117 protein-coding genes, 2 tRNA genes, 1 pseudogene and 1 riboswitch (2 of these 121 cut by a window edge) are annotated in these 112,175 nt (G+C 59.6%); of the genes and pseudogenes, 54 read left to right on the top strand and 66 right to left on the bottom strand.

Annotated elements, in window-relative coordinates:
* From GOB82_RS03165 to GOB82_RS03145, 5 genes are all read left to right on the top strand, one after another.
* On the top strand, positions 1-1,199 hold the 3' portion of the coding sequence (locus GOB82_RS03165) for a pyruvate dehydrogenase complex dihydrolipoamide acetyltransferase (protein WP_166119427.1). It extends 46 nt beyond the left edge of the window; only the last 1,199 of its 1,245 coding nucleotides appear in the window; the start codon falls outside the window, past its left edge; the stop codon is at positions 1,197-1,199.
* A 23-nt stretch (positions 1,200-1,222) separates the two neighbouring features.
* Positions 1,223-2,632: a dihydrolipoyl dehydrogenase gene (gene lpdA, locus GOB82_RS03160; RefSeq protein ID WP_166119425.1), complete on the top strand. Its 1,410-nt coding sequence runs from the start codon at positions 1,223-1,225 to the stop codon at positions 2,630-2,632.
* Positions 2,633-2,761: 129 nt separating this feature from the next.
* Positions 2,762-3,736, top strand: coding sequence for a lipoyl synthase (gene lipA / locus GOB82_RS03155; RefSeq protein WP_166119422.1), 975 nt, complete (start codon positions 2,762-2,764; stop codon positions 3,734-3,736).
* Positions 3,736-4,212: a type II toxin-antitoxin system RatA family toxin gene (locus GOB82_RS03150; protein ID WP_166119419.1), complete on the top strand. Its 477-nt coding sequence runs from the start codon at positions 3,736-3,738 to the stop codon at positions 4,210-4,212. Before lipA ends, GOB82_RS03150 begins: the two co-directional genes overlap by 1 nt.
* A 139-nt stretch (positions 4,213-4,351) precedes the next feature.
* On the top strand, positions 4,352-4,741 hold the full coding sequence (locus GOB82_RS03145) for a hypothetical protein (RefSeq protein ID WP_166119416.1): 390 nt from the start codon (positions 4,352-4,354) through the stop codon (positions 4,739-4,741).
* Positions 4,742-4,852: 111 nt separating this feature from the next.
* On the opposite strand, the gene GOB82_RS03140 is transcribed toward GOB82_RS03145, so the two are convergent.
* The 4 genes from GOB82_RS03140 to GOB82_RS03125 all read right to left on the bottom strand — a co-directional run bounded on the left by GOB82_RS03140 (position 4,853) and on the right by GOB82_RS03125 (position 8,573).
* Entirely contained in the window at positions 4,853-5,368 is a 516-nt protein-coding gene (locus GOB82_RS03140) for a CinA family protein (protein WP_166119414.1), read from the bottom strand.
* 5 nt (positions 5,369-5,373) lie between these two features.
* A complete protein-coding gene (locus GOB82_RS03135) occupies positions 5,374-5,862 on the bottom strand; it encodes a phosphatidylglycerophosphatase A family protein (RefSeq protein WP_166119412.1) in 489 nt (162 codons plus the stop codon).
* A complete protein-coding gene (locus tag GOB82_RS03130) occupies positions 5,859-7,673 on the bottom strand; it encodes a lytic transglycosylase domain-containing protein (RefSeq protein WP_265794037.1) in 1,815 nt (604 codons plus the stop codon). Before GOB82_RS03130 ends, GOB82_RS03135 begins: the two co-directional genes overlap by 4 nt.
* A 282-nt stretch (positions 7,674-7,955) precedes the next feature.
* On the bottom strand, positions 7,956-8,573 hold the full coding sequence (locus tag GOB82_RS03125) for a YjbE family putative metal transport protein (RefSeq protein ID WP_166119408.1): 618 nt from the start codon (positions 8,571-8,573) through the stop codon (positions 7,956-7,958).
* 159 nt (positions 8,574-8,732) lie between these two features.
* Between GOB82_RS03125 and purB the strand changes: the two genes are divergently transcribed.
* The 9 genes from purB to GOB82_RS03080 all read left to right on the top strand — a co-directional run bounded on the left by purB (position 8,733) and on the right by GOB82_RS03080 (position 15,535).
* Positions 8,733-10,082 carry an adenylosuccinate lyase gene (gene purB, locus GOB82_RS03120; RefSeq protein WP_166119405.1) on the top strand — a complete coding sequence of 450 codons (1,350 nt, stop codon included), beginning with the start codon at positions 8,733-8,735 and terminating at the stop codon, positions 10,080-10,082.
* Between the two features lie 133 nt (positions 10,083-10,215).
* On the top strand, positions 10,216-10,983 hold the full coding sequence (purC, locus tag GOB82_RS03115; RefSeq protein ID WP_166119403.1) for a phosphoribosylaminoimidazolesuccinocarboxamide synthase: 768 nt from the start codon (positions 10,216-10,218) through the stop codon (positions 10,981-10,983).
* 28 nt (positions 10,984-11,011) lie between these two features.
* On the top strand, positions 11,012-11,254 hold the full coding sequence (purS, locus tag GOB82_RS03110; RefSeq protein ID WP_166119401.1) for a phosphoribosylformylglycinamidine synthase subunit PurS: 243 nt from the start codon (positions 11,012-11,014) through the stop codon (positions 11,252-11,254).
* Complete coding sequence (locus GOB82_RS03105; protein WP_166119398.1) at positions 11,251-11,622, top strand: Rap1a/Tai family immunity protein; 372 nt, start codon at positions 11,251-11,253, stop codon at positions 11,620-11,622. Before purS ends, GOB82_RS03105 begins: the two co-directional genes overlap by 4 nt.
* Positions 11,619-12,320, top strand: a complete 702-nt coding sequence (purQ, locus tag GOB82_RS03100) for a phosphoribosylformylglycinamidine synthase subunit PurQ (RefSeq protein WP_166119396.1) — start codon at positions 11,619-11,621, stop codon at positions 12,318-12,320. Before GOB82_RS03105 ends, purQ begins: the two co-directional genes overlap by 4 nt.
* Complete coding sequence (gene purL / locus GOB82_RS03095; RefSeq protein ID WP_166119393.1) at positions 12,317-14,515, top strand: phosphoribosylformylglycinamidine synthase subunit PurL; 2,199 nt, start codon at positions 12,317-12,319, stop codon at positions 14,513-14,515. The genes purQ and purL overlap by 4 nt, the downstream gene beginning before the upstream one ends.
* Positions 14,516-14,541: 26 nt before the next feature.
* The gene (locus GOB82_RS03090) at positions 14,542-14,772 is read left to right on the top strand and encodes a BolA family protein (protein WP_166119390.1); all 231 of its coding nucleotides are present in this window, start codon (positions 14,542-14,544) and stop codon (positions 14,770-14,772) included.
* A gap of 39 nt (positions 14,773-14,811) precedes the next feature.
* Entirely contained in the window at positions 14,812-15,150 is a 339-nt protein-coding gene (grxD, locus tag GOB82_RS03085) for a Grx4 family monothiol glutaredoxin (protein ID WP_166119387.1), read from the top strand.
* Positions 15,151-15,223: 73 nt separating this feature from the next.
* The gene (locus GOB82_RS03080; protein ID WP_166119385.1) at positions 15,224-15,535 is read left to right on the top strand and encodes a hypothetical protein; all 312 of its coding nucleotides are present in this window, start codon (positions 15,224-15,226) and stop codon (positions 15,533-15,535) included.
* 60 nt (positions 15,536-15,595) lie between these two features.
* On the opposite strand, the gene GOB82_RS03075 is transcribed toward GOB82_RS03080, so the two are convergent.
* A complete protein-coding gene (locus GOB82_RS03075; RefSeq protein ID WP_166119382.1) occupies positions 15,596-16,012 on the bottom strand; it encodes a YraN family protein in 417 nt (138 codons plus the stop codon).
* Between the two features lie 32 nt (positions 16,013-16,044).
* Between GOB82_RS03075 and cls the strand changes: the two genes are divergently transcribed.
* Positions 16,045-17,472 carry a cardiolipin synthase gene (cls, locus tag GOB82_RS03070; RefSeq protein ID WP_166119380.1) on the top strand — a complete coding sequence of 476 codons (1,428 nt, stop codon included), beginning with the start codon at positions 16,045-16,047 and terminating at the stop codon, positions 17,470-17,472.
* Positions 17,473-17,501: 29 nt separating this feature from the next.
* On the opposite strand, the gene GOB82_RS03065 is transcribed toward cls, so the two are convergent.
* Positions 17,502-18,206 (bottom strand): endonuclease/exonuclease/phosphatase family protein, encoded by a 705-nt coding sequence (locus tag GOB82_RS03065; RefSeq protein WP_166119377.1) that lies wholly within the window; start codon positions 18,204-18,206, stop codon positions 17,502-17,504.
* Positions 18,203-19,294 carry an AI-2E family transporter gene (locus GOB82_RS03060; RefSeq protein ID WP_166119723.1) on the bottom strand — a complete coding sequence of 364 codons (1,092 nt, stop codon included), beginning with the start codon at positions 19,292-19,294 and terminating at the stop codon, positions 18,203-18,205. The genes GOB82_RS03065 and GOB82_RS03060 overlap by 4 nt, the downstream gene beginning before the upstream one ends.
* Before the next feature lie 204 nt (positions 19,295-19,498).
* On the opposite strand from GOB82_RS03060, the gene GOB82_RS03055 reads away from it, so the two are divergent.
* From GOB82_RS03055 to metC, 3 genes are all read left to right on the top strand, one after another.
* Positions 19,499-20,371 carry a helix-turn-helix domain-containing protein gene (locus tag GOB82_RS03055; RefSeq protein ID WP_166119375.1) on the top strand — a complete coding sequence of 291 codons (873 nt, stop codon included), beginning with the start codon at positions 19,499-19,501 and terminating at the stop codon, positions 20,369-20,371.
* Between the two features lie 75 nt (positions 20,372-20,446).
* A complete protein-coding gene (locus tag GOB82_RS03050; RefSeq protein WP_166119372.1) occupies positions 20,447-21,292 on the top strand; it encodes a sulfurtransferase in 846 nt (281 codons plus the stop codon).
* A 3-nt stretch (positions 21,293-21,295) separates the two neighbouring features.
* Positions 21,296-22,507 (top strand): cystathionine beta-lyase, encoded by a 1,212-nt coding sequence (metC, locus tag GOB82_RS03045; protein ID WP_166119370.1) that lies wholly within the window; start codon positions 21,296-21,298, stop codon positions 22,505-22,507.
* Positions 22,508-22,534: 27 nt separating this feature from the next.
* On the opposite strand, the gene GOB82_RS03040 is transcribed toward metC, so the two are convergent.
* The 4 genes from GOB82_RS03040 to GOB82_RS03025 all read right to left on the bottom strand — a co-directional run bounded on the left by GOB82_RS03040 (position 22,535) and on the right by GOB82_RS03025 (position 26,726).
* Entirely contained in the window at positions 22,535-24,031 is a 1,497-nt protein-coding gene (locus GOB82_RS03040; RefSeq protein ID WP_166119367.1) for a YifB family Mg chelatase-like AAA ATPase, read from the bottom strand.
* Positions 24,032-24,057: 26 nt separating this feature from the next.
* Positions 24,058-25,311, bottom strand: a complete 1,254-nt coding sequence (gene serA, locus GOB82_RS03035) for a phosphoglycerate dehydrogenase (RefSeq protein ID WP_166119365.1) — start codon at positions 25,309-25,311, stop codon at positions 24,058-24,060.
* A 99-nt stretch (positions 25,312-25,410) separates the two neighbouring features.
* Entirely contained in the window at positions 25,411-26,202 is a 792-nt protein-coding gene (locus GOB82_RS03030; protein ID WP_166119362.1) for an inositol monophosphatase family protein, read from the bottom strand.
* Positions 26,199-26,726 (bottom strand): c-type cytochrome, encoded by a 528-nt coding sequence (locus GOB82_RS03025; RefSeq protein WP_166119360.1) that lies wholly within the window; start codon positions 26,724-26,726, stop codon positions 26,199-26,201. The genes GOB82_RS03030 and GOB82_RS03025 overlap by 4 nt, the downstream gene beginning before the upstream one ends.
* 148 nt (positions 26,727-26,874) lie before the next feature.
* Between GOB82_RS03025 and GOB82_RS03020 the strand changes: the two genes are divergently transcribed.
* Genes GOB82_RS03020 through smpB form a run of 4 tightly spaced genes read left to right on the top strand, consistent with a single transcriptional unit; the run spans position 26,875 to position 29,946 of the window.
* Positions 26,875-27,651: a 3-deoxy-manno-octulosonate cytidylyltransferase gene (locus tag GOB82_RS03020; RefSeq protein WP_166119720.1), complete on the top strand. Its 777-nt coding sequence runs from the start codon at positions 26,875-26,877 to the stop codon at positions 27,649-27,651.
* Positions 27,648-28,544, top strand: a complete 897-nt coding sequence (locus tag GOB82_RS03015; protein ID WP_166119357.1) for a prephenate dehydratase — start codon at positions 27,648-27,650, stop codon at positions 28,542-28,544. Before GOB82_RS03020 ends, GOB82_RS03015 begins: the two co-directional genes overlap by 4 nt.
* 10 nt (positions 28,545-28,554) lie before the next feature.
* Positions 28,555-29,445, top strand: a complete 891-nt coding sequence (dapA, locus tag GOB82_RS03010) for a 4-hydroxy-tetrahydrodipicolinate synthase (RefSeq protein ID WP_166119355.1) — start codon at positions 28,555-28,557, stop codon at positions 29,443-29,445.
* Between the two features lie 3 nt (positions 29,446-29,448).
* Complete coding sequence (gene smpB / locus GOB82_RS03005; protein ID WP_166119352.1) at positions 29,449-29,946, top strand: SsrA-binding protein SmpB; 498 nt, start codon at positions 29,449-29,451, stop codon at positions 29,944-29,946.
* Positions 29,947-30,069: 123 nt separating this feature from the next.
* Here smpB and GOB82_RS13500 read toward each other — a convergent pair whose 3' ends face one another.
* A complete protein-coding gene (locus tag GOB82_RS13500; RefSeq protein ID WP_166119349.1) occupies positions 30,070-30,783 on the bottom strand; it encodes a cold-shock protein in 714 nt (237 codons plus the stop codon).
* Positions 30,784-31,093: 310 nt separating this feature from the next.
* On the opposite strand from GOB82_RS13500, the gene GOB82_RS02995 reads away from it, so the two are divergent.
* The 10 genes from GOB82_RS02995 to mltG all read left to right on the top strand — a co-directional run bounded on the left by GOB82_RS02995 (position 31,094) and on the right by mltG (position 40,375).
* Positions 31,094-32,155 carry a lipid A deacylase LpxR family protein gene (locus tag GOB82_RS02995; protein WP_166119347.1) on the top strand — a complete coding sequence of 354 codons (1,062 nt, stop codon included), beginning with the start codon at positions 31,094-31,096 and terminating at the stop codon, positions 32,153-32,155.
* 208 nt (positions 32,156-32,363) lie between these two features.
* Positions 32,364-32,720, top strand: a complete 357-nt coding sequence (locus tag GOB82_RS02990; RefSeq protein ID WP_166119344.1) for a hypothetical protein — start codon at positions 32,364-32,366, stop codon at positions 32,718-32,720.
* Positions 32,721-32,972: 252 nt separating this feature from the next.
* The gene (locus tag GOB82_RS02985; RefSeq protein WP_166119342.1) at positions 32,973-33,722 is read left to right on the top strand and encodes a glycine betaine ABC transporter substrate-binding protein; all 750 of its coding nucleotides are present in this window, start codon (positions 32,973-32,975) and stop codon (positions 33,720-33,722) included.
* A 13-nt stretch (positions 33,723-33,735) separates the two neighbouring features.
* Complete coding sequence (locus tag GOB82_RS02980; protein ID WP_166119340.1) at positions 33,736-34,995, top strand: class I SAM-dependent methyltransferase; 1,260 nt, start codon at positions 33,736-33,738, stop codon at positions 34,993-34,995.
* Positions 34,992-35,543: a YdcF family protein gene (locus GOB82_RS02975; protein ID WP_166119337.1), complete on the top strand. Its 552-nt coding sequence runs from the start codon at positions 34,992-34,994 to the stop codon at positions 35,541-35,543. The genes GOB82_RS02980 and GOB82_RS02975 overlap by 4 nt, the downstream gene beginning before the upstream one ends.
* 204 nt (positions 35,544-35,747) lie before the next feature.
* On the top strand, positions 35,748-36,692 hold the full coding sequence (gene fabD / locus GOB82_RS02970) for an ACP S-malonyltransferase (protein WP_166119334.1): 945 nt from the start codon (positions 35,748-35,750) through the stop codon (positions 36,690-36,692).
* 19 nt (positions 36,693-36,711) lie between these two features.
* Complete coding sequence (fabG, locus tag GOB82_RS02965; protein ID WP_166119332.1) at positions 36,712-37,455, top strand: 3-oxoacyl-[acyl-carrier-protein] reductase; 744 nt, start codon at positions 36,712-36,714, stop codon at positions 37,453-37,455.
* 271 nt (positions 37,456-37,726) lie between these two features.
* Positions 37,727-37,966 carry an acyl carrier protein gene (locus tag GOB82_RS02960; protein WP_006557907.1) on the top strand — a complete coding sequence of 80 codons (240 nt, stop codon included), beginning with the start codon at positions 37,727-37,729 and terminating at the stop codon, positions 37,964-37,966.
* Between the two features lie 84 nt (positions 37,967-38,050).
* The gene (gene fabF / locus GOB82_RS02955) at positions 38,051-39,337 is read left to right on the top strand and encodes a beta-ketoacyl-ACP synthase II (RefSeq protein ID WP_166119329.1); all 1,287 of its coding nucleotides are present in this window, start codon (positions 38,051-38,053) and stop codon (positions 39,335-39,337) included.
* Positions 39,338-39,379: 42 nt separating this feature from the next.
* Positions 39,380-40,375, top strand: a complete 996-nt coding sequence (gene mltG, locus GOB82_RS02950) for an endolytic transglycosylase MltG (RefSeq protein WP_166119327.1) — start codon at positions 39,380-39,382, stop codon at positions 40,373-40,375.
* Positions 40,376-40,450: 75 nt separating this feature from the next.
* On the opposite strand, the gene GOB82_RS02945 is transcribed toward mltG, so the two are convergent.
* The 18 genes and pseudogenes from GOB82_RS02945 to GOB82_RS02865 form a co-directional block, all read right to left on the bottom strand.
* A complete protein-coding gene (locus GOB82_RS02945) occupies positions 40,451-41,314 on the bottom strand; it encodes a lipid-binding SYLF domain-containing protein (RefSeq protein WP_377792116.1) in 864 nt (287 codons plus the stop codon).
* 106 nt (positions 41,315-41,420) lie between these two features.
* Positions 41,421-42,218 (bottom strand): inositol monophosphatase family protein, encoded by a 798-nt coding sequence (locus GOB82_RS02940; protein ID WP_166119322.1) that lies wholly within the window; start codon positions 42,216-42,218, stop codon positions 41,421-41,423.
* A gap of 129 nt (positions 42,219-42,347) precedes the next feature.
* Positions 42,348-43,259: a lysophospholipid acyltransferase family protein gene (locus GOB82_RS02935; protein WP_166119320.1), complete on the bottom strand. Its 912-nt coding sequence runs from the start codon at positions 43,257-43,259 to the stop codon at positions 42,348-42,350.
* The gene (lpxK, locus tag GOB82_RS02930; RefSeq protein WP_166119317.1) at positions 43,256-44,290 is read right to left on the bottom strand and encodes a tetraacyldisaccharide 4'-kinase; all 1,035 of its coding nucleotides are present in this window, start codon (positions 44,288-44,290) and stop codon (positions 43,256-43,258) included. Before lpxK ends, GOB82_RS02935 begins: the two co-directional genes overlap by 4 nt.
* Complete coding sequence (locus GOB82_RS02925; protein WP_166119315.1) at positions 44,287-46,299, bottom strand: glycosyltransferase N-terminal domain-containing protein; 2,013 nt, start codon at positions 46,297-46,299, stop codon at positions 44,287-44,289. Before GOB82_RS02925 ends, lpxK begins: the two co-directional genes overlap by 4 nt.
* Positions 46,300-46,317: 18 nt before the next feature.
* Positions 46,318-46,806, bottom strand: a complete 489-nt coding sequence (locus GOB82_RS02920; RefSeq protein WP_166119312.1) for a DUF934 domain-containing protein — start codon at positions 46,804-46,806, stop codon at positions 46,318-46,320.
* Positions 46,793-48,487, bottom strand: a complete 1,695-nt coding sequence (locus tag GOB82_RS02915) for a nitrite/sulfite reductase (RefSeq protein ID WP_166119310.1) — start codon at positions 48,485-48,487, stop codon at positions 46,793-46,795. The genes GOB82_RS02920 and GOB82_RS02915 overlap by 14 nt, the downstream gene beginning before the upstream one ends.
* Before the next feature lie 27 nt (positions 48,488-48,514).
* Positions 48,515-48,859, bottom strand: a complete 345-nt coding sequence (locus GOB82_RS02910; RefSeq protein WP_166119308.1) for a DUF2849 domain-containing protein — start codon at positions 48,857-48,859, stop codon at positions 48,515-48,517.
* Positions 48,860-49,004: 145 nt separating this feature from the next.
* Positions 49,005-50,069, bottom strand: coding sequence for a sulfate/molybdate ABC transporter ATP-binding protein (locus tag GOB82_RS02905; protein WP_166119305.1), 1,065 nt, complete (start codon positions 50,067-50,069; stop codon positions 49,005-49,007).
* Entirely contained in the window at positions 50,066-50,869 is an 804-nt protein-coding gene (locus GOB82_RS02900; protein ID WP_166119302.1) for a sulfate ABC transporter permease, read from the bottom strand. Before GOB82_RS02900 ends, GOB82_RS02905 begins: the two co-directional genes overlap by 4 nt.
* Positions 50,866-51,717, bottom strand: a complete 852-nt coding sequence (gene cysT, locus GOB82_RS02895) for a sulfate ABC transporter permease subunit CysT (protein ID WP_166119300.1) — start codon at positions 51,715-51,717, stop codon at positions 50,866-50,868. Before cysT ends, GOB82_RS02900 begins: the two co-directional genes overlap by 4 nt.
* A 146-nt stretch (positions 51,718-51,863) precedes the next feature.
* A complete protein-coding gene (gene cysC / locus GOB82_RS02890; RefSeq protein WP_166119298.1) occupies positions 51,864-53,756 on the bottom strand; it encodes an adenylyl-sulfate kinase in 1,893 nt (630 codons plus the stop codon).
* 27 nt (positions 53,757-53,783) lie between these two features.
* Positions 53,784-54,578, bottom strand: a complete 795-nt coding sequence (gene cysD / locus GOB82_RS02885) for a sulfate adenylyltransferase subunit CysD (protein WP_166119295.1) — start codon at positions 54,576-54,578, stop codon at positions 53,784-53,786.
* Between the two features lie 54 nt (positions 54,579-54,632).
* On the bottom strand, positions 54,633-55,319 hold the full coding sequence (locus GOB82_RS02880; RefSeq protein ID WP_166119293.1) for a phosphoadenylyl-sulfate reductase: 687 nt from the start codon (positions 55,317-55,319) through the stop codon (positions 54,633-54,635).
* 377 nt (positions 55,320-55,696) lie between these two features.
* Positions 55,697-55,852, bottom strand: coding sequence for a hypothetical protein (locus tag GOB82_RS02875; protein ID WP_166119290.1), 156 nt, complete (start codon positions 55,850-55,852; stop codon positions 55,697-55,699).
* 161 nt (positions 55,853-56,013) lie between these two features.
* Positions 56,014-56,126: pseudogene (locus GOB82_RS13625) on the bottom strand (cation:proton antiporter); the annotation flags it as partial.
* A gap of 139 nt (positions 56,127-56,265) precedes the next feature.
* Complete coding sequence (locus tag GOB82_RS02870; RefSeq protein WP_166119288.1) at positions 56,266-56,547, bottom strand: putative hemolysin; 282 nt, start codon at positions 56,545-56,547, stop codon at positions 56,266-56,268.
* Positions 56,548-56,605: 58 nt separating this feature from the next.
* A complete protein-coding gene (locus GOB82_RS02865) occupies positions 56,606-57,517 on the bottom strand; it encodes a LysR family transcriptional regulator (RefSeq protein WP_166119285.1) in 912 nt (303 codons plus the stop codon).
* Positions 57,518-57,664: 147 nt separating this feature from the next.
* Between GOB82_RS02865 and GOB82_RS02860 the strand changes: the two genes are divergently transcribed.
* Both GOB82_RS02860 and GOB82_RS02855 read left to right on the top strand, forming a co-directional pair.
* Positions 57,665-58,438, top strand: a complete 774-nt coding sequence (locus GOB82_RS02860) for an SDR family oxidoreductase (protein WP_166119283.1) — start codon at positions 57,665-57,667, stop codon at positions 58,436-58,438.
* A gap of 97 nt (positions 58,439-58,535) precedes the next feature.
* A riboswitch (SAM-I-IV-variant riboswitch) is annotated at positions 58,536-58,653 on the top strand.
* A 52-nt stretch (positions 58,654-58,705) separates the two neighbouring features.
* Positions 58,706-59,746, top strand: a complete 1,041-nt coding sequence (locus tag GOB82_RS02855) for a threonine aldolase family protein (protein ID WP_166119280.1) — start codon at positions 58,706-58,708, stop codon at positions 59,744-59,746.
* Here the strand turns inward: GOB82_RS02855 and GOB82_RS02850 are convergent.
* The gene (locus GOB82_RS02850; RefSeq protein WP_166119277.1) at positions 59,731-59,892 is read right to left on the bottom strand and encodes a hypothetical protein; all 162 of its coding nucleotides are present in this window, start codon (positions 59,890-59,892) and stop codon (positions 59,731-59,733) included. The genes GOB82_RS02855 and GOB82_RS02850 overlap by 16 nt on opposite strands.
* Between GOB82_RS02850 and bioB the strand changes: the two genes are divergently transcribed.
* From bioB to GOB82_RS02825, 5 genes are all read left to right on the top strand, one after another.
* The gene (gene bioB / locus GOB82_RS02845; protein WP_166119275.1) at positions 59,891-60,892 is read left to right on the top strand and encodes a biotin synthase BioB; all 1,002 of its coding nucleotides are present in this window, start codon (positions 59,891-59,893) and stop codon (positions 60,890-60,892) included. The two genes, GOB82_RS02850 and bioB, sit on opposite strands and share 2 nt — an antisense overlap.
* Before the next feature lie 45 nt (positions 60,893-60,937).
* Complete coding sequence (queE, locus tag GOB82_RS02840; RefSeq protein ID WP_166119272.1) at positions 60,938-61,582, top strand: 7-carboxy-7-deazaguanine synthase; 645 nt, start codon at positions 60,938-60,940, stop codon at positions 61,580-61,582.
* 3 nt (positions 61,583-61,585) lie between these two features.
* Positions 61,586-62,314 carry a 7-cyano-7-deazaguanine synthase QueC gene (gene queC, locus GOB82_RS02835; RefSeq protein ID WP_166119270.1) on the top strand — a complete coding sequence of 243 codons (729 nt, stop codon included), beginning with the start codon at positions 61,586-61,588 and terminating at the stop codon, positions 62,312-62,314.
* Positions 62,307-62,834, top strand: coding sequence for a 6-pyruvoyl trahydropterin synthase family protein (locus GOB82_RS02830; RefSeq protein ID WP_166119267.1), 528 nt, complete (start codon positions 62,307-62,309; stop codon positions 62,832-62,834). The genes queC and GOB82_RS02830 overlap by 8 nt, the downstream gene beginning before the upstream one ends.
* Before the next feature lie 325 nt (positions 62,835-63,159).
* Entirely contained in the window at positions 63,160-64,578 is a 1,419-nt protein-coding gene (locus tag GOB82_RS02825) for a carbohydrate porin (protein ID WP_265794104.1), read from the top strand.
* Between the two features lie 13 nt (positions 64,579-64,591).
* Here the strand turns inward: GOB82_RS02825 and GOB82_RS02820 are convergent, their stop codons facing one another.
* Positions 64,592-66,085, bottom strand: a complete 1,494-nt coding sequence (locus GOB82_RS02820) for a malate:quinone oxidoreductase (protein WP_166119265.1) — start codon at positions 66,083-66,085, stop codon at positions 64,592-64,594.
* Between the two features lie 270 nt (positions 66,086-66,355).
* Between GOB82_RS02820 and GOB82_RS02815 the strand changes: the two genes are divergently transcribed.
* Positions 66,356-66,787 (top strand): OsmC family protein, encoded by a 432-nt coding sequence (locus tag GOB82_RS02815; RefSeq protein ID WP_166119263.1) that lies wholly within the window; start codon positions 66,356-66,358, stop codon positions 66,785-66,787.
* Positions 66,788-66,790: 3 nt separating this feature from the next.
* Here GOB82_RS02815 and aroC read toward each other — a convergent pair whose 3' ends face one another.
* Positions 66,791-67,861 carry a chorismate synthase gene (gene aroC / locus GOB82_RS02810; protein ID WP_166119260.1) on the bottom strand — a complete coding sequence of 357 codons (1,071 nt, stop codon included), beginning with the start codon at positions 67,859-67,861 and terminating at the stop codon, positions 66,791-66,793.
* A gap of 8 nt (positions 67,862-67,869) precedes the next feature.
* Positions 67,870-68,709, bottom strand: a complete 840-nt coding sequence (fabI, locus tag GOB82_RS02805; RefSeq protein WP_166119257.1) for an enoyl-ACP reductase FabI — start codon at positions 68,707-68,709, stop codon at positions 67,870-67,872.
* A gap of 167 nt (positions 68,710-68,876) precedes the next feature.
* On the opposite strand from fabI, the gene pdxH reads away from it, so the two are divergent.
* Both pdxH and GOB82_RS02795 read left to right on the top strand, forming a co-directional pair.
* Positions 68,877-69,512 (top strand): pyridoxamine 5'-phosphate oxidase, encoded by a 636-nt coding sequence (pdxH, locus tag GOB82_RS02800; RefSeq protein ID WP_166119255.1) that lies wholly within the window; start codon positions 68,877-68,879, stop codon positions 69,510-69,512.
* 72 nt (positions 69,513-69,584) lie between these two features.
* Positions 69,585-70,463 carry a universal stress protein gene (locus GOB82_RS02795; protein WP_166119252.1) on the top strand — a complete coding sequence of 293 codons (879 nt, stop codon included), beginning with the start codon at positions 69,585-69,587 and terminating at the stop codon, positions 70,461-70,463.
* A gap of 100 nt (positions 70,464-70,563) precedes the next feature.
* On the opposite strand, the gene GOB82_RS02790 is transcribed toward GOB82_RS02795, so the two are convergent.
* Genes GOB82_RS02790 through GOB82_RS02755 form a run of 8 tightly spaced genes read right to left on the bottom strand, consistent with a single transcriptional unit; the run spans position 70,564 to position 78,429 of the window.
* Complete coding sequence (locus GOB82_RS02790; protein WP_166119250.1) at positions 70,564-71,367, bottom strand: MBL fold metallo-hydrolase; 804 nt, start codon at positions 71,365-71,367, stop codon at positions 70,564-70,566.
* An 18-nt stretch (positions 71,368-71,385) separates the two neighbouring features.
* Positions 71,386-72,189: a TatD family hydrolase gene (locus GOB82_RS02785; protein ID WP_194300307.1), complete on the bottom strand. Its 804-nt coding sequence runs from the start codon at positions 72,187-72,189 to the stop codon at positions 71,386-71,388.
* A complete protein-coding gene (gene metG, locus GOB82_RS02780; protein ID WP_166119247.1) occupies positions 72,186-73,727 on the bottom strand; it encodes a methionine--tRNA ligase in 1,542 nt (513 codons plus the stop codon). Before metG ends, GOB82_RS02785 begins: the two co-directional genes overlap by 4 nt.
* On the bottom strand, positions 73,724-74,671 hold the full coding sequence (locus GOB82_RS02775) for a DNA polymerase III subunit delta' (protein WP_166119245.1): 948 nt from the start codon (positions 74,669-74,671) through the stop codon (positions 73,724-73,726). The genes metG and GOB82_RS02775 overlap by 4 nt, the downstream gene beginning before the upstream one ends.
* A gap of 4 nt (positions 74,672-74,675) precedes the next feature.
* On the bottom strand, positions 74,676-75,326 hold the full coding sequence (gene tmk, locus GOB82_RS02770) for a dTMP kinase (protein WP_166119243.1): 651 nt from the start codon (positions 75,324-75,326) through the stop codon (positions 74,676-74,678).
* 3 nt (positions 75,327-75,329) lie between these two features.
* Positions 75,330-76,550 (bottom strand): serine hydrolase, encoded by a 1,221-nt coding sequence (locus tag GOB82_RS02765; RefSeq protein WP_166119241.1) that lies wholly within the window; start codon positions 76,548-76,550, stop codon positions 75,330-75,332.
* 8 nt (positions 76,551-76,558) lie between these two features.
* Positions 76,559-77,428, bottom strand: a complete 870-nt coding sequence (locus GOB82_RS02760) for a septal ring lytic transglycosylase RlpA family protein (protein WP_265793970.1) — start codon at positions 77,426-77,428, stop codon at positions 76,559-76,561.
* Positions 77,425-78,429 (bottom strand): lytic murein transglycosylase, encoded by a 1,005-nt coding sequence (locus GOB82_RS02755; RefSeq protein ID WP_166119239.1) that lies wholly within the window; start codon positions 78,427-78,429, stop codon positions 77,425-77,427. Before GOB82_RS02755 ends, GOB82_RS02760 begins: the two co-directional genes overlap by 4 nt.
* Before the next feature lie 348 nt (positions 78,430-78,777).
* Between GOB82_RS02755 and GOB82_RS02750 the strand changes: the two genes are divergently transcribed.
* The gene (locus tag GOB82_RS02750; RefSeq protein WP_166119237.1) at positions 78,778-79,353 is read left to right on the top strand and encodes a DedA family protein; all 576 of its coding nucleotides are present in this window, start codon (positions 78,778-78,780) and stop codon (positions 79,351-79,353) included.
* Positions 79,350-80,468, top strand: coding sequence for an ATP-grasp domain-containing protein (locus tag GOB82_RS02745; protein ID WP_166119234.1), 1,119 nt, complete (start codon positions 79,350-79,352; stop codon positions 80,466-80,468). The genes GOB82_RS02750 and GOB82_RS02745 overlap by 4 nt, the downstream gene beginning before the upstream one ends.
* Before the next feature lie 50 nt (positions 80,469-80,518).
* On the opposite strand, the gene GOB82_RS02740 is transcribed toward GOB82_RS02745, so the two are convergent.
* Positions 80,519-82,051 carry an amino acid permease gene (locus tag GOB82_RS02740; protein ID WP_166119232.1) on the bottom strand — a complete coding sequence of 511 codons (1,533 nt, stop codon included), beginning with the start codon at positions 82,049-82,051 and terminating at the stop codon, positions 80,519-80,521.
* A gap of 100 nt (positions 82,052-82,151) precedes the next feature.
* Positions 82,152-83,000: an undecaprenyl-diphosphate phosphatase gene (locus tag GOB82_RS02735; protein ID WP_166119230.1), complete on the bottom strand. Its 849-nt coding sequence runs from the start codon at positions 82,998-83,000 to the stop codon at positions 82,152-82,154.
* A 127-nt stretch (positions 83,001-83,127) separates the two neighbouring features.
* On the opposite strand from GOB82_RS02735, the gene GOB82_RS02730 reads away from it, so the two are divergent.
* Complete coding sequence (locus GOB82_RS02730; protein ID WP_166119227.1) at positions 83,128-83,586, top strand: MlaD family protein; 459 nt, start codon at positions 83,128-83,130, stop codon at positions 83,584-83,586.
* Between the two features lie 88 nt (positions 83,587-83,674).
* A tRNA-Met gene (locus tag GOB82_RS02725) sits at positions 83,675-83,749 on the top strand.
* A 240-nt stretch (positions 83,750-83,989) separates the two neighbouring features.
* On the opposite strand, the gene GOB82_RS02720 is transcribed toward GOB82_RS02725, so the two are convergent.
* Positions 83,990-84,433, bottom strand: coding sequence for a DUF4167 domain-containing protein (locus GOB82_RS02720; RefSeq protein WP_166119225.1), 444 nt, complete (start codon positions 84,431-84,433; stop codon positions 83,990-83,992).
* Between the two features lie 248 nt (positions 84,434-84,681).
* Complete coding sequence (gene prmC, locus GOB82_RS02715) at positions 84,682-85,569, bottom strand: peptide chain release factor N(5)-glutamine methyltransferase (RefSeq protein ID WP_166119223.1); 888 nt, start codon at positions 85,567-85,569, stop codon at positions 84,682-84,684.
* A 32-nt stretch (positions 85,570-85,601) separates the two neighbouring features.
* Between prmC and GOB82_RS02710 the strand changes: the two genes are divergently transcribed.
* A complete protein-coding gene (locus GOB82_RS02710) occupies positions 85,602-86,078 on the top strand; it encodes a hypothetical protein (protein ID WP_377792095.1) in 477 nt (158 codons plus the stop codon).
* Positions 86,079-86,157: 79 nt separating this feature from the next.
* Here the strand turns inward: GOB82_RS02710 and prfA are convergent, their stop codons facing one another.
* The 6 genes from prfA to GOB82_RS02680 all read right to left on the bottom strand — a co-directional run bounded on the left by prfA (position 86,158) and on the right by GOB82_RS02680 (position 93,678).
* Positions 86,158-87,216 carry a peptide chain release factor 1 gene (gene prfA / locus GOB82_RS02705; protein WP_166119221.1) on the bottom strand — a complete coding sequence of 353 codons (1,059 nt, stop codon included), beginning with the start codon at positions 87,214-87,216 and terminating at the stop codon, positions 86,158-86,160.
* Positions 87,213-88,484, bottom strand: coding sequence for a histidine--tRNA ligase (gene hisS / locus GOB82_RS02700; RefSeq protein WP_166119219.1), 1,272 nt, complete (start codon positions 88,482-88,484; stop codon positions 87,213-87,215). The genes prfA and hisS overlap by 4 nt, the downstream gene beginning before the upstream one ends.
* Positions 88,485-88,619: 135 nt before the next feature.
* Positions 88,620-89,780, bottom strand: coding sequence for a flavodoxin-dependent (E)-4-hydroxy-3-methylbut-2-enyl-diphosphate synthase (ispG, locus tag GOB82_RS02695; RefSeq protein WP_166119217.1), 1,161 nt, complete (start codon positions 89,778-89,780; stop codon positions 88,620-88,622).
* A gap of 131 nt (positions 89,781-89,911) precedes the next feature.
* The gene (locus GOB82_RS02690) at positions 89,912-91,354 is read right to left on the bottom strand and encodes a helix-turn-helix domain-containing protein (RefSeq protein WP_166119214.1); all 1,443 of its coding nucleotides are present in this window, start codon (positions 91,352-91,354) and stop codon (positions 89,912-89,914) included.
* Positions 91,347-92,432, bottom strand: coding sequence for an NAD(P)H-dependent flavin oxidoreductase (locus GOB82_RS02685; protein ID WP_166119212.1), 1,086 nt, complete (start codon positions 92,430-92,432; stop codon positions 91,347-91,349). Before GOB82_RS02685 ends, GOB82_RS02690 begins: the two co-directional genes overlap by 8 nt.
* The gene (locus GOB82_RS02680) at positions 92,425-93,678 is read right to left on the bottom strand and encodes an aspartate kinase (protein WP_166119209.1); all 1,254 of its coding nucleotides are present in this window, start codon (positions 93,676-93,678) and stop codon (positions 92,425-92,427) included. Before GOB82_RS02680 ends, GOB82_RS02685 begins: the two co-directional genes overlap by 8 nt.
* Positions 93,679-93,852: 174 nt before the next feature.
* Here GOB82_RS02680 and ubiG point away from each other — a divergent pair, with 174 nt between their 5' ends.
* Entirely contained in the window at positions 93,853-94,593 is a 741-nt protein-coding gene (gene ubiG / locus GOB82_RS02675) for a bifunctional 2-polyprenyl-6-hydroxyphenol methylase/3-demethylubiquinol 3-O-methyltransferase UbiG (RefSeq protein WP_166119207.1), read from the top strand.
* Here ubiG and GOB82_RS02670 read toward each other — a convergent pair.
* The 5 genes from GOB82_RS02670 to GOB82_RS02650 all read right to left on the bottom strand — a co-directional run bounded on the left by GOB82_RS02670 (position 94,580) and on the right by GOB82_RS02650 (position 98,054).
* Entirely contained in the window at positions 94,580-95,860 is a 1,281-nt protein-coding gene (locus GOB82_RS02670) for a lactonase family protein (RefSeq protein WP_166119205.1), read from the bottom strand. The two genes, ubiG and GOB82_RS02670, sit on opposite strands and share 14 nt — an antisense overlap.
* 26 nt (positions 95,861-95,886) lie before the next feature.
* Positions 95,887-96,357 (bottom strand): DUF2147 domain-containing protein, encoded by a 471-nt coding sequence (locus GOB82_RS02665; RefSeq protein WP_265793957.1) that lies wholly within the window; start codon positions 96,355-96,357, stop codon positions 95,887-95,889.
* Positions 96,358-96,427: 70 nt separating this feature from the next.
* Positions 96,428-96,895 carry a DUF1178 family protein gene (locus tag GOB82_RS02660; RefSeq protein ID WP_166119704.1) on the bottom strand — a complete coding sequence of 156 codons (468 nt, stop codon included), beginning with the start codon at positions 96,893-96,895 and terminating at the stop codon, positions 96,428-96,430.
* A 16-nt stretch (positions 96,896-96,911) separates the two neighbouring features.
* On the bottom strand, positions 96,912-97,175 hold the full coding sequence (gene grxC, locus GOB82_RS02655; protein ID WP_166119203.1) for a glutaredoxin 3: 264 nt from the start codon (positions 97,173-97,175) through the stop codon (positions 96,912-96,914).
* Positions 97,176-97,271: 96 nt separating this feature from the next.
* On the bottom strand, positions 97,272-98,054 hold the full coding sequence (locus GOB82_RS02650) for a ComF family protein (protein ID WP_166119701.1): 783 nt from the start codon (positions 98,052-98,054) through the stop codon (positions 97,272-97,274).
* Positions 98,055-98,134: 80 nt separating this feature from the next.
* Here GOB82_RS02650 and GOB82_RS02645 point away from each other — a divergent pair, with 80 nt between their 5' ends.
* On the top strand, positions 98,135-99,031 hold the full coding sequence (locus tag GOB82_RS02645) for a methyltransferase domain-containing protein (protein ID WP_166119200.1): 897 nt from the start codon (positions 98,135-98,137) through the stop codon (positions 99,029-99,031).
* On the opposite strand, the gene moaA is transcribed toward GOB82_RS02645, so the two are convergent.
* The 4 genes from moaA to GOB82_RS02625 form a co-directional block, all read right to left on the bottom strand.
* Positions 99,028-100,044, bottom strand: coding sequence for a GTP 3',8-cyclase MoaA (gene moaA / locus GOB82_RS02640; protein ID WP_166119198.1), 1,017 nt, complete (start codon positions 100,042-100,044; stop codon positions 99,028-99,030). The two genes, GOB82_RS02645 and moaA, sit on opposite strands and share 4 nt — an antisense overlap.
* Before the next feature lie 179 nt (positions 100,045-100,223).
* Positions 100,224-101,633: a phosphoglucomutase/phosphomannomutase PgmG gene (gene pgmG / locus GOB82_RS02635; protein ID WP_166119195.1), complete on the bottom strand. Its 1,410-nt coding sequence runs from the start codon at positions 101,631-101,633 to the stop codon at positions 100,224-100,226.
* A complete protein-coding gene (galU, locus tag GOB82_RS02630) occupies positions 101,633-102,517 on the bottom strand; it encodes a UTP--glucose-1-phosphate uridylyltransferase GalU (RefSeq protein ID WP_166119193.1) in 885 nt (294 codons plus the stop codon). The genes pgmG and galU overlap by 1 nt, the downstream gene beginning before the upstream one ends.
* A 307-nt stretch (positions 102,518-102,824) precedes the next feature.
* A tRNA-Leu gene (locus GOB82_RS02625) sits at positions 102,825-102,911 on the bottom strand.
* A gap of 73 nt (positions 102,912-102,984) precedes the next feature.
* Here GOB82_RS02625 and lipB point away from each other — a divergent pair.
* Positions 102,985-103,674, top strand: a complete 690-nt coding sequence (lipB, locus tag GOB82_RS02620; protein WP_166119190.1) for a lipoyl(octanoyl) transferase LipB — start codon at positions 102,985-102,987, stop codon at positions 103,672-103,674.
* On the opposite strand, the gene GOB82_RS02615 is transcribed toward lipB, so the two are convergent.
* Both GOB82_RS02615 and GOB82_RS02610 read right to left on the bottom strand, forming a co-directional pair.
* Positions 103,652-104,239 (bottom strand): LolA family protein, encoded by a 588-nt coding sequence (locus GOB82_RS02615; protein ID WP_166119188.1) that lies wholly within the window; start codon positions 104,237-104,239, stop codon positions 103,652-103,654. The genes lipB and GOB82_RS02615 overlap by 23 nt on opposite strands.
* Positions 104,236-104,571 carry a BolA family protein gene (locus GOB82_RS02610; RefSeq protein ID WP_166119185.1) on the bottom strand — a complete coding sequence of 112 codons (336 nt, stop codon included), beginning with the start codon at positions 104,569-104,571 and terminating at the stop codon, positions 104,236-104,238. Before GOB82_RS02610 ends, GOB82_RS02615 begins: the two co-directional genes overlap by 4 nt.
* Before the next feature lie 47 nt (positions 104,572-104,618).
* Between GOB82_RS02610 and GOB82_RS02605 the strand changes: the two genes are divergently transcribed.
* The 3 genes from GOB82_RS02605 (at position 104,619) to cobT (ending at position 108,302) form a co-directional block, all read left to right on the top strand.
* On the top strand, positions 104,619-105,227 hold the full coding sequence (locus tag GOB82_RS02605; protein ID WP_194300306.1) for a DnaJ domain-containing protein: 609 nt from the start codon (positions 104,619-104,621) through the stop codon (positions 105,225-105,227).
* A gap of 97 nt (positions 105,228-105,324) precedes the next feature.
* Positions 105,325-106,332 (top strand): cobaltochelatase subunit CobS, encoded by a 1,008-nt coding sequence (cobS, locus tag GOB82_RS02600; protein ID WP_166119183.1) that lies wholly within the window; start codon positions 105,325-105,327, stop codon positions 106,330-106,332.
* 26 nt (positions 106,333-106,358) lie between these two features.
* A complete protein-coding gene (cobT, locus tag GOB82_RS02595; protein ID WP_166119181.1) occupies positions 106,359-108,302 on the top strand; it encodes a cobaltochelatase subunit CobT in 1,944 nt (647 codons plus the stop codon).
* 23 nt (positions 108,303-108,325) lie between these two features.
* On the opposite strand, the gene GOB82_RS02590 is transcribed toward cobT, so the two are convergent.
* Both GOB82_RS02590 and GOB82_RS02585 read right to left on the bottom strand, forming a co-directional pair.
* Positions 108,326-109,780 (bottom strand): pyridoxal-dependent decarboxylase, encoded by a 1,455-nt coding sequence (locus GOB82_RS02590; RefSeq protein ID WP_166119178.1) that lies wholly within the window; start codon positions 109,778-109,780, stop codon positions 108,326-108,328.
* Between the two features lie 3 nt (positions 109,781-109,783).
* Positions 109,784-110,773, bottom strand: coding sequence for a bile acid:sodium symporter family protein (locus tag GOB82_RS02585; protein WP_166119175.1), 990 nt, complete (start codon positions 110,771-110,773; stop codon positions 109,784-109,786).
* A gap of 129 nt (positions 110,774-110,902) precedes the next feature.
* On the opposite strand from GOB82_RS02585, the gene GOB82_RS02580 reads away from it, so the two are divergent.
* Positions 110,903-111,832 (top strand): hypothetical protein, encoded by a 930-nt coding sequence (locus GOB82_RS02580; protein ID WP_194300305.1) that lies wholly within the window; start codon positions 110,903-110,905, stop codon positions 111,830-111,832.
* A gap of 176 nt (positions 111,833-112,008) precedes the next feature.
* On the opposite strand, the gene mfd is transcribed toward GOB82_RS02580, so the two are convergent.
* On the bottom strand, positions 112,009-112,175 hold the final stretch of the coding sequence (mfd, locus tag GOB82_RS02575; RefSeq protein ID WP_166119173.1) for a transcription-repair coupling factor. Its footprint extends 3,313 nt past the window's final position; the window shows 167 of its 3,480 coding nt (coding positions 3,314-3,480); its start codon lies beyond the right edge, outside the window; it ends in the stop codon at positions 112,009-112,011.

Genomic DNA, 112,175 nt, shown 5'->3' with positions numbered 1-112,175 from the left:
AAGGCACGCTTGCCCGCTGGGTGAAGGCGGAAGGCGACAAGATTGCAATCGGTGATGTGATTGCCGAGATTGAGACCGACAAGGCGACCATGGAAGTGGAAGCCGTGGAGGAAGGCATTCTGGGGCGTATTCTGGTTCCGGAAGGAACGCAGGAGGTTGCCGTCAACACACCTATCGGCATTCTCGTGGCCGAAGGGGAGAGCGTGCCTGAAGCGGGGGCCGTGAAGCCACAGGCACAGAAAGCTGAGGCACCCGCAGCCCAGCCCGCAGCAACCCCTGCCGCACCTGCGGCCTCAGCCGCTCCGGCAGCGGCTGCCCCCACGGGCAAACGCATTATTGCATCCCCCCTGGCAAAGCGCATTGCCAGCCAGAAAGGGCTCGACCTTTCCCGCATTAAAGGGACAGGGCCGCACGGGCGCATCATCCGCCGGGATGTCGAGAATGCCTCGGTTCAGGCCACAGCGGTTGCCCCTGCCGTCACTGCTGCGGTGGCCCCGGCTCCGGCAAGCCGTTCCGTGCCGCATTCCAGCATGCGGAAGGTTATTGCCCGCCGCCTGAGCGAAGCAAAAAGCACCATTCCGCATTTCTATGTTTCTGTGGATGTCGAACTGGATGCCCTGCTGGCCCTGCGCACCCAGCTCAATGCGACATCCCCCGCCGAAGGGCCGGATGCCTTCAAGCTGTCTGTGAACGATATGCTGGTCAAGGCTGCGGCCATCGCGCTCAAGCGGGTGCCGAACGTCAATGCCTCGTTCACGGATGAGGCCATGATCCTGCATGAATCGGCGGATATTTCCATTGCCGTTTCCATTCCTGATGGCCTGATTACACCGATCCTCAAGCATGCGGAGCGGAAGAGCCTGAAAGAGATCAGCCAGGAAACCAAGGATCTGGTCAAACGCGCCCGCGCAGGCAAGCTGAAGCCGGAAGAGTTTCAGGGCGGCACGTTCTCCATCTCCAACATGGGGATGTATGGCGTGCGTGACTTCTCGGCCATTATCAATCCGCCCCAGGCGGCCATTCTCGCCATTGCCGCAGGCAAAAAGCAGCCTGTGGTCAAGGGGAACGAACTGGCTATTGCCACGGTCATGACCGTGACACTCTCGGTTGACCATCGCGTGGTGGATGGCGCCGTGGCGGCTGAGTGGCTTTCCGCTTTCCGGTCAGTGGTCGAATCTCCTCTGACACTTGTTGTTTAACATCGCGTTTGCAGAGCACGACCATGAGCAAAACAGATTTTGACATTATCGTTGTCGGCGGCGGGCCGGGCGGATATGTGGCCGCTCTCAGGGCGGCACAGCTCGGCCTTTCCGCTGCGGTGGTAGAGGCCCGCCATCTCGGGGGCATATGCCTGAACTGGGGCTGCATCCCCACAAAGGCGCTCCTGCGCGCCTCTGAAATCAATCACCTTCTGCATGATCTGGGCTCTTACGGGTTCAGCGCCGAGAAGGTTTCGTTTGATTTCCCTAAAATCATCGCACGCTCGCGCGCCGTATCCAAACAGCTTTCCTCCGGGGTTGCCCACCTGCTGAAAAAGGCCAAGGTTCCGGTTTTTGAAGGATACGGCAAGCTGGACGGCGTTACTGGCAGCAAACGCAAGGTACTGGTCACGCCTGAAAAGGGTGATGCTGTCAGCCTGACTGCAAAGCATGTCATTCTGGCCACCGGCGCCCGCGCCCGGACGCTGCCCGGGCTGGAGCCGGATGGCAAGCTGGTCTGGTCCTATCGGGAGGCTCTTGTGCCTGATGCGCTTCCACGGCGCCTGCTGGTTATCGGGTCCGGGGCCATCGGGAGTGAATTCGCATCCTTCTACCGCAATATGGGGTCCGAGGTCACACTGGTTGAGGTGGCCCCGCGTATTCTGCCGGTTGAGGATGAGGATATCAGCGCACTGGCGCGCAAGGCTTTTGAGAAGCAGGGTATTCGTGTGCTGACCAGCGCCAAGATCGGCGCACTGCGGAAAACGGACACAGATGTGACCGTGCCGGTTGAAGTGAACGGAAAAACCGAAGAGTTCACGGTTGACCGGGTGATTTCCGCTGTTGGTATTGTCGGGAATATCGAGAATATCGGGCTGGAAGGCACAAAGATCAAAACAGACCGCACGCATGTCGTGACCGATGCCCTGTGCCGCACCGGTGAACCCGGCGTGTATGCCATTGGTGATCTTGCCGGTGCACCCTGGCTTGCGCACAAAGCCAGCCATGAGGCTGTCATGTGCGTTGAAGCCATTGCCGGCAAAACGGTGCATCCTATCGACCCGACGAAAATCCCCGGATGCACCTACTGCCGTCCGCAGATTGCCTCTGTTGGGTATACGGAAGCCCGCGCGAAAGAAGCCGGTTACACAGTCAGAGTGGGCAAATTCCCACTTGTGGCAAACGGCAAGGCGCTGGCCATGGGTGAACCGGATGGGCTGGTGAAAACCGTTTTTGATGCCGCAACCGGTGAACTTCTGGGGGCCCATATGATCGGGGCGGAAGTGACGGAAATGATTCAGGGGTATGTCATTGCCCGTACGGGTGAACTGACGGAAGCCGAATTGGCCGAAACCATCTTCCCGCATCCAACCATTTCTGAGTCCATGCATGAAGCTGTTCTGGCAGCTTATGACGGCGCGCTGCATTTCTAGTCTGCAAAACCAGACGGCCTCTCGCGGGTGTGATGCCGTCTGAAGCGCGAAAGGGGGCGTTCTTACCTTGACCCGGAGGAAAGAGCGTTCCAGTCCTTCTTAACCCGGAGTGTGGGAGCGGGCGATATCATGTCTACACGCGTCTTGATTGATCATCGGAATGGGGGGGCGAGCAAAATGCGCCATCCCGAAAAGGCACACCGGCCCGATAATCCGATTGCCCGCAAACCCGAATGGATCCGCGTTAAAGCGCCAACGCATCCTGTTTATCACGAAACACGCAAGCTGATGCGTGATAACCGTCTGGTGACGGTATGTGAGGAAGCGGCGTGCCCCAATATTGGCGAATGCTGGTCCCAGCGCCACGCCACCATGATGATCATGGGGGAAATCTGCACGCGCGCCTGCTCTTTCTGCAATGTGACAACGGGCCTGCCGCACGCTCTGGATGCAGATGAACCCGCCCGCGTGGCGGAAGCCGTGGCAAAGCTCGGGCTGCGCCATGTGGTGATCACCTCGGTGGACCGGGATGATCTTGAGGATGGTGGCGCACGGCATTTTGCCCGCGTGATCCGCGCGATCCGGGATGCGGCACCTGAGACAACCATTGAAATTCTGACGCCAGACTTTTTACGCAAAAACAATGCGTTGGAAGTTGTTGTTGAAGCACGACCTGATGTTTTCAACCACAATCTGGAAACCGTACCCCGCCTTTACCCGAGCATTCGCCCGGGTGCGCGGTACTATCAGTCCATGCGCCTTCTTGACCGTGTCAAACAGCTTGACGGGTCAATCTTCACCAAATCCGGCCTGATGCTGGGGCTGGGAGAAGAGAAGATGGAAATTGCTCAGGTCATGGATGATCTGCGTATTGCAGATGTAGATTTTATTACGATGGGCCAGTATTTGCAGCCTACAGTGAAGCACGCGGCGGTTGCCCGGTTTGTCAGCCCCGCGGAGTTTGAGGAGTATGGCGCCATGGCCCGCGTCAAAGGGTTTCTTCAGGTCAGCTCCAGCCCGCTGACCCGCTCATCCTACCATGCGGATTCTGACTTTGCCGAATTGCAGAAAACCCGCAATGCCCGTCTTGCAGGAGCAAACTGATGCCTAAACACGCGGAAAAGCGTGTTCTCGCGTATCGGGCGGATCAGATTTTTGATCTCGTGGCGGATGTCGGGCGTTACCCGGAGTTCCTGCCATGGTGCGTCGCCGCCCGCGTGCGCACCCGCACGGCCACGGAACTGGTGGCCGATCTGACTGTCGGGTTTGGGCCGTTCCGGGAAAGTTTCACCTCACGCGTCACCCTGAACCGGCCGGACTCCATTACGGTCCAGTATGAAAAGGGGCCGTTTCGTTACCTCAAGAACCTCTGGAAATTCACGCCAGACGAGCATGGGTGTCTGGTCGAATTCCTTGTCGATTTTGAATTTCGCTCCCGTATCCTTCAGGCTGCCATCGGCGTTGTGTTTGGTGAAGCCGTGCGCCTGATGGTTTCAGCCTTTCTGCGCCGCGCACGGGATGTGTACGGGCCGCCTGAAACGGTTTTTGTACGGCCGGAAGAGCGTCAGGTCGCGCAGTAGGCCGGGCAGGCGCTCTTCACATGGACGTTCAAAGTATTTCAGCTTGTTGTTTCGGCGTGTAATTTTCTATACATTACAGTTCTGTTGGAAAATTGCTTTTTGTAAAAGCAGTTCAGCATTCGGATAAGGACTGATGAGTATGAAAAAATTCTTTGCCGCGACAGCACTCGTTTCCGCCACACTGGTTGCGAGCCCGGTTTTCGCTGCGCCGCATCACGGCCACAAGCATGCAATGCACTGCTCTGGCACGAAATGTGGTGCTGCTGGAGACTCCACCACGGATGACCTGAACAACCAGAGCCTGTCCGCCGCCCAGCGCGCCAATGCTCCGGCTTTCGCTGCCGCTCCGACCGCAACAGCTCCTGCTGTCACCGTTCCGGGCGCGACGGTTGGCGTTCCGGCTGCCGGTACGGGTATGACCGCTCCTGCTGTTCCGACTGCTCCTGCAATGCCGAATGTTACGGCTCCTGCTGCCCCGGCAATGCCGACAGCAACTGTACCGGCCAATGCTCCGGTTGCTGGTCAGTAAGTAGCCTACTGCCTTGAGGGTGCGGGCCTCCCGCACTCTGAAAGCGCCAAGAAAAACGCCAGAGGGCAGGGCCTTCTGGCGTTTTTCTGTTTTCAGGCCTTTCGGCTGACGTCAGGAGAGCCTTTGCCTGACCAGATAGAGGGCGTGGCGCGCGGCCTGAGAGCGCACATCTGTCCGCCCGCCCTTGAACACTTTGGCTTCCGCCAACACCTCACCGCCTCTTACCGCAGTTCCAAACCAGACCAGCCCCACAGGTTTCTCCGCAGAGCCGCCACCCGGCCCCGCAATACCTGAGATGGCAACAGAGTGCGTGGCATCTTGCGCGATGCGCAAAGCCCCCACAGCCATTTCCCGCACTGTTTCGGCACTGACAGCACCGAACGCACTCAGAGTGTCCTTTCGCACGCCAAGAACACTTTGCTTCATGCTGTTTGAATACGTGACCAGCCCGCCTTCCATCACATCGGAAGAGCCTGCATGTTGTGTCAGCAAGGCCGCAACCAGCCCGCCTGTGCAGCTTTCAGCCGTAACCAACTTCCCGCCGGAACGCCGCAGCGCCGCCAGAAGGTCTCCTGACAGTCGAACAAGATCGGCCTCATCAGCCTCGACCAGAAGGGAGGTGTCCATATGTTCTACCCCCTGCAAGGCCGGATATGGCGCGCAACCAGACGCCCTGCGCCAATACAGGCTGCCGCCATGGCTCCAGCGACCAGATCATCCCCCATGATCCCGGTCGCTCCATGTTTGCGGTCCAGATAGCCCACAGGGCCGGGCTTCCTGATGTCAAACAGGCGGAAGAGAGCAAATGCCAGCAGGGAAAAACCCACGCTTTTTTTCACGGAAGCAGGGTCTTCAGCATTTTCTGGCAGGCAGGCCAGCAGGCTGACCCACATCCCTGCGACTTCATCAATCACAATCCAGCTATGATCCTCACCCTCTCCAGCCCGATCAGCCGCCCACCAGCCCGCAAGGGTTACACACCCGATTGCCCCCACCAGCATGCGGGGGCGCTTGAGGAGAGGGAGGCCCAGAAGGAGCGCCGCCAGAGAGCCCACGGTGCCGGGAGCACGCGGCGCCAGCCCACAGCCACCAAAGGTTGCGAGAAAACGGGCAGGTGTCATGAGTGTTTCCTCATAGCCGCATAAATCGTCATGTTTTCCCATACCCGCTGAACGTAGTTTCGCGTCTCCGAGAAAGGAATGCTCTCAATCCAGTCAATCATCTCGGCTTGGGAGGCACCACTCCGGGCGGGATCTCCCGCCGCGGCAAGCCAACGGTTCAGGCGGGTCGGGCCGCCATTATAGGCAGCCGTCATATACGGCACGATATTCCCGAATTTATCCTGCAGGTAAGACAGATAGGCCGCGCCAAGCGCCATGTTGTTTTCCGGATCATGCAGGCCGGATGCTGTCGCGGCTGACGCCGGAACACCGGCTCTCCCGACCATGTCACCTGCCGTGGCGGGCTTGAGCTGCATCAGCCCGATGGCGTTGGATGAACTGACAGCGTCGGGATTGAAATTGCTTTCCTGCCGTGACAGCCCCAGAACCAACCCGGACGGCAGGGATGTTGCGGGCGGCTTATAAGCAACAGGCCAGCCGGAATGCAGCAGGAACACGCCGTTACGGCCCGCCTGCCGTGCCACGGTAACGGCCACATCCGGCAGACCAAGGCGCATCGCCAGATCAGAAAGCGCCACCCGGTCGGACATGGAAACCAGCTGCTGCGCAAGCAGCATCAGAAAATCACGCGCATGCGGCTTGTCTCCCCAGGACACAAGCAGCTGCGCCGCCTGAGCCAGATCACTCCCGGCAAGGCGATTACCGCCAGATGCTGGAGCCTGATCCCGCTGCGCCGCCAGAGCCTGCGTGACGCCCGCAGGAATATGGTCAGGCGCCAGCAATGTGGCCTCATCCCCGGCAAGTTGCGCTGCGGCCATCTGCCCATAGAAGGTGCCCGGATAACTTGCGGCTTTCCGCCAGTCCGCCTGCGCGGATGCGGTGTCCTGCGCCGCCTGACGGGCGCGCCCGAGCCAGTAAAACCCACGGCTTCTGGTAATAAGAGACGGAGAGTCCGCCAGCGGCCTGAAAAAGACCTCGGCCTGTGTAGGGTTATGCAGCTTCTGCAGCGCGATCCAGCCACTCAGGAATTGCGCATCAAGCCGGTTGGCCCCGGTCAGGGTCGTGTCATTGGCCAGATACAGCGCATCGTCATTCTGGCCGGCCTGCACAAGGTCACGCGCCAGCGCATCGCGCTCACGCCAGAAAGCGGGGTGCCGCGCTTCTGCCTCGGCCCGCACCCCGGCACTTTTCCAGAGCGCCACGGCCTCGGCGTCCCGCTTTTGTATCCGCAGCCAGCGCAGATGATCCAGCGTCAGATACGGGTCAGCGGCCTCAGAGGAGGGCAGGGAGGCCGCGAGTGCCTCAGCCCCGGCATCATTGGCGCGGAAGGCAAGGCGGGCCTGTGCCTGCGCTTGTCGGGAGCCACCCAGATACGGCACGGTCTGCCGGGCTGCAGAAAGCAGGCCTGCTTTTTCCTGCCGGTTAAACCTCAGCCACGAGGCCTCCTGCGTCACGGCCTGCGGGAACGCCGCTGCCAGAGCTGCCGCGGCAGAGGGGGCATCATTCCCATTCATCCACCCTTGCTTAGCTTCCGCGGCAAGATGGCTGGAAAGCCCGGAATCCGAAGCGCCCAACTGGTTCTGGCACTGCGCCAGAGCGGGGCCGTACGTCAGGGCTTGTGCGCACAGGCGCGCCAGAACGGCAGGATCTGTCTCTTTTGACAGAGCCTGCTGCATATGCGTCTGCAAAAGCTGCCAACGCGGCCAGACGGGGCGTGTTTTCAGAAAATCAGCATATTCCTGCGCGCTGGCATGATGGGAGCCCACCAGACTGAGCCAGACTGTCAGGCGCTCTGAAACCGAACCAGACACGGCAGTTTGCCCGGCAGGCGCAGACCCCTCCTGCGGCTCCATCGCCACAGGTGCGGGTGACGAGGCTGAAGGAGCGGTCCCTGACGGAGAAGAACAGGCGCTCAGGAGCAGAAAAGCCAGCGGCAACGCAGCCCGCTGACCCCATGCGGAGAAATGTGAAACTGACATTCCCGAAAGATCAGCGATCCCGCAGGCGCTGGCAAGTCCATGATCCGTCAGCGGCGGAAAAACTTTGGCCGCAAACCTTATCGCAAACTTTGCCTCACACCGTGGTGCCGCAGTTCAATGCGCGACGGGCAGATGTGTCCAGACCTCACCACCACCCTTGGCAATCAGTTCAACAGCCACAGCCAGAACAATCAGCAGGCCAACCCACGAAATCCATTTATACCGGTCCAGCAAACGGGCAATAAAGGTAGCCGCCACCCCCATCAGCAGGATCGAAAGCACCAGCCCGGCCACCAGAACCGCAGGATGCTCCGCCGCGGCACCGGCTACGGCCAGAACGTTATCCAGACTCATGGAAAGGTCGGCCAGAAGAATGCGGAACACGGCCTTGCCAAAGCTGGAAGGGGGCTTTCCGCCCTCTGCATCCTCATGCTGCCCGGCCCGCATCTCGCAATACATCCGCCAGCAGACCCACAGCAGCAAAAGCCCCCCCGCCAGGGTCAGGCCGATAATCTGCAAAAGCTGTACGGCCACCAGCGCCATCAGAATACGAATGACAGCCGCGAGTGTGATGCCAACAAAAATGGCTTTCCGGCGCTCACTGGCGGGCAGGGAGCGCACCACCAGCCCGATAACAACAGCATTATCTCCTGCCAGTGTGACATCAATCATCACAACCTGCAGAAAGGCAAACAGCGCATTCAGGCTGAAACCATCCAGAAAACCGTGCACGAAAACTCCGATTCGAGAAACTGAAGCAGAACGCTAAAGGCCCTGAGCATCCTGAAACAGGGCCGGGTGTCAAAGTTTTCTTGTTTCACGGGCAGACGCGCCGCAGGAAATCAGGTAGAGAAGCCCGCATCATTCCGCTCGCAGGAGGAACACCGCGTTATGGTGCCGCGCTATACCCGTCCCGTCATGGCCGCTATCTGGTCGCCTGAAAATCGCTACCGCATCTGGTTTGAGATTGAAGCACTTGCCTGCGAAGCCATGGCTGAATACGGCGCAGTGCCCAAAGAAGCCGCAAAAGTCGTGCGTGAAAAGGGTGATGCCGCACTGGCCGCCTTCTCCGCTGCCGATCTGGCCCGCATTGATGAAATTGAAGCGGAAACCCGGCATGACGTGATTGCCTTCCTGACCTGGCTTGCTGAAAAAGTTGGTCCGGAAAGCCGTTTTGTTCATCTTGGCATGACATCGTCCGATATTCTGGACACCTGCCTTGCCGTGCAGTTGACGCAGGCGACCGATCTGCTGCTGAAAGACCTTGATGAGGTTCTCGAGGCCCTGCGTGCGCGTGCGTTTGAACACAAACACACCCTGACCATTGGCCGCAGCCACGGCATTCATGCCGAGCCCACCTCTTTCGGCCTCAAGCTTGCCGGGCATTATGCCGAATTCGTGCGGAACAAGACGCGCCTTGAAGTCGCCCGTGAGGAAATCGCCACCTGTGCCATCTCCGGCGCAGTAGGCACCTTTGCGCATCTCGACCCGCGCGTTGAAGCCTACGTGGCCGAACGGCTGGGCCTGAAGCCCGAGCCCGTTTCCACTCAGGTTATCCCGCGTGACCGTCATGCAGCCTATTTCTGTGCGCTTGGTGTGATTGCCAGCGGCATTGAACGTCTGGCCATTGAAGTGCGCCATCTGCAACGCTCGGAAGTGCGGGAAGCGGAAGAATTCTTCCACAAGGGCCAGAAAGGCTCTTCCGCCATGCCGCACAAGCGCAACCCGGTGCTGACGGAAAACCTGACGGGCCTCGCCCGCCTTGTGCGCTCCGCCGTGATCCCGGCGCTGGAAAACGTTGCCCTGTGGCATGAGCGCGACATCAGCCACTCTTCCGTTGAACGCAACATCTGCCCGGATGCCACAATCGGGCTGGACTTCGCGCTCTCACGCCTTTCAGGCATGATGAGCAAGCTGCTGGTCTACCCGGAGCGTATGGCAGCCAACATCGAAAGTCTTGGCGGCGTTGTGCATTCCGGTGAGGTGCTGCTGGCTCTGGCTCGCGCCGGCCTCTCCCGTGAGGATGCCTACCGCATTGTCCAGCACAACGCGATGGAGACATGGACGAAGCTCGGAACCCCCGAGGGCCGGACATTCCGCGAAAATCTGGCGGCTGACCCGGAAATTTCGGGCCGTATTCCGGCAGACGTTCTGGATGCCGCCATGGACAGCCGCCAGCACCTGAAGGCGCTGGATGGCCTGTATCAGAAAGTATTCGGGGAACCCGGCCCGGCTCTCTGAGCGGGGTCAGCCCTATATCTTCCACGTCCGAAGCCTGCTATGACGCGTCTGAAGAAGGGAAGGCTGGTTTCAGTGCTTCCCCAGACCGGTTGCAGGGATCGGTTTTCAAGTTTCAAGACAGGTAAGGATGCCCATGGCCCGTCGCCGCCAGCTTTATGAAGGTAAAGCCAAAATCCTTTTTGAAGGTCCGGAACCCGGCACCCTTGTGCAGTATTTCAAGGATGATGCCACGGCAGGAAACGGTGCCAAAAGCGGCGTCATTACCGGGAAGGGCGTGCTGAACAACCGCATCAGTGAACATCTGATGCTCCGCCTGCAGGAAATCGGCATCCCCACCCACTTCATCCGCCGCATCAACATGCGTGAGCAGCTGGTGAAGGAAGTGGAAATCATTCCGCTTGAAGTTGTGATCCGCAATATTGCCGCGGGCAGTATTGCCAAACGCTTTGGTATTGAGGAAGGCACCCGTCTGCCCCGTACCATCGTGGAATTTTACTACAAGAATGACGAGCTGGGAGATCCGCTTGTCTCTGAAGACCATATCATCGCGTTTGGATGGGCCTGCCTGCACGATCTGGAAGACATGACCTCCATGGCCATGCGGGTGAATGACTTCCTGTGCGGGCTGTTCAGCGGTATTGGCATTCAGCTTGTAGACTTCAAACTTGAATTCGGCCGCTCCTGGGAAGGGGACGACATGCGGATTGTTCTGGCGGATGAAATTTCGCCCGATAACTGCCGCCTGTGGGACACCCAGACCAACGAAAAGCTTGATAAGGACCGTTTCCGCCGCGACCTGGGCAATGTTCGGGAAGCGTATCAGGAAGTTGCCCGCAGACTGGGCATCCTGCCCGAAGCAGGCAATGGCGGAGACATGAAGGGTCCGGAGACCATGCAGTGACCATGCCGACAGCAACGGGGGCTTTATCATGAAAGTACGTGTAACCGTCATGCTTAAGGAGGGTGTGCTTGACCCGCAGGGGAAAGCCATCGGCCACGCATTGCACACACTGGGGTTCCCGGGCGTGAACGACGTCCGGGTTGGCAAGATTATCGATCTGGATGTTGATGGCACGGACCGTGCCGCTGTTCAGAAACAGGCTGAAGACATGGCGCGAGATCTTCTGGCCAATCTGGTCATTGAAGATTTCACGGTGGAGGTGCTGGGATGAAGCGTCTTGCCCTAATCGCCCTTGGCGGCGCGCTGCTTGCCCCCACACTGGCGCATGCGCAGCGTATTTCCCCCATGCAGACCGGCAATTTCGTGCGGATCTGCACTCGTGCGGCCGGTGCCAGCCTGTGTGATGCCTACATCACTGGTGTGGCGGATGCCGTGGCACTCTCCAAAATCAATGACCGCAATGAAGGCGACCCGGCAGCACCCGCAGGCTTTTGCGTCCCGACTTCAGAAAATGGTGCCGCCATGCGCGTCAAGGTGATGGCATGGCTGAAAGACCATTCTGATGCGATGTCCAAGCCTGTGGGCGAGAGCGTCTTCAAGGCTCTGCATGACTCCTATCCGTGCAGTGCAAAAAAATGAAAGCAGCCATTGTTGTTTTCCCGGGCACCAACCGTGAGCGCGATATGGCTATCGCGCTGCGGCGTGTTACCGGGCATATGCCCCGTATGGTCTGGCACCATGAAACTGACCTGACGGGGCTTGATCTGGTCGTGCTGGCGGGTGGATTCAGCTATGGGGATTACCTGCGCTGTGGCGCCATGGCGGCCCATTCTCCCGTCATGACGGAAATCCGCAGTTTTGCTCAGAAAGGCGGCCATATTCTGGGGGTCTGCAACGGCTTTCAGATTTTGACGGAAGCAGGCCTCCTGCCGGGTGCCCTTCTGCGGAATGCCAACCTGCGCTTCCTCTCCCAGGATTGCCATCTGCGGGTGGAACGGGCTGATACGCCCTTCACCCACAAATGGAAAAAAGGGGACGTGTTCCGCGCACCCATGGCGCATGGGGACGGAAACTACACGGCGGACCAGAATACTCTGGACCGGCTGGACGGCGAGGGGCTTGTGGCCTTCCGCTATGCCGCACCCAACGGGCAGGTTGTGGCGGAAGAAACCGCCAGCAATCCCAATGGCAGCGTGAACAGCATTGCGGGCATTCTGAGTGAAAACACCCGTATCTGCGGCATGATGCCTCATCCGGAAGATCTTGTTGACCCCCTGATGGGCGGTGTGGATGGTCTGCCGCTGTTTGAAGGTCTTGTGGAGGCTCTTGTCCGGTGAAAAAGACCGTTGATGAATCTCTGGCCCGGGAATTCGGGCTGACGGCTGAAGAATATGCACGCGTCGTCTCCATCATGGGCCGGACACCGAGCCTGACGGAACTGGGCGTGTTCTCGGTCATGTGGTCCGAGCATTGTTCTTACAAATCCTCCCGCAAATGGCTGCGTACGCTGCCCACCACAGCCCCTTGGGTTATCCATGGTCCGGGTGAAAACGCCGGTGTGGTGGATATCGGGCAGGGCTATGCGGCCATCTTCAAGATGGAAAGCCACAACCACCCGTCCTTTATTGAACCCTATCAGGGCGCTGCCACAGGTGTTGGCGGGATCCTGCGTGACGTGTTCACCATGGGTGCCCGCCCGATTGCCAACCTGAACGCCCTGCGTTTCGGTAACCCGGAAACACCCCGGACACGCCAGATTATTGACGGCGTTGTGCGCGGGATTGGCGGATACGGCAACTGCGTGGGTGTGCCGACCGTAGGCGGGGAAATCAATTTCCACCCGGCCTATGATGGCAACCCGCTAGTCAATGCCATGACGGTCGGGCTGGCCCGTAAGGACCGGATTTTCCTCTCCGCTGCGGCGGGTGTCGGGAACCCGGTTGTTTACGTTGGCTCCCGCACCGGGCGTGATGGCATCCATGGCGCCACCATGTCCTCTGCCGAGTTTGATGAAAACGCCCTGGCAAAGCGCCCGACCGTACAGGTGGGTGACCCGTTCATTGAAAAACTGCTGATTGAAGCCTGTCTGGAACTGATGGCAACGGATGCCATCGTGGCCATTCAGGACATGGGGGCCGCGGGCCTGACCTCTTCCGCCGTGGAAATGGCCGGGAAGGGGGGTGTCGGGATCGAACTGGATCTGGATGCCGTGCCGCAGCGTGAACCGGGCATGACAGCGTATGAAATGATGCTGTCCGAAAGCCAGGAGCGCATGCTCATGGTGCTCAAACCGGACCGGACGGACGTTGCCCGCAAGATTTTCGAGAAATGGGAACTGGATTTCGCCATTATCGGGCATCTGACGGAAACCGGCCATATTGTGGTGAAACACAAGGGGCAGGTGGAAGCCGACATTCCTCTGGACCCGCTGGCGGATCAGGCTCCGGTTTATGATCGTCCGGCATCTCAGCCGGTCGTGCCTGAACCGCTCGGCCCGGTTCATGCCCCGCTTTCTCTGGATGAGATGCTGATCAAACTGATCGGCTCGCCCGATCTCGCTTCCCGCGCATGGGTGTGGAACCAGTATGACAGCACGGTTGGTGGCCAGACGGTCCGCCGTCCGGGTGCGGCTGATGCCGCCATTGTCAAAATTGAAGACACATCCCTGGCTCTGGCCATTACAACCGACTGCACACCGCGTTACTGCCACGCAGACCCCAAAACCGGGGGCGCGCAGGCCGTGGCGGAAGCATGGCGCAACATTACCGCAACCGGCGCCCGCCCGCTGGCTGTGACAGACAACCTCAATTTCGGAAATCCGGAAAAACCGGAAATCATGGGGCAGTTTATCGCAGCGATTGAAGGCATGGGGGATGCCTGCCGTGCGCTGGATTTCCCGGTCGTGAGCGGCAACGTGTCTCTCTATAACGAGACACGCCAGCCGGACGGTTCAACTCTGGCCATTCTGCCCACGCCCGCCATTGGCGGCCTTGGTGTGCTGGATGACGTGGAAAAAGCCATTGGTCTGGGCATGCAGGACGGCAAAGCCGTGGTTCTGATCGGGGAAACCCGTGGGGAACTCGGCCAGTCCATCTGGCTGCGGGAAATTCTGGGCCGTGAAGACGGACCGCCGCCGCCGGTCGATCTTGCCGCCGAAAAACGGAACGGGGATTTTGTCCGTAAGGAAATCCTGAATGGCACGGTTTCCGCATGCCATGACATTTCCGATGGCGGTATCATGGTCGCTGTTGCGGAAATGGTGATGGCAACCGGAACAGGCTGTGAACTGGAAAGCCCGGACAGCGGCATTCGTCCCGAAGCCTTCTGGTTTGGGGAAGATCAGGCCCGTTATCTGGTGTGCGTGGAAAATGCTGCGGATTTCTGCGCCAAAGCGGCAGAAGCCGGGGTTCCGGCACGTGTGATCGGTCATTCTGGCGGCAATGAATTGATTTTGCCAAGTGGCGTCACAATATCTGCTGCACGGCTCGTGAGCGCGCATGAGGCCTTCTTTCCGGCCCTGATGACGCGCTGAGTAACTGAAAAAGGGATCTGTAAGCCATGGCGATGACCGCCGCTGAACTTGAGACGTATCTTCGTCAGGCTTTTCCCGATGCCCAGATCAGAATTGATGATCTGGCCGGGGACGGTGACCATTATTCCTGTTCTATCGTGAGTGAGGCGTTCAAGGGCCTCACCCGCGTCAGGCAGCACCAGCTTGTCTATCAGGCCCTGCAGGGCCACATGGGCGGCAAGCTGCACGCGCTTGCTTTACAGACGTCTACGCCCTGAGCGGCGTATTTTTCCGCTTTTTTACAAGGATTCAGGTTCATGTCGGAAACTATCAAACAGCAGATTCAGAACGAAATTGATACCAACCCGGTCGTGCTGTTCATGAAGGGTGATGCCGACTTCCCGCAGTGCGGCTTTTCTGCCCGTGTGGTGCAGATTCTTGAGCATGTGGGCGTTCCGTTCAAATCTGTGAACGTTCTGGCCGATGCCAGCATTCGTCAGGGCATCAAGGATTTCTCAAACTGGCCGACCATTCCGCAGCTTTATGTCAAAGGGGAATTTGTTGGCGGGTGCGATATCGTGACGGAAATGTACCAGGCGGGTGAACTGCAGGCGCTTCTGAAAGAAAAAAATATCGCTCTCACGGCGGCTTCCTGATTTTTTAAGTTGTCAGACAATTCACGGTCTGTGTAGTCTGACAACAGGACAAACAGGGGTGGGAAAGTTTTTCATGATGCGTCTTCCATTTGTGCGCTGCGCCTTCGCTTTTGTTGGTTTGAGCGCTGGCGTCTTTTCCTTGAATTCTTCAGCGCACGCGGAACGCGTTATTTCTGACCTGGAAGCCAGCAAGCTGACGTTCGCGTCTCTTACGGCTGCCCCCGCCCCGGTTGTGCATGTTCGCCGCGTAAGTCACGTGGTGCGTGTCAGCCACCAGCAGGCCGCACCGTCACGCAGCGTTGCACGTAATATGGTGCATCTAGTCACCTTCCGCCCTGCGAAGCACGCAACAGTGCATCTCACCGCGCGCCGCCATCGCACCTGAGCCACTCAGGCCTCTGTAGAGTCTTTTAGAAGCGCGGTTCGCTCAGGCACCGCGCTTTTTCTACATCTGGCGAATAACGTCCTTAACCCAGTGAATGGCATGCTGTTCATCAACAGCCATCAGGTCAAACCGCAGGTCCTCATATGACCATTCCGGGTGCGCTGCCAGCAGGCACTCCGCTGCCCGAAAAAGGCGCTTTTGCTGGCAAACCGCCAGACACTCGGTTGCATCACGAAGAGTCTTGCGCTTTTTTACTTCCACAAAACAAATCAAATTGCCTTTGCGCATAACAATATCAATTTCGCCACGGCGCGTACGGGCTCTTTTTAATAGAATAGACCACCCTTCTTTCGTACAAAAGGCGCTGGCGGCGTCTTCAGCACTCAGGCCGTCCCGATAAGCATTTGCCCCACGTATCTGCCGGGCAAACTCTACCGGCGCTGGCACGTTCCTGAATGTGTCAGGCTTTACGGCCATATGTTTATTCCTTTTTGGAAGCACTGCACCACATGACGTTTGATACCCTGCCGCATCTTTCCCTCCTGACACTCACGATCATTCGTTTTGTGCTGGTGACAGGTGTCGCACTGCATATTCTTCTTACAAAACGGAACACGTCCTCAGCAATCGGCTGGATTGGCATTTGCATTCTCATGCCAGTTTTGGGGACAGTGCTCTACGTCATGTTCGGAATCAACCGCGTGCGCCGGTTGGCAAAAAAATTGGTGCGTGGCCGCTCATCCCACCGGTTTGAAGACTCACACAGCTCCTCATGGAACAGGGAACTGGATGGGCAGTTTGCACCGCTCGCCCTGATGGTGGGCAAGCTGACCAGCAGACCACTGGTGGGGGGCAATACCATCACCACCCTGCATGATGGAGATGGTGCCTATCCTCACATGCTCCAGGCTATTGATAATGCGGAGCACAGTGTTCTGCTCTGCTCCTATATTTTCCGGAATGACCAGATTGGCGGAGAGTTTATTGAAAAGCTGATTGCCGCCCAAAAACGCGGCGTGCAGGTACGTGTTCTGGTTGATGGAATTGGAAGCGGTTATTTTCTCTCTCCCGTCTACCACAGGCTCAGGCGGGCAGGGGTTCCGTGCGCGCGCTTCATGCACTCCCTGCTCCCCTGGCGCATGCCCTTCATCAATCTGCGCAACCATCGGAAAATTCTGGTGGCGGACGGCAAGATCGGATTCATGGGAGGCCTGAATATCGGTGATGAAAATCTGGTTTCCAGAAACCCGCCATCCCCCGTTTCCGATACACATTTCATGCTTGAAGGACCGGTGGTGAAGCAACTGGCTGAAGCCATTGCGTGGGACTGGTCTTTCGCGACGCAGGAAACGCTGGAAGGGGACATCTACTTCAAGGAGCATAAGAGCACGGGAGAGTCCGTCGCACGTATTGTGACAGCGGGGCCGGACACAGACCTCGAAAAAATTGAATATACCATGCTGCAGGCCGCGACTCTGGCTCGCCGGCAGATCAGACTCATGACCCCGTACTTCCTGCCGGGGTCACGCCTGATGGCTGAACTGGGTCTTGCGGCGCTGCGCGGCGTTCAGGTGGATGTGGTGATCCCCCTGAGAAGCAATCATCTGCCGCTGGACTGGGCATGTGCCGCCAATATTGCGCCCTTGCTGGATTCAGGCGTGCGGGTCTGGTGGGTAAACCCGCCCTTCAATCATTCCAAGCTGATGGTAGTAGACCGGGCATGGTCATTTGTCGGGAGCTCCAATCTCGACATCCGCAGCCTTCGGCTGAATTTCGAGATCAATCTGGAGACCTATGATGTCGTGATGGCCGAAACTCTGGATGACTTTATCTGTCGGCACAGAAACCGCCGCCTGACCCATCATGATCTCGACAAACGCAACAAGCTGATCCAGATCCGTGATGCCACAGCCAGACTGTTCATGCCCTACCTGTGAACGGCGGGCATGCATTTTCGCCCAGGTCTCTATGATGCAACAGCGGCCAGAACCCTGATATCGGGCCGGAGACTGACAGAAATCGGTCGGTGATCAGACGCAAAAACCGGCAGGACTCTTGCGTTCAGGCAGGTCATGCCTTCCACCAGACACCGGTCAATCCGTAATGGCACCATATCCACCATCCGGTGCGTCGGCGCTTTAGGCCCGACATCACGGAAGCCCGGCACCATTGTGGGGCCGACCAGATTAAAGTCTCCCAGAATGGCGCAGGGCGCATGCAGCAGAGCCGCGATACGGCGCAACTGCCGCCGGTTCAGCACCTGCCCGTGAGACAGATGCACATTGGCCAGAGAAAATGCTCCGTAATCAATGATCTGCGCATGCCGCTTCACCATGGCGCCGGACGGAATGGTGCAGGCCCGCGGCGCGCGGGCAAATGGTGTCAGGCTCCAGCAGGCAGGACCATGTATGCGGCCGGGCAGGGGAGCGCGTGCATAAAATCCGCCCACCAGATCGGGCAGAACATCAATTTCAGCCGTTGCTTCCTGCATCAGGAGGATATCGGGCTTTTCCGCTTCGATCAGCGCAATGACATCATGCACGGTCGCCCCTGTGCGGCGCAGCAGGTTCCAGCTGATGATTCTGGTGCAGTCCTGCTCTCCCTCTGTCATGCGATGAAGAGCATTTTTCCGACGGTGGCCATCAATGAGACGGAGAAAATGACGCCTCATGTAGGCAGTCTCCTTTGATCTTCAGCAGGAGTATGGGAAGGCTGCTCCTCTGCTGCAAATTCCACAGTAAGCGTGTATCCCACGGCCAGAAGAATAGGCCCCAGAAAAATACCCAAGCCTCCAAAGGCCATCACGCCGCCAATAACACCCAGCACCGTCAGGAGGTAAGGCAGCTTGCTGCCGCGCGCGATAAAGAGCGGGCGAATAATATGATCAGCCCCGGAAATAAGCAGAAGCCCGTAAAGGAGCAGAAATACACCATTCCAGACGTGATGCTCCGCCAGCAGCCACAGCGCGGCCGGAACCCAGACAAGGGGCGCGCCAATGGGCAGTACCGCCAGAAAAGCCGCCAGAACACCAAACATGACGGGCTCTGCCAGATTGGTCAGCCAGAAACCGATCCCGGTCAGTGTTCCCTGAATAATGGCCGTGCCCAGAATGCCGTAAACCGTGCCGCGCACCGTACCGCCGATAATATGCAGGTGTCGGCCCGCGTGCGGACCGGCAATGCGCGTTATGACGGCCTTGAGCGTATCCCCAAGAGAAGAACCGCTCAGCCAGAAAAAGAACGCAATGAACAGCGCCATGACCAGATGCAGCGCACCATTCGCCACCTGCATGAAGAGCACCAGCAGGGACTGGATGATGTCTCCCGCATAGGGCCGCAGACTGGCCCCGAGGTGATCAACATCATGGCTCCAGTGCTGCCACTGATTGGCCATATCCTGCCCGACCATGGGCAAACCTGCCAGCCAGGCGGGGGGAGGGGGAAGCTCGTGGGAAAAGCTGAACAGGGTATTCAGGCGCTCCGCCCAGCGCGGGCTGGCCGCGATAGTGGTTGACGCCAGAAACGCCAGCGGAATGACAAACCCGACAGCGCACAGGCATGTCATGATCAGGCTGGCGGCTAGGGCGTTCATGCGGCGGCGCAAATACTGGAAAACAGGCCACGTCGCGTATGTCAGCACGCCAGCCCACAGGATGGCTGATGAGAAGGGCGCAAGGACAATAATGCACCCATAGGCAATGCCGCCCAGCAGCAAAGCGAGCATGATACGTTCTGTCGTCAGGGTCAGGCCATCCATCATGGGATCAGTAAACCACGGATCCGGCCCTTTGTCTGGTGCCTTGAAGCATTGTCTGTACCGTAAGGCAGGCATACAGAATCCCGCGCCTTATTCTGGCATAGCACCGACACCACGAGACTTTACAATGTGTTAATTAACGTATTATTAACGACATAATTAATAAATGTTTTTTTCATGCCCTACGTATTCATGAAGGTGAAAGCTATGGCCGCAGTCACAATGCATCTTGGTGAAATCGGTCAGCAGTTAAGGGCTTTTCGCCTTGAATCCGGTATGCGTGCTGATGAAATTGCCACCCGTCTGGGCGTTTCCCGCGCGGCTCTTTATCGTTATGAAAAAGGAGAAGTCATCAAGCTGGATACCGTCCAGCGGCTGGCTGAGCTTCTCAAAATCTCTCCTCTTACCCTTCTGGGGGTAGGATTCGATTATTACAACTGTCCCAACAGGTTTTTTGAAAAACTTACCGCACTTGAAAGTGATGTCCTGCAGAGTCTCCAGATCTGTGACCCCATCTGCTATCAGGTGACGTCTCCTGCTTACGATGTCATCCTGCAGGAAGCGCATACCAGCCTTCCTGAACAGAAAGAAAACGCTGCCCCTGCCATTCTCACACAGGCAAACCGCCGCGCTCTTTATAACCAGCGCAAGCCCTCCATTATTTCCATGCTCCCTGAAGGCTTGGTCGTTGAGTTCCTGAGGCAGGGGGTAGGGGCTCATGTGCCCATGTCCGAAACACTGCGCCAGAAGGCGCGTCAGGTCGCGGTTCAGGAAATCCGGAACATCATAACCCTGATGGATTCCGTCCCGATGGGTTTGCAGTTCAGTGTGATTCCGGAGAATATGACGGTCACACCGTGCATTTACATGCGCAAGAGTGAGCAGGTCGTTGTTGCCATCAATCCGTTCCGGTCTGACTGCTGCCCTGCCTACACGTCCGGTGTGGCCATGATCACCGCCTCTCCGGAAGCGGTTCTCACGCACCAGCGTATGCTTGAGTCCCTCTGGCAGACGTCCCTGAAAGGACAAGACGCCATGGAACGCCTCAAAACACTGGTTGCGCAACACGGGGCAGTCTGAACACGATACCTTTATGGCCTGACTTGCGTTACCCTCAGCGCTTCCGTCTGCCGCCATAAGGGTTAAAGCCAGACCATGTCTCCGCTGATTACCGTAAAAGACCTGCTCCTCCTGCAAAAAAGCACCGCTCCCCTGTGTGTGCTAGATGCCACGACCCTCCTGCCCGGAGAAACACGCGATCCGGAAGAGGCGTTTCAGGCAGCGCATATTCCCGGCAGCCAGCGTTTTGATCTTGCGGCGTTTTCAGACCCTGAAAGCACGCAGCCCCATACCGTCCCCTCAGCGGCACGCTTCGGGAATCTGTTTGGCTCTCTGGGCATAACCCGTTCAACACACGTGGTTTTTTATGATCAGGGCAATACCGCCTCGGCCTGCCGTGGCTGGTGGATGGCCAGACTGTTCGGGCATGATACGGTTCAGGTTCTGGATGGGGGGCTCCCTGCCTGGCAGCACGCAAACCTTCCTGTCGAACAGGGCACTCCGAACAAACCTTCCCCCCAGACCTACCTTTGCCAGCCCCACTTTTCCCGCCTGAAAGGGCTGGGAGATATGCTGGAGATTGTTACCGGTGCGTCACGCCCTGTTCTGGATGCACGCTCCGCCGCCCGTTTTTACGGGCAGGCTCCTGAACCGCGCCCCGGTCTGGCATCTGGACACATGCCGAACGCCATCAACATTCCTCACAAAACCCTGCTGGCAGAAAACGGACAATTTCTGCCGGCCGACCATGTCAGGCAGGTTTTCCTTGAATCTGGCCTGCCGGAAAACAAGCCAGCCGTAACAACCTGCGGGTCCGGCATGACTGCCTCCGTGCTCAATGTAGGTCTCGCGCTGGCGGGTTTTGACGAAGGGGCGCTTTATGACGGATCATGGGCGGAATGGGGTGCAACGCCAGACGCCCCTGTGACAAAAGGATACTGACGCATGACATCCGCCATCAATGTCGCAGGGGGGTGGGACAAGCTCTCCTCCACACTGACCCGTCTGGCCAGACCCGAAGCCGCCCCCGAAGGCGTACCTGTCAACATGCCCATGACGCGCGGCTCCACCGTGCTGTTTCCCACGCTGGAAGATATGCGCCGTCAGGGCCAGAAGCGCTTTGATCATGCCTATATTTACGGCGCCATGGGCACACCGGTGCAGCATGAGCTGGAAAAGGCCATTGCCGTCATTGAAGGTGGAACAGACTGTCAGGTGGTTTCATCCGGCCTTGCCGCCTGCACAACGCCTCTTCTGGCGTTTCTGAATGCAGGTGAACACTGCCTGCTGCCAGACTCCGTCTATAACCCCACCCGCCGTTTTGCGGATAGCGTGCTCAAGCGCTTTGGGGTGGAAACAACTTATTACCCACCCTGCGCCTCGGCCGAGGAACTGAACCGCCTGATGCAGCCCAACACGCGGGTGCTGTTTTCAGAAAGCCCGGGCAGCCATACGTTTGAAGTGCAGGATGTGCCCATGCTCGCAGGCGTTGCACACGCTCATGGGGCGAGGTTGATTATGGACAACACGTGGGGCTTCGGCATTTTTGCCCCCTTTGCCCATGGCGTGGATGTGTCCATTCAGGCGTTGACCAAATATCCTTCCGGCCATTCCGATGTCGTTGCCGGAGCGGTCACGGTTGCAAAACAGGAAGACTGGCATCTGCTGCGGGATACCGCCATCCAGCTTGGCCAGCTCGCCGGGCCGGATGACTGCTGGCTGACCTTGCGTGGCCTGCACACAATGGGTGTGCGGCTGGCGCATCAGGCTCGCGCGGCCCTACAGATTGCCCAGTGGCTGAAAGACAGACCAGAAGTGGCGCGGGTATTGCACCCCGCTTTTCCGGAATGCCCCGGCCATCTCTTCTGGAAGCGCGACTTTACGGGCGCTGGCAGCCTTTTCGGCTTCATCCTGAAAGACACATTCAGCCAGAACGCCATGGAGGCCATGATCAACGGGCTGAAGCTTTTTGGTATTGGTGCCTCATGGGGAGGCTATGAAAGCCTCGTGCTGCCAACCAGCAAAAGCATCACGCGCAATTTTCCGCCCGCAGAGGCGGAAGGCCCCTCCATGCGCCTGCAAATCGGGCTTGAAAACCCGGATGATCTGATTGCTGATCTCGAACAGGGGCTGGCCCTGCTAAAAGCGCATGGATAACCGCGCGCCTTTCAGCGCATAGGTTTTTCAATCAAGCCCGGAGCGGAGACGAAATGTCGCCGCTTCGGCAACATGGGCTGGCAGAATATCCGCCTCTGCTGCGAGATCGGCAATGGTGCGCGCAACACGGATCATCCGGGTGTATCCACGCGCCGAGAAACGAAACCGCGTTGCAACCTTCTGCGCCATCTCCTGTGCGGCCGGAGTGATGGGCATCTGCTCCAGCGTGGCCTGTGCATTTTTCATGGCGTCATGCCGCGCATATTGCCTCTGCCGGGCAACACGCACCCGCGCCGCGACAGGCGCGCTGGCTTCTCCCGATGGGCCGGAAAGATAATCCAGCGGCACAAAGGGCTGCATGGCTACATGAATATCAATACGGTCAAGCAGTGGCCCGGAAAGCCTGCCCATATACTCCTCGCCACAGCGAGGCGCCTTGCGGCACTCTTTCCCCGCATCCCCCAGATACCCGCAGCGGCACGGGTTCATGGCAGCGATGAGCTGAAAGCGGGCAGGGTAGGTGATGTGAAACGCCGCACGGGCAATGCTCACCCGCCCGGTCTCCAGAGGCTGTCGCAAAGCCTCAAGGACGGGGCGGGAGAATTCGGGCAACTCATCCAAAAACAGAACGCCGTGGTCTGCAAGACTGATTTCGCCCGGACGCGCCCGATTACCACCCCCTACCAGCGCGGGGAGGGTTGCTGAATGGTGAGGGTCCCGGAATGGTGGACGCCTGACGGGACGGCCGCCTTGCAGCAGGCCCGCCGCACTGTAGATTCGTGACACGTCCAGACTTTCCCGATGCGTCAGGTCCGGCAGCAAACCCGGCAGGCGCGCCGCCAGCATGGATTTGCCCGCACCAGGAGGGCCGGACAGCAGCAGGGAATGCCCACCGGCTGCGGCAATTTCCAGAGCACGCCGCCCGGTTTCCATTCCCTTGATTTCCGCAAGGTCAGGCAGCCGCTCGGCAGGCTCCTGCTCCCGGCCTGAAAACTCAGGCGAGGAGAGAATTTGCAACCCGTTAAAATGGTTGAGAAGTGCGAGGAGTGTGGGCGCGCCCAGAATGGCGATATCCCCACCACACAAGGCTTCTTCCGCCTGAACGGCGGGGCAGATCAGCCCTTGTGACATGGCAGCGGCCTCAATGGAGGCAGACAACACACCCGCAACCGGATTGAGCCGGCCATCCAGAGACAATTCACCCAAGGCGGCAAATCGGGCCAGCTCTTCGCCGGGAAGAACCCCCATCGCGCAGAGCAGGGCCAGCGCTATGGGGAGATCAAAATGTGAGCCTTCTTTGGGAATATCCGCGGGCACAAGATTAACGACAATGCGCTTTGCCGGCAGCGCCATTCCCATGGAGGTGAGGGAAGCGCGCGCACGCTCCCGCGCTTCACCCACAGCCTTGTCAGGCAGGCCGACAATCAGAAACGCAGGAAGCCCTGAAGAAATCTGGACTTCCACCCACACGGGGCGCGCCTCAATCCCGGCAAAGGCAAAGCTGCGGATGCGGGAATTGATCACGCCCGCAGACTCCGGGGCTTATGCTCTCAATGCCCCTGATAGATCAGGCGGGCCCGCACGGTACCCTCAAGAGTGCGCAGGGCATGCAGGATGGTCTCATCCAGATCCTTGTTTTTCCCTGTATCCGCTTCCACAACCACATATCCAATCTCACCATCAGTCTGCAGGAACTGGGCGGTGACATTGCAGGTCTGCTTCAGGAAGATTTCGTTCAGGCGCATCATCATGCCCGGAACGTTGTGGTGCACATGCATGAAGCGTGTCCCGCGCGGGCTCTGCGGCAGTTGCACCCCCGGAAAATTGACCGCACCAAAAGTGGAGCCAACATCGGAATATTCAATGAGCTTGCGGGCTACTTCCACGCCAATACGTTCCTGCGCTTCCGCCGTGGAGCCACCGATATGTGGTGTCAGGATCACGTTATCCAGCCCGAGCAGGGGTGTTTCCAGCCGGTCATTCGGGCCTTTGGGCTCTTTGGGGAACACATCCACCGCCGCACCCAGCAGATGCCCGTCCTTCAGGGCTTCAGCCAGCGCGTCCAGATCAACCACATTGCCGCGGGCATTGTTGATCAGGAAGGAGCCTTTTTTCATGGCGCGGATCTGTTCCGCTTTCATCAGATTTTTTGTGGACGGCAACTGCGGCACATGCAGGCTCACCACATCGCTCTGGTTCAGCAGGTCTTCCAGCGTATCAACCGGTATGGCGTTGCCGTGGCCAAGCTTGTCCACCACATCATAATAAATCACGCGCATGCCGAAGGCTTCAGCCAGCACGGAAAGCTGTGAGCCGATAGAGCCGTAGCCAACAATACCAAGCGTCTTGCCGCGCACTTCCCAGCTATTGGCTGCGGATTTATTCCACAGGCCCTGATGGCAGCCGAGAGAACCGGGGAAAATACGGCGCATGAGCATGACAATTTCGCCCATGACGAGTTCCGCCACCGAGCGCGTGTTGCTGTAAGGCGCGTTGAAAACGGGAATGCCGTTCATCCGCGCGGCATCCAGATCAACCTGATTGGTCCCGATGCAGAAGCAGCCAATGGCAATCAGGCGGTCAGCACTTTCTATGACCTCTCTGGTCAACTGTGTGCGGGAGCGAATCCCGACAATATGCACACCTTCCAGCGCTTTCTTCAGGGCTTCGCCTTCCAGCGCTCCCTTGTGGCAAACCACATTTTCATAACCGCTGGCTTTCAGAAGAGCGACGGCACTATCGTGAATGCCTTCAAGCAGCAGAATGCGGATCTTATCCTTGGGGAGGGACAGTTGCGTGCTCATGAGGAATGACCATACCTGTTGTGCCGAAGCGCAGCCCTATCGCAAAATGCGGTAAATTCATAGGTCTGATACGCGGAATCGTTAAAATCAGTCTGCCTGTCAGCCATGTCCGGCAAGGGCGCGTACGGCCTCCGCATGCAGGGCAGGGCTGCCTGCGGCCAGCACGGTACGGTCCCCATCCGCTCTCAGCGGGCTGCCATCCCATGCGGTAATTTTTCCACCAGCACCTTCAATCACAGGCACCAGAGCCGCCCAGTCCCACGGGTTCATGTCGCATTCCGCAACAAGGTCGATCTGCCCCAGCGCCAGCAGACCATAAGCGTAGCAGTCACCTCCCCATGTCATGCGCTTGGCGCGTGCCTTCAACGTCTTCCAGCCATCATGCGGCGCACTTTCGAGCATTTCAGGCGAAGTGCAGGACAGTTCGGCATCAGCCAGACGCAGGCAGGGGCGTGTCACCGCAACACCCCCAAGAGGGGAGGTGAAGCGCGTTGCCGCACCCGCAAGGCCAATCCATCGTTCCTGCAGGACAGGCTGATCAATCACTCCCAGCACAGGCTCACCGTCCCGCAGCAGGGCAATCAGGGTTCCAAAAAGCGGGCGGCCAGTCACAAAAGCGCGGGTCCCATCCACCGGGTCCAGCAGCCAGCGATACCGGGCGGCTTCATTGGCAAGGCCAAATTCCTCCCCAAAGACGCCATGCTCCGGCAGACGCTCCGCCAGGATGGCGCGCATCACACGCTCGGCAGTCCGGTCCGCAATCGTGACGGGGCTTTCATCCGCCTTGTCCGCCACGGTAACCCCACGCCGAAACCACGGGCGCACCACACATCGGGCGGCATCCGCCATCATGGTCGCAACATCCAGAAAGGGTGTCAGATCATCAGTCATGGTGTTCCTTTGGCTTCGGGAGGAGTGGCGAGGGGCCGCGCATCCCCCAGCGTATGCAGATACGTGATGACATCAGCCCGCTGAGCCGGATCAGTCAGCCCGACCAGAGACATGCGCGTGCCCGGCGCGAAGCGGGCAGGGGAGGTCAGCCAGTCCGAAAGGGCCTGATCGGACCAGACATGTCCGGCCTGCCCCTTCAGCGCTGCGGAATATGCATACCCAGCAAGACCCGCGATCTTACGGCCTGTCACCCCGGCCAGATCAGGACCAACGCCATCGGACGCACCTTCATTCAGGGCATGGCAACTTGTGCAGATTTGATGAACAAGCGCATCACCCCGCGAGGCATCGGCATGCGCCAGATACGGCGCTATGGGCTTGCTGTCCTGCCCCGGAAGAGAAAACGCAGGTTTTGCCGGAGCTGTCTGCGGCACAAGGGCGAAACCTGCGGCATGACAGACCCATACAGACACGACCGAGAGCAGAACGGCCGCCCCAAGCCGATTGAGAAACATGCTGTCCATCCGAGAAGCCGGTTCCTCCGGTTGCGTTTGGCTCACGCCTTTTCTAGACTGCGCGCCGCTTCCTGTTAAGCAGGAGACCGTGCCAGTTTCGGCAGCGTTTTCACATCGTTCCAAGGCTATATTCTGTGCCGTATTCCAGAGCAAGCTGATGATCTCTCCGCTTGTCATCATTCCCGCCCGGCTTGCCTCCACACGTCTGCCCGGCAAACCGCTGGCCGAAATTGCCGGACGCGCCATGATTTTGCGCGTGCTGGACGTCGCTCTGGCAGCCGATGTGGGGCCGGTTGCCGTTGCCGCGGCAGATCAGGCTATTTATGACGTTGTGACACAGGCTGGCGGCCGCGCCGTGCTGACAGACCCGGGCCTTCCATCCGGCTCGGACCGGGCCTGGCAGGCCGCGCAGGTACTTGATCCGGATGGCGCACATGATGTCATCATCAATCTTCAGGGGGATCTTCCCACACTTTCGCCGGATGCGCTGCGCGCCGTCATGCGTGTGATGCCCGACCCGGCCTATGATATCGGCACGCTGATCGCCCCTGTTTTGTCTGAAGAAGAAAAGCAGGCCTCATCCGTGGTGAAGGTTGCCTGCCATTTTGAAGCCGATACCCTCTGTGCGCCTGCGCTGTATTTCTCACGCACCCCGATTCCTTGGGGTGAGGGGACCTTGTGGCATCACATTGGCATCTATGGCTGGCGTCGTGAGGCGCTGAAACGCTTTGTCTCCCTGCCGGAGTCCGGCCTTGAACGCCGTGAGAACCTGGAACAGCTCCGCGCTCTGGAAGCCGGAATGCGCATCGGCTGCGCCCGTATCGAAGTGGCTCCGTTCGGGGTGGATACCCCGGCTGATCTGGAGCGGGCCAGACGACATTTTCAGGATGAGCATTTTCAAGGCACGCATTTTCAGGGCACGACACAGGCATGAGTGACAAAATCATAGCGTTTCAGGGCACTCCGGGCGCGTATTCCGATCTGGCATGCCGCACAGCCAGACCGGGCTGGCGCACTCTGCCCTGCAAGACCTTCGCCGGGGCTATTGAGGCCGTGCATTCCGGCCGTGCGGATCAGGCTATGCTGGCATGCGAAAACAGTCTGGCTGGGCGTGTGCCTGATATTCACACACTCCTGCCTGCGTCCGGCCTGCATATTGTGGGAGAGCATTTCCAGCGCATCGAACACTGCCTGCTCGGCGTGCCCGGAGCGCGGCTTGAGGATATCAAGCGCGTGCATACGCATCCGGTCGCCATGGGGCAGATCTGCAACCTGCTCCGTGAACGCGGGCTCACTCCGGTAACGGAGTTTGACACCGCAGGCGCTGCGGAACTAGTCGCACTCTGGGGGAAAAAGGAAGAAGCCGCCGTGGCGTCCGAGTTGGCCGCCCAACTCAACGGGCTGGATATCCTGCTCAGAAATGTGGAAGATGCCCGACATAACACCACACGTTTCTATATTGCCTCCCGCGAGCCAGAACGCCCCGCGCGGGGTGCGCCACATGTCATGACGACCCTGCTTTTCAACGTGAAAAACGTCGCCGGTGCGCTGTATAAAGTCCTCGGGGGCTTTGCGACCAACGGCCTGAACATGACACGGCTGGAAAGCTACATGACAGCCGGAAGCTTTGCCGCAACACGCTTCCTGATGGATGTTGAAGGTCATCCGGATGATGAGAAGCTGGGCAAAGCTTTGTCTGAACTTGAATTTTTTACTGAGAATGCTGAAATTCTAGGTGTATACACGCAGTCGCCCTTCCGGCGGCACATGACCGGCGCTTCCTCTGAAGACCAGACTTCAGGCCCAGCAGACGCCATTTCGGGATAGACGACAGCTCATGTCAGACACACGCTTTACAGGCTCCATCACCGCGCTGATTACCCCCATGAACCGGGATGGCAGCCTGGATTTCACCTCCTTTGAACATCTGGTGAACTGGCAGATTGAAGAGGGCACCTCGGCTCTGTGCGCCATGGGCACCACGGGGGAAAGCCCGACCCTGTCGCACCAGGAGCATCATGCCGTTATTGAACGGGCCATAAAAATTTCCGCAGGCCGTGTTCCCGTGATTGCAGGCGCTGGCTCGAACAGCACGGCAGAAGCAGTTGATCTGGCGCAGCATGCTGAAAAAGCCGGTGCCTCTGCTGTGCTTGTTGTCACCCCGTATTACAACAAGCCGACACAGGAAGGCCTCTACCAGCACTTCATGGCAGTTGCGGATGCTATTTCCATCCCTGTCATCCTCTATAATATTCCCGGGCGCTCGGTTGTTGAAATCAGCGTGGAAACCACGGCACGGCTGGCGCGCCACGCCAATATCATCGGTGTAAAGGATGCAACGGCCAACCTGCTGCGGCCGCTGCAGGTCCGCCGGGCTATCAGCAAACACTTCAACCAGCTTTCGGGCGAAGACGGCACGGCGGTTTCCTTCCTTGCCGCCGGGGGAGATGGCTGCATCAGCGTTACCTCGAATATTGCGCCAGCCCTGTGCGCCCGTGTTCAGGCAGACTGGCAGGCAGGCCGCCTGACGGATGCCATTGCCACGCAGGATAAGCTCCTTCCCCTGCACGATACCCTTTTTTGTGAAAGCAATCCGGGGCCCGTGAAATATGCCGCCAGCCTTCTTGGTCTGGCAGGAGAAACCTGCCGCCTGCCCCTGGCCCCGATTTCGGAGCATTCGCGCAAGCTTGTCCGTGCCGCTCTGGTGGATACAGGGCTCCTGAACTGAACCATGGCAAAAAAACCAGCAAAACCGACCATGATTTCTCATGGTATTGCCGCGCAGAACCGCAAGGCCCGCTTTAATTATACTATTGTAGAAACAATTGAGGCGGGTCTGGTCCTGAAAGGGGCTGAGGTGAAAAGCCTGCGTCTGGGTCGTGCGACAATTGCTGAAGCGTTTGCTGCGGAACGGAATGGGGAACTATGGCTGTTCAACAGCTATATTCCCGAATATCAGGGCGGTGTCTTATCCCGTTTTGATACGCGCGCGCCCCGCAAGCTGCTGCTGCACCGCAAACAGATTGAGAAATATCTGGGTGCAGTTGCAAGGGAAGGGGCCACGCTGGTCCCGCTCGATATCCACTTCAATGCCCGCGGCTGCGCGAAAGTAACCCTTGGTCTGGGCGAAGGAAAAAAGAGCGTGGATAAACGCCATGCCATTGCGGACCGCGACTGGCAGAGAGACAAAGCCAGACTGCTCCGAAACAAGGGGCGCGGAGACTACTAAAGGCTGAAGGCCAGACTCCAGCCTCACAGAGCCGCAGCCTTCACACTCCCGACTTTTCAAAAGCCCATAAAAAAAACCCCGCACAAGGCGGGGTTTTTCCTGCTTCATACAGACGTATGAAACTTAGTCTGCATCGATTGCAGCGGCTTCCGGACCTTTCTGGCCCTGAACAACCCGCACATTCGTGACCTGACCTTCGTTGAGGCTGGCAAGACCAGACCGCTCAAGAGCAGAAGCGTGAACAAAAATGTCCTTGCCACCGCCATCCGGGGTGATGAAGCCGAAGCCCTTTGTGGCGTTGTACCACTTCACGGTGCCACGCACTTCTTCAGCAGAAGACAGATCGGGGGCAGGACGCGGTGCGCGGGCAAAACCACCAGCGCCGCCACGCGGGCCGCCACCAAAGCCACCACCAGGTGCGCCACGCGGGCGTTCCGGCTGAGCCGTGCTTTCATCAACGGAAATGACTTCTGCAACCTGACGGCCCTTCGGACCCTGACCGATGCGCACGGACAGTGTTGCACCAGGGCTTACGCCATCGTGACCAGCCTGAGAGAGGGCATTGGCATGCAGGAAGACATCGCCTGAACCGTCAGACAGTTCAACAAAGCCGAAGCCTTTTTCGCTGTTGAACCATTTGACAGTCGCTCCGATTTCCGGACCGGAAGCGATAACCTGCGGGCCACCACCACCAGCGGGTCTGCGCGGAGCGTATCCGCCACGGTCACCACCACCGAAGGCGGGGCGTTCGCCATAGGACGGTGTTGACATAAAATCGTCGTCAAATCCGCCGCGGCGCGGAGAACGAGAGCTGCGGTCGGTCCTGTTACTTCTCAACGGTCTTGATCCTGGAGCATGGAGAAGGCATTTGCTTCTCCAGATATTGAAAAACGGGCCGATTGCCCTGCAACCACACCCAAGTATTTCCTTACCATACCGAGTGTGGTGTCGCTACAGAAAAGCATGAGATCACGCAGGGTTTCACGTCTTTTTCCAGTCATAACATTTTTGTGATAGTCTGGCAGACTGAGACGCGCATCAGGAGCTTCTGTCAGGTTGACTGGCAGAAATCGGGGTTTCTTGTTGCGACGCAATCAATTAAAGAAAATAAAACTGCATCTGCATCAGGCAGAACGAGAGGAAAGCTATGTCCACCGTCATGAAATTGCCCCGCGTGAGGCATATTGCTGCTGCAACCCTTATGCTGGCCGGCAGCGCTCTTGCCTCCCGTTCCGCCGCACACGCGACCCCTTTGCAGGACAAGCAGGGAACATGGACCCTGCAGGGCGAGAACGATGCCGTCTCGACTCTGAAAAGCACCTCTGACCAGTATTATACCAGCGGCCTGCGCCTGAACTGGACATCCGGCACGGATACACTGCCCACACCCATTGCCGCCATCAACAAGGCAATCTGGGGGGAAGGGGTTCAGCGTATCAGCATGGGACTCCAGCAGTTGATTTTCACACCGCGCGATACGCAGGCCTCCAGCCCGTGGCCCGCAGGCCAGCCGCACACAAGCCTTCTGCGTGACCGCCCTTACGCAAGCCTTCTGCTGGGCACCATCAACCTGATCAATGATACGGATACGTCCCGGAGCGTGCTGGGCATTCAGGTTGGTGTCATGGGTCCGGCAGGTCTGGGGCGGCAGTTGCAGAACGGCTTCCATGGCGCGATTGGGGACACGAAGAATCAGGGCTGGAGCCACCAGCTCCAGAATCAGCCAATCTTTCAGGTTCAGGGCGGCCGCACCTGGCGCCTGCCGCTCGCGCACCTTGGTCCGATTGAATTCGACATGCTGCCCTCAGCCGCAGCTGCTATCGGCGACTATCAGATCTACGGCAAAATTGGCGACATGATCCGGATCGGGCAGGGGCTTGATAGCGATTTCGGCGTTCCGACCATTCAGGCCGCCGGCACGGATGGCACGGATGCCTATAAGGCAACGCGCCCCTTCGCCTGGTATTTCTTCGGTGGCGTCACCGGAGAAGCCGTTGGCTATGATGCCTCTCTTGAAGGCAACACCATGCGCAGCAATTCCCTGCATGTCCGCAAGAAATGGGATGTGGGTGAAATCCACGCAGGTCTGGCCGTGATGTTCTACGGGCTTCGCGTGTCCTACAGCCAGGTATGGCAGACTCAGCAGTTTGATGGCGCAAAGTCCGGGCTCTTCAACTACGGATCGCTCATGGTTTCAGCGAAGTTTTAACTTCGCTGAGCAACAAAAAGGCGGTTGACCAAAAAATAGGCATTAACTTTTAGTAATATTTCTTTTTTTGTGGTTTTTGCGCAACTTTATGAAGTTTCTGCCTCATTCTGAGGCGCAAAGCCGCGTTTTATCTTGGCGTTCCGGAAACTGCCATTTTACATTTGGACACAGAAAGACCCTCTGGTGTTCGATGGAAATGGAAGTTCTGATGCCCTGTAAGAATGATGCCCCATCTGTCAGCAATGTTATCCCGTTTCAGTTGGAAATTCTGTCAGCCCATCGGGAATATCTGTCCCGTTGGCTGAATGCAGGCCTGCCCATGGGCGTTTGTGATGCGGACATCTTTTCTGTCCAGCAGCGGCAGGCAGGTGTGTCGTCCGACTATGTTCTGATCTGGGTGCGTGAAACGGCAGACCCGGCCTACAAAATCTATTCCCGCGGAATCAGCTGGGTTGTGATGGACGCCATTCGCGAAAACACATTGGGCCAGTTCCGCTCTTTTGCGGATGCGCTGCACATGGTTCGGCCGGTTCTGCCGCGCCCGGAAAAAATTGTCGCCGCATAACGCAGGCGCGCGGCGGTCGCCCGTCGCATTTTCCACAAACACAGCTTCTTTCTGAAACACTCTGACGTCCTGCGTCAGAGTGTTTTTTTATGATATGCTGTCAGCCTGCAAAATAAGTGTGCAAACCCTGTTCAGCAGCGCATCGCATGTCACAAGAAGGGCAGGTAACGCCAATTCAGGGATTGCGCATCGGCTCTTCTCCTGCTGCAAGGACTGGGCAAGACCTGCAAGCCCGACTTTAAGGAAGATGATATGACGACGATAACTCTCGCCCATCCAGACTCAACAGTTCATGAGGCGACAGCGGCGGCGATCATCCGGGTTCTGGAAGCGCATGATGTCGAACCTGAAATCGTCATCGGCCCCAAGGCCGCACTGGCGGACATGCTGAAAAATGGCGAGGTTGATCTTTATATCTCCGCATGGCTGCCAGAGGACGACGCAGACCTGCTGGCACCGGGTGTGACACCCCTCGGAAGGCTGTTCAACCCCGGCGCATATTGCTGCATCTCGCGCGAAGATGGACCTGTTGTTTCCCTCAATGACGTGGCACAGGCTGGCCCGGAACTCTCCCGCACCATCATCACACCCGCCTCCCTGCGGACCCGCGTCGAACAGATGATGGCAGACTACGCACTGGCCGAGGCAGGTTTTACCCTTGCGGTAATGCCGGATGAGGAGGCGCTGGCGGCACTCACCACGGCCCTGAACGCCAAAGAGTGCATCCTTATGCCGCTCGTTCAGCCGTGCTTCCTGTTTCATCAGGGCGGCTTCCGCATCCTGTCCGACCCAAAAGGCAGCATGGGCAAGGAGCAGGAAGCCAGAATGCTGATGCGGCCCGGCCTTACCGAGGATATGGATCAGGATTTGCAGGACGAGCTGGATGAACTGATGCTGAGCACAAAAGTGATCAGCGCGATGGATTTTGCCATGCGCACAGAAGGGCTGACGGCAGAAGAAGCCGCAGAATCCTGGCAGCGGGGCAAACTGCTGCCACGCTGAAAGGAAGCCGGGCATGACAGACCACACCAGCCCCGACGCACGGGACACAGGACTGGCCGCGCAGTATGAAGCATACCCATACCCGGAGCGGAACCCGCAGGATGAACACAGGCGTCTGCTCATTGGCAGCCCAAGCCATCTGCGGGAAATAGATTACTGGGTTTTTGGTGCGCAGCGGCCCCGCAGCACGCCTCTGCGCGCCCTTGTTGCCGGGTGCGGCACCGGGGATGGTGCCATCATGCTCGCCACCCAGATGGCGCGGGAGGGACGGGCGGGAGAAGTCGTCTGTCTTGATCGCTCCTCGCACGCTCTTTCTATAGCGCGGGCACGCGCCGAAGCACGTGAACTCGGTAATATCCGGTTTGTGGAAGGCTCACTCACGGAGCTGGAAACACTTGCGCTCGGGCACTTTGACTACATTGACTGCTGCGGCGTGCTCCACCACCTGCCGGACCCGAAAGCCGCGCTGGACGGCCTGACTTCCATACTGGCTCCCGGTGGTGGCATGGGGCTGATGGTCTACGCCCCCTATGGCCGGACTGGCGTCTACATGCTGCAAGAGGCGCTGGAGCAACTGGCCCCCTGTGATGAACCCCCGGCCACCCGGCTTGATATGGCAAAGCGGGTCATGCGGCATCTGCCCGCTACAGCCTGGCTGCGGCAGAATGGCAATTTTGGAGACCATCTGAGCGGTGGCGATGCAGGGCTCTATGACCTGCTTCTCAACCCCAGAGACCGTGCTTACACAATCGGGGCATTTCTGGACCTTCTGGACGGGGCGGGGCTGGAAACCACCTGCCTGATGGAACCCGCGCGCTATGACCCCGCCCTGTTCCTGCCCGACCCCAAGGTGCGGGCACGGATCGCGCACCTCCCGCTGCGTGAACAGGCCAGTCTCGCAGAAAGCCTGAGCGGCAACATGGCAACACATGTGGTGTATGTGACCCGCAAAGGGCGCAAACCCACGCCGCCGGATGCGTCCTCTTTTGAGGCCGTGCCTGTCATGCGGGAAATTCCGGGGGTTGAACTGGCCAAGCAGATGCGCGCTGACCATACGCTCCCGTTTGCCTTCGGGACACTGGTTGTGCCTGTCCCTCTGCCTGCACAGGCCCGAGGGCTTCTGCCGCTGATTGATGGAAGCCGCACAGTGGGTGATCTGGCCGCCATTCTCGCAACGCGCGGCGTGCCGGACACGAAATTCCGCACCATCTGGCAGGAAACCTTTCACACGCTGGAGCGCCTGAACCGCGTGCTGCTTCTCCCCCCGGCATGACGCGTGCGAAGCCGCGCCTGAGTGAAAAAACTGGCGAGAGCGCCGTCACGCCAATTATTATTTTTGGCGCGGCACTCCGGGCTGACGGCTCTCCTTCTCCAGCCTTGCAGCACCGGGTTCAGGCGGCGGTCCAGTTTGGTGCGCACCAGACAAACCCCCTTTATCTGGTGACAGGCGGCGTGCCCCGCGCAGGCCATACGGAAGCCGCTGTCATGCACAGGCTCCTGACTGACGCTGGGGTCGCCCCAGAAAAAATCCTTGTGGAACCCGCTGCGACAGATACGTTTGACTCCATCCTGTATTGCACAAAAATTCTTCAGGAACAGTCACTTGAAGAGTGCACCCTCGCACTGGCAACCAGCACTTATCACATGCCACGCTGCCTGCTGCTCATGCGTCTGGCCGGATGGCGCGTGCGGGCCGTGCCTTTTCCGTTCCCGCTCATGGGCCGGGAGAGCTTGTTTCGCACACTCGTGCGGATTGGCCACGAAATCCTTGCCAGCGCGTGGGATGCCTTCCTGGTGTTGCGCTGGCGTATTGTGCGCTGACCACAGGCAACGTATCTTCCCACTCTCTCCTGGGGCGCTGGTTTGAAAACACTCTCCACCTCATGCCCTGACAGCGCGCCTTCTGCGTCTGTCAGCGCCTTCTCCGTGATGGCGAAACCTCGTTTTCAAACAACGCTCCATGAACTGCATGTGATCTGATTTCAGCCTGACAGGCTTGAAGAACCTCTTGAAACAGTAGGTAATATGGCTGTTTACGCTTTTATTTTCCCAGGGCAGGGAAGCCAGTCCGTCGGCATGGGGGCAGATCTTGCCGCAGCCTTTCCCGCAGCACGCGCCGTGTTTGAGGAGGTGGACGACGCTCTGGGCGAAAAGCTCTCCAAAACCATTTTTGAAGGGCCGATGGAGGCTCTGACCAGCACGGAAAACACGCAGCCCGCCCTCATGGCTGTTTCCATGGCCGTCCTGCGGGTTCTGGAAGAGCAGGGCGGACTGGATCTGGCCGGGAAAGTGACTCTGCTGGCTGGGCATTCTCTTGGCGAATATGCCGCGCTGGCTGCTGGCCGCGCTTTTGGTGTTGCGCAGGCGGCCCGTCTGCTCCGCACACGCGGGCTGGCCATGCAGAAAGCTGTTCCGGCTGGTGAGGGCAGCATGGCCGCCCTGATTGGCGCGACACTCGCTCAGGCTCAGGAGATCTGTGAAAAAGCCGGTGAGGGCGGGGTTCTGGAAATCGCCAATGATAATGGTGGCGGCCAGATCGTTATTTCCGGCACCATGGCTGCAATCGACGCCGCGATCATACTGGCCAAGGAAATGGGCATCAAACGGGCCGTCAAGCTGCCTGTTTCGGCCCCATTCCATTGCTCCCTGATGCGCCCGGCGGAAGATGTCATGGCAAACGCACTGGCCACGACCGAGATCGCCACCCCGATCATCCCCGTCATTGCCAATGTGACCGCAGAAAAAGTGACCGCCCCGGATGCGATTCGTCAGGCGCTGACCCAGCAGGTCACGGGCCGTGTGCGCTGGCGTGAAAGCATTGAGGCCATGACGGGCATGGGTGTTGATACGTTTGTTGAAATCGGCGCGGGCAAAGTGTTGTCTGGCCTTGTGCGCCGTATTGATCCGGAAGTTTCAACCAGTTCTGTTGGCACGCCAGCAGACATCGAAGCCCTCCTGAAATCTTTTTAAAACAACGGAATAGAATAATATGTTCAGGCTTGATGGAAAAACTGCGCTTGTCACGGGCGCTTCAGGCGGCATCGGTCGCGCCATTGCGGCCGTCCTGCACGCGCAGGGTGCGACAGTCGTGCTCTCCGGCACGCGGGAAGCGGTGCTGCAGGAGCAGGTGGCGGAACTGGGCGGAGAGCGGGCATTTTATGTCACCGCCAACCTGTCTGACGCGGCTGAAGCCGATGCGCTTGTGAGCAAGGCCGAAGATGTCTCCGGTGCGCCGCTGGATATCCTGATCAACAATGCCGGCCTGACGCGGGACACCCTTGCCCTGCGCATGAAGGATCAGGATTGGGATCAGGTTCTGAATGTAGACCTGTCCTCTCCCTTCCGCCTGTGCCGCGCCGCCCTGAAGGGCATGCTGCGCCGCCGCGCGGGCCGTATTGTCAATATTGCCTCTGTGGTTGGAACAACCGGCAACGCCGGTCAGGCGAACTATTCCGCAGCCAAGGCCGGGATGGTTGGCATGAGCAAGTCTCTGGCGCAGGAAGCAGGCTCCCGCGGCGTGACAGTCAATGTCGTGGCACCGGGCTTTATTGTGACCCCCATGACGGACGTCCTTCCGGAGTCTCAAAAAGAAAAGCTGACCAGCGCCATTCCGCTTGGTCGCCTGGGCAAACCTGAAGATGTTGCCTCTGCCGTGCTCTATCTGTGCTCTGAAGAAGCCGGGTGGGTTACAGGCGCCACACTGCATGTTAATGGCGGGATGGCTATGGTATAAGCACGCTCGCGGAGCTATTGCTTCAAGAGGTCGTGCAAAATGTTTTCGGATGTGGCAGAGAGGCTCCGTAAAGGATCTGGATGCAGACATCCGGAATACTGTTAGCCGGTTCATGTTGGCGTGAGCCGGAAAAACGTGCTAAGCGCCCGCAACCCTGCTGACCGGGAAGATCATGGAGCGCTGCTCCAGCTCTCCGGCGGCAGGCAAAACTGGCAGACTAAGCGCCTGATAACTTGCCCTCATTTTCAGGGCACATGGGAAGCAGAGACAGATGAGCGAAATCGCTGACAAGGTTAAGAAAATTGTGGTCGAGCATCTCGGCGTCGAGGAAAGCAAGGTCACGCCGGAAGCGTCGTTCATCGACGATCTGGGTGCAGACAGCCTTGATACCGTTGAACTCGTGATGGCTTTCGAAGAAGCTTTCAACGTCGAGATTCCGGAAGACGCTGCCGAGAAAATCGCCACTGTCAAAGACGCGATTGACTACATCGAGAAGCAGAAAGCTGCCTGAGTCAGGCCGTTATTTCTTGCAGACCAAAATAAGGTCCCTCAGTCCTTGAGGGGCCAGACAGATTCAAGCGGGGAGCGGGCTGGTTTGTTGCAGTCGGCCGGAGCAAATTCGGGCCGGAGACGCGTCGTCGTCACCGGTATGGGCATGGTGGGGCCTCTGGGCCTCGGTGTCGAAAACGTATGGTCACGTCTGATCGCAGGGGAAAGCGGGATTGGTCGAATCACGCACTTTGACCCGAGCGATCTGCCTGCGCAGGTTGCGGGACAGGTTCCGGAAGGGCCTACTTCAGAAGGGAAGCTGACGCTTTCTGACTGGGTCCCGACCAAGGACCAGCGCAAGATGGACCGTTTCATTCACATGGGACTGGTCGCAGCGACTGAAGCTGTGGAGGATTCCGGCTGGAAACCTCAGACTGAAGAAGATAAATGCGCCACAGGTGTGATGATCGGCTCAGGCATTGGTGGTCTTCAGACCATTTATGACGCCTCCATCACGGTGCATGAAGGGCGCGCCAAGCGTCTCTCCCCCTTCTTCATTCCTTCCGCTCTCATTAACCTTGTCTCCGGACATGTCTCCATCAAATACGGGTTTCAGGGGCCAAACCATTCTGTGGTGACCGCCTGTGCAACCGGTGTGCATGCCATTGGTGATGCCGCGCGGCTCATCATGTTCGGTGATGCGGATGTGATGGTGGCAGGTGGCGCAGAAGCAACAGTCTGCTCTCTGGGGATTGCCGGTTTCTGTTCCGCACGGGCGCTTTCAACCGGGTTTAATGAAACCCCGCAGAAAGCCTCCCGCCCGTGGGACAAGGACCGTGATGGCTTCGTGATGGGTGAAGGTGCCGGTGTGGTTGTGCTGGAAGAGTACGAACACGCCAAGGCCCGTGGTGCCAAAATCTACGCGGAAATCGTGGGTTACGGCATGTCAGGCGATGCCTATCACATCACGGCCCCCGCAGAAGGGCACTATGGTGCATATCGCGCCATGCGTTCGGCTCTGAAAAGTGCCGGGGTTACGCCTGCGGATATCGGCTATGTCAATGCGCATGGCACCTCCACAATGGCGGATGACCTTGAGCTTGAAGCCGTTGAACGCCTGTTTGGGGATGATGCCCGCACGCTGGCGATGTCTTCAACCAAATCGTCAACCGGGCATCTGCTCGGGGCTGCCGGTGCGATTGAAGCCATTTTCTGCATGCTGGCCATTCGTGACAATGTCGCACCGCCTACGCTTAACCTCGATAATCCTTCACGCGAGAGCGTGATTGACCGGGTCGCGCACACAGCGCAGCAGCGGCAGATCAATGTTGCCCTGTCCAACAGCTTCGGCTTTGGCGGCACAAATGCCAGCTTGGTTGTGCGCCGCGTCTGATGCAATCAGGCCTTCCCTCTCTGGAGGGAAAGAGAAGACGATATGCGCAGGTTCTTATCGGTTCTGTTCCTTCTGCTCCTTCTTGGGGCAGGGGGAACAGCCTTTAAAGCATGGCAGGATTATAAAAATCCTGGCCCCCTTCTTCATGACAGTGATGTCGTCATCCCGCATGGCGACTATCTGAGCACCATCCATACTCTTCAGCAGGCTGGCGTTCTTCAGTCCGGTTTCTGGACGGAGCGGCTGTGTCTGGTCGCAGTGCTGCTCACCCGGCATGACGGGCAGCTTCATGCTGCGGAACTCCATTTTCCGGCCTCTGTCTCCATGCGGGATGCCCTGCATATCATGCGGCATGGCCGGCCTGTTCTGCACAAGCTGACTATTCCTGAAGGGTTGAGCGCGCACCAGATTCAGGCGCTGCTTCAGGCTGCCCCTTTCCTGACCGAAGATGCACCGCTGCCGCCCGAAGGCAGCGTGATGCCGGAAACCTACAGCTATCTGCGAAACACCAGCCGGAAAAACCTGCTGGAACGGACGCAGGCGGCCATGACAAAAGCAGTTCAGGCGATCTGGAACCAGCGTACCCCCGTGCCTGAAGTTCCGGATGAAACAGCGTTTCTGACACTGGCATCTCTGGTGGAAAAAGAAACGGCTGTCCCGGCCGAACGCCCTCTGGTGGCCCGTGTGTTCATCAATCGCCTGCGGCTGGGCATGAAACTGCAAACTGACCCGACAGTCATCTACGCCCTGACAAATGGCACGGCACCCCTTGGCCGCGCCCTGACGCATGCGGACCTTCAGATCAGCAATCCCTACAACACCTATCGTATTGCAGGCCTGCCGCCGGGGCCCATTTGTGCTCCGGGCCTCTCCTCGCTGAACGCTGTGGCGCATCCGGCAACGGGCGATATGCTGTATTTTGTGGCAAACGGGCAGGGCGGGCACAGCTTTGCAGCCAGCCTGACAGAGCACAATAAAAACGTGCAGGCCTTACGGCAGAGGAAAGAGGCGGACCATCCCCCTACACCTCAGGAATAGGGGGTATTGCCGAACCTCCCCCCGGATGACGGGCAGGAGGCTGTGAAAAACGGCAGGCGATAACCGCCCTACGCCTTATCTGTGCCGAGGGGCTATCGGTGCCAGATTTTCGTGCTGCACACTCCCCAGACGCCCCGTACTAGGCGTACTGACATTGTCACTGGAAAGCGTATCCGCACTTGCTGCACCACCACTACGCTGGGCCGAGGCCGCTTTAACGCTTGTCGTGGTAGCAGGAGCCATCTTGCCGTAACGCATAAGGACACTCCGTAGAGGGTCCGCCCCGGGGTTATTCACGCGCATGGAAACAACAATGTCTTCCGGGCCAACCGCCTGCTTGTAGTAGGCGCGGTTGGCATCACTGTTGACTGTCAGCTTGGTGCCACCCAGAGCGGCCCCGGCAAACACCCCCTGTGATTTCTGGGCAACAAGAATATCCGTATTGCTGACCCCGGCTGTGCCACGTTCAACATTGCTGCTCATGGTCGCAAAGGAAGCCCCCGCATTGGCACCAAACTGGAACTGACTATCCAGCAGGGCCTGCAGGCCACGATCCGTCATGACAAAAAAGATGGCCTGGGAATTCTGAACGCCGAACTGAATCCCCACCGATGCCGTGCTGAGCGTATAAAATGCAGGGTCGGACCATGAGCCACGCGCATCACGCGCCAGCAGCAGGCAACCACCACCCGCACCACCGAAGGCAATAGACATCTGGAAAATGGACGGGCACACCATAACAGCCCGAGCCTTGCCCAGATTGATGGCCACATTGCTCTGTGGCGTGGCGCCCGCAAAAATATCCTGCACCGTCAGCGCTGCCTTATCGACAAGCGTCTGCTCCGTATCAGCCGCCTGAGCCGTTAGTGGAGCGCAGGTCAGTGCTGCAGCCATCCCCAGAGCGAGAGGAAAGAACGAAAAACGGTAAACTGACCGCATTCTGATGGTCTCCATGATGGCCTGAATCAGATGACCTATAGTACTGGCCAACCGTAAGCATGGTTTGTGGCGGCAGAATGGCCCGAAGGCCATCCTTGGCCCGTTATTAATCGAGCGCAATCCCCACGGCAGAGGAAAGAGCCTGCGCAATATGGGGGTTTGCCGCCAGAATGGTCGCCGGGCCTGTCAGCCCGCCCTCACGCAGGAACGGGGAGACACACGCTCCGGCTTCAGCCAGCAGCGGAAGAGCCGCGGCGACATCCCACAGATTGATAACGATTTCGATATAGCCATCCAGACGCCCGCAGGCCACATCCGCCAGCGCGAGCGCCCCGGAGCCACCAGAACGGGGCATGGCCCCAAGCGCCATGATTGCATCTATCTTTTCTATAAAAACCGGTTTGGGAACGCGGTTGCTCCAGCCCATTTCAATCATGGCGCTGGCCGGGTCCTTCACCGGGGACGCCTGAATCCGCTTCCCGTTGAGGAAGGCCCCATGACCGCGCAGAGCGGTGTAGACCTCTCCCAGCGCCGGAGCCTCAATAACCCCGGCAACAGGTTCATCCCCCTCCAGCAAACCCAGAGAAACACACCAGCGGTTCCGCCCGCGCGCATAGTTGGATGTGCCGTCAATCGGGTCCACAACCCAGCGCAGGCCGCCCTCACGCGCAACGCCGCCTTCTTCCCCCTGAAACCCGTCATCCGGGAAGAGCGCCTGCATGCGAGCGGCAATAAAATTTTCCACCGCGCCATCGGTTTCTGTCAGCCAGTCCTGCGCGGATTTCTGCGTTCCTGCCGGGCGACCCGGGGCAGGGCGCATGGACATGGCCAGACGGGCTGCATCCTGCACCACGGCCCGGGCGGCTTCGAGACGGGAGGCTAAGGCTGGGCTGACTGGCGGCATACGAAATAACTCCGGGTTAACGCATAATCTGGCGCACCATATCCCGAAGCCTGCATGGAAGCGACTGCCTTTCTGCCGCGTCTGGCAGATAACGCTCCGCAGAAGGCAGCCTGCATCCGCCTGCTGTTTTTACTTGTAAAGCGCTTTCGGCCAGCGCCGATGCAGCCAGAGCCAGCTTTCAGGTTTACGCCTGATCCAGCTTTCCAGCCTGTCATTCACGCGCTGCACCATGATATGCAGGTCCTGCTTTTTGTCTCCCGTATCGGGAAGCTCCATGGGCGGCTCTACAACAATTCGGAACCGGGCCGGGCCGAGGCGTTCGACATAGCCGGGAATCACCGGGCAGCGATACCGGAGCGCCATGGCCGCCAGTGCCGGAGCCGTCATGGCGGGGAGACCAAAAAACGTGGCTTCAACACCATCATTCATTTTCTGGTCCACCAACATGCCCAGCCGCCCGCCTTTGGAGACATAGGCCAGCGCCTCTCGCGCGCCGCGTGCGCCCTTGGCAAAAAGCGGCATGGGAGTAGGGGCCATCGCCGTATCCCGCAGGGCGCGGATCATGCCATCAATCAACGGGTTTCCCGCGGCCCGGTAAAAGGATGCAAACGGTGTGCCATGCCGGGCCACGCCGGGAGGCAGCATTTCCCAGTTTCCGATATGACCGGAAACAAACAGGACCGGGCCGCCCCGCCGGGCCTGCTCTTCCAGATACTCCGCGCCCTGAACTTCAAAACCCGGCCCCGTGGGCGTATTTTCCTGCAAGCTGGAAAGATGCGGAAGCTCCCCCACCGTACGGCCCAGATTTTCCCAGACCCCGCGAATAATCCGCGCCCGCTCGGCAGCTTTCAGGTCCGGCATGGCCAGACGCAGGTTTGTGTCCGCTATGCCGGATACAGGCAAAAGAGGGCCGATAAACCGGCAGACCCGCCCGGCGACATTGGACGCCCGCACAGGCCCCATACGCAGAAACACCCGGAGCACAGCCCGGGCAACACAGGCTTCCAGCCGCATCAGGGCAGTAATTTTCACAGCACTCATGCCCGCACCGGATTTAAAAGCCGGTCAAGCAGGGCCTCCGGCGCGGCCTGATCCTGCCAGAACAGGCCAACCCCCACTGTCCGGAGCTGTTTTCTGAACGCTGGGGGAAACCGCACTGTATCCTTGGGGGTGGTGACAAGCTGCGCATCGGCCTCGCGGGCCAGAGAAACAAGGTGGGTCATATCCTGATCTGTATAAAAATAATGATCCGGAAAAGCGAGACACTGAACGGGGCTCACCCCGGCCTCCCTCAACCCTTCAAAAAATTTGGATGGCCGCCCCAACCCTGCGAACGCAATGCAGCGCGTACCCCGCAGGGCCTCCACATCCTGCCCGGTTTGCAGGCGCGCCTGCAGGACGGAAGGCAGAACCGGAGCATAACGCTCCAGAACGCCGGTCTCATCCTCCCCGATGAGCAGAACAGCCGAAGCCCGACGCAGCGCATTCTCGGGCTTTTCCCGCAAGGGTCCGGCCGGGAGTACATGCCCATTGCCAAGCCCTGCCACGCCATCCACCACAAGCAGGGACATATCCTTGTGCAGGCCCGGATTCTGAAATCCATCATCCATGATCAGGCATGCGGCTCCGGCAGCTACCGCCGCCCTGGCGGATGCAGCCCGATCTCCCCCAACCCATGTGGGGCAGCACTGGGCCAGCAGCAGGGCTTCATCCCCCACATCCTGTGCCGTGTGTCGGGCAGCGTCCACCTGCGTCGTGGTTTTAATGCGCCCGCCATAGCCGCGCGTCAGGGCATGAACGGCAACTCCCCGTTTTTGCAGGCGGGCCACAATGTCCAGCACCACCGTCGTCTTGCCCGTGCCGCCTACAGAGATATTGCCACAGCACAGCACCGGCACGGGCGCTTTCCAGCCTGGCTTTTTCTGCCGTGCCGCCGCACAGGCCGCCACAAGGGCAGAAGCTGGCCACAGCAGGCCGGGAAGACATCTGGCCTCGGGATTTGTCCAGAAAAGGGGCGGCCAGAAACGGCGCGGTTGGAAACGAGGGGACCGGGAGATGCGAGGACTGCTCATGATGACAGAAGCCCCAGAACTTTTTCGGCCAGTTCCTCCGGTAAAGCCGTGTTGGCCGTTGCCACGGCCCGCGCTTCTGCCGCCCGTGCTTCACGCTGGTCCGGGTGCTTCAGCAGTGTGGCAACCCAGCCTGCAAGGTCTGAAGCCGTCGAGACAGACGCAACGCTTTTGCCAAGAACAGCAAAGGCTTCATGAAAATTCTGGGTCAGAGGCCCGGTGGCCAGCGCACAGTCCAGCCGCGCCGGTTCAAACGGATTATGCCCGCCGCCGCCGTTCCGGACATCCGGCAGGCTGTTGCCGAGAAACACCACTTCGGCCAGCCGGTAAAACAGCCCCAGTTCTCCCAGCGTGTCACACACCCACACAGCATCCGTCCGGGCCGGGAACTGCCCCAGCGCACGGCGGGGCGCGCCACCACAAATCGCGCTGACCGCCGCCCCCCGTTCAGGATGACGGGGCACAAGAATGGTCAACAGAGAAGGAAAACTGGCACGAAGGCTTTGAGCGGCCTGCCATATCCTCTCTTCCTCTCCTTCGTGCGTAGACGCCGCCAGAAAAACCGGCCGCCCGGCAAGCTGCTGCGTGACAGCCTGCAAGGCCGCCGGATCAACCGGCAAAGCCGGAGCTGCGGTCTTGATATCTCCGGCCGCCAGCAGAGAGCGCGCGCCAAGACGACGGAAGCGCTCGGAATCCTCTTCGGAACGCGGTGCGATCCAGGCAAAGCGTTCCAGCATCCGCCGCGCGACAGGCCGCAGCTTCAGCCACCCCCGGAACGAACGCCCGGACATGCGTCCATTAACCAACGCCACAGGCACAGCCTGCTGGTGGCACAGACCGATCAGGTTCGGCCAGAGTTCACTTTCTGTAAAAACCACCGCCTGTGGTTGCCAGTGCGCCAGAAAACGCCGCCCCCAACGCGGAACATCGAGCGGGACAAACTGATGCACCAGCCGCGGATGCGTAAGACGCTGCTGCAGCAGGCTCGCAGCCGTGACCGTGCCGGTTGTGACCAGCGCGGTAAGTGCGGCATTTTTTGCCAGACAGATTTCCACCAGCGGAAGAATGGAAACCACTTCTCCCACACTGGCGGCATGGAACCACACCAGCGGCCCCGGCGGCCGCTGCCGGGATGCAAACCCCATTTTCTCCCGCACGCGGCCCGGACTCTCCTTGCCGCGTGTCTGCCGCCAGCGCAGCAGAAAGGGCAGGAGCGGGGCCAGAGCAGTCGCCACGGCACTCCACACTCGTGATGGCTGGAGAGACAAGGGGGCAAGCCAGAGTTTTTCCTGCCGCCACCCCGGATGAGCGCCCGAAAACTGCTCGGCCTCCGTCGTGACCCGCGTAATGGCCTCGGCCAGAAGGCGGTCTGCACTATGCTCGGGGTCAGCCTCTTTCTCGCGCGGGAGCAGCAGCGGTGCACCACACACCAGATAACCGCGCCCAAACGGCAACGGCACGATCATTTTATCCCATGATTTCAGGCGAATACTCAGGCAGGTTGCCCCAACCGGAACAATTGGCCTTCTGGCAAGAGCGGCCACAGCCGTCGCCCCCTGCTGGGCCTGCCTGCGTGGCCCCCGGGGGCCATCGGGCGTAATGGCAACAATACCACCGTGTCGTAATCTGGCCCGCATGCGCCGCAAGGCGGCTGCACCACCCTTGTCTTTACCCCGTGTGTCGGATGAACCGGCAATGGACCAGATCCGCCATTTCCCGACAATATCGGCAATCAACCGCCCATCCTGATTGCGGCTGATGAGCACATGCAGGCGCATGGCCGGATTTTGTGGTTCCGCCCACCACCACAAGGCGGGGGTAAGGGGCAGAACTTCGTGCCAGAAGGCAACCACGCCCGTCCGGCCATCCTCGCATGTCAGAACCCGGCGGGCCTCCGGCTCAACACTGATTGTCCAGCGCGTTGTGCGCAGGGCAAAACCAAGATACCCCCGGATTGTACCGACAAGAATTTTGCGAACAAAAGACCCCGGAGAAAGCAGACGGCGTGCCACGACGTCAGCCCCTCCGCGCTAGAGCAGCCTCCGCCTGAAGGCAAATCCTTCCGCCGGTTCAGCCAGTATGGAGGGCTGATACGCCACCGTGAAGGCCTCATGCGCTTTCTGCCAGACAGCCGGATCGGCCCCCTCAGGCAGAACCACCGCCGTCACGCCGCAGCGGAGCAGAAATTCATACTGGTCCGGCAGGATATGGCCCCCCGCACGGATAGCCCCCTTGAACTGCAGATGCTCGCGCAGGGTCCGGGCCTGCGTAAAAGGCCGGCCATCCCGAAACACCGGGAATGTCAGCAGCACAACATCCAGCCGGGGCAGGACATCACGCAGATCCTCAACCTCATCAGAGGATGTCAGCACAACACCCAGCCGTCCCTCACTGTTCCGGCCCAGCCCTTCAGAAAGCCGCGCCAGCGGTACCAGAACATCCCCCGCCGGGAGAGGTTCACCTTCAGCAGCCACCTGCCATGTGTCCGGGAGTATCTGGCCGTTCTCAAGCAGGGGCATATGCGGCGTCCTTGAATGGTGCTGTGCCTAAACGGCGGCACGTTTCAATAAACTGCTCACCCGCCGTCCTTCTGGCAAGATACGTATCAATGATCCGGGCGATTGCATCAACCGTTTCCTCTTCCGACATGGCTGACCCCAGAATTTGCCCAATAGAGGCGCCTTTGTCTCCGGAACTGCCGCCCAGAGTGATCTGGAAGGCTTCCTCACCCCGTTTATCAACCCCCAGAATGCCGATATGCCCGGCATGGTGATGGCCGCAAGCATTGATACAGCCGGAAATATTCAGCCGCAGCGGCCCGATTTCCCGTTGCAGATCGGGGTTTGCAAAACGCGCACTCAGCTTCTGGGCAATAGGGATGGCGCGTGCATTCGCCAGCGAGCAATAATCAAGCCCCGGGCAGGCCACGATATCGGTCACGAAGCCGATATTCGCAGTCCCCAGACCGTTTTTCTCCAGCGCCTGCCAGACTTCATACAGCGCATCCTGCCGGACATGCCCCAGAACCACATTCTGCAGGTGCGTGATACGCAGTTCGCCAAAGCTGTACTGCTCCGCCAGATCAGCCAGCAGGTCCATCTGGGCGGATGTCACATCCCCCGGAATTCCACCCGCAGGCTTGCAGGAGACAGTAACGGACGCATAGCCGGGCTGTTTGTGAGGGTGGCTATTCGTGCTGACCCATGCATCAAACGCCCGGTCCGCCTTCCGCTGGGCCGCCAGTTTTGCTTCAGCATCTCCCGCAGGGGCAAAAACCGGCGCGCCAAAACGTGCACGGATGGCCTCAACCACCGCTTCGGGCAGGCGGTAGCGCGCACGATCCATTGCCGCGAATTCCGCATTCACCTGAGAGAGGAATTCTTCCGCGCCAAGGGCCTGCACCAGAATTTTGATCCGGGCCTTGTAGATATTATCCCGCCGCCCATGCGCGTTATACACACGCAGAATGGCTTCGAGATACGCAATCAGATCCTCTTCCGGCAGATCATCCCGCAGCCTTACGCCAACAGCAGGCGTGCGCCCCAGCCCGCCCCCTACAAGGACTTCAAACACAGGGCGACCGTTCTCACCTGCATGCGCGATCAGCCCGATATCATGGAAGCGCGCCGCCACGCGGTCCTGCCTGCTGCCGGAGACGGCAATCTTGAACTTGCGGGGGAGGAAGGTGAACTCCGGATGCAGGGTGGACCACTGCCGCAGGATTTCCGCATACACACGCGGGTCCAGCACTTCATCCACCGCAGCGCCTGCAAACTGATCGGCCGTCACGTTCCGGATGCAGTTCCCGCTTGTCTGTATGGCGTGCATGTCCGCATCCGCCAGAACATTCAGGATTTCGGGGGCCTGTTCCAGCTTGATCCAGTTGAACTGGATATTCTGGCGCGTTGTGAAATGCCCGTAATCCCTGTCATACGTGCGGGCAATATGCGCCAATGTGCGCATCTGCCGCGCACTGATCACCCCATAGGGGATGGCAATCCGCAGCATGTAGGCATGGAGCTGAAGATAGAGGCCGTTCATGAGCCGGAGCGGCTTGAACTCTTCCTCTGTCAACGCACCGGAAAGGCGGCGTTCAACCTGATCACGGAACTGGGCAACGCGCTGCTTCAGAAACGTACGGTCAACATCATCATAAGCATAATGCCCGACGGGCAGGGGAGAAGATGGCGAGTGAGACATGGAAAAAGCCAATTCTGATCGTTCTGTTCAGGCATGTACCGCGGACTGGGCCATCTGCCAGTCCGGGCTGAATTCCGGATGGACGCTGGGGCCAGCCGCACGAATACGCTCCCGGCTGGTTACAGGCTGAAGGCCAGAGGCCGTGCGGACCACCTGAACGCCATAAATCCCGACCAGAGCATCATCCTGCGCACGGGCGTTACAGGCCTTCAGAACGTCCTCAACCGCGCTGTTGGGAAAGAGTCTGGCCTCTTCAATCAGGATCCGCCACTGGCCATCCTCACCCAGCCAGACAATGCGGCCATCAAGAAGACGATTGGCGGTAATGACGCTGGAGCCTTCGGCATCCCGGCGACTGTTTCTACGGTCCACGGTATATCCCTTTCCGGAATGACCCCTGAGAAGAAATCTACATGACCCGAGGCAAGGCATCAATATACCACGGATCAAAACGAGTGATTGTAAAATAAATACTACGCGGCGCGGCGCAATACTCTCTCCTGCTATGCCAGTACGGTCACCCGCACCGCTGGCCCTCCCGGAACAGTCTTGCCCGGCTGATATCCAGCAGGCCGGATGCCTGCCCCTCTACAGGGTTTCCCGCATAATCCGGCACCCAGAAGGGAATAAGGCGGTCCGCCAGATGGGCCTTGTAGTGCCGGTATCCGTTCCGTGCGCCGTCCGCGGAAAACACAACAGCCGGGCCTCCTTCCACACCCGGACGCACCTGAATTTCATAGGGGCGCAGCATAGCTGTCACAGGGCCGGGGGAAACGCTCGCGGCAACAGGGAAAGGCAGCACGCCAGCTTCATCCGGCACCATCAGGCCATCCCGCACCGTCCCGGAAAAAGACGATGCCTCGCCAAGAAATTCCATGACAAAGGCTGTCTGCGGGTTCTGGTTCAGGACTTCCGGCGTGGCGTCCTGCACAATCCGGCCGCCCTGCATCACCACAATGCGGTCTGCTATTTCCACGGCCTCATCCTGATCATGCGTGACCAGAATGGTTGTCAGCCCAAGCCGCTCATGCAGGGCCTTCAGCCATGTACGAATAGAGCGCCGCACAATGGGGTCCAGCGCGCCAAACGGTTCATCCAGCAGCAGCAATTTCGGGCCTGTTGCCAGTGCACGGGCCAGAGCCACTCGCTGCCTCTGCCCGCCAGAAAGCCGGGCAGGGTAAGACGGCCCGGCATCGGGAATCTGCATCAGCTCCAGCAGATCCTGCACGCGGGCTGCACTTGCGGAGCGGGTCGGGCGCTCTGAACGCGGCAGCACATCCAACCCGAAGGCAATGTTCCGTGCCACCGTCATATGCGGAAAAAGCGCGTAATTCTGGAAGACAAAGCCAATTTTACGGGCACGGTCACGCATGGACCCCATGCCTTGGCCGTCCAGCAGAAGTGTTCCGTGCTCAAACGTATCCAGCCCGGCAATCGCGCGAAGCAGGGTGGTTTTCCCCGCGCCAGAGGGGCCGACCAGCGCCACAAACGCGCCGGTGGGCACAGTCAGGGAAACATCATCCAGCAGGCGCCGCGTGCTGCCCGGCGCATGGCGCACCAGATTTTCAACCTGCACACTCATGCCTGCTTCTCCTTCCAGCGGGCCAGATACTCCGGCGCGGAGCGGAGCAGCACGGCCATCATCGCCATTCCGGCGAGCAAGGCCGCCATCGTGAAGGCCGCAACGGTCTGATACCCATTATAAAGACTTTCAATATGCAGCGGCATGGTTTCAGTCAGGCCGGGAATGTGGCCCGACACAACAGAAACCGCGCCAAACTCACCCATGGCCCGCGCCGTTGTGAGCAGAATGCCCGAGAACAGGGCCACCCGCGCACCGGGGAGCGTAACCCGCCACAAAATGTTCCAGAACCCGGCTCCCGCCAGCATGGCGGCCTCTTCCGCATCACGCCCCTGCTGCTCCATCAGGGGCACAAGGGTACGAACCACGTAGGGAAGAGTGACAAACACGGTAGCCAGCATGATACCCGGCACGGCAAAGGCAATATGCACACCCGCCCGCTCCAGCGCGGGGCCCCACCAGCCCTGCGCGCCAAACAGCAGGAGCCAGACAAGGCCCGACACCACCGGGGAGATACTCAGCGGCAGCTCAACCAGCACCAGCAGGGCAGAGCGACCGGAAAAACGGTATTTTGTCAGCACCCACGCCGCCAGAACACCAAAGACGGTATTGAGCAGCACGGAGACAACCGTGACCTCCAGCGTGAGCCAGATTGCCGCCTGTCCATCCGGATCGGAAAAGGACGCAAGAGCAGGGGCCAGACCATTTTTCAGGGCCTCGGCCACCACCACGGCGGGGGGCATGAGCAGCACCAGGGCAATCAGCCCCCATGTTGCAGCCCAGAGAGCATAACGCCTCATCCGGCGTCCCCCCACACGGACAGCCGCCTGCGCACCGCGCTGACCAGCACCAGAGCGAGCAGGGACGTGAGCAGCAGGATCAGCGCAATGGCCGTAGCGCCCGCATAATCGAATTCCTGCAACCGGACAACAATCAGCAGCGGAGCAATTTCACTTTTGAAAGGCTGATTGCCCGCAATGAAGATAACCGAGCCATATTCCCCCACGCCCCGCGCAAAAGCCAGACCGAACCCGGTTACCAGCGCAGGCAGCAGCGGGGCGATAATCACACGCGTGACTACCTGCCAAGGTCTGGCCCCAAGAAGCAGTGCTGCTTCTTCCAGATCACGCGGCAGGTTTTTCAGCACAGGTTCAACCGTGCGCACCACAAAAGGCAGACCAACGAACATCAGCGCCAGCACAATGCCGGTGCGGCTGTAGGCCACAACCAGCCCGAGGCGGGCCAGCGGCGCACCAATCCAGCCTTGCGGGCCATACAATGTTGCCAGCGTAATGCCGGAAACTGCGGTGGGCAGAGCAAGAGGCAGATCAATCAGGGCATCCGCCACCCTGCGCCCCGGCAAATCGCCCCGCACCAGAGCCCATGCCAGCAGCAGCCCAAGCGGCAGGTTAAACAGCGCAGCCAGAAAGGCGCTGGAAAAGCTGGTCCAGAGAGCCGCAAACATCCGCGTGTCGCGCGTCGCGGCCAGCATGGCACCCACGCCATCCTGCCACGGGCGGATGACCAGCGCGCAAAGCGGCAGGACAATGAAAAAACCTGTCCAGAGAAGCGTTGCCGCCAGCGCCAGCCGATAGCCCGGCAGGGCGGAACCGCCACCTCGAAAAAAAGATAAGACCGCCTGCTTCATGCCACCCAAAAAGCCTGACCAAAAATACGGCTGCCAGCCCGAACCCCAGTGAGTCGGGCTTCAACACCATCCGCCCGCCTGCAAGGCAGGGCAAGAGGATGCGCCATAGCGGCGCGCCTCTTGCCCTGTGCCTCTGCCGGACCGCCTCAGGAGCGGGCCTTAAATGCTCCGGAGAGTGTGACGGACTTCGTGATGAAGGATGCCAGTGTTTTTGTTTCGGATTCAACACTTCCAGCACTGGTCTTCAGGTGCAGGGCAGGGTTGAGCGGTGGTTCATACGGCGCATCAATGCCCGTAAAACCACTGATCTTGCCCGATCTGGCGGCTGCATACAGCCCTTTGGGGTCCCGCTGCTCGCATGTTGCGAGATCGGCATCCACAAAAATTTCCGCAAAATCCTCACCCAGAATCTGGCGGGCAAGAGCCCGATCAGAAAGCAGGGGAGAAATCAGCGCCACCAGCACAACCTGACCGGAGTCCCGCAGAATACGGGCCACTTCCGCAGCGCGGCGCACATTCTCGGTGCGGTCGGCTTCAGAAAAGCCCAGATCCTTGCACAGGCCCGCCCGCAGGGTGTCTCCATCCAGTACGGTCACATCAACGCCCTCGGCAAAGAGAGCGACTTCCGTTGCGCGGGCAAGCGTGCTCTTGCCGGAGCCTGAAAGGCCGGTCAGCCAGAATACACCGCCCCGATGCCCCTTGGCGCGTGCGCGGTCCTGCTGTGTGACCTCACTCCCGGTGGGGTGAATCACTTTCTCACCCGCGGCAATGCTCGCCGGGCCAAGAAGGGGCGCGCCCCCCACAATCCGCTGCTGCCGGTCCACCAGCACCCCGCGGCCATCTGCCGTGCCGGGCACGAACGGGTCAAACAGGATGGTTTCCGCGGCGGAAAGCGTAATTTCCGCAAAGCCTTCGGCGGGGACTTCCTCGCCTGCATATTCGGTCAGATCATCCAGATTCACCACGGATTCAATGGATGTCACCGTAACGGCGTGCTCCGCCGTGGCCAGCCGCAGATGGAAGCTTTCCCCCACACGCAGGGGCTCCTGCCGCAGCCAGAACAGGCGGGCGCGGATACGGGAGGCCGCCATTGGCGCGGTTTCAGCCTTGTGCAGCAAGTCCCCACGGTCCGGGATTACATCCGGCTCCAGTGTTACCGCCACGGACTGGCCCGCCGCAGCGGAAATCTGCGGGGCCGCGTGCCAGCTTGCAATGGAGGCAATTTTCGCAGGCGTTTTCTGGGTGCCGATAATCACAGTATCACCCACGCGCACCCGGCCACGCTCAATCCGCCCGGCCACATAGCGCTTGTCATCAAAGCGATACACATCCTGCACCGGCAGGCGCAGCGGGAGCTCCGCGCGGGAGGCCGGGGAGGGAACCTGAGCCAGCGCCTCTGTCAGCGTCGGGCCGGTATACCAGGGCATGCGCTCGGAGCGGCTGGCAATATTATCGCCATCGCGCGCGGAAGCCGGGATAAAGAGTGCGGCCTCAAGGTCCAGCTTCTTCAGCAGATCCGCAACGGACTGTTCAACCGCTGCAACTTTTGCCTGATCAAAGTCCAGAAGATCCACCTTGTTAAGCAGAACAAGCACATGCCTGATGCCAATAAGGTGCAGCAGCATGGCGTGGCGGCGGGTCTGCTCACGCGCGCCCTCGGCAGCATCCACCACCAGCACGGCGGCTTCCGCATCAGCCGCGCCGGTAATCATGTTACGCAGGAACTGCCGGTGGCCCGGGGCATCTACAATCACATATTCCCGCGAGCCCAGCAGGAACGGGATTCGGGTGGAATCAACCGTCACACCCTGATCACGCTCGATCTGAAGAGAGTCGAGCAGGAAGCTCCATTCAATTTTCAGACCGCGCTTCTTGGACGATTCAATAATCTGGGCAACCTTGCCATCCTGCAGATTATCCGTGTCATGCAGCAGGCGGCCGATCAGCGTTGACTTGCCGTGGTCCACATGCCCGACAATCACGATGGGCGTTGCAGGGTCCTGAGACTGCGTCAGGGAAGGGGGGAGAGTATCGCTCATAAAATCTGTTCCAGTCCGTGCTGAGGCTCAGAGATAACCGGCGACACGCAGCCGCTCGAACGCATCTTCGGATTCATGATCCATGGCCCGGCCAGCGCGTTCAGACGTGCGGGTGGTTTCCAGCTCGGCAATAACCTCTGCAACGGTGGATGCGTTGCTTTCAACCGGGTTGGTAATGTCCTGATCACCCAGCGAGCGGTAACGCTTGCCATTTTTGGCAAAATACAGATCAACCAGCGGAATGCCTTCACGCTCGATGTAGCGCCAGATATCAATCTCCCGCCAGGAGAGCAGCGGATGCACACGGATATGCATCCCTTCTTCATGCGGGGTTGCATACTGGTCCCAGAATTCGGGAGGCTGGTTGCGGATATCCCACTTGTGGCTGGCGCCGCGCGGGCTGAAAACACGCTCCTTGGCGCGTGTTCCCTGTTCGTCACGCCGGATGCCGGCAATCACGCCCTGAAGCTTGTGCTGCTCAATCATCGCGGCAAGACCTGCCGTTTTACGGGCAGCCGAGCGCGCAGCCGGAGGCAGGGAAGGGTCCATATCCTCCACTGGCGGGCAGGTGCCCAGCAGCAGGTCCAGATCCCACTTCTTCACATATTCATCCCGAAACGCATACATTTCAGGGAATTTCTTGCCTGTATCCACGTGCATGACGGGAAAGGGCACGCGGCCAAGAAAGGCCTTCTTGGCCAGCCACACCATGACGTTGGAATCTTTCCCCAAAGACCACAACATGGCGAGTGGCCGAAGCTTGCGATAGGCTTCCCGAAGGATGAAGACACTCTGTGCTTCGAGCTGATCAAGATGGTCCATTTATCTGGTCAAACCTGTTTGAAGAAAGAAAAGGGAAGGAATTCCGGCTGTTCGTCAGGACGCCGTGTGGATGCCGCATTCGGTCTTGGCCAGCCCGGCCCAGCGGCCCGCACGCGGGTCCTCCGTCTGCCCGACAGGCTGTGTGCAGGGCGCGCAGCCAATGGAAGGATAGCCTTGAGCCACCAGAGGATGCGGGGGCAGGCCACGGCGCTTCATTTCCCGCGTAATCTCTTCGGCCTGCCAGTGCGCCAGCGGGTTCAGCCGAAGCTGGCCTCCGGCTTTTTCCTCCACCACCGGCAGCAGGGCGCGTGTTGCGGCCTGCGCCTGTTTCCGGCCTGTCACCAGTGCCGCGTATGGCAGAGAGGCCAGATCCATCGGCTCTACCTTGCGCAGGCGGCAGCACGCATCCGGGTCAAACGCCCAGAGTTCACCCGTTGGGTCGCGTGCGTCCAGCTCGGCCTGTGTCGGGCGAATATCCTGCACATTCGTCAGCCCCAGAGCCTCTGCCAGCTCAGCCCGATAAGCCAGCGTTTCGGGAAAATGCCGCCCGGTTTCTAAAAAGAGCACCGGCATGTGCGGATCAGCCTCCGCCACAAAGGCCAGCAGAAGCGCAGATTCCGCCCCGAAGGAGGACAGCACACCCACCGCGCTGCCAAGCTGGGCCGAAGCAGCCCTCAGAAGCCCGACAGGATCCTGAGCCTGGGAACGCAAGACAGTCAGAACTGATGGAGCAACGGCCATTCGGGAATTCCAGCATCAACGACACGAAATAGTATTTAAAGCTTATTGATCGAAATTTTAAGAAAACTCAAGCGCATTCTCCACGAAAGAAATACGTATTTTGCAGGGAAGGCATTCCACACCAGAACGCGTCTAATTTTAGCATGGCCCCACGCGGGATATCGTCCGCCAAGGTGTCGTTTTTTATTTTTGTCACATTCTGGCAGTGAAACCCCTGCGAGAGTATGGCACGAAGCCCGCAAGAAAAGAGGGGCACAGATGGGCGCACAGAGGCCTTATGCACCGCCGAGACTATGCATCGTACGATGCATTTCACACCACTCACCGCCACTCTGACGCGCTCACAGACTCATGTTACGCCCGAACCACATAGAAAATTATTCTATTTCAATATGATAGAAGGGGTCACGATGGCGGGCCGCCTGATCAGCTTTGCTCTGGCAGGCACCATAAACCAGAACTCCATCACCAACGCCGCTTCGGCCGCGCCAGACCACAGCATGGTACGGCTCATTCCAAACCACGACCATCATACCAATCGGGCACAGTTTTCGAGCGCCGCATGGTATTTAGTTGGCATAATATATCTTATGCGATTTACGTCTGTGCGCGTAATACGGTCCCGCTACGGCTCGGATGCTATTGCGGGATAGAGCCTGCGTACAAGCCGCTCCATGCTTAGCCCCTACACAATAATATCGAGTTCCCTGCGGGATGCGTTATCAAAAATGGTATGGCTATACCGTGTCCAAAACAAAGCCCGGCCACAACAACAGCGATCGCGCCTGACATGCCAAGCTGGTTGGCCTGAAGCGGCCCCGGCGGCGCGTCAAGCAAAACCGGAAATGCGCCTCTCACGGTAAAGCTGCATATATTTGACGGCAGAAGAAAGGGCTCCAGAGGAACCCTCCCCCTCCCGGACAAAACCAGCAGTTGAACCCCGCTCTTATCGGGCCGGGCGCGGGTTATCGCGGCGGAACAGCGCCCATTGTTCCATGACTGTGCCATCCGGCAGGTGGCAGTAGGTAACCTGCCCCTTGCCGGCTTCCTGCTGCATGCTCAGCGTGCCGCCTTTTTTGATACAATACACTGCCGCCGGGTTGGGAACACGCAGCGGCCTGACACTGCTTGCCGCACGATCCTGCTGCTGATGTTCGCACCCTGCCAGCATGCCTGCGGCACAGAGTGCGAGGGTTGCACGGGTCAGGCGAATGGAAAGAGACGTCATGAAACCAGTTCCTGTTTCTATCATGTTGGAAAGAGTGTTCCCCAATGTTCAGGATTTGTCACGCCCCTGCGGAATGCAGACAGGGTTCCAGCAGCGCGCAGAGCCAGTCTGCAAAGACCTGCAACCTGTGGGAGAGATGCCGCCGATGCTGGTAGACCAGCGCCATTGGCATGGGGGCGGCGCGATATCCGGGGAGCACCGCCACAAGCTCGCCCGACTTCAGGTGTTGCTGAACATCGTAGGCGGGCACCTGAATCAGGCCCAGACCCGCCAGAGCGCAGGCAATAAGCGCCTCAGCACTGTTCACCGTCACCCGGGCCTCCATCGCACAGGTGCGTATCTGCCCGCCTTCCTGCCACTCCCACTCTTCAACGCGCCCGCTGAAGGCTGAGGCATACCCCACAGCCTGATGCCCCGGCAGGTCTTGCGGCGTGCGCGGCATCCCATAGCGGGCCAGATAGGCCGGACTTGCCACGCTCACCACGGCAAGGTCTCCCAGCCTGCGGGCAATCAGGCCGGATTCCTGAAGGGCGCCAATCCGCACCACGCAATCCACACCATCCTCCACCAGATTAACCGGCCGGTCGGTCACGCCCAGTTCAAGGTCAATTTCAGGGTACCGCGCAAGAAACTCAGGTAAAGCCGGAGCCACAATCAAGCGCCCGATGCGCCCGGGCATATCCACACGCAGGACACCGCGCGGGGCGGATTTATCACGCCGGAACAGGCTTTCGGCTTCTTCCACATCAGCCACCAGACGATGGCACACGTCATAAAAAGCCCGCCCATCCGCTGTGATGGACACCGAGCGTGTTGTGCGGGAGAGCAGACGCGCCCCTACCCTGCTCTCCAGAGTCTGGATTGCGGTGGAGATGGAGGAGCGCGGCATGTTCAGCGTATCGGCAGCCCGAGAGAAACTTCCGGCATCCACAACCCGCAGAAAAATACGAAAAAGATCAATCCGGTCCATCGGCCCTCAGGAACACCCTGCCATTGTTCGGATTATACGACAAGTGTTGTCTTGAAACACCCCTTTATTAATGGAAATGAGATGATAGCGTGTTCACCATGAAAGTCCGCATCCTGCGGTTTCTTTCAACGAAAGGACGAACCGGATATGGCAGACCACAGCATTAAAGGAAAAATCGCCCTGATTACCGGCGGTGCCAAGAATCTTGGCGGACTGATTGCCCGCGATCTGGCCGCACACGGCGCAAAAGCCATTGCCATCCATTATAATAGTGACGCCAGCCGCGCCGATGCGGAGAAAACCCTGGCAGACCTGAAGGCCGCCGGTGTGAAGGCCGTGGCATTTCAGGCGGACCTCACCACCGCAGGCGCCTGCGCCAAACTTTTTGCAGATACGATTGCCGCCATTGGCAAGCCGGATATTGCCATCAATACCGTTGGTAAAGTTCTGAAAAAGCCGATTGCAGACACATCGGAAGCTGAATTTGACGAGATGTTCGCCATCAATTCAAAGGCCGCCTATTTCTTTATCAAGGAAGCCGGGCAGCACCTGAATGACAACGGCAAGATCGTGACACTCGTCACATCTTTGCTTGGTGCCTATACCCCGTTCTATTCCACGTATGCGGGCTCCAAAGCACCTGTCGAACATTTCACACGAGCTGCTTCCAAGGAGCTTGGCGCCCGTGGCATTTCGGTCAATGCCATAGGTCCGGGGCCGATGGATACGCCCTTCTTCTATGGTCAGGAAGCGCCCGATGCCGTGGCGTATCACAAATCCGCCGCAGCTCTCTCCGCATTCAGCAAGACCGGGCTGACGGATATTGAAGATATCGTCCCCATCATCCGGTGTCTGGTCTCTGATGGCTGGTGGATGACGGGCCAGACCATTTTGGTCAACGGCGGCTACACCACCAAATAACCACCAGCGGGGGAAGATGGTTGCATCAAGCGCCCCTTCCCCCTGCTTTTCTATGCGGGCAGTTGCATTTTCTTATCAATTATTTATGAAAGGACTCAAGAAGCATCAAGAGTCAGGCCGACGCCTGGCACCAACCTGCGCCCGTGCAAGGTGGTGCCTTCCCTGCAAGCGCAGAGAAGGGATGTGGCCAGAAGACCGGCAATAACGGACCCATGCCACGCGCGTCGTCGCTTTGTCTTTTGATCTACACTGCATGGAAAGATCAACATGACACAGAACACCCAGCAATTTGCCAGCGATAACTATGCAGGCATCTGCCCTGAAGCCTGGGCCGCCATGCAGGATGCCAATCAGGGCTATGTTCCCGCCTATGGGGACGATATCTGGACCACCAAAGCCTCAGATGCCTTCCGCACCCTGTTTGAAACAGACTGCGAGATCTTCTTCGCCTTCAATGGCACGGCAGCCAACGCGCTGGCTCTGGCCTCGCTCTGCCAGTCCTATAACAGTGTCATCTGTTCCGCCGTGGCGCATGTGGAAACGGATGAATGCGGGGCTCCGGAGTTTTTCTCAAACGGCTCCAAATTGCTGACAGTCCCTACCCAGGGCGGCAAGCTGACGCCGGAGGCCATCCGCTCTCTGGCCACTGGCCGCTCGGACATCCACTTCCCCAAACCCCGCGCCGTGACCATCACCCAGCCGACAGAAACCGGGCAGGTCTACACACTGGAGGAAATTCGGGCCATTTCCGCCGTATGCCGGGATCTGGGCCTGCGGCTGCATATGGATGGCGCCCGCTTTGCCAATGCCTGCGCGGCCCTCGGCTGCTCCCCGGCGGAAATGACATGGCAATCCGGTGTGGATGTGCTGTGTTTTGGCGGCACAAAGAACGGCATGGCTGTAGGCGAAGCAATTCTCTTTTTTGACCCCAAACTCTCGGAAGGCTTCGATTACCGCTGCAAGCAGGCCGGGCAACTGGCCTCCAAAATGCGTTTTCTGGCAGCCCCGTGGGTCGGTATTCTGGAAAGCGGAGCCTGGCTGCGCAATGGCCGCAGCGCCAACGCCGCCGCAGCCCATCTGGCCGGACAGATCCGCCCGCTTGAAGGGCTGGAGCTGATGTTCCCCGTGGAAGCCAATGCCGTGTTCCTGAAAGCCCCGGCGGCACTGCTGGACGGGTTGCGGGAAAAAGGCTGGCGGTTTTATACCTTTATCGGAGGGGGGGCGCGCTTCATGTTCGCATGGAATGCTGATCTGGCTCAGGTTGACGCTCTGGCGGAAGACATCAGGCAGCTTCACGCCGCGCTGTAGAAAACCTCATCTCCCCGTGGGGCCGGGTCCACTCCCGGCCCGGCAAGGTGCGCCGTTTGTGCAGGCAGGTCGTACAGGCTGGCCTTGCCGGGATAAAGCGGATATGTTCGGCCCTGTTTTCCACTCAAAATCTGGTTTTTGCGCATGCCTGACGGTTCTTCTCCTGTAACGCGTTCCTCTTCAGCCAATTTGCCGGAAGTCCGTCATGACTGGACGGTGCCGGAAATTCAGGCGCTGCTGGATCTTCCGTTTCCGGAGCTGATGTTCCGCGCCCAGACAACGCACCGCGCGCACTTTGACCCCACAGACATGCAGATCTCCACGCTGCTTTCCATCAAGACCGGTGGCTGCCCGGAAGACTGCGCCTATTGCCCCCAGAGCGCCCTGCACGAAAAAAGCGTGAAGGCCGAACGCCTGATGGCGGTGGATGCTGTCCTGACCGAAGCCCGCAAGGCGAAGGATGCCGGAGCCAGCCGCTTCTGCATGGGTGCCGCATGGCGCTCCCCCAAGGAGCATGATCTGGAAACCGTGTGCGCCATGATTGAGGGCGTAAAGGAACTGGGGCTGGAAACCTGCGTGACGCTGGGCATGCTGGACGCCGGGCAGGCCGGCAAACTGCGTGACGCCGGGCTCGATTATTACAACCATAATCTGGATACTTCCCCGGAATATTATGGGGATATCATCTCCACCCGCACCTATCAGGACCGCCTGGACACCCTCTCCAACGTGCGTGACGCAGGTATTAACGTCTGCTGCGGCGGCATTGTCGGCATGGGTGAGAGCGAAACGGACCGCGCCGGGTTGATTGCAGCCCTCGCCACCCTGCCCACACACCCGGAAAGCGTGCCGATCAACCTGCTGGTGCGCGTGAAAGGCACGCCGCTGGGAGAGTCTGAAGCGGTCGATCCGCTCGATTTCATCCGCATGATTGCTGCTGCCCGGATCACCATGCCCAAAAGCCGGGTTCGTCTGGCAGCCGGGCGTGAAAATATGAGCGATGAAACACAGACCCTGTGCTTCCTTGCCGGTGCGAACTCCATTTTTTATGGTGAACGCCTGCTGACCACGCCCAACCCGCAGGCAACGCGCGACCGCAAGCTGCTGGACAAGCTGGGCATGCGCACAACCGGCATTACAGTCTAAAAAGTTGCTTGCATTCTGTGCCTGATCTGCGTCAGGTGCTGTCGCATGTCTTATATGGTCAAGGAAATGTTCCTCACCCTTCAGGGTGAGGGCGGACAGGCTGGGCGACCAGCCGTGTTCTGTCGTTTTGCGGGATGCAACCTGTGGTCCGGTCGGGAAGCTGACCGGGCTGAAGCCATCTGCACCTTCTGCGATACCGATTTTGTCGGCACGGATGGTGAAGGCGGCGGCAAGTTTGAAACAGCCGATGCGCTCGCCAGCAGAATTGCCGGCTTCTGGCCCGAGCAGGCCGATGCCATGCGTGTGCCGGGGCTGGTGGTGTTCACCGGTGGTGAACCGCTGCTTCAACTGGACGCCCCGCTGATTGAGGCCATGCATGCACGAAACTTTTCCATTGCGGTGGAAAGCAACGGCACCCTGCCCGCCCCTGCCGGCATTGACTGGCTGTGCATCAGCCCCAAAGCTGGCGCGGCCCTTGAACAGACACACGGCACGGAACTCAAGCTGGTCTACCCCCAGCCGGGGCTGGACCCGGCAACGCTGGAACACCTTGATTTCAAATATTTCTGGCTTCAGCCCATGGATGGCCCCAACCAGAATGAGGCGATACAGGCCGCCATCCGCTACTGTCTGGCCCACCCGAAATGGGGCCTTTCTTTACAGACCCACAAGCTGACCGGTATTCCCTGACCCATGTCCACACCCACACGCGCCCCTGAAGACGCCGCTCTTGTCCTGTTCTCCGGCGGGCAGGATTCCGCCACCTGCCTGGCCTGGGCGCTGGCGCGTTTTGGCCGCGTGGAAACACTGGGCTTTGAGTATGGCCAGAGGCATGCAGTGGAACTGGACTGCCGGGAGGCGCTGCGGGCTGGCCTGCGGGCACAAAATCCGCTCTGGGCCGAGCGTCTGGGGATGGACCACACCCTTGCACTTGGCGCGTTGGGGGATATTTCCGAAACCGCCCTGACCCGCACGGCGGAAATCGCCATGGCGGAAGGTGGCCTGCCCAACACCTTCGTGCCGGGCCGCAATATTATTTTCCTGACGTTTGCCGCTGCACTCGCGGCGCGCCGGGGCATCCGCCATATCGTCACCGGCGTGTGTGAGACAGATTATTCGGGTTATCCTGACTGCCGGGATGACACCATCAAGGCTGTGCAGGTGGCCCTCAATCTCGGGATGGACGCCCGTTATGTGCTGCATACCCCTCTGATGTGGATCGACAAAGCCGCAACATGGGCGCTGGCGGAAGAACTGGGGGGAGCCTCCCTTGTCTCCCTGATCAATCAGGAAAGCCACACCTGTTATCTGGGGGACCGCGGCACCATGCACCCGTGGGGGCATGGGTGTGGGGAATGCCCGGCCTGCGCCCTGCGCCGCACGGGGTGGGAAGAATATATCAAGGGAAAAGCCAATGCCTGATCTGGTTTTTACCCGTCGCTTTTCCATGGGGCATCGGCTGATCCACGGGGCCAGTGAATCCTGCGCCCTGCCTCACGGGCATAATGAATTTGTGACCGTGCGCCTCAGCCCGGTGCACCGCGCCCGGCTTGATGGCCAGGGCAACATGCCGGTCTCTTTCCAGAAAGCCAAAAGCACCTGGCATCGCTTTGTGGATGAAAAGCTCGATCATGCCTTGCAACTGGCGGAGGATGATCCCCTTCTGGCATGGTTTCAGGCCCATGAGCCCGCACGGGCGCAGCGTATTGTCATCACCCCCGGGGACCCGACAACAGAGCTGATGGTGTGCCTGATGATGGCAAAACTCAGCGCTTTTCTACACGCCGAAGGCGGCCTGCTGCGCTGCACAGAAGTCTCGTTGCAGGAAACACCCACCAATACGGTCACCTTCAGCGGAAATCCTGACGATCTGATCCCTGCTGTCAGGCCGCCTGAGGCCTGCTGGTGGCACCGTGCGGATATGTCTATCTCCGACATCTGATCCGCCAGCATGCAGGCCATCAGCCTGCAAGACTGCCTGAAAAATTACCGGAGAGACTGGGCAACCCACCTCCGTATTTCTCCCGAAAATATACTCCCCCGGTGAAACCGGAGCAGTGAACACATTTTTTGGAGCGCCCTTTAATTTTCTTTAATTTCATGGAAATTATCTAAATAATAGATTTTACCAATAAAATCAAACAAATGGTAAAATTTTGAAACAAATAAGCAGAGCATCGAAAAATTACCTTCAGCCTTACCCTGACTTATATGCAGCGCTGTGTAATAAATTCAAAAAAACGCTTCCCTTATTTGCAGTTTCTTTCATTCTTCTTTTTTCATTTTCCGTTTTTGACTCAGCCCATGCCCAGACTGAAGATCTGAATATTGGCTCTGAGCCCACCATTCGCGTCGATACTCCTTTACCAGAGAAAACGGTACACCTCTCCAGTGTCCCGCCCTTCTCCCGCCCTGAAGCCATGTTTGCAGACCCGGGTGGGATGACAAGCTGGCTGAGGCGGCACAGCATTGCCTTTCTGCTGGACAATACCAACGAGTTTGCGGGGGCTGTAACAAAACCCGCCAGAGGTGAGCAGTTCCGCTCTTACCGGCAAGGTGCAAGCAACGCCGGACAATATGCCACTTCGCTGAATATTGATTGGGAAACACTGGCAGGACTGAAGGGCCTGGCCACCCATATGATCACGGTCGGCCGCTACGGCACCACCGCCAACCGTATGTTTGGAGACTGGCTGAATCATAGTTCTGAAGATTATGGCGGCGGGGGAAATGTGGCCGTCCATCTGGTCATGCTGTATGCGGAAGAAACCCTGCTCAATAACCGTCTGGCTATTGCCGGAGGGCGCATGGCCCAGCTTTCCGATTTTGCCGCGAGTGAGCTGTTCTGCAATTTCATGAACAACAGCATGTGTGGTCGCCCCAAAGGCATTTCGGACAGCAACTACTTTGCAGGGTATCCGGCCGCAACATGGGCCTTCCGCGTGCGCGGGCGGCCAACGCGAAGTATTTACGTCCAGACAGGCGTCTATTTTGCAGAAAACGGCGTCTATCAGGTTGCGCAGCACCGTACGGGCTTCAAATTCAACGGGGCCAATATTGTCGGCCATGTCGTGCCTGTTGAGGCCGGCTGGGAGCCAAAACTGGGCAGAAGCCACAGTCTGGCAGGCCATTATAAAATTGGTGCAGCCTTGCAGGATGTTCCTGTGCCGGACACCTACCGGGACATCACGGGAAAACCTTATGTGCTGACAGGAGCCAAAGCGGCACAGCACCAGTATAGCTGGTCAAGCTGGCTGATGATGGACCAGCAACTGATGCGCTACCACAAGGCGCAGAAAGACTCCGGCCTTACCGCGCTGGCGGGGCTGGTTTATAACGATCCGCGCACCGCCCTGCGGGATTACGAGGTTTATCTGGCCATGCTGAGCAGGGGCTTCTGGAGCAGCCGCCCCTATGACACACTCGGCATTGCCTTCACCTACACTCATATTGCGCCGAATGTACAAAGGACCGAGGCGCTGCTGCAGCAGACCATGCACCCCATGATCAACCATGCCACCGGGGTGCAACGCCACGCCAGCACTCTGGAGGTCAACTACTCCATTCATGTCATGCGTGGCGTTATTTTCCAGCCGGTGTTTCAATATTACTTTCGGCCCAACGGGCAGGGCAACCTGCCCGATGCCGCCATGCTGGGCTTTAAAAGCCATATCGAAATTTTCTGAAAACCGGCCTTGCTCAGGCCAGTTGCAGAACCTTCGTGGTCTTCTCACGCAGTTGCGCGCACAGGTCCGGGTTATTGGCCAGTGTCTGGCCGTAGGACGGAACCATCTCTTTCAGCTTTGCTTCCCATTCCGGCAGCTTGTCGGCAAAGCATTGTTTCAGCACCGTCAGCATGATCGGTGCCGCGGTGGAGGCCCCGGGAGAGGCTCCCAGAAGCGCTGCCACAGACCCATCCTTGCTGGAAATCACTTCCGTGCCGAACTGAAGCACCCCGCCCTTTTTGGCGTCTTTCTTGATAATCTGCACACGCTGCCCGGCCACAACCAGTTCCCAATCCTTTGAACGTGCTGTGGGGACAAAGTCCCTCAGGGCGCTCATGCGCTCACTGTTGGACTGCATGACCTGCTGGATGAGATATTTGGTCAAAGGCCAGTTATCCCGCGCCACGGCCAGCATGGCGGTGATGTTATCCGCGCGGATGGAGCGCGGCAGATCCATCAGGGAGCCATATTTGAGAAAGCGGGTTGAAAAGCCCGCATACGGCCCGAACAGCAGGGCAGGCTTGCCGTCAATCATCCGGGTATCCAGATGCGGCACAGACATGGGCGGCGCGCCCACGGAGGCTTTGCCATACACCTTGGCCTTGTGCTGGGCCACAATCTCCGGATTGGTGCAGCGCAGGAACTGCCCGCTCACCGGAAAACCGCCAACACCTTTTGCTTCGGGAATTCCCGTTTTCTGAAGCAGGGACAGCGCACCACCCCCGCTGCCAATAAACACAAAGCGCGCATTGACGGTACGCTGCGTATTCAGGCGCATATCCTGCACCAGAACCTGCCACCGCCCGTCCGGCCCACGTTTAATGTCCTGCACATCATGCCGGGTGTGCAGGGGGCAACCGGCTGTTTCCACCAGATAGCTGAACAGCAGGCGCGTGAGTGCGCCATAATTCACATCCGTGCCATTCAGCGTATGGGTTGCGGCCAGCGCCTGCCCCGGCGTCCGGTCCTTCATGACCAGCGGCATCCATTCGGCCAGTTGGGCCGGATCTTCCGAATAGGCCATTCCGGCAAACAGCGGGTGCGCGCTCAGTGCTTCATGGCGCCTGCGCAGGAAGTCTACATTGGCATCCCCCCAGACAAAGCTCATGTGCGGCACCGGCGTGATAAAATCACGCGGAGAGGCAATAACACCGTTCTCAACCAGATGAGACCAGAACTGGCGGGAAATCTGAAAGGCCTCATTCACGCCAACGGCTTTGGTGATATCCACGCTGCCATCAGCATTCTGCGGCGTGTAGTTCAGCTCACACAAGGCGGAGTGGCCAGTCCCTGCGTTATTCCATGCGTCCGAGCTTTCTTCCGCCACGCTGTCCAGACGCTCAAAAATACTGATGCTCCAGTCCGGTTGAAGCTGCCGGAGAAACACCCCGAGCGTGGCGCTCATCACGCCTCCACCAATCAGGACGACATCAACGGACGAAGAACTCTCGGGTGTGGTGGAACTCATCTTGGTCTCCGCATCATTATCAGCCTCTTGCGTCCCATCGAAATCAGGTACCGGGCAGAAAGTTTTTCCGCATGCCGTGCTTCCCGCCCCGATGCAAGAGCGTGCTTCGGGTCATCTTGGTCGTTAAGCTGCTATCATATGCCACATTTTTTTCTCAGGGCAGTTCTCATCTCTGCGAGAGCGGAGCAGCATTGCGTGAACCTAACGGCTGAGGCAGCGTTTTCCGCACTCCTTGCCCCACAGCGCGCCCATGGCGCAAAGGATCGCACAATGACCATCAAGAAACACGGCTCCGCCCACTGGGAAGGGTCCATTAAGGAAGGGCGCGGCACGGTCTCTACCGAAAGCCATGCCCTGAATAACCAGCCCTATGGCTTCAACACCCGTTTTGAAGGCGCACCCGGCACAAATCCGGAAGAACTGCTGGGGGCTGCACATGCGGCCTGTTTTTCCATGGCGCTCTCCCTCATTCTTGGGGAAGCGGGCCTGACGGCAAAATCCATCAACACCACGGCTGAAGTCAGCCTGAACAGGGATGCAGGGGGTTTTGTGATTGATGGCATCGCCCTCACGCTGGAAGCCGATGTCCCGGGGGCGACACCCGAACAGTTTGAGGCTCTGGCCAACAAGGCCAAAACCGGCTGCCCGGTCTCAAAGCTTTTCAACGCGCCTATCACGCTGAACGCCAGACTGGTGGGCTAAAGTTCAGCCCACCTGACCACGATGCCGTAACAGATGGTCTGCCAGTACGCAGGCCATCATGGCTTCACCCACCGGCACGGCGCGAATCCCCACACACGGGTCATGCCGCCCTTTGGTGATTACGTCCTTGTTCTGGCCATCACGGGTGACAGACGGCACCGGCGCCAGCATGGAGCTGGTCGGTTTGACGGCAAACCGCACCACAATCGGCTGCCCGCTGGAAATGCCCCCCAGAATACCGCCCGCATGATTGGCGCCAAACACAATCCGACCATCCTGCATGGAGAGCGCATCCGCATTCTCAAGCCCGGTCAGGGCGGCAGAGGCAAAGCCATCTCCAATTTCAACGCCCTTGACGGCATTGATGCTCATCAGAGCCGCGGCCAGATCGGAATCCAGCTTGCCGTAAATCGGCGCCCCCAGACCGGGTGGCACACCCTCCGCCACAACTTCAATCACCGCGCCGATGGAAAGCCCTGCCTTGCGAATGCCGGCCAGATACTCTTCCCACTCCGGCACGCAGGCGGCATCCGGGCAGAAAAACGGGTTGCGTGTCACTTCATCCCAATCCCAGCGGGACCGGTTAATTTTATGCGGGCCAAGCTGCACCAGAGCCCCGCGAATACGCACCCCCTGCCCCAGCACCTGACGCGCCACCGCACCTGCCGCGACACGGCACGCCGTCTCGCGCGCGGAAGAGCGGCCGCCCCCCCGATAATCACGGATGCCGTATTTCAGGTCATAGGTGAGATCGGCATGGCCGGGGCGATAGGTCTGGGCGATATCCCCGTAATCGCGGGATCTCTGGTCCGTATTTTCAATCAGCAGGGAAATTGGTGTCCCTGTGGTCTGCCCCTCGAACACGCCGGAGAGGATACGCACGGCATCCGGCTCCCTGCGCTGGGTGGTAAAGGCCGATTGTCCGGGGCGCCTCTGGTCCAGAAACGGCTGGATATCCGCTTCCGTTAGAGGGAGCCGGGGGGGGCAGCCATCCACAACGCAGCCAATGGCCGGTCCATGGCTTTCACCCCATGTGGTGACGCGAAAAAGATGGCCAAAGCTGTTGAAGGACACGGTTTACCTCAGTCGCCAGCTACGGAGATATCAGGGGCGGAGGGGTTTTTCATCCCTACGATATTGTACCCGCAATCAACGTGATGAATTTCACCCGTCACGCCGGAGGAGAGGTCGGACAGCATATACAGCCCTGCCCCGCCCACTTCTTCCAGTGTCACATTGCGTTCGAGCGGTGCGTTATACTGGTTCCACTTCAGGATGTAGCGGAAATCCCCAATACCGCTGGCCGCCAGCGTCTTGATCGGGCCGGCGGAAATCCCGTTAACCCGGATCCCGTCACGCCCCAGATCCGCCGCCATGTACCGGACAGAAGCTTCCAGCGCGGCCTTGGCCACACCCATCACGTTATAATGCGGCATCACGCGCTCTGCGCCCAGATAGGTCAGGGTCAGCAGGGAGCCGCCATCCTTCATCAGGGCAGAAGCCCGCTGGGCGACGGCGGTGAAGGAAAAGCAGGAAATATCCATGGCGGTCAGGAACGCGTCACGCGGGGTGTCCACATAGCGGCCACGCAGAAACTGCTTGTCTGCCCAGCCAATGGCGTGCACCACAAAGTCCAGCTTGCCCCATTCGCGCTCCAGCGTGGCGAACAGCTCATCCAGCGCGGCCTCATCCGTCACGTCACAGGGCAGCACCAGAGAAGCCCCGATGCTTTCAGCAAGCGGCTTCACGCGTTTGCCGAGCGCTTCCCCCTGATAGGTGAAAGCCATCTCCCCGCCCTGCGCCGCAACGGCCTGCGCAATACCCCAGGCGATGGAGCGATCATTGGCAACACCCATTACCAGACCTTTTTTGCCCTGCATCAATGTGCCCTGGGCGGGCAATGTGGTGTTGTGAGAAGACATGCTGTGACCTCGACCTGTCTGTTTGAATATTAGTCTGATAACCGTTCCGGTTGGTCGCATACCACAGCGTGCTAAACAAGACCTAAGCGCTTGCGTACCGCTTCAAACCGTTCTTCCGTTTCGTTACAAAGCGTGAAGACAGCCATTCGTTGCAGAAAGACCCGGGTATGACTGAAACAACCACATCTTCCTCATCGGCTTCCGCACCGGCCCTGATTGACCTTGCGGCAAACCCGTTCACCCTGTTCGCCGCGTGGATGCAGGATGCGGAAAAAACCGAACCCTCAGACCCGAATGCCATGGTTCTGGCAACCAGCACGCCCGATGGCCACCCCTCGGCGCGTATCGTGCTGCTGAAGGGCGCTGATGAGCACGGTTTTGTTTTTTATACCAACCAGCATAGTCGCAAGGGCGATGAACTGGCGCAGAACCCGCATGTTGCCCTGCTCTTCCACTGGAAGAGCCTGCGCAGGCAGATCCGGATTGAAGGTGTGGTCACCCCCGTCACCCCGGAAGAGGCGGACGCCTATTTTGCGAGTCGGAGCCGCATCTCCCGCATGGGAGCCGTTGCCTCCGACCAATCCCGCCCACTGGCGGACCGCGCTATTTTCGAACAGCGCCTGAAGGATGTCGAAGCTCGGTATGAAGGGCAGGATCTGATCCCCCGCCCTGCCAACTGGTCCGGCTATCGGGTTGAGCCGGCCTGTTTCGAGTTCTGGCAGGAAAGACCCTACCGCCTCCATGATCGCGCCACATGGACGCGGGATGGAAACCACTGGAATGTCACGCGTTTATATCCGTAACCATCACGGAACAGACCAGCCAGCCAGTCCGACCGGCCAGTCCGATTCTCAGAAACGGGGAGAACCAGCACTATGAAAGACGTCCGCAAGATCCTGCTTCCCATGGTGAGCTCCTCAAACGGGGAAGCCGCACTGATCCGTGGCTATAACTTTGCGCGCCGCTTTGGGGCGCATCTGGCTGTGCTGCATGTGCGCCCCGATGGGCGGGACATTGCCCCGCTGGCTGGCGAGGGCCTGTCCGGTGCCATGGTGGAAGACCTGATGCGCGCCGCGGAACATGAAAGCTCCCGCCACGCGCATGAAGTCCGCGCCCTGTTCGAGCAGTTTGTGGCAACACATCCGGATATTGAAGTCGTGCCGCCCCGCTCCCCCTTCCCGTGGGACAAGCCGAGCATCAGCTTCAACGTCCTGCACGGCGCGGAAAGCGAGATTGTGCCGTCTCACGCCCGCCTGTCCGATTTCACGCTGGTGCCGCATCCTGACTCGGGCGTAGAGGTCTCTTCCTCCGAAACACTGCATGCCGTTCTGTTCGACAGTGGCCGCCCTGTGGTGATCGCACCGCGCACGCCCCCCACGGGGGAGATCAAGCGTGTCTGTATCGGCTGGAACGGCACGACGGAATCGTCATCAGCCCTGCGGGGGGCACTGGCATGGGCACAGACGGCAGAGGCTGTGCGCGTGCTGCATTGTGAGGATTATCAGCGCCGTGGCCCCAAGGCGCGGGATGTTATCGACTATCTTTCCTTCCACGGCATCAAGGCCGATGCTGTGGAATTCCCGCCGGTTGACCGGGATGTCGGGAAAGGCCTTCTGGCCGCCTGCCATGACTTTGATGCCGATATGCTGGCCATGGGCGCTTACTCCCACTCCCGCCTGCGCCAGCTTATTCTTGGCGGCGTCACACGCTACATCCTGGAACATGCCGATCTGACGGTTCTGATGAGCCGCTAGAAAATACGCGCGCATTTTTCAGAAGGACGCCCCGCCGTGGGACTTGCCTCTCCAGATGGTCTGACTGTCTGGAGAGGCGTTTAAATGCCTGAGGAAAAGGTCACCCGCGTTCGGGGTCGGGCCGCGTAAGGGTCAGGCCATCCCATGCCGCCTCCACGCCCTCTGGCAGGTTATCCTGCATCCAGGCCCAGTCCATATCTGTTCCCATATGGGTAAGAATCAGGCGGCGCGGCTTGATCTGTTCTTTCCACTCCAGAACCCGTTCAAGCCATGCATGGGCACTGTGCGGCTGCTTCTGAAAGCAGTCCACCACCCACGTATCCACTCCGGAAAGCACCTGCAAAGACCGTTCCGGCAGCTCCACAACATCCGTGCTGTAGGCAAAATCACCGCACCGCAGGCCGGATGACGGAATACGGCCATGGCTCTGCTCAAACAGGGAGAGCTTATAGCCCCCTATCACCACATCACCCGCTAACGGCACAGGATGCGCCTCCACCACAGCGCGAAAGAAGTGCGGCGGTGTCCACGGTTTGAAAACATAGCTGAACCGTGTCTGGATTTCTTCCAGCACAGTGGGGGTGCCATAGGCCTTGAGAGGCTGCTGCACGACGCGGTTAATCCCCCGCACCTCATCCAGCCCGGCAATATGGTCCGCATGGGCATGGGTATAGAAAATGGATTTGAAGGCGCTGATTCCGTGAGCCAGAAGCTGGGCCCGGACATCCGGCCCGGTATCCACCAGAATGCCTTCCCCATCATCCATCTGAATAAAAATCGAGGCGCGGGTGCGGATATTCCGGGGTTCATACGGGTCGCAGTCACCCCATATGCCGCGGCCATCCTCACCGCCCAGCATAGGAACTCCGGCAGACCCGCCACACCCCAGAATAATCACCTTCATAGCGCCCGCCTCTCCTGCTCAGGCCGCCTTGCGGAAGAGACGGAAAAAATTCCCGGTCGTCATCTCTATGAATTCAGCCAGTTCCTGCCCCCGCTCCTGCGCAAGGCAGGCTGCGGTGCAGGCCACGTAAGACGGCTCATTACGCTTGCCCCGGTATGGCATGGGGGCCAGATAGGGCGCATCCGTTTCCACCAGAATGCGGTCGGCTGGCAGGTGACGCGCGGCATCCCGGAATTCCCCGCATTTGGGAAATGTCGCGATGCCCGAAAAACTGACATACCCGCCAAGTTCCACCACACAGCGCGCCAGATCCATGCCGGAAGCAAAGCAGTGCAGCAGAATGGGAAAAGCGCCCTTTTCCGTTTCTTCCCGCAGGATCTGCGCCACATCGTCATCCGCCTGCCGCGCATGGATCACAATGGGCACATTCAGGGCACGGGCGGCCCCGATATGCTGGCGGAAGCTTTCCTGCTGGCGCGGCCTGACCTCTGGCATGCCATGAAAATAGTCCAGACCGCTTTCCCCGATGCCAATCACACAGGGCGCGTCCGCACGGCTGATGATCTCCTCCACAGAGGGAACCGGAGCCTCATCCACATGGTCCGGGTGGGTGCCCACCGTGCACCACACCCGCACGTCCGGCGTGGCAAACCCTGTCAGACGCTTCTGCTCGTCCGCATTCGCCAGACGGGTTCCAATTGTCACCACCCCGCTGACACCAGCATCCTTGGCAGCAGTCAGCAGTGCCGGCAGTTCTTCATCCGCGTAATGGTCCAGATGGCAGTGGGAGTCGATCAATCCGGTCACGGTCGCCCCTTTCATGCAGGGTCTGCGGCTTCAACATAACGCGGGAAAATACCCTGCGGCGCGGGCAGCACGCGGCCTCCCGGCAGGGGTGTTTCCAGCGCTGCAAAAATCCGTTCTTCTTCCGCCACGCCAAGCTGTGTCAGCATCCGCTCCATGCTCTGGGGCATGAAGGGCTGGAGCATGGTCGCAATGCCGCGCAGGGCATCCACCAGCACACGCAGCACATCGTTCATCCGCTCCGGGTCTGTTTTCTTCAGAGCCCACGGCGCCTGATGATCGATATAGGCGTTACAGGCGCGGATGACCTTCCACACATCTTCCAGCGCATCAGTCAGGGCGCAGCGGTCCATCTGACTGGCCATCAGTTCGCGCAGAACAGCCACCTGACCCAGAAGATGCGTATCCTCTTCCGTCAGGGCACGGCGTTCCGGCAGAATTCCCCCGCAATTGCGCGCAACGAGCGACAATGTGCGCTGCGCCAGATTCCCAAGGTCATTCGCAAGTTCAACATTATTCCGCATGATCAGGGACTTGCGGGACAGATCACTATCCCCGCCAAACGGCACTTCCCGCAGGAGGAAGAACCGGACGGCATCCAGACCAAACTCTTTCACCAGGTCACGCGGGTCCACCACATTCCCCAGAGATTTGCTCATCTTCTGGCCTTCAATGGTCCACCAGCCGTTTGCGAAGATCTTCTGCGGCAGTTCAACGCCAGCCGCCATCAGGAAGGCAGGCCAGTAAATGGCGTGGAAACGGGCAATATCCTTGCCCACCAGATGCAGGCTGGCAGGCCAGAAGCGCATCCGGGCTGCATCCGTATTCGGGTAATCCAGCGCGCTGAGGTAATTGGCCAGAGCATCGAACCACACATACATCACATGCTGTTCATCGCCCGGCACCGGGATGCCCCAGTTGAAGCTGGTACGGCTGACGGAAAGGTCCCGCAGCCCCTGCTTCACGAAGCTGATGATTTCCCGCTTCATGCCATGCGGGCCCAGAAACTCCGGATTGGCCTCATAATAAGCCAGCAGCCGGTCCTGAAACGCGGAAAGCCGGAAGAAGTAGGACGGCTCCTTCACCCACTCCACCGGCGCGCCTGTCGGGGCCACTTTCTGGCCATCCGGCCCGGTAATCAGCTCATCCTCACCATAGAAGCATTCATCGCGCAGGGCGTACCAGCCTTCATAGGCTCCGAGGTAAATGGCATCATTATCCGCCACTTTCCGCCACAGTGCCTGAGCGCCTTCAATATGGCGCGGCTCAGTCGTGCGGATGAAATCATCATAGGAAATGGCCATGGCATCCGCCATGCTGCGAAAATCATCAGACACGCGGTCCGCAAAGGCTTTCGGGGCGACACCGGCAGCCTGCGCCGCCTGCTCCACCTTCTGGCCATGCTCATCCGTGCCGGTCAGGAAAAACACGTCATCCCCGGCCAGCCGGTGGAAGCGTGCCAGAACATCTGCCGCAACGGACGTATAGGCATGGCCGATATGAGGCGCACCATTCACATAATAGATCGGGGTCGTGACGTAGAAAGGGCGGGTCATGCAATACTCGCAATAGTCATGGCTTCGAGAAGTGTTTCCTGTTTATCGAGATTAAAGCGTTCCGTCTCGCTCTGAAGACTCATGATCGCTTCCCAGGCAGACGCCAGCGCCACGCAGGAGGGATGCCCCTGCCGGGCGGCCTGACGCGCACGCTCCTGAAGAAAGTCCGATAACAGGCTGAAAAATAAATTAAAACCTTCATCCTTGCGCAGGACGGCTTCGGCAATATCGTACTCACGGCTGGCGGAAACACCTTTCAGCACGTCCTCTACCATTCCAGCCATCTGGCCGTTCTGGTCCGCCAGAAAGGCCACTGCACGGCCGGGTGCGCCATGTGCTGCAGCCTGCACACGGCTGATATCCTCCGCGGAGGCTCCGGGCTGGATGTCTTTCAGCACAGCCATCATGGCCCGGGCATCCAGCGGTTCCAGCTCAAGCCTGCGGCAGCGGCTGCGCAGGGTGGGCAGGAGGCGGCCCGGTGCCGAGCAGGTCAGCAGCAACACGGCGGCTGGTGGTGGCTCTTCCAGAATTTTCAGCAAGGCATTGGCTGCACTGCGGTTGAGCCACTCCGCGCCATCCACAATCACCACGCGCCACCCGCCTTCCGCCGCCGTGCGGCGCAGGAAGGCATTGATAGGCCGCACTTCATCCGCAACAATCTCGCCACGGTGGCGCTGCTTCTTTTCATCAAAACTGCGGCTGACAACCAGCAGGTCAGCATGTGTGGCGGCGGAAATACGTCGCCCGGCCGGGCTTTCGGGCGTCTCTCCCCCCAAAATCATCCGGGCGAGACGAAACGCAAAGGTGGCCTTGCCAATACCCGGCGGCCCCGTAATCAGCCAGGCATGTGGCAGACGCCCCCCTTCAAAAATCCTGCGGAAGGCCTGAAGCGGAGCCTCATGCCCATGCAGATGGAGAGACGCCAGACGGGGGTCTTCCTGCACCAGCTTACTCTTGAGATGCGCGGAGCGGCACGCGGGAGAGAATATCTTTCACAATCAGACTGTTAACCTCTTCGGCTGACTGCCCATCCGTATGCACGCACCGTATCCGGTCCGTGTTCCGGCGGGCTATATCCCGAAACCCGGCACTCACCCGTGCGTGGAACGATTCGTCAGACTGCTCATACCGGTCCACCGGAGCCCCACGCGCCGCCAGACGCAGCCGGGCAACATCACGCGGCACCTCCAGTAGAAAGGTCCGGTCCGGGGTGCACCCAAGCTGGTTCTGAAGGCCGGTGATAAAGTCCAGCACGGCTGCTTCCCCATGGGCGCGCCCATACCCCTGATAGGCCATGGTGGAATCTGTAAACCGGTCACAGATCACAATCTGGCCCGCAGAGAGAGCGGGTGTGATGACCTGATCAACATGATCAGCCCGCGCGGCAAAATGCGTCAGGATTTCAGCCCGCAGAGAGAGCGGGTTTTTACCAAACAGCAAAAGCTGCCGCAGGTCTTCCGCCCCGGGAGAGCCTCCCGGCTCCCGCGTGGTCAGAACATCATAGCCCAAAGACGCGAGAGCGGAGTGAAGCAGGCGGAGCTGGGTGGACTTCCCCACCCCTTCGCTTCCTTCCAGTGTGACAAACAGACCGTGCTTCATGACTCAGAGATGCAGGCGGCGGGCCGCACGCCCCAGCAGCCCGAGTTCCGGCACGCTCTGGCCAGCCACAACCGGCACCTGCGCCTGCCGCCCGCCGGGCAGCAGAACCGTCAGTTGCCCAACCGCCTGCCCCTGCTGCACGGGAGCCGCTATCGGCCCCTGATAGTCCAGAGACATGTGCGTGGAATTCCGCCAGCCATGCGGCAGCATCATTGTGAAATCCTGCGCAGCAACAAGCGGGACAGTCTGGCTGACACCCATCCAGACGGGGGCCTGTTCAAGCACATCACCTTTCGAGACAATTTTTGCAGACTCGAAATTCGCAAAGGCCCAGCCCATAAGCCGCTCACCTTCGCGCCCACGCGCGCCATCTGTCGGCAGGCCGTTGATCGCCAGAATAACGCGGCGTCCTTCACGGTCAGAAGAGGCGCAGAGCCCGAAGCCCCCGGCCTCGGTGTGGCCGGTCTTCAGGCCGTCAGCCAGCCCCTTGACCACCAGAAGGTTCCGGTTCGCCTGACGGATCTTGTTGAAATAGAACTCTTTTTCCGAGAAGTAGTGATAATATTCCGGGAAATCATGAATCAGCCGCAGGGCCAGATAGGCCACATCGCGTGCGGACATGTAATGATTTTCCGCAGGCCAGCCCGTTGCGTTCATGAAATGGGAATTGGTGAGCCCAAGCTTGCCTGCCATATCATTCATCAGCGCGACAAACTGTTCTTCAGAACCTGAAATCCCTTCGGCCAGCACGATGCAGGCATCGTTACCGGACTGGATCACCATCCCCTGAATAAGGTCCTGCACCGGAATGCTCTGCCCAAGAGGCACGAACATGCGTGACCCCTGCATCCGCCAGGCGCGCTCACTGACAGGCAGCACCTGATCCAGGCGCAGGCGGCCAGCCTTGAGCATGCTGAAGGTGACATAGGCTGTCATCATCTTGGTCAGGGATGAGGGAGGCATCCGCTCATCCGCTGCTTTTTCCAGCAGGGTTGCCCCGCTCTTGTAATCAAGGATGCAGGCCCAGCGCGCCATGGTGTCCACCGGACCAACAGGCGTGGTGGCAGGCGTCTGCGCGACAGCCGCCTCAGCAGGCTGAGGTGCCCCTGCGGCCGCAGCCGCGGCAGCGTGCGCTCCCTTGGGCTTGCGGGCAAAGGCAGTCAGAGAGTAGCTGCCTGAGAGGAGGGCAGCGCCCCCTGCGAGAAGAAACCGTCGAGTTTGCACGTTCTTTCCTATTCGACGACGATATGAGATCCGGTCAAGCCATCAGCAAGAGCACGCTTCAGGGCCGTATCCGCGTCGCTTATAGTCGTAAAAGGTCCTTGTCGGACAGCCCACATCTTGCCTTGTGGTGTGAAAGAAGGCCAGACCGTGCCTCCTTCCTGCGCGGCCTGCCTTGCTGCAGGGCCACGCGCTGTAAAATCGGCCGTTTCCACCCAGAGCCGGGTTTCCACAGGCGGCCCCTGCCGCCACGCAACCGGAAGGTCCGGCAGCCGGACAGCCGGGCGGGATGTCGTCTGGTCCGCCGGTGTCGCCTGAGGCGCACCAGCCACCGCGCCCGCCGCCTGCTGTGTTACCGGGCCAAGGGCCGTCTGCTGCACAGTTTCCAGCGGTGCCGCACTGATCTGCAGCATCGGGCCACCGGGCAGCTCTTCCGCCAACTGGCGGCTTGCGGTTTCATCTTCCACCACGCGCACGCGGGCCGGGCCTGCGCCCATTCCCAGAAGATCAGCCGCCTTGCGTGAAAGGCCCAGCATACGCCCAGCTTCCGCTGGCCCGCGATCATTCAGGCGGATGGTAATTTCCCGACCATTTTCAAGGTTTGTCACCCTCACCACCGCGGGAAGCTGCAAGGTGGGGTGGCTGCCGCTCATGGAGAGCGGGTTGCGCACCTCTCCATCCGTTGTCAACGGCTGGTCAGAGGGGGCATCCCGCACGGCGAGCCCCATGGCCTGATAGGAAAAATCTTCCCGTGGGTACATCCAGGCTGCCCCGGCCTTCCAGGCCGGACCCACCACATAATGAACATCGGGCTGCACGGCGGGCTGAGGTCTGGAACAGGCCGCCACACCGGCAAAACAAAGAAGAAAGGCTTTTTTCACGCCACCGCACTACCCAGAAGACCAACACCCAGAGCATAAAAATCGGAGGGGTTATACCGACGGATCACATTGAAGTTGTGGTACACCATATAGGCTTCCCCCCCAACGCCATCAGGCCGGATAATGGCCCCATCCAGATCCATATGGGTAAAGTCTCCCCCGCCCTGCGGCCGCACGCCCTGCGCCGCCCAGTAGGAAAGAGGACGCACCGCAGTCCGCCCGATCTGCCCCTGATCCAGTGAATCGGGAACATCTACGGCCTCACCCCATGGTTCGCCCGCTTTCCAGTGGCATTTGGCCAGATAGTTGCCAATGGATGCAAACACATCCCCTTCATTTTTCCAGATATCGCGGCGCCCACCGGCGGGAAAGCTGGCGGCATACTGCTCATAGGCGCTGGGCATGAACTGCGGCTGGCCCATGGCCCCCGCGTAGCTCCCCATCATGCCCGCGGGGGTTATGTCCCCCTGCCCCAGAATATGCAGCGCCTTGAAGAGCTCCGCCCGGAAAAACGCGGCGCGGCGGCCGTCATAAGCCAGAGTCGCGAGCGAATCGATGACATGGTACGTGCCCATCTTGGTGCCATATGCGGATTCGAGCCCCCATATCCCGGCAATCACGCCACGATCCACCCCGTAAAGCTGGCTGACCTGCCCCAACAGCGCCTCGCGCCGGCTGACAGCCGCCTGCCCGTCTGAAATCTTTTTGTCGGTAATCACCCGCGCCTTGTACTGCGCCCATGTCAGGGTGAATTCCGGCTGATGCCTGTCCGCCTTCAGAACCTTCTGGTTGGGCTCCGGGGTTAGCGCCAGGGCTTCATCCACCAGAGATGCCGAAAGCCCCTTGCTGATGGCCTCGCGCCGCACACCGGCAAGAAACACGGCATAGCTCCCCTGCTCCCCTTCGGCAGATGCGCCATGATGCCCCCGGTTTTTGGCAAAGGCCGGGGTCGCCACCGCGGCAGACACCGCGCCACAGACAAGAAACTTTCTTCTCAGCATTCCGTACCAGCTCCTGTTGTTAAGCACATGAACCCAGCGGGACAGAATGTCACTTTATCCTCCCGCATCTTTTCTGTCTCTCAGATACAGCATCCTGCAGGTTTCGCTATCTGTACAAACGCAACACCTGCTGTATTGCTTGACATTCCTCCGTGCCGCGCCTGTTTTAGCGCCTTGTTCATTAAAGAAAGCTGCACGCCATACCCTAGGCCACGCGCATTGTCGGCGCCCCGGCTCATGCTCTGACTCACGCCCTGCATGGCGCAGGCTTAACCTGACGCCCTTATCTTTTTCACCGCGCCGTAGCACGCTCCTCCTGCACTCTGAAATTGTGGATTTTTCTGCCTGATGCCCGGATCTCTGGACCATTTCCTTGAAGTGACAACCGCATACCCGTTGGTTCAGGTTCTCATCGTCATCATCGCCACATTTATTCTTGAAGATGCTGCAACAGTTCTTACCGCTATTCAGGTCAAACTACATACACTCTCTCCGTCCACCGCTTTAATAGCGCTTTATGTCGGAATTGTTGCGGGTGATGTCGGGCTTTACGGGCTCGGATACCTTGCGGCCCACTGGCCACCGGCCCGCAAATGGATCAACACTCCGGAGCGGGATGTGCAACGCCGGTGGCTGACGGAAAAGCTGTTCCGCGTTGTTTTCATCAGCCGCTTTGTGCCGGGCACACGCCTGCCGCTCTATACGGCCTGCGGTTTTTTCAATGCGGGGTTGCGCACCTTTACCCTGGCCACCATCCTGGCCACCATGATCTGGACATCTGCCCTGTTTGCGCTATCGCTGCGGGTTGGCGGATTTCTTCTGGCCCACCTCGGAACCTGGCGCTGGGTCGGCATCTTCGGCTTTGTGCTGGTCATTATCATTATGGGCCGCGTTGCCGCCCACATTCAGAAACAGGGAAAATGACCTACCTGCCCAACCCCTCTCAGGCTCACGCTGCGCTTTCCACACCCTCAGAGGCAGCCAAAGGCAAGCCCGCCTCCCCTCTCTCCAGCTTTGAATTCTGGCCCGGCTGGGCGTTCTACACGCCTGTTGTCCTGTACTGGATTCTTCTGGGTATCCGGTATGGAGATTTCAGCACACCCACAGCCGCCAACCCGCGCATTGAAACCGGTGGCCTGTGTGGTGAGAGCAAGAGCGGCATTCTGGATATGGCAGGCAGCATCGCATCCCGCTGGATTGCGCCCTACGTCACCCTGACAACCGGCACGGACGATACACACCGCGCACTGGACGCCATGACCGCCAAGGGGCTGAGCGTGCCCGTTGTGGTCAAACCCGATATCGGCTGCAACGGCACCGGCGTAAAACTGGCCCGCACGGAAGCCGAACTGAGCGCCGCTCTGGCGGCCTTTCCGCGCCAGATCAAGCTGGTTCTCCAGCGGCTGATTCCCTACAGGCATGAGGCGGGACTGTTCTATATCCGCCACCCCGACAGCCCGCGTGGCGAAATTTCCTCACTGACTTACAAGGACATCCCCACACTGGTCGGCAATGGCCACGCCACCGTGCTGGATCTGCTCAAACAGGACCCGCGCACCAGCCTCCTGCTCCATATTTACACCCCCCGCCTGCACGCCCGCCTGAATGAGGTGCTGGCTGCGGGAGAAACGCTGGATCTCGTTTTTGCCGGTAACCACTGCAAGGGGGCCATTTTTCATAATGGCGCGGCCGACATCACCCCCGCTCTGGTCACGCGGGTGGACGAGATCATGCAGGATATTCCTGATTTTCATTTTGGCCGGATCGATGTGAAATTCGAGTCTGTTGACGCCCTGAAACGGGGTGAGAACTTCGAGATCATCGAAATCAACGGCGTGGGTTCGGAAGCCACCCATATCTGGGATTCCAGAACCACGCTGCGTGAAGCCTATGCGGCCCAGTTTCACCATTACCGGGAAACATTCCGTATCGGGGCGAAGAAGAAAAAGGAAGGCTGGAAATCCAGCGGGCTATGGCACGGTGTGCGCCTGTGGCGGCAGCAGAAGCGCCTGCTGGCCTCCTACCCCCTGAACGATTGACGCCCTGAAGACTTGAAGGCCGGGCTGCATCCGCCAGCCCGGCTAACCCCTCAGTCCGCCGCCAGCTCGCGCCCAAGGCGGGAGTGTTTCCGCCCGTAAAAGCGGTAGCTGGCCCAGCCGCAGAGACTATAGAGAACAAGCAGCGTCGCAGGGACAGGGTCACCCGAAAAGAGCGCGAAAATCATATCAACAAACAGTGGTGCAGCCATAATCAGGCAGAACAGGATGCCCAGCAGAGGGGCATATCCAATCCAGATGCCTTTCACCGTAAAACCGCCCCCCGGCACACTGAACGTGCGGGGGAAGTCCGGCGCCGTGTTCCGGACCCAGATCACGGTAAAGCAGACAATCCCGAAAGCCGTGGCCGTGCCGAGGCTCACCAGATCACCAATCACATCAATAGGCAGCGTTGCTGTCGCGATAGCCACCACAACGCCCAGCAGGATAGTCCCTATCCACGGGGTGCTGAAGCGCGGATGCAGCTTGCTGAACAGCGGCATGAGCAGGCCATCTTCCGCCATTGCGAAAAAAATGCGGCTTTGCGCGTAAAGCAGGCCAAACAGCACGGAACACAGGCCGATCACGGCCCCGATTTTTACAAAAAACGCAAGCCATGGCTGATGCATGGCATTCACGGCCACAGCCAGAGGGTCTGCCACATCCAGCAGCTTCCACGGCACGACACCAATCAGAACAGCGGCCACAATCATGTATACGGCCGTGCAGAGCAGCAGGGAGAGGATAATGCCTACCGGAATATCCCGCCGCGGGTTTCGTGCTTCAGATGAGGCTGTCGAGACCGCTTCAAACCCCACATAGGCAAAAAATATGATGGACGCCGCGCGGAAAATTCCGGGAATACCGTAGCGGAACCCGTCTTCATGCGGCGGAATGAACGGTGTCCAGTAAGCCGGGTGAATTTCCCAGATACCAAACGCCACAAACACCGCCAGAACGCCCACTTTGAGGAAGACAATGGCGGTATTGATCCGCAGGGATTCCTTGACGCCCAGAATCAGCAGGCCCGTCACCACAAGAATGGAAAAGGCGCCTACCAGATCCACCTGCCCCGCACCGGAGATATGCCGCCCGGCCTTGTCGAACGTGACCTCCAGGGTGGTAGTGGCCAGCGCATGCGGCACCTGTATGCCAAAATCCTGAAGAAGGCTGACAGCATAGCCCGAAAACCCTGCGGCCACACCCGCGCAGGAAATGCCGTATTCAAGCAGCAGGAGCCACCCCACCCCCCAGGCACAGGCCTCGCCCATGGACACATAGGCGTAGGTATAGGCCGAGCCTGAAACCGGCATGGCGGACGCCAGCTCACCATAAGAAAGAGCCGTAAACAGGCAGGCCAGACCGGCCACGATAAATGAGAGCAGAATGGAAGGCCCTGCATAATTCGCAGCAGCCGTACCCGTCATGACATAAATGCCAGCCCCGATGGTGGAGCCCACCCCCAGCATGGTGAGCTGCACAGGCCCGAGCGTTCTCTTCAGCCGTTGAGCGCTGTTTTCCCGCTCGATTCTCTCAAGTGATTTGCGACGAGACCGCCCTGTATCCGGGCAGGATGAAATCCCCATGAGAGCCTGTGTAACCTCCAACCAGAAACCGGGCCGGAGTGTCCGACCCGGCCCGCCAATGCATCATGAACCAGCGCCTGATATAAGTCAGGCTTTTCGTTTACGCATAGAAATGAAAAATTATAGTCGCGATCGCTCCGGCCGCCATGCAGTAATAGGCAAACGGAGAGAGCGCCCATCTATCATGATCACGGAAATAGCGCATCAGGAAAGCCGTGCTGACAAAGGCCGTGCACCCCGCAACAACAGCGGCAATCAGCGCCAGATGCAGTTGAGCCGGGTCCGGCGGGGCCGAGCGAAGCTTGAAGGCCTCACGCACCGTTGCCGCGAGAATGACAGGCTCAGCCATCAGGAACGAAAAGCGGGCGGCGGTATCATGCCGCAACCCACGGAGCAGCCCGCCGCAGATTGTTGCTCCCGAACGGGAAAAGCCGGGGAAAAAGGCAATGCACTGGAACACGCCAATCACCAGCGCATCCTTGGTGGTCATATCCGCCACCGTCTGCACATTTTTGCGCCCTGAAAGCCCCCGCAGCCTTTCTGCCAGCAGCAGCATCAAACCGTTCAGGAACAGAAAGACAGCCGCCGCCGGAGCAGAGCCGAACAGGCTGCGCAGCATATGCTCGAACAACCCGCCAATCACCACAGCCGGGATGGTGGCCACCACCAGCAGGAGAAGGATATGCAGGCTCTCCCTCTGCACGCGACGGCCCGCGCCGCCCAGCGCACCCAGGAACAGGGCTGACCAGTCTTTCCAGAAAAAAATCAGCAGCGCGATGGACGTGCCAAGATGCAGCATGACCAGAAAAGGCAGGAAGGCTGGCGCATGCTGATCAAAAGACCAGTGCAGGAGCGCCGGCAGGACCACGGCATGCCCCAAACTGCTCACTGGAAAAAGCTCTGTAGCCCCTTGCAGAAGCGCTATGATCATCGCCTGAAAGAAAGACACCTGTCACAAACCCCTGATCTGACCGCACGATGAAAGAAGGTTGTCCTTGCACCATGTGCTTACGTGCTGCAAGCATTGATGGAACCGGGCCAGACGGCCACAGAAGCACAAACGGAGAATGTAGAGCATGATTGGACGCGGCCGCGCAGGTGCGAGTATCTTCAGCGGGGCTGTCCTGGCGGGCACTCTGGCTTTTGCCCTGTATGCCCGTGCGACCCAGACCGCTCCGGGGCTGGAGCGGTATGATCTTTCCGCACGCTTTGTCTCTGCCAACGGCCTGAACCGTGGTGCGGATGTGAATCTTGCCGGAGTGAGTGTCGGCCGGGTTTCCTCCATCACCCTGGACCCGGTCTCCCAGATGGCCATCGTGCGGTTCCGCCTGAATGCAGACCTCAAACTGCCTGAAGACAGCCTGCTGACAATCGGCAGCACCACTCTCTCATCCGATAACGCACTGGTTATCGAGCCCGGGACATCCCACACCACGGTCGCACCCGGCACCATGATGACGCATACGCTGGAACCCTCCAGCCTGGAGCAGCAGGTCAGCAACTATATTTTCGGGGGCGGAAATCTGGACCAGTAAAGGCGGCTGCGCATTTTTTGTAACAAATTCAGCGCACACGTCTTGACGGCCTCCCCCTCCCGATAGTAGATCACCTCCACCGAACGATGGCGGCGTAGCTCAGCGGTAGAGCAGGGGAATCATAATCCCTTGGTCGGCGGTTCAAATCCGTCCGCCGCTACCATCTTTCCTTAAAAATCAAGCAGTTATCCTCTATAGCTTTCATAAAGCTTATACAGGCTTCCTGCTTCTGGTTTCACAAGGGTTCGGTTTTTTTCCTATAAAAGCATGCTCATGGTCATGCTGCGCGCATCCTACAGGACAGGCGCGCACGCTGTTTCCATGCTGAGCAGATCAGCATGGAGCAGATCCCTCCCCGGTTCTTCAGCCCGCAGCAAAGCGGACTGAAGGTCGGGAAGTTTTCTCAGTTTTCAGAAAGTTCCGGCTGCGGGTCCGCTTCGCCATAAGGCTGCTGAGCGTCTTCTGCGTCCTGACGGTTATCTTCCATCTCGTCCGCGCCACTGGCTTGTGAGCGGCTTGCTGACTGGCGGACAGCCTGACGTTCAGCACGCTCCTGCTGGCTCTGCTGAGCTGCCTGCGCCATGGCGTTCATGATGCGGAAATAATGCTCGGCATGCTGGAAATAGGCTTCAGCCGCCACACGGTCCCCTGCGCCAGTCGCATCACGACCATGTTGAAGATATTTTTCAAAAAGCTGCTGGGCTGTCCCACGCACACGGACATCCGGTCCGTGGCTATCGAAAACATGGTTTCGGTTCATCGGGATCTGACCATTCAGATGCCGGGAAGTGCCACCACCCCCACCGCTGGAGCGATGATTTCTGGGTCGCATCCGTTTTACATTCATGAGCTATCGCAGCACTTTCCTGTTCATGGCATTCCGCATGAAGAAACAGTCCAAGGGTAGTGTTAAGACGCGTTTCCTGACTGAAGGCCGAATTGTCTTTCGGAACGGGCTTAATCCAGCGCAGAGAAACCGCTGCTGAGTGAAAAGCCCCATGGCTTGTCCGGGTGGCGGCTAAAAAAGACCATCGCTACCTAAAGGATAAGCTTTGAGAACAATAGCAACGTGCCCACATAAAGCCAACCTGTTTTTTATACGCCCTTGTCAGGACAGACCCGCAAAACGGCGGCTCTGGGCACATCACCAAAATCTGACCGAATCTCCAGCACCTCAAGGCCCGCCGCCTGCGCGATCACGCGCAGATCCTCCCCCTGCCCGATACCGATCTCAAAAACGGCAATCCCGCCTTCCGCCAGCAGGTACGGCAGGCGGGCACACAGAACCCGATAAGCCTCCATACCATCCGCCCCGCCATCCAGCGCGGCCAGAGGCTCATGCAGGCGCACTTCCGGCATCAGGCCGGCAAGATCCCCCGTGGGAATGTAGGGGGGGTTGCTCAGCACGACATCAAAGCGCTGTCCATGCAGGGCATTATCCCACACCCCGGCCATAAAAAGCGCCCGCTCGGCCAGCCCGCATCTCTGCGCATTCCCCTGCGCAAGGAGGGCGGCATCCGGGTTGATATCCACGCCAATGCCCCATGCCTGCGGGTATTCCACCAGCGCGGCCAGCAGCAGGCACCCCGTGCCGGTGCCCAGATCCAGCATGGCTTTGGGGGCCTGTGGTTCAGGGCAATAATCCAGCAGGCAGGACAGCAGCGTCTCACTATCCCCCCGCGGCACCAGTGTGGCGGGAGAAACAGCCAGATCCAGCGTCCAGAAGCCCTGATTGCCGGTAATGAACGCCATTGGCTCACGCTGCACACGGCGCGCCAGATACGCCAGAAAAGGCTGCTCCGGCACCAGATCCTGCGGAGAGCGGGAGAGCATCTGCTCGGGTGTCAGCCCCAGAGCATACATCAGCAGCAGCCGCGCCTCACGCCGGGGAGAGTCAATCCCGGCATCAGCCAGTTGCCGGGTGCCCAGAGCAAGAAGTTGTTCCAAAGTCTGGCTGGCCTGATTGTTTTCTGCTCTAGTCACAAGAGTGCATTCCTGTCAGCGGTCCCGGTTTCATGATGCGTTTTTTCAGCCCCAGTTCCCTGCCTCGCACGGCACTGCCGATTTGCGGTGCCGTTCTCACAGCCCTGCTGTGTGCCACACCCGCACTGGCAGGTGAGTTCACGGTGACTGATGGCAAGGCTGATGCTGAAATCTCGGAAGTCTCCCGCATTTATATTGACGGTGCCCTCGCGGGCACAATCAGGCTGGATGACCGCACACCGGAAAAAACCATCCACGTCACCACCCCCGCCGGTCGGGTTGAGCACACCTATACGCTTTGCGGTGAAATTACGATCCGCACGCCCGAAGGCCGGGTTGAGACCCACGAGGTCAATAGCGACGGCACCCTGCACAACCCTGACCACCACCATTTCTACGCGCTTGGGTCCAACAATTTCACCGAATTCTTCCTGCATGACCCGGAAGACCCGGAGGCTGCGGAGCATCATCCGGGCCAGTCCAACGTCTGCGCAATGCCGGTCAGCTAAGGGCACCGGAAAAGCCCCTGCGCCCCGCATCCCCGTCAGAGCGCAGCAAGGCTGGCCCGCAAGGCGGGGAAGCCGTCCCTTACAGACCCTCGGCGGCCAGAAGAGCTGCCTGCTCTTCCTGCGTCAGGGCGTCTACAAAGTCATCAATCTCACCCAGCATGATGCGGTCGATCTTGTAGAGAGTCAGATTGACACGATGGTCCGTGACACGCCCCTGAGGGAAATTGTAGGTGCGGATACGCTCGGACCTGTCACCCGTTCCCACCTGTGAACGCCTGTCCGCCGCACGGGATTCATGCGCCTGCGCGCGCTGCTGCTCATAGAGGCGCGCCCGCAGGATTTTCATGGCTTTCGCCTTGTTCTTGTGCTGGCTTTTCTCTTCCTGCATGGCCACCACAATGCCGCTGGGCATGTGCGTAATCCGGACAGCGCTTTCCGTTTTGTTCACATGCTGCCCGCCAGCGCCGGACGCCCGATAGACGTCAATCCGCAGGTCGGAGTCATCAATGGTGACATCCACTTCTTCCGCTTCAGGCAGCACAGCCACCGTCACGGTTGATGTGTGGATACGCCCCTGGCTTTCTGTCGCGGGAACACGCTGCACGCGGTGCACGCCGGATTCATATTTCAGGCGCGCGAACACGCCCTTGCCGCTAATTTCGGCAATGCCGCAGCGCAGGCCGCCCAGTTCGCTTTCATCATAATCCATGACGGAAAAGCGCCAGCCGCGCAGGTCTGCATACCGGCGATAAAGATCAAACAGTTCCGAGGCAAACAGGGCGGCTTCATCCCCCCCTGCCGCGGGGCGCACTTCCAGAATGGCGCTGCGTTCATCCGCCGCATCACGCGGCAGCATGGAAAGCCGCACGTCCTGCCGCAGCTTTGGCAGCGTATCATGCAGTTCCGCAAGCTCGGCTTCTGCCAGCTCTTTCATTTCCGGGTCAGCCAGAAGCGCTTCCGCCTGCCGTGCTTCCTGCTCCGCCGCCCGCAACGCGTTGATGCGCGAGACAACGGGCTCTATTTCCCCATACTCGCGCGAAGCCTGTGTAAACGCCTCTCCACTCACACCACTTGCCAGCAGGGCTTCCAGCTCCAGCGCCCGGCCAACAATCCTGTCCAACCGTTCTTCAAGAGTCATTGAGCAGCAGACTCACCCGTTTTTGCAAACACGCTCGCTGCGTTGGAAAACAGGGTCTCGCGCGAGACTTCGGCTTCTTCACCCGTTTCCATGTTCTTGACCCGGAAGCTGCCGCGCGCCAGTTCATCATCCCCGAGGAACAGCACATGGCTGGCGTTCTGCTTCCCAGCCCGCTCCATCCGCTTGCGCAGGGAACCGCGATACCCGATTTCCGTCCGCACGCCCTGCTGCCGCAGGGTTTGCAGAATGCCCAGCAGGGCGGCCTCATCGGGTGCGCCAACGGGGACAATCACCACGGAACGCGGCGCGGCGGGAGCGGCCTCCAGCAGCATGGCGAGGCGTTCCACCCCGGCTGCCCAGCCGATAGAGGGCACTTCCGGCCCGCCCATCTGCTGCACCAGCCCGTCATACCGCCCGCCAGCCAGCAACGTACCCTGCGAACCAAGGCGGCGCGTCACGAACTCAAAGGTCGTGTGATTGTAGTAATCCAGACCGCGCACAATGCTGGGGTTGATGGTGTATGCAATCCCGAACCCGTCCAGCGTGCGGCGCAGGCCCTCCCAGAAGACCCGTGCGTCCGGCGTCAGGAATTCCTCCATCATCGGCGCATCGGCAACCAGAACACGGTCTCCCGCGTCCTTGCTGTCCAGAATCCGCAGTGGATTTTTTTCCAGCCGTGTCCGGCTTTCTTCTGAAAGCTTGTCCTTGTGCCCGGAGAAATAGGCCACCAGCGCCGCCCGCCATGCGTCACGGCTGGCCATATCCCCCAGCGTGTTCAGCTCCAGCGTGACATCCCCCGCAACGCCAAGCGCTGTCAGAAGCTGGTATGCCAGAGCAATAGCCTCCGCATCGGCCAGCGGTTCCGCAGCACCCAGAAGTTCCGCGCCAATCTGATGAAACTGGCGATACCGCCCCTTCTGCGGGCGTTCGTACCGGAACATCGGTCCGGCATAAAACACCTTCTGCGGCAGGGACTGGGTCAGGCCGTTTGTCACCAGCGCCCGGCAGATGGCGGCGGTGCCTTCCGGACGCAGGGTCAGGCTTTCCCCATCCCGATCGTCAAAGGAATACATTTCCTTGGACACCACATCGGACGTATCTCCCAGAGAGCGGGAGAAAACGCGGGTTTCCTCAAAAATAGGCGTAGCCCATTCATCAAACCCGTAAAGACCGGCAATATGGCGGGCGACAGAGACCACATGGGCATGCCGGCGCTGCTGCTCCCCAATAAGGTCGTGCGTTCCTCTTACGGGCTGAATGCTGCTCACGAATGACTCTTTCCGACATGATGCCGCCGCGGCTTCAGATCAGCCGGGCATCCTGTCCTGACAGGGTTTAGACAAGAAACGTTCCACCAGTGCGCAAACCGGGTGCCTGACCCGGCCGCACACTGGTGGGAACTCTTATTTGGCGGAAGACATTTCCGGCAGTTCCGGCACGATGCCTTCTGCCTTTTCCTTGGCTTCTTCCGCCTGAATAGCGGCAACGCGGGCTTCCACCAATTCCACCACGTGCTCGATCATATCAGTCCCCGGCACGGTATGATCCTGCTTGCCTGAGGAGTAGACCATGTGGCGGCCAGAGCCACCGCCGGTCACGCCCAGATCCGTCATCAGCGCTTCACCGGGGCCATTCACCACGCAGCCGATGATGGAGAGTGTCAGCGGGGTCTTGATATGGGCAAGACGGTCTTCCAGCGTCTGGACTGTCTCCACCACGTTGAAGCCCTGACGGGCACAGGACGGGCAGGAAATAATCTTCACGCCACGGTGGCGCAGGCCGAGGGACTTCAGAATATCCCAGCCCACCAGCACTTCTTCTTCCGGCGCAGCGGAGAGAGAGACGCGCATGGTGTCACCCACACCGGCCCACAGCAGGTTGCCCAGACCGATAGAGGACTTCACGGTTCCGGCGCGTTTGCTGCCAGCTTCCGTAATGCCGATATGCAGAGGATAATCACAGGCATCAGCAAGCTGCTGATACGCGGCCACAGCCATGAACACGTCAGACGCTTTCACGCTGATCTTGAATTCACGGAAGTCATGATCTTCCAGAATTTTTGCGTGCTCAAGAGCGCTTTCCACCAGCGCCTCGGGGTTGGGTTCCCCGTATTTTTCCAGAAGGTGCTTTTCCAGAGACCCGGCATTCACACCAATACGGATGGAACAGCCATAATCCTTGGCGGCCTGCACAACTTCACGCACGCGCTCCGGGCTGCCGATGTTACCGGGGTTGATCCGCAGGCAGGCGGCACCGGCCTTGGCGGCCTCAATCGCGCGTTTGTAGTGAAAGTGAATATCGGCCACGATAGGCACATTCACTTCCCGCACGATTTCTTCCAGCGCCTTGGTGCTCTCTTCATCCGGGCAGGACACACGCACGATATCCACACCGGCCAGTTCCGCACGGCGGATCTGCTCGATTGTCGCCTGTGCATCCGTGGTCAGGGTGTTGGTCATGGTCTGGACGGAAATCGGCGCATCCCCACCGACGGCAACCTTGCCGACATGGATTTTCCGTGATTTCCGACGCTCGATATGCTGGTAAGGCCGGTAGCCACTCATGTTACATCCTTTTGTCGAGACGACTGTTGTCAGGCAAACTGCGTTCCGCCGCGCACCTGCCCTATTACGTTTGATGCCTTCCTGCCAAAATCAATCCGTGTTGGCTACATGAAAGCACGAAAATCAGACCCTCAGTGCCCAGCTATGCTCTGTAACTGGCGTGCATTCAGATCATCCGCGCTCGGCTCAGGCTTCGGCGCGGGCCGCCGCCGTGGCCGGGGTTTGGGCAAAACTGGCGGCGGCGTATCAACCGCAGGTGACGCCTGACCACTCTGCCCTTCACCACTCACCCCCGGCATGGCACCCGCCGCATTCACACCGGCAGGGACGTCATTCTGAGGTGCGGATGCCGCACTACCGTCAGAACTGCCGCTGGCCGGGTTGGCTGGGGGGATTGCCGGAACGGACGCCGGCGCAGCCGGAGCCGAAGGAGAAACCGGAGCACCAACCGAAGCCCCTGAAGGCGCGAGCGCAGCCAGTGAGCCAGCCTTCACCGCTTCAGGCGTCAGTTCCAGCTTTCTGCGCACAGCGCCGTTGCGGCCCAGAGGCTGCGTGGTGACCCCACCAGCACTGAGCACAATACCGCCCGCATTCCCCACGGTCAGGATGTACGGGCCGCCTTCCGCAGGGACACTCCACTGGTCATTGGGCTGCATGACATGGTCATAGGCCACCTTGCCGCTGGCATCCTTCACCTGCACCCAGCTGGAACCGATGGCCTTCAGGACAATCTGATTATCTGACTGATTATCAGGCGCCGTCACTGGCTGGGCAGAGTCTGCGGACTGAGGATGCGGCGCCTGATCGACCGATGGCAGGAACGAAGCCGCCTGAGAAGAGTCAGCCGGAGAAGAACCGCCCTGAGCCGCAGCACCCGGCCCCTCTCCACCCTGCACAGCAGGACCTGCCGCAGTGGATGATGGCGTTGAGGGTGCCGATGTCTGGCCTTCAGCCATCACTGCGGGCTGGGTGCCCGCCTGCGGCTGGAGCGGAGCGGCAGACTGGTCTTCCGGCCTGTGTGCCGGCACGGCATCGGGCCCGGGCAGGATAGATGCAACCTGAGGAGAGGGGGTGTTGTTTGTCTGCGCGCCGGGAATAATGGCTTCAACGGGCGGCACATGCTCCGGCACCGGCGGGGCATGCCCGATGAAGTGGTACCAGCCGACATAGCTTGCCAGAATAACGGCCAGCCCGAGAGATACGGTCACACCCGGAGGAATACGCCTGTCCGGCACGGGTGCCGGGAAAGTCAGTTCCGGCTTGCGCGCCGCCCCCTTTCCTTCCCGCTTGTAGCGCTGCACGAGAACAGACGCATCAAACCCCAGAGCCGAGCCATACGTCCGTAAAAACCCCAGAGCATAGGCTTCTGCCGGAAAAACCCCGGCACGCCCGCTTTCCAGAGCTTCCAGATAGGATTCGCGGATGCGCAGCCATGCGGCAACATCCGCCAAAGACCAGCCCAACTGCTCCCGCCGCTTGCACAACGCCGCCCCAACCCCGAGGCTCTCAACATCAGGTAACGCGGGAGCGGACACAGGAGCGTCCTGCTCGGGAACAAAACCGGGTTCAGCCATTACAATCCATGCGCCGCTGCTGGCGCACCAACGCCACTACAGCCTGCTCAACAAGGTCAGAGATAATTTCAGCCACAGGCTGAACGGCCTTTACCATACCCACAGATTGCCCGGCCATGACAGATCCGTTTTCAACATCCCCATCAATCACAGCGCGGCGCAGAGCGCCAGCCCAGAAATGTTCGATCTCGAGCTGTGCTTCTTCGCGCGTCACATCCCCGCTGCGGAAGCGTTCGATCACTTCTGCCTGATGCACCAGAAAACGGCGGCTGCCTTCATTTGCGAGCCCCCGCACCGGAATAACCGGGAAACGCTCATCAAGCTGCACGGATGTCACAGCATCACGCGCGTTGGCGCGCACGAAGATCTGCTTGAATTTTTCGTGCGCAATGCTCTCGGCCGCAGCGGCAAAGCGTGTTCCGAGCTGGCCGCCGGAAGCCCCCTGCTCCAGATAGGACAGCAGGGCATCCCCCCGGCCAAGACCACCGGCGACAAACACCGGAACCTGATCGATATAGGGCAGGATTTCCTGCGCCAGCACTGTGAGGGAAACAGGCCCGACATGGCCGCCCGCTTCAGCACCTTCAATCACCAGCGCATCCACGCCCATCTTGATCAGCCGCTTGGCCAGAACCAGAGCGGGAGCAAACCCGATAACCTTCGCGCCCCCGTCCTTCGCTGCCTTGATGGCCGCGGCAGGTGGAATGCCGCCCGCCAGAACGATATGCCCGACCCCGGCCTGCAAACAGACCTGCACCAGATCATCCAACTGCGGATGCATGGTAATCAGGTTCACACCGAACGGCCGGTCTGTCAGCGCGCGGGTTGCAGCAATTTCCTCAGCCAGACGCTCCGGCTGCATGGCCCCGCAGGCAATCACGCCAAAACCACCGGCATTGGAAATGGCGGAAACCAGATGCCGCTCACTCACCCAGGACATCGCGCCACCAAGGATGGCGTACTCTGTTCCCAGAAATGCGGTCCCGCGCTGGCACAGATGGTCAAAACGCTTCCGCGCACGCGCCTTTTCAGCGTCAGTGGGGGGGGCGTTCATATCGGATACAGACATCTCAGACATCATCCAGTCCATACGCAGTATGCAGGGCGCGCACGGCAAGTTCCGCATACTCGGCGGAAACCAGAACAGAGACCTTGATCTCGCTGGTGGAAATCACCTGAATATTGATGGAGCGTTCGGACAGCGTGCGGAACATGGTTGCCGCCACACCGGTGTGAGAGCGCATGCCGGTGCCGACCACGCTGATTTTCACGACATCCGCATCGGTTGCCAGCTCTTCATACTGCACGGCATGCCGCATGGATTCCAGCGTGCTGATGGCGCGCGGCAGATCGCTCTTGCTGGTGGTGAACGTCATGTTCGTCGTTCCATCAGCCCCGGTGCTCTGCACAATCATATCCACATTCACGTTGGCTTCGCTCAGCGGGCCAAAAATGGCCGCGGCAATACCCGGACGATCAGGAATGCGCCTTACCGACAGCTTTGCTTCGTCACGGGAGTAGGCAATGCCGGTAACCAGTTTTTTTTCCACGATTTCGTCCTCATCCACCACAAGAGAGCCGGGAAGTTCACCCTCAACCAGCGCAGGGCCATCCTCAAAGCTTGAAAGTACCTGAACGCGCACCCGCTCCCGCATTGCCAGACCAACGCTGCGCGTCTGCAGCACCCGGGCGCCTACAGAAGCAAGCTCAAGCATTTCCTCATACGTGATTTTTTCAAGCTTGCGGGCTTTTGCCACTATGCGCGGGTCTGTCGTGTAGATCCCGTCCACATCGGTATAAATATCACATCTGTCAGCCCGGATGGCGGCGGCAAGGGCCACGGCGGATGTATCGGAGCCACCGCGCCCCAGCGTTGTCACACGCCCATCCGGCCCCACCCCCTGAAACCCGGCAACAACGGGAACAATGCCTTCAGCCATACACCCCAGAAGGCGTTCACCATCAATGGTGTCCAGACTGGCCTTGCCATGCACCGAATCGGTCCGGATCGGCACCTGCCAGCCGGCAAAGGATCGGGCCGCCACGCCAATCTTCTGCAGCGCAATAGCCAGCAGCCCGCTGGTCACCTGCTCACCTGTGGCCACAATGGAATCATATTCCCGGGCATCATGCAGGTCAGACAGCGCGTCACAATAGCCGACAAGCTTGTTGGTTTCCCCGGCCATGGCGGAGACAACCACCAGCACGTCACAGCCGGCGTCCTTCTGCTTTTTCACACGCTCGGCCACGGCCTTGATGCGCTCAAGATCCCCCACGGATGTTCCACCGAACTTCATGACGATCCGAGGGACGGAACCGGGCATAATTTTTTTCTCCACCAGACTGGCTGCAAACACACCGTTTTCTGCACATCACCCACGCCACAGCACCAGAGAAAGCGCAAGAGGACAGTTGCGAAGCTGCACAAGGCGCGTCACATACCCTTCCCGGCCCCCTCTCGTCCAGCGGGGGAGATCAGCAGGAAAGGAATTTGTTCCATGCATCCCTCCAGCCGAGACGCTGCGTCCTCCGTTTCTCCTGAAGAAATCGCCCGCTTCAGCGCGCTGGCCGACCAGTGGTGGGACCCGACCGGCCCAATGCGCCCACTGCACGCCATGAACGCGCTGCGCATTGACTGGGCCTGCCGCCACTTTCCCCTGCGGGGCCGCACAACACGCCGGGTGCGTGTGCTGGATATCGGGTGTGGTGCTGGCCTGGCCAGTGAAGCGCTGGCAAAAACAGGCCATGATGTTCTGGGGCTGGACGCCTCCGCCGATGGCATTTCAGCCGCCCGCACGCACCTTGAGACCCACCCCCTGCCGGAAGGGGCCGGCACACTGGCTTACCGGGTTGGCAGCGCCGAGGAGCTGGTGGCTGAAACGGTGCGGTTTGATGTTGTGGTGGCTCTCGAAATCATCGAACATGTGACTGATCCTGAAGTATTTATGTCCATGCTTGCTGATCTGGTTGAGCCGGGTGGGGTCGTGATTGTCTCCACCATGAACCGCACCTTGCGGTCTCTGGCCGTTGGCAAGATCGGTGCGGAATATGTCCTGCGCCTGCTGCCCATTGGCACGCATGAATGGCGCAAGTTCCTCACCCCGGCGGAGCTTGGCCGCTTTGCCAGAGCGGCCAACCTGCGCATTCAGGCCATTGCCGGCATGACCCCCTCTCTTTCCGGGTGGAAAGAGAGCCGGGATCTGAGCGTGAATTATATCGCCGCCTTCAGGAAGGGCTGACGCCCGCCGGATCTGCCGGAATCGTCAGGAATTCGAAACAGGTGGGGCTTCCAATCGGTGTGAAGTCCCATGTGAAACTGATCTTGCCCGTGGTTTTGTCCACACGGAAAGATGTGATCGAATCACTTCTCTGGTTTGCAACATACAGATAGCTGCCAGACGGATCGAACATAAGGGATCGGCCATAATCGGCATGGGTCCAGATTTCATCCACCAGAGTCAGGCTGCCGTCTTTTGCAACCTGAAAGACTGCCAGAGAATCCCCCAGACGGTTTGAGGCGTACAGGAAACGCCCGTCTGGTGAGAGGACAATCCCCGCAGCCAGCGTGCTGCCACGGAAGTGCGCGGTAACAGTGCTCACAGTCTGCTTTGGGGCGATATTGCCGGTGCGGGGGTCAAAATCCGCCACAACAACCTTGGAGTCCTGCTCACACAGCAGATAAAGCTTCCGCCCATCCGCCCCGAAAACATAGTGGCGCGGTGCGGAGCCCGGCGTCATGGTCGTGAAAGGTACTGCGGCAGGAGTGAGCTTGCCGGTCTCAAGATTGATGGTCCAGACATACACGCGGTCCAACCCGGCATCCATCACCAGCACAAACTTGCCGCCCGGATCAGTCTTCACCATGTGCGGATGCGCGGAAGAATGATCACTGATTGCAAAATTGCCGGGCGGATTATCAGCCGCCCTGTCCGGCATGCGCGGACCGGAATTGTGAATAAGGTCAACCATCCGCCCCAGAGAGCCATCCGCCATCACATGCAGGATCCCCACGGTGCCGCCAGTATAGTTGGCCACCATGACAAACCGGCCAGAGGGGTGAACGCTCAGATGCGCCGGGTCTGCACCACCTGACGCCACGGTATTAAGCTTTGTAAGGCCACCGGTTGCCTGATCCACCTTGAACGCCGTTACGGCTCCGCTGTGCGTCGTGTCGAAATCACTGATTTCATTGACGGCGTAAAGAAAGCGGCGGTCAGGAGAAAGCGTGATGTAAGAGGGGCTGGCAATATCCGTAAACGTTGTCTGATGCGTAAGGATGCCCGTTTTCTGGTTCATCTCGAAAACGCTGATCCCGTCCCCATTCCCGCCGGGCGGCCCATGCTTCGTGTATCCCCCAACGTAGCAGATGGTCCGCCCTGTTGGTGTTGCATCCTGGGAGGGCGCCTTTGCTGTGTCATCCGCTGCCTGCGCGGGCAGTCCCGCTACAGTCAAAGCCCCTGCAAAACTACCCAGCCCAAAAGCACGGCGGGAAAAGGAGTGTGTCATGCTGTCATCGCCTTGTTCTTTTTATTTCAGGGCATCTTGCAAACAGGCCCCAATGTTCCTCTATACCGTGTCCATGTCTGTGTTTCACCAAAAAGTGGCAGACCTATATAGCCTCTCAACTTGAGAACATCTTTCTGGGGAGACCATATCTGGGCCTGATAGACACGCCCGCTATCCGGATCGAGAATCTTTCCGTTCCAACGTGATCCATCATCAGACGACTGGCGGAAATCAGTCAGCATCTGAAGGCCGCATTCAGAGCGGCCCTTATAGTCTCTGGGCACATCATCACCCTGATAACTCAGCCCGACAAGCTGCCCGCAGACTGTCTCTCCGCACTTGCCGATCCGGAAAACGCCATCATGCCCCTGGCTGAGCCAGTAGCCCATGAAGGCACTTTCCTGTGTGCCCGCTTTCGTCTGGCCTGACGCCGGGATTGAAGCACTGAGCAGAAACGCGCCAAAAAGCGACGCAGTCCACGCGGTCTTGATCGTCACGCAGCTCTTCTCCCTCTTCAGGCCGGAACCAGCAGGTGGTCATGCCACGTTCCCGCACCCCCTTCAACACTCAGGAATCGGCGGGGCGAACCCATGGAATACTCAGCACATCCACGCCTTCCTCTTCCAGCATGATCCGCTCTTCTTCTGAGGCATGGCCGTAAATACCGCGCTCGGGGGCTTCCTTGTGGTGAATGCGCAAGGCTTCTTCCGCAAAGCGATTTTCCACATTTTCGCATCGCTCTTCCACCACCTGTCGCATTTTCTGCAAGGCAGCCACAAGCTGATCAGGCAGAACCGGCCTGCCGGGCTGGTCCTTCACCATGCCCGCCGGCGGCGCTGCGTCCTGCGGTGCAGGGGCAGAAACCTCCCGCCCCTTGGCAATGGCGGGAGCCATCAGTGCCTGCTGGATGTCCGCATGGCCACATTCCGGGCAGGAGAGAAAGCCATCAGCCTGCAACTGCGCGAATGTCGCACTGTTCCGGTACCAGCCTTCAAACTCATGCCCCCTGCCGCACCGCAGGCGATAACAGATCATGCCCGGCACGCTTCCATCAGGCTGCCAGCCCGAGAACGGAATCAAGCGTGCCCTGCCGCTCCATACGCATCAGATCATCACAGCCGCCCAGAGAGCGCCCATCCACAAAAATCTGGGGCACGGTTGTCCCGCCACCAGAACGCTCATAAGCCTGCTCACGCTCTGGCGTGCCTCGCGGCGCATTGATTTCCTGAAACGGCACATTCTTGCTCTCAAGCAGCCGGACCGCCCGGATGCAATACGGGCAACCGGGCTGCGTATAAATCTCTATTGCAGGCATTGCGCTGCGCTCCTTCACTCTTGCTGGACCATGGGGCCGACTGCTCCACATGGCCCGACTGTTCATGATGCATGCACGACTGGCACGCATCAGCTTCTAGAAGTTCGTTTCCATGAGCGGAAAATCAAGATCAACTTCTTTTTGCGCGGGCACCCTTCCCGCAACCAGAAGGCTGACGGACGCAGCCCCCGCAGCCAGCAGCACCTGCGTGCAGACCGTGGCTGTGGCCCCCGTTGTCAGCAGATCATCCACCAGCACGACAGAACGCCCTGCAATTTCTGCCGCACGGCTGGCACGCAGGACAATGGCGTTCGCCATTTCGGCTTCCCGTTCCCGCGCTGAAAATCCCGCCAGCCGGGATGTCGCCTTGCGGCGCACCAGCGCATCCGGCACGCAGGGCAGCCCGGCCCTGCGCGCAACTGCCCACGCCAGAACCGCGGCCTGATTATAGCGCCGCTGCATCAGCCGCCACCGATGCACGGGCACAGGCACCAGCACACTGCCGGGTGTCAGCATATCCTGCCCGGCCTGCACCATCCTGTTTGCCAGAAACCGGGCATTTTCGAGCCTGTCCGCATATTTCAACTGCAGGATGAGATCGCGGCTGGCCTGATCATAAACGAATGCCGCACGGGCGCGCGCCCAGAGGGGGTGATGCCGCTCACACGCCGGGCATAACCCTTCCGCCCCCGTGTACGCCTGCGCGACCTGTGGCATCGCACAGCCATCACAACTGGGGGGCACAACCGGGTGCAGCCGACCAAAACACCCCGCACAGACAAGCCCCGCCTGCGCCACATCCGCCCCGCAGAGCAGGCAGGAGGGTGGAAACAGCGCATCCAGCATCACTCCCCCTGCCTTGCGCGCCTGTTTCCACATCATCACAAAGCCTCGTGCATCAGACGTTTTCAAACCCCTTCCCCTTGGCAAGTCAGCCTGAAACGCGCAGATTTCGCCCCATGAATGATGCCCCCATCATTTTTGACCGCAAGGCTGTCAAAGCACACAGAACCCGCTCGGCCGGACTGCACACCACAGTCATGCCCATTCTGGAGACCGCCGCGGATATTCTGATGGACCGGCTGGACGATGTCACCCGGCGTTTTACCTCTGCTCTGGATCTGGGCGGGCGTGGTGTCGTGGCGGCGCGTCTTACCGCACGGGGCATTCCTGTCATATCGAGCGATTTTTCTCCTGCCCTGGCCGCATCCGCCCCTCCCCCGGCGCTCTGTGCGACGGAAGAGGCCCTGCCCTTCGCGCCCCACAGTTTTGATCTGGTCACAGCCAGCCTCTCCCTGCACTGGATTAATGACCTCCCCGGTGCCCTCAGCCAGATTTGCCGAATTCTGAAGCCAGACGGGCTTTTCCTTGCCAGCATGCCCGTCCTGCCAACGCTCCGCCCGCTTAAGCAGGCGCTGGATTATGCTGAGCTGGCCTTGTGTGATGGCGTCTCACCCCATGTCTCGCCCCTGCCAACCCAACAGAGCTGCGCCCATCTGCTCCAGCGTGCGGGGTTCGCGCTGCCTGTTGTGGATACGGAAGTTCTTGATCTGCGTTACCGCACTGTCACCGCTCTTCTGAAAGATCTGCGCGCCGCCGGGGAAAACAATGCGCTGGCACTGCGGGCCCGCACCTTTTCACCCCGCATGCTGTTCGCCGCCGCGGCGGCGGACCTCGCCCCGGATGCTGAGGGCGCATTGCCCATGCCGCTCCATATGGCGATCCTGACAGGATGGGCGCCCTCTCCAAACCAGCAGCAGCCCCTCAAACCCGGAGCGTTCACACACGCGCTGGAAACGGCTCTGGCAGAGACGGGCACTGTGGCCGACACATCTTCCGAAAAATCAGCCCCTTAACCGCCCGTGACACTCATATGGCGGACAGGGCCGGACACCTCACCCGGCTTCGCTCCAAGCTGGAAATCATGGCCGGTTGGCTTGCGGTCCAGAGCCGCCTGTATGCCTGCAAGCAGGGCGGCATCATCCCCGCCGGAACGCAGGATGGCCCGCAGGTCCATTCCGTCTTCATGCCCGAGGCAGGTATAAAGCTGGCCAGTGCAGGAGAGACGCACACGGTTGCAGGTGGCGCAGAAATTGTGGCTCATCGGTGTGATAAACCCGATCCGCTGGCCCGTCTCCCCTACGCGCATGTAGCGCGCCGGACCGGCTGAACGCTCGGCCAGCGGTTCCAGCGTCCAGCGTCTGGCGAGATCAGCCTTGACCTCTGACAACGGGAGATAACGGGCTGTCCGGTCCTCCCCCGTATCGCCCATTGGCATGGTTTCAATCAGGCACAGATCCGCGCCAACCTTGCCGCACCATGCAAGCATGGCATCAAATTCATCATCATTCACGCCCGCCATGGCCACGGCATTAACCCGCACAGCCATGCCCACATCCCGCGCCGCCTGTATGCCTTCCAGCGTGGCGGCAAGCTTGCCCCGGCGGGTAATGGTGGCAAAACGCTCTTCATCCAGCGTATCCAGACTGACATTGACCCGCCTCACCCCGGCCTGAAACAAGGTCTGCGCATACAAAGCCAGCCTGCTGCCATTGGTTGTCAGCGTGAGTTCTTCCAGCGAACCAGCCTGCTCCGGGTGATGCAGCCATTCCCCCAGCGCTTCAAAAAACGGGCCGATATCCCGGCGCACCAGAGGCTCTCCCCCGGTTATCCGCAAGCGTTTGACACCGTGTTTGACAAAAACCCTGCACAGCCGGAGCAGTTCTTCAAAATCCAGAACATCGGCACGTGGCAGAAAGGTCATGCGTTCGGACATGCAGTACGTGCACCGCATGTCACATCGGTCCGTGACCGAAACGCGAAGATAAGAGACGCGGCGCCCCGCAGGGTCCACTAAACAGGACGACATAGGTCCTCTATATAGTCGGAGGGAAACATTTTGTCGAAGCCCAAAGTGGCCATCCATCTGGTAAACTTCAAGAACGCCGCAAGGAAAATATCCGCATTTGTGCATGACGATGCAGGTTCAGCCCTGCTTCACCCTGCATCATCAGCCTTGGCGCCCAACCGCCTTGATCAGGGCAGGCCTCAGTGGCCTGCGTTGTTGCCTGAAAAATCCGGTGCCGCCACACCCGCCTGCGCCAGTCGCGCGACAACAGCCTGCTTCAGGCGCTCAAGGGCCGCAGCATCCGCGCCTTCCGCCCGCGCAACCAGAACCGCCTGCGTGTTGGACGCACGCAGCAGCCACCAGCCATCGGGCGTGGTGACACGCACCCCGTCAATTTCAGAAACATCCGCCCCCTCATGCCGCAGCCGGGCCGCAATGCTCTCAATCACCTTGAACTTGTGTGTATCATCACAATCAAAGCGCACTTCCGGGGTTGAGACCGTGCGGGGCAAAGCCTCTCGCAATGCGGAAAGAGGCGTGTCCTGACGGGCCAGAAGGCCCAGAAGCCTGACAGCGGCATACAGGGCATCATCAAAGCCATACCATTTATCGGCAAAGAAAATGTGGCCCGACATCTCTCCGGCCAGCGGAGAACCGGTTTCGGCCATTTTTGTTTTGATGAGCGAATGCCCCGTGCGCCACATGAGCGGCACGCCACCCGCCTTCTGAACTTCTGAAAACAAAACCTGACTGGCTTTGGCATCGGCAATGATTGTGGCGCCCGGGTGCGTTTTCAGAACATCCCGCGCAAGCAACACAAGAATCTGATCCCCCCAGAGGATCTCTCCCTGATCATCCACCACGCCAATCCGGTCTGCATCCCCGTCGAACGCAAGGCCGAGATCCGCCTTCCGCGCGCGGACTTCAGCAATCAGTTGCTCAAGGTTTTTCGCTACCGTCGGGTCCGGATGGTGAGCGGGAAAATGGCCATCAATCGCGCCATTCAGAATATGATGCTCACCCGGCAGCCCGGCCACCAGCTTTTGCAGAACCTCACCGGCAGCACTATTGCCGTTGTCCCACACAATTTTCAGGGGTTTTTCGCCGCCATCCCAGTCGTGCAGCAGACGGCGGACATACTCCGCCCGCAGATCAAGCCCGCGCACCGCACCTTGTGTATCCGGCACCACATCGCCAGTTCTGGCGAGCGTGCCCAATTCCTGAATTTGCGGCCCGAAAAACGGCTTGCCGCCAAGGACCATCTTGAAGCCGTTATAGGCTGCGGGATTGTGGCTGCCTGTCACCATGACAGCCCCATCGGCTTCCAGGGTGGCCGAGGCAAAATACAGCATGGGCGTAGGCCCGCAGCCTACCCGCACAACACGCACCCCGCAGGCAAGAAGCCCTTCAACCAGAGCTTTTTCAAGCTCTGGCGAAGAGAGGCGGCCATCATACCCCGTGACAACGGTCCTGCCGCCACGGCGGCTGACAACACTGCCAAATGTCCGCCCGATGGCATAAGCATCCTCAGCCGTCAGGGTCTCCCCGACAATCCCGCGAATATCATATTCGCGCAGACTGGTCGGGTTGAACGTGTGCAGAAATGCCATCAGACCTGAGAGGTATATTTTTTCAGGAAAGCCCTGACTTCATCCGCAAGATCGGGGCGTTCGAGAGAAAACGCGATCTGGGCTTCCAGGAAGCCGATCTTGTTCCCGCAGTCAAAGCGTTCGCCCTCATAGCGCAGGCCATGGAACGGCACATGCCCGATGGTTTTGGCCATGGCATCCGTCAGCTGCACTTCACCACCTGCGCCCTTTTCGAGCTTGGACAGGTGCTTCATGACATCTGCTGTCAGCACATAACGACCGATGATGGACAGGTTGGACGGTGCATCTTCCGGCTTGGGCTTTTCAACCAGGCCCTTCACTTCAACCAGACGGCCATCATCCGCGCCAACTTCCAGAATCCCGTAACGGTTGGTGTGCTCACGCGGCACTTCCGTAACGGCCACGACGTTCCCGCCGGTCTGGTTGTAGGCATCCACCAGCTGCTTCACGCAGGAGGTGCCGGATTTCACGATGTCATCAGGCAGCAGGATGGCAAACGGGTCATCCCCGATGAAGCTGCGGGCGCACCAGATTGCGTGACCAAGGCCCAGCGGCTCCTGTTGGCGCACGGCCACAAGAGAACCAGCCTCAATGGAGCTGGGTTCGAGCGCCTTCAGCGTATCCAGCTTGTTGCGCTCACGCAGCGTTGCTTCGAGTTCATACGCGATATCGAAATAGTCGATCAGGGAATCTTTACCGCGCCCCGTGATCAGGCAGAATTCTTCAATCCCGGCTTCACGCGCCTCATCAATGGCGTACTGGATCAGCGGTCTGTCAACAACCGTGAGCATTTCCTTCGGCATCGCCTTGGTTGCCGGAAGAAAGCGTGTACCCAGCCCTGCAACCGGCAGGACTGCTTTACGTAAAGGCTTGGGCCTGGACACGAATACGACACCTTAAAAATTGAGTTGCAACACGAATGAACTCTGCGGCTCGTACTAGCGGGAGACCCCGCCCGTCAAATCACCCCTGCCCCGCCAGAAAAACTTTCCTTTAACAGAAGCATATTGGTGAGAGTGACCTACACGCCACAAAGGCTCTCTTTTCTTTTAAACCGGGAAAGAGCGGCCTGAATATGGCCAAACAGACCAATTCTTTGCCATAGCCGTTAAAATTTTAATCTTTTGGAAAAAAACAGACCTCACAAGAACCAGAAAAATTTCTAATCTGATTTTTGTGAGGTCTGAAAAATGGTGCGGTCGAGAAGACTCGAACTTCCACGGGGTATTCCCCCACAAGCACCTCAAGCTTGCGCGTCTACCATTCCGCCACGACCGCCCGTGACAACCGGCATCTGAAAGGCGATACCGTTTGGTGAGAAGCCCTATAACCGAACCCGGATCACGCGGCAATGACCAACTCACGATTTTTATGGGAAATCAGCAAAAAGCCTGTTCCCTACCCTGCCGCCCTGACACGCATGCAGACACTGGCCGGAGAAATCCGCGCGGAAGCGGCGGAAGAACGCGTCTGGCTGCTGGAACACCCTCCGCTTTTTACCGCCGGAACATCCGCCCGGCCGGAAGATCTGTTCAACCCGCACGCCTACCCAACCTATGAGGCAGGCCGGGGCGGGCAATGGACCTATCACGGCCCCGGCCAGCGAATCGCGTATGCGATGCTGGACCTGCAAACGCCACACGGAACCGTGCGGGCGCGGGACCTGCGCTCTTACGTACACGGGCTGGAAGAGTGGGTGATTCGCACACTGGCCGCCTTCGGCCTGAAAGGCGAGTGCCGCGAAGGGCGTGTCGGGGTCTGGATTCTCGACCCGAAAACCGGTCTGGAAGAAAAAATTGCCGCCATTGGCGTGCGCGTCTCACGCTGGGTGAGCTGGCACGGGGTTTCCATCAACCTGAACCCGCGCCTGTCTGACTTTGAGGGCATTGTTCCCTGCGGCATTCGCGAATTCGGCGTCACCAGTTTTGAAAAACTGGGGCTTGAAACCACCATGGCCGAGCTTGACGCCGCACTGGCTGAAAACTGGCACGCCGTTTTTGGCAGCGTGCCCTCCGCCCTCACACCGCTCCCAGACGAATGAACAGCGTGCGCTGCCTTTCATCCAGAATACGGATTTCACGAAGATCAAGCTCATGCGCCACATCATGAAAAACCAGCGTCACCAGCCCCTGTGACGGATTTTCCGTGCGTGTGAGCGAAATTTGCAAAATACCCGGCGTTTTCTGGATATCGGTCACCGTCACCGGCCCGGAAAGCGTCAGGGGATTGCCCATCAGCACACCCAGCGGGTTATGCGCCAGCCCCATCCGTGTTTCGGAGCCGGTCTGGCTGTCCGTAAACACGGCGTGGCTGCCTGATGCCACAAGCTCCATGACATGCGGCGCCGTGTAGTGCAGATGTAGATACCCGGCATGATAAGTCAGCACGCCACCCCCGGTGGTCCCATTTGGCCATGTCTGGGTAAACGGCGCATCCTCCAGCCGGGCGGCGCGCAGCCAGGCTTCCACCCGTGCCGTATCACCAGCCTGCGGGGCCGTGCGTGTGCCCTGCCCTGTCGCGCAGGCAGCCAGAAAAACCGGAGCAAGCAGCAAGCCCCTCCGGCGGGTCAGACGCAGTGCGGCGCTGCCGTGCGGGGCGCGGGTCATGCCAGAGCGCTTTCTTCTTCCGGTGTGCGCAAGGTAAGGGCAAGGGCGTGCAAGCCGCTGCCAAACTCATACCCCAACGCGTCATGCACCATGCGGGAGCGGTTCACTCGGTTTACGCCTTCAAACAGGCGGCTGACTAGGTAGACGCGAAAATGCGTTTCCGTGGCTCCGGCTTCCGGGCCGCGCGTCATGGCCACATGGTGAGCGTGACGGCTGCTTTCATCCAGAATTTCGAGCCTGGCCGGTTCAAAGGCTGCTGTCAGGGCATCCCGCACCCTGCGGGCCCGGACGCCATCTGCCTCCGGGGTGGAAGCTGCATTGCGTTGCGTCATTATACGTTCCCTCTTGCACAGAACACTTCAGCACGCACATAACCCTGATGATGAAGCGAAGGAATACCCGTCACCGGGCGTTCGATCCGGACCCGGACGCGCCCCAGCGCTGCTGTGACATGCCTGAATGTGAAAAACCGGCAGGCTATCGTGCCCCCCGTTCACGCGAGACCCTTAACCAGTATTACTGGTTCTGCCTCGAACATGTGCGGGAGTATAACGCACGCTGGGATTACTACAAAGGCATGTCGCCCGGCCAGATTGAAGCGCACCTGCGTGCCGATATCGCATGGGATCGGCCATCGTGGGCGTTTGGCCAGAGTGCGAGGCCCTCTCGCCAGACATTTCATGAAGAGGATGTGCTCGATCCGCTCGATATCCTCGGGCAGAATCGCCGCGCCCGCGCGGACCGGATGAAAAGCCGCGCAACACCTGCGGCCCCGGAAGCCCTGCGCGAGCCTCTGGCCACACTTGGCCTGCCCTGGCCCGTAACGCTGGATGATGCAAAAGCGCGTTACCGCTCACTGGCGCGCAAGCATCACCCCGATGCCAACAATGGTGACAGAAGCTCGGAAGAGCGCCTGAAAAGCATCAATGTTGCGTTCACGCTTGTGCGAACACATCTTATGTCAGAGGGCCTCGAAAAAGCAGGCTGATCATGCCATGCTGGACGTATTGCAGGGCTGTAGCGAGATGGCCCGCGCGTCAGCCGCCGCTTTTTTTGGAATGCACCACCTACCAGACGGATAAAGAATGACTGATTCTGCCAGCCTGCCCGCCACAGGCGACCTTCCCCCGATTTCAGCTCTTTCTGCGCCTGATCTTCAGGTTTCGGTGCGTGATGTGTTTGGTATCGAATCCGACATGATCGTGCCGGCGTTCTCCCTGCGCACGGAGCACGTGCCCGAGATTGATACCGCCTATCTGTTCGACCATGACACCACACTGGCCATTCTGGCCGGCTTCGCCTTCAACCGCCGCGTGATGGTGCAGGGGTTTCACGGCACGGGAAAATCCTCCCATATCGAGCAGATCTGCGCGCGCCTGAACTGGCCGTGCGTGCGCATCAATCTTGACAGCCATGTCTCGCGTATCGACCTGATCGGCAAGGATGCCATTGTGGTGCGTGATGGCCAGCAGATTACCGAGTTTCGCGAAGGGCTTCTGCCCTGGTGCCTCCAGCACCCGTGCGCACTGGTTTTTGATGAGTATGACGCAGGCCGGCCGGATGTGATGTTCGTGATCCAGCGTGTGCTGGAAGTGGAAGGCCAGCTCACCCTGCTGGACCAGAACCGCGTGATCAAACCGCACCCGTGGTTCCGCCTGTTCGCCACCGCCAACACCATCGGGCTGGGGGACACCACCGGGCTGTATCACGGCACGCAGCAGATCAATCAGGGGCAGATGGACCGATGGAATATCGTGACATCCCTCAACTACCTGCCGCATGCGCAGGAAGTGGGCATTGTGCTCTCCCGCATGGGAATCAGCCCGGATGACAAGGAAGCCCGCCGCACCATTGAAAGCATGGTGGCTCTGGCGGAACTCACCCGCGCCGGTTTCATGGCGGGAGATCTCTCCACCGTGATGTCCCCCCGCTCCGTGATTGCCTGGGCGGAAAACGAGAAGATTTTCAAGGATACGGCCTTCGCCTTCCGCCTGACTTTTCTCAACAAGTGCGATGAAGCCGAACGCGGCATGGTGGCGGAATATTATCAGCGCTGCTTCAACACGAGCCCCCTCCCCAGAAAGGGTAGCTGAGGCAGAATACGGAGAGCGGCTTTTCAATGGCTGACCGCAGGGAAGGAACCCGCGCCCCACTGTCCGGCCATAACCGGCCCGGCGGTGAGGCAGATGAGGGAAATCTGGTTGATGCCTTCAAGCAGGCCACCGCAGCCACACTGCGCGCGCTTGGCGGGCAGCGGGAGACTGAGGTTTCATTCCACGCGGGGAGTATGCCCGTGGGGCCGATCAGCCTTGCGGGGAAAATCCGCCTCCCCCAGCCCTCCCGCCATCTGGATGCGGCGGAAATCGACCGCATCCGCGGGGCGGCGGATGCGCAGGCGCTCCGGCTGAAGCACCACGATTCCGCCCTGCACCGCGCCCGCCAGCCGGATGACGCCATGGCGCGGGATGTGTATGACGCCCTTGAGCAGGCCCGCATTGAAGCCGTGGGCGCGCGGCACATGCGCGGCGTGGCGGCCAATCTGCGCCACCGGCTGGAGCAGGATTGTCAGGCCGCCGGGCTGGACAGGATAACAGACCCGGACCAGCTCTCCCCCGCTGTCGCGCTGGAACTGCTGGCGCGTGAACGCATGACGGGTGACCCTGCGCCAGAGTCCGCCCAGCCCATTCTCCGCACATGGCAGGCCTCTCTCTCCCCCAAAGCCATGGCCGCGCTCAACGCCCTCGTACAGAGCCAGGATGATCAGGCGGCCTACGCCAAAGCCACCCGCCAGCTTCTGGCCGCCTGCTCCCTGAGTGAGGATGATACGCCATCGGACGAGATGGAGGCCGATGAAAACGGCTCCGATTCCGCAGGCAGCGAAGAAGAAAACGACACAACCCCGCCCGACGCGCAGGAAGAGAATGCGCCCCCCGAACCGGACAGCTCTTCCGAGCCGGTGCCACAGCCTGAGCTGATGTCCGGCAGTGGCGAAAGTGCGCCGGAGGAACAGGAAGAAAACAGCGAAGGCCCCGGTGCCACAGGCTCGGGCGAAGCCGCAGGCCCCGGCAGCAACCCCGAGCGCGAACCGGGTGACACCGCAAAAACCTATCATGCCTTTACCACGGCATTTGACGAGGAAATCAACGCGGAAAACCTGTGTGACCCGGAAGAGCTGACACGCCTGCGGCATCAACTGGATTTGCAGCTGGCCACCCTGCATGGCGTTGTCTCGCGTCTGGCCAACAAGCTGCAACGCCGCCTGATGGCGCAGCAGACGCGCTCCTGGGAGTTTGACCTTGAAGAGGGCTTGCTGGACGCCGGGCGGCTCTCCCGCATTGTGGTCAACCCCATGCTCTCCCTCTCCTACAAGCGGGAACGTGAGACGGAATTCCGCGATACCGTCGTGACACTCCTGATTGATAATTCCGGGTCCATGCGGGGCCGGCCCATTTCTGTTGCGGCCTCCTGCGGGGATATTCTGGCCCGCACACTCGAACGCTGCGGCGTGAAAGTGGAAATTCTCGGCTTTACCACCCGCGCCTGGAAAGGCGGCCAGAGCCGCGAGATGTGGCTCAAGGACGGCAAACCGCCGGAACCCGGCCGCCTGAATGACCTGCGGCATATTATCTACAAGGCAGCGGACATGCCGTGGCGGCGCGCACGCGCCAATCTGGGCCTTATGCTGCGCGAAGGGCTTCTGAAGGAAAATATCGATGGCGAAGCCCTGCTCTGGGCATGGCGCCGCCTGAAGAACCGCCCGGAGGCGCGGAAAATCCTTTTGGTGATTTCAGATGGCGCACCGGTGGATGACAGCACCTTGTCCGCCAATCCTGCGTCCTATCTGGAAGACCATCTGAGGTCAGTAATCCACCATATTGAAGACCGCAGCGCCGTGGAACTGACCGCCATCGGGATTGGCCATGATGTAGGGCGCTATTATCAGCGCGCCGTCACCATTACCGATGCGGAAGAGCTGGGGGGCACCATGCTTCAGGCGCTATCCGGTCTGTTTGATGAAAAACAGAACCTGTCCGCCCGGCGGGGAAAAACCGGGCGGCGTTAAACTCTGCCATGTCGCGCCCTCACTCAGGCCGCGACACGCTCCAGCTTATGCCCCACGCGCTTTTCCGCCAGATCAAGCAGGGCCTCCAGCATCAGGTCAACATCACCTGTCACCGTGCGATGATTGATAATGGCAGCACGGATGGCGCGTTTCCCGTTTATTCGCGTGAGTGAGGGCACGGCTATGCCGCTTTCATGCAGGTCTTTCACCAGTTCGCTATTCAGGGCGTCTTCATCCCCCTCCGCCGTGCGCACGCGGAAGCAGACAATATTCAGCGCAACCGGTGCAAGAAGCTCCAGGCTCGGCGTGGCCTGAACACGCATGGCCAGATGCTGCGCCACGGCACAGCATTGGCTGACCACGCCGCCCAGACGCTCCGTTCCAAACGCGGCCAGAGTGAACCAGACCTTCAGCGCACGGAACCCGCGGGAGAGGTCAGGCCCGAAGTCACAAAACCAGGGGGCTCCGGCGGCAACCCCGCGGTCTTCCCGTGAAAGATAGGCCAGAGACTGCGCAAACGCAGCCGCCTGCAGCCCCGGCTCGCGCACCAGAACGCATCCGGCGTCATAAGGGGCCTGCGCCCATTTATGGAAATCAAATGCGATACTGCTCGCCCGCTCCATGCCCGCCAGTGCCGGGGCATAGTCTGGAGAAAGGCGGGCCATCGCGCCAAATGCGCCATCCACATGGAACCAGAGACTCTCTGCTTCAGCAAAGTCCGCCAGAGCCTCCAGAGGATCAATGGAGCCTGTGTCCACAGTGCCCGCCGTGCCGACAACCAGAAACGGCTCCAGCCCGGCCGCGCGGTCTGCCGCCACCATCGCGCGCAGGGCCTGCATGTCCATCCGGAAATCCGCATCCACCGGCACCAGACGTAGGGCCTCCGTGCCAAGGCCTGCCATGTCAAATGCGCGGGAAATGCAGCCGTGTGCCGTGTTGGCGGCATAGCCCGTCAACCTGCGGCCAGCCACGCCATCCCGCCGCAACTGCACGCCGCCTTCCACCGCCCGGCTGGCTGTCAGCAGGGCAATAAAATTGGCCATGGAGGAGCCGGTAACAAGTACCCCCGTGGCTGTTTCGGGAAAGCCCAGCATGGCGGCGGCCCAGCGGATCACCATACGCTCCACTTCAATCGGCGCGTGATCCCGGCCACCGAGATTGGCGTTCAGGCCTGCGGCCAGAAGCTCGGCCAGCATGCCTTCCGCCGTGCCGCCACCATGCACCCACCCCATGAAGCGCGGGTGCCGGTTGCCGGTGGCGTAAGGAAGCACAGACCGGGAAAACTGCTCATAAAGCGTTTCCAGTGCGGTTTCCTGCGCGGGCAGCGCCGCCTGACGAAATTCATGCCGAACAGGGTCTGGCATGGGCTGCCAGACAGGGCCGGAGGCAATGCCCTGCACGTTATCGAGCATCTCATCCAGCATGCGATGCCCCAGTGCCCGTAATGACTCCCAGTTTTCCGGATCAAGCCCCGCCACGTTCTACTCCTTTTGCCGCGCTCCTGCCGGGTGCAGGCTTTCAGCATTTTTCTGCGTCATGCTGGCGAATTTTCTCGCCAGCACCGCGCAGACGAACAACTGGATCTGGTGATAGATCATAAGCGGCAGGACGATAAGCCCGACAGACGCCGGCGGGAACAGCACATTGGCCATTGGCACGCCTGAGGCGAGCGTTTTTTTAGAGCCGCAGAACACAATGGCAATCTCATCACGCAGCGGCACACCGGCCAGACGGCTCCCGTACGTCGTGATCAGCAGCACGCACACCAGAAGAAGGAAGTCCACCACGGCAATCATGCCGAGTTGGCTGAGTGGCAGGCGGTGCCACAGGCCCTGCATCACGGCCTCACTGAAGGCAGTGTACACCACCACCAGAACAGACCCACGGTCTGTCAGGGACAGCAGCTTTTTGTTGCGGTGCGCCCACTCGCCAATCCAGGGCTGAAGCACCTGCCCCAGAACGAACGGCAGCAGGAGCTGAAAAACGATATCCAGCACGTTGCCCGAAGCCCCGCCATGGCGGCTGAGCACCAGCCCCACCAGAAAGGGGGTGATGAAAATACCGGCAATGTTCGAGGCCGTGGCCGCGCAGACCGCCGCCGGCACATTCCCCCCGCCAATGGAGGTGAAGGCAATAGAGGACTGCACGGTGGAAGGCAGGCAACACAGGAACAGCACCCCCAGCCAGACATCATTCTGCAACAGCCCCGGCGCCAGCGCATGCGCCGCCAGCCCCAGCAGCGGGAAAAGCACAAAGGTGCAGGCCAGAATAATCAGATGCAGCCGCCACGCCATGACGCCATCCATCACAGCCTTGCGGGACAGGCGCGCGCCTTGCAGGAAAAACATCAGGGCAATAACAAAAATGGCAAGCCACTGGAAAACCGGCACCGCCGCGCCGTGGCAGGGCAGGAACGTTGCCAGCAAAACAGTGCAGATCAGGCCAACAAGAAACGGATCCAGTCTGAACATCTGTTTAAGTCCTTCCTTGTATCCTGTATTTTTCAGGAATTACGCTTTGGGGAAGCACACATGGCACGCTGTATTATTTTCAGGACCTGCATTGCACCCGGCCTCCGCATACGTCACCTTTACGGGGAAATGAAACACCACACCATTCCTTCCTCCGCAGGCCTCCTTCTTGTAGGCCTTGGTTTTTGCGCCTCGGTTGTGCCGTTACGGGCAGCACAGGCCGCTCCTCCCGCCAGTTGCGCCGTGATAACACACGGTGCCACGCATGACAGCGCACAGGGGGTGACGTTCGAAAACGTGACCATCCGCACGCCGGATGGCGGCAACGGGCTGAACGCCGGGAAGGTAACCTTCACCGGCGCCTCGGGTGAAGCCGGGCATGACCAGTCTGATGCCGCGTCCCTGCTGCTGTTCTCCGCCATCACGGGCCAGCACACGGCTGCCTGTTCCGCCTGGCTTGAGCAGCAGGGCCAGACAGCCGCCAAAGCCCTGAAGGCTGGCGGCACATATACCATTGGCTGGAACAGCCTCGCCCTGACCAAAGGGGCAACCCGCATCACGGCCAGCTCAGCCCATTTCAAGGTCGAGGGCAGCACTTCCGCCCACACCAGTGCCGCAACACTGGCTCTGGCCGGACTGACCTATCATGAGATCAGCAGTGAAGCGCTGCTTCCCTCCTCAGCCGAGGCCGCGTTCTCCCTCCCTGCTTCTGAACTTCCGGCCCTGATGGCCGCCATTGGCGGCAAATCCGCCACAGCGCCTTCCGTGCATGTCACCATTTCCAGCTTTGATGCGGCGCGGGATACCGTGCATCTCAAAGGAAACGGCACAGCAACCCTCACAGGGAATGTGGCGGCCACCTCCGCCTCCGGTCATCTGGAAGTCAGCAATCTGTCAGCATTGATTGATAAGGCCCGGACCGCCAAGCAGATGAAACTGGCAGCGGGCCTTGTGCTGGCCCGGCTGGTCAGCCACAGCCAGAATGACGCCAATGTCTGGAATGCCACCTGGGAAGGTGGCGTGCTGACCGTGAACGGCTTCCCGCTCCCGCTCAAATAAAGCCCCTGCACTCATACCTCTGCCCCATAACGGCCCGGCAGTCATAAAGACTACCGGACCGGGGTGCAGGCACGCAGGCACGCAGGCACGCAGGCACGCAGGCCGGTTACCATGACGGAGGGCGGTTCAACCCCCTCCGCCACCCCATTTCCGCTCCCGTACTTCCGCTATCAGGCTTAGGCGGCTGCCGCAGCGCCCTTCCGGGTCAGAGCCACCAGATCCCGCAGGACACGGCGGGCAAGGTCAATCCGCTGGCTGTTGGTCAACTCACGCACAACCGCCATTTTGTGATCCGTGCGCAAGCGGACGGTACCGTCTTTCCAGCGGCCCATCCACTGCACCA

Origin of the sequence: Acetobacter farinalis (assembly GCF_011516935.1) — a bacterium.
In the GTDB taxonomy this organism is placed as follows: Bacteria; Pseudomonadota; Alphaproteobacteria; order Acetobacterales; family Acetobacteraceae; genus Acetobacter; species Acetobacter farinalis.
The sequence above is the reverse complement of the archived record's forward strand: the minus strand, read 5'-3'. Positions and strand labels throughout refer to the sequence as shown.

Excerpts from the sequence above, each read along its gene's own strand:
- lpdA (WP_166119425.1), top strand. The coding sequence starts at position 1,223 with ATGAGCAAAACAGATTTTGACATTATCGTTGTCGGCGGCGGGCCGGGC.
- lipA (WP_166119422.1), top strand. The coding sequence starts at position 2,762 with ATGTCTACACGCGTCTTGATTGATCATCGGAATGGGGGGGCGAGCAAA.
- GOB82_RS03150 (WP_166119419.1), top strand. The coding sequence starts at position 3,736 with ATGCCTAAACACGCGGAAAAGCGTGTTCTCGCGTATCGGGCGGATCAG.
- GOB82_RS03145 (WP_166119416.1), top strand. The coding sequence starts at position 4,352 with ATGAAAAAATTCTTTGCCGCGACAGCACTCGTTTCCGCCACACTGGTT.
- GOB82_RS03140 (WP_166119414.1), bottom strand. The coding sequence starts at position 5,368 with ATGGACACCTCCCTTCTGGTCGAGGCTGATGAGGCCGATCTTGTTCGA.
- GOB82_RS03135 (WP_166119412.1), bottom strand. The coding sequence starts at position 5,862 with ATGACACCTGCCCGTTTTCTCGCAACCTTTGGTGGCTGTGGGCTGGCG.
- purB (WP_166119405.1), top strand. The coding sequence starts at position 8,733 with ATGGTGCCGCGCTATACCCGTCCCGTCATGGCCGCTATCTGGTCGCCT.
- purC (WP_166119403.1), top strand. The coding sequence starts at position 10,216 with ATGGCCCGTCGCCGCCAGCTTTATGAAGGTAAAGCCAAAATCCTTTTT.
- purS (WP_166119401.1), top strand. The coding sequence starts at position 11,012 with ATGAAAGTACGTGTAACCGTCATGCTTAAGGAGGGTGTGCTTGACCCG.
- GOB82_RS03105 (WP_166119398.1), top strand. The coding sequence starts at position 11,251 with ATGAAGCGTCTTGCCCTAATCGCCCTTGGCGGCGCGCTGCTTGCCCCC.
- purQ (WP_166119396.1), top strand. The coding sequence starts at position 11,619 with ATGAAAGCAGCCATTGTTGTTTTCCCGGGCACCAACCGTGAGCGCGAT.
- GOB82_RS03090 (WP_166119390.1), top strand. The coding sequence starts at position 14,542 with ATGGCGATGACCGCCGCTGAACTTGAGACGTATCTTCGTCAGGCTTTT.
- grxD (WP_166119387.1), top strand. The coding sequence starts at position 14,812 with ATGTCGGAAACTATCAAACAGCAGATTCAGAACGAAATTGATACCAAC.
- GOB82_RS03080 (WP_166119385.1), top strand. The coding sequence starts at position 15,224 with ATGATGCGTCTTCCATTTGTGCGCTGCGCCTTCGCTTTTGTTGGTTTG.
- GOB82_RS03075 (WP_166119382.1), bottom strand. The coding sequence starts at position 16,012 with ATGGCCGTAAAGCCTGACACATTCAGGAACGTGCCAGCGCCGGTAGAG.
- cls (WP_166119380.1), top strand. The coding sequence starts at position 16,045 with ATGACGTTTGATACCCTGCCGCATCTTTCCCTCCTGACACTCACGATC.
- GOB82_RS03065 (WP_166119377.1), bottom strand. The coding sequence starts at position 18,206 with ATGAGGCGTCATTTTCTCCGTCTCATTGATGGCCACCGTCGGAAAAAT.
- GOB82_RS03060 (WP_166119723.1), bottom strand. The coding sequence starts at position 19,294 with ATGATGGATGGCCTGACCCTGACGACAGAACGTATCATGCTCGCTTTG.
- GOB82_RS03055 (WP_166119375.1), top strand. The coding sequence starts at position 19,499 with ATGGCCGCAGTCACAATGCATCTTGGTGAAATCGGTCAGCAGTTAAGG.
- GOB82_RS03050 (WP_166119372.1), top strand. The coding sequence starts at position 20,447 with ATGTCTCCGCTGATTACCGTAAAAGACCTGCTCCTCCTGCAAAAAAGC.
- metC (WP_166119370.1), top strand. The coding sequence starts at position 21,296 with ATGACATCCGCCATCAATGTCGCAGGGGGGTGGGACAAGCTCTCCTCC.
- serA (WP_166119365.1), bottom strand. The coding sequence starts at position 25,311 with ATGAGCACGCAACTGTCCCTCCCCAAGGATAAGATCCGCATTCTGCTG.
- GOB82_RS03030 (WP_166119362.1), bottom strand. The coding sequence starts at position 26,202 with ATGACTGATGATCTGACACCCTTTCTGGATGTTGCGACCATGATGGCG.
- GOB82_RS03025 (WP_166119360.1), bottom strand. The coding sequence starts at position 26,726 with ATGGACAGCATGTTTCTCAATCGGCTTGGGGCGGCCGTTCTGCTCTCG.
- GOB82_RS03020 (WP_166119720.1), top strand. The coding sequence starts at position 26,875 with ATGATCTCTCCGCTTGTCATCATTCCCGCCCGGCTTGCCTCCACACGT.
- GOB82_RS03015 (WP_166119357.1), top strand. The coding sequence starts at position 27,648 with ATGAGTGACAAAATCATAGCGTTTCAGGGCACTCCGGGCGCGTATTCC.
- dapA (WP_166119355.1), top strand. The coding sequence starts at position 28,555 with ATGTCAGACACACGCTTTACAGGCTCCATCACCGCGCTGATTACCCCC.
- smpB (WP_166119352.1), top strand. The coding sequence starts at position 29,449 with ATGGCAAAAAAACCAGCAAAACCGACCATGATTTCTCATGGTATTGCC.
- GOB82_RS02995 (WP_166119347.1), top strand. The coding sequence starts at position 31,094 with ATGTCCACCGTCATGAAATTGCCCCGCGTGAGGCATATTGCTGCTGCA.
- GOB82_RS02990 (WP_166119344.1), top strand. The coding sequence starts at position 32,364 with ATGCCCTGTAAGAATGATGCCCCATCTGTCAGCAATGTTATCCCGTTT.
- GOB82_RS02985 (WP_166119342.1), top strand. The coding sequence starts at position 32,973 with ATGACGACGATAACTCTCGCCCATCCAGACTCAACAGTTCATGAGGCG.
- GOB82_RS02980 (WP_166119340.1), top strand. The coding sequence starts at position 33,736 with ATGACAGACCACACCAGCCCCGACGCACGGGACACAGGACTGGCCGCG.
- GOB82_RS02975 (WP_166119337.1), top strand. The coding sequence starts at position 34,992 with ATGACGCGTGCGAAGCCGCGCCTGAGTGAAAAAACTGGCGAGAGCGCC.
- fabD (WP_166119334.1), top strand. The coding sequence starts at position 35,748 with ATGGCTGTTTACGCTTTTATTTTCCCAGGGCAGGGAAGCCAGTCCGTC.
- fabG (WP_166119332.1), top strand. The coding sequence starts at position 36,712 with ATGTTCAGGCTTGATGGAAAAACTGCGCTTGTCACGGGCGCTTCAGGC.
- GOB82_RS02960 (WP_006557907.1), top strand. The coding sequence starts at position 37,727 with ATGAGCGAAATCGCTGACAAGGTTAAGAAAATTGTGGTCGAGCATCTC.
- mltG (WP_166119327.1), top strand. The coding sequence starts at position 39,380 with ATGCGCAGGTTCTTATCGGTTCTGTTCCTTCTGCTCCTTCTTGGGGCA.
- GOB82_RS02945 (WP_377792116.1), bottom strand. The coding sequence starts at position 41,314 with ATGCGGTCAGTTTACCGTTTTTCGTTCTTTCCTCTCGCTCTGGGGATG.
- GOB82_RS02940 (WP_166119322.1), bottom strand. The coding sequence starts at position 42,218 with ATGCCGCCAGTCAGCCCAGCCTTAGCCTCCCGTCTCGAAGCCGCCCGG.
- GOB82_RS02935 (WP_166119320.1), bottom strand. The coding sequence starts at position 43,259 with ATGAGTGCTGTGAAAATTACTGCCCTGATGCGGCTGGAAGCCTGTGTT.
- lpxK (WP_166119317.1), bottom strand. The coding sequence starts at position 44,290 with ATGAGCAGTCCTCGCATCTCCCGGTCCCCTCGTTTCCAACCGCGCCGT.
- GOB82_RS02920 (WP_166119312.1), bottom strand. The coding sequence starts at position 46,806 with ATGCCCCTGCTTGAGAACGGCCAGATACTCCCGGACACATGGCAGGTG.
- GOB82_RS02915 (WP_166119310.1), bottom strand. The coding sequence starts at position 48,487 with ATGTCTCACTCGCCATCTTCTCCCCTGCCCGTCGGGCATTATGCTTAT.
- GOB82_RS02905 (WP_166119305.1), bottom strand. The coding sequence starts at position 50,069 with ATGAGTGTGCAGGTTGAAAATCTGGTGCGCCATGCGCCGGGCAGCACG.
- GOB82_RS02900 (WP_166119302.1), bottom strand. The coding sequence starts at position 50,869 with ATGAGGCGTTATGCTCTCTGGGCTGCAACATGGGGGCTGATTGCCCTG.
- cysT (WP_166119300.1), bottom strand. The coding sequence starts at position 51,717 with ATGAAGCAGGCGGTCTTATCTTTTTTTCGAGGTGGCGGTTCCGCCCTG.
- cysC (WP_166119298.1), bottom strand. The coding sequence starts at position 53,756 with ATGAGCGATACTCTCCCCCCTTCCCTGACGCAGTCTCAGGACCCTGCA.
- cysD (WP_166119295.1), bottom strand. The coding sequence starts at position 54,578 with ATGGACCATCTTGATCAGCTCGAAGCACAGAGTGTCTTCATCCTTCGG.
- GOB82_RS02880 (WP_166119293.1), bottom strand. The coding sequence starts at position 55,319 with ATGGCCGTTGCTCCATCAGTTCTGACTGTCTTGCGTTCCCAGGCTCAG.
- GOB82_RS02875 (WP_166119290.1), bottom strand. The coding sequence starts at position 55,852 with ATGATGGTCGTGGTTTGGAATGAGCCGTACCATGCTGTGGTCTGGCGC.
- GOB82_RS02870 (WP_166119288.1), bottom strand. The coding sequence starts at position 56,547 with ATGACGTCTCTTTCCATTCGCCTGACCCGTGCAACCCTCGCACTCTGT.
- GOB82_RS02865 (WP_166119285.1), bottom strand. The coding sequence starts at position 57,517 with ATGGACCGGATTGATCTTTTTCGTATTTTTCTGCGGGTTGTGGATGCC.
- GOB82_RS02860 (WP_166119283.1), top strand. The coding sequence starts at position 57,665 with ATGGCAGACCACAGCATTAAAGGAAAAATCGCCCTGATTACCGGCGGT.
- GOB82_RS02855 (WP_166119280.1), top strand. The coding sequence starts at position 58,706 with ATGACACAGAACACCCAGCAATTTGCCAGCGATAACTATGCAGGCATC.
- bioB (WP_166119275.1), top strand. The coding sequence starts at position 59,891 with ATGCCTGACGGTTCTTCTCCTGTAACGCGTTCCTCTTCAGCCAATTTG.
- GOB82_RS02850 (WP_166119277.1), bottom strand. The coding sequence starts at position 59,892 with ATGCGCAAAAACCAGATTTTGAGTGGAAAACAGGGCCGAACATATCCG.
- queE (WP_166119272.1), top strand. The coding sequence starts at position 60,938 with ATGTCTTATATGGTCAAGGAAATGTTCCTCACCCTTCAGGGTGAGGGC.
- queC (WP_166119270.1), top strand. The coding sequence starts at position 61,586 with ATGTCCACACCCACACGCGCCCCTGAAGACGCCGCTCTTGTCCTGTTC.
- GOB82_RS02830 (WP_166119267.1), top strand. The coding sequence starts at position 62,307 with ATGCCTGATCTGGTTTTTACCCGTCGCTTTTCCATGGGGCATCGGCTG.
- GOB82_RS02820 (WP_166119265.1), bottom strand. The coding sequence starts at position 66,085 with ATGAGTTCCACCACACCCGAGAGTTCTTCGTCCGTTGATGTCGTCCTG.
- GOB82_RS02815 (WP_166119263.1), top strand. The coding sequence starts at position 66,356 with ATGACCATCAAGAAACACGGCTCCGCCCACTGGGAAGGGTCCATTAAG.
- fabI (WP_166119257.1), bottom strand. The coding sequence starts at position 68,709 with ATGTCTTCTCACAACACCACATTGCCCGCCCAGGGCACATTGATGCAG.
- pdxH (WP_166119255.1), top strand. The coding sequence starts at position 68,877 with ATGACTGAAACAACCACATCTTCCTCATCGGCTTCCGCACCGGCCCTG.
- GOB82_RS02795 (WP_166119252.1), top strand. The coding sequence starts at position 69,585 with ATGAAAGACGTCCGCAAGATCCTGCTTCCCATGGTGAGCTCCTCAAAC.
- GOB82_RS02790 (WP_166119250.1), bottom strand. The coding sequence starts at position 71,367 with ATGAAGGTGATTATTCTGGGGTGTGGCGGGTCTGCCGGAGTTCCTATG.
- GOB82_RS02785 (WP_194300307.1), bottom strand. The coding sequence starts at position 72,189 with ATGAAAGGGGCGACCGTGACCGGATTGATCGACTCCCACTGCCATCTG.
- metG (WP_166119247.1), bottom strand. The coding sequence starts at position 73,727 with ATGACCCGCCCTTTCTACGTCACGACCCCGATCTATTATGTGAATGGT.
- tmk (WP_166119243.1), bottom strand. The coding sequence starts at position 75,326 with ATGAAGCACGGTCTGTTTGTCACACTGGAAGGAAGCGAAGGGGTGGGG.
- GOB82_RS02755 (WP_166119239.1), bottom strand. The coding sequence starts at position 78,429 with ATGCTGAGAAGAAAGTTTCTTGTCTGTGGCGCGGTGTCTGCCGCGGTG.
- GOB82_RS02750 (WP_166119237.1), top strand. The coding sequence starts at position 78,778 with ATGCCCGGATCTCTGGACCATTTCCTTGAAGTGACAACCGCATACCCG.
- GOB82_RS02745 (WP_166119234.1), top strand. The coding sequence starts at position 79,350 with ATGACCTACCTGCCCAACCCCTCTCAGGCTCACGCTGCGCTTTCCACA.
- GOB82_RS02740 (WP_166119232.1), bottom strand. The coding sequence starts at position 82,051 with ATGGGGATTTCATCCTGCCCGGATACAGGGCGGTCTCGTCGCAAATCA.
- GOB82_RS02730 (WP_166119227.1), top strand. The coding sequence starts at position 83,128 with ATGATTGGACGCGGCCGCGCAGGTGCGAGTATCTTCAGCGGGGCTGTC.
- GOB82_RS02720 (WP_166119225.1), bottom strand. The coding sequence starts at position 84,433 with ATGAATGTAAAACGGATGCGACCCAGAAATCATCGCTCCAGCGGTGGG.
- GOB82_RS02710 (WP_377792095.1), top strand. The coding sequence starts at position 85,602 with ATGATGCGTTTTTTCAGCCCCAGTTCCCTGCCTCGCACGGCACTGCCG.
- prfA (WP_166119221.1), bottom strand. The coding sequence starts at position 87,216 with ATGACTCTTGAAGAACGGTTGGACAGGATTGTTGGCCGGGCGCTGGAG.
- ispG (WP_166119217.1), bottom strand. The coding sequence starts at position 89,780 with ATGAGTGGCTACCGGCCTTACCAGCATATCGAGCGTCGGAAATCACGG.
- GOB82_RS02690 (WP_166119214.1), bottom strand. The coding sequence starts at position 91,354 with ATGGCTGAACCCGGTTTTGTTCCCGAGCAGGACGCTCCTGTGTCCGCT.
- GOB82_RS02685 (WP_166119212.1), bottom strand. The coding sequence starts at position 92,432 with ATGTCTGAGATGTCTGTATCCGATATGAACGCCCCCCCCACTGACGCT.
- GOB82_RS02680 (WP_166119209.1), bottom strand. The coding sequence starts at position 93,678 with ATGCCCGGTTCCGTCCCTCGGATCGTCATGAAGTTCGGTGGAACATCC.
- ubiG (WP_166119207.1), top strand. The coding sequence starts at position 93,853 with ATGCATCCCTCCAGCCGAGACGCTGCGTCCTCCGTTTCTCCTGAAGAA.
- GOB82_RS02670 (WP_166119205.1), bottom strand. The coding sequence starts at position 95,860 with ATGACACACTCCTTTTCCCGCCGTGCTTTTGGGCTGGGTAGTTTTGCA.
- GOB82_RS02660 (WP_166119704.1), bottom strand. The coding sequence starts at position 96,895 with ATGATCTGTTATCGCCTGCGGTGCGGCAGGGGGCATGAGTTTGAAGGC.
- grxC (WP_166119203.1), bottom strand. The coding sequence starts at position 97,175 with ATGCCTGCAATAGAGATTTATACGCAGCCCGGTTGCCCGTATTGCATC.
- GOB82_RS02650 (WP_166119701.1), bottom strand. The coding sequence starts at position 98,054 with ATGTGGAAACAGGCGCGCAAGGCAGGGGGAGTGATGCTGGATGCGCTG.
- GOB82_RS02645 (WP_166119200.1), top strand. The coding sequence starts at position 98,135 with ATGAATGATGCCCCCATCATTTTTGACCGCAAGGCTGTCAAAGCACAC.
- moaA (WP_166119198.1), bottom strand. The coding sequence starts at position 100,044 with ATGTCGTCCTGTTTAGTGGACCCTGCGGGGCGCCGCGTCTCTTATCTT.
- pgmG (WP_166119195.1), bottom strand. The coding sequence starts at position 101,633 with ATGGCATTTCTGCACACGTTCAACCCGACCAGTCTGCGCGAATATGAT.
- lipB (WP_166119190.1), top strand. The coding sequence starts at position 102,985 with ATGACCAACTCACGATTTTTATGGGAAATCAGCAAAAAGCCTGTTCCC.
- GOB82_RS02615 (WP_166119188.1), bottom strand. The coding sequence starts at position 104,239 with ATGACCCGCGCCCCGCACGGCAGCGCCGCACTGCGTCTGACCCGCCGG.
- GOB82_RS02610 (WP_166119185.1), bottom strand. The coding sequence starts at position 104,571 with ATGACGCAACGCAATGCAGCTTCCACCCCGGAGGCAGATGGCGTCCGG.
- GOB82_RS02605 (WP_194300306.1), top strand. The coding sequence starts at position 104,619 with ATGATGAAGCGAAGGAATACCCGTCACCGGGCGTTCGATCCGGACCCG.
- cobS (WP_166119183.1), top strand. The coding sequence starts at position 105,325 with ATGACTGATTCTGCCAGCCTGCCCGCCACAGGCGACCTTCCCCCGATT.
- cobT (WP_166119181.1), top strand. The coding sequence starts at position 106,359 with ATGGCTGACCGCAGGGAAGGAACCCGCGCCCCACTGTCCGGCCATAAC.
- GOB82_RS02585 (WP_166119175.1), bottom strand. The coding sequence starts at position 110,773 with ATGTTCAGACTGGATCCGTTTCTTGTTGGCCTGATCTGCACTGTTTTG.
- GOB82_RS02580 (WP_194300305.1), top strand. The coding sequence starts at position 110,903 with ATGAAACACCACACCATTCCTTCCTCCGCAGGCCTCCTTCTTGTAGGC.